The sequence below is a fragment of the Vibrio rotiferianus CAIM 577 = LMG 21460 genome (assembly GCF_002741985.1).
Lineage (GTDB): Bacteria > Pseudomonadota > Gammaproteobacteria > Enterobacterales > Vibrionaceae > Vibrio > Vibrio rotiferianus.
Map to the genome: position 1 here is coordinate 57,672 of NZ_APHW01000104.1, position 115,343 is coordinate 173,014.

Below are 115,343 nucleotides of genomic sequence, written 5' to 3' on the forward strand. Positions count from 1 at the left end.
CCAAGCGGTGCGGAGCAATATTACCTTTCGCCAAGTGAGGCGTTAACGTCTTGGTTGTTTGAGCAGCACAAAGCAGGTGCGGTGGTTGCATCGGCATGTGCAGGAGCGTTTGTTCTCGCGCAAGCTGATTTGTTGAATAACAAAGCGTGCACGACACACTGGGGCTTGGCAGGGTTATTCCGAGATAGGTTTCCTAAAGTGACGCTTAAGCCTGAATCCATCCTTATCAACGAGGGCAGTGTCATCACAGCTGGTGGCATGATGTCTTGGCTCGATTTGGGGTTGGAGCTGGTATCTCAGCTAAGCACACCTGCAGTGATGCGTTTGTTGGGAAAGATGCTGGTGGTTGATACTGGTGCCAGAGAGCAACGTTTTTATCAGCAATTCACGCCTAATTTTCAACACGGTGATAGTGCCGTTCTTAGTGCTCAGCACTACATGGCCGATCATTTCTCACATGTGATTTCAAACCAAGCTCTATCGGAGATCAGTTGTTTAACTGAGCGCACGCTTCAGAGACGTTTCCAAAAAGCGACAGGTTTGAATTTGAATCAGTATGTACAACATCTTCGTGTGCAAAAGGCGTGTGATTTATTAGAGTCGAGCAACTTAGCTTTTGAAGTTATCGCTTATCAAGTTGGGTATCAAGACGCGAGCGCGTTTCGCAAAGTGTTCATTAAAACCATGGGATTGGCTCCCAAAGCGTTCCGCGCTCGTTTTAGTGCTTAATTATCGACGCACTGATTGTTCAATATGCTGACAAATTGCTTCGGCAAGTTGGTGGCTAGCGATATTACGCGCTACGATTTCAGAGGCGATTTTGCCTGACTGGATGACTTCAAACCAATCCAGCAACATAGAGTGGAAACCTTTACTAGTTAGCATTGGCGTCCAATCCTTCAAGCTCAACTTCTGCTCCTGATTGTCTTGCCACAGTTTCCCTTCAACAAACGAGTCAAACTCCATTGCTTTGTTTGAATAGCATGCTTGGACACGCTCTGTGGTGATCCCGAAATGGCGATTCATGGATGCGTGAAGCAGTGTCTCACCATGCTGCCATTGAATATCCAAACGAGCCAGTTGGTCACCATCCATTTGATGAGTAATGTAAGCGTCTTTCAGATCTGCTTTGGCCGTGATGTTCACGCTATCAAGAGGGTGGATAAAATCATCAAAAATGAAGGTTCGGATATCCCCCGGTAATTGATGACGGTTTTTTCCCCAACGCAGTGATTTTAAGCCCGAGAGTTCACCTTTCTGGATGCTCGGCATATGTTGATTGTAGAGCGGAATATGACGGCGATTGAAACCAACATACAGAGGCTGTTTCACGCGCTCTGCAATACCGTAGAGTTTCTCTACTTCAGCAGCGCTATCTGCTAAAGGCTTGTCGACAAAAGTAGGGATGCCTTGTTCCAAAAAGAAAGCGGCAATTTGAGGGTGAACGCTAGTAGCGGCGTGAATCATGACTGCATCTACGCCCATGCCAACCAGTTGCTGATAGTCTTGGCAGGTTTCTGCGATTCGATACTGTTGAGCAAGTGCGTTGAGTGCGTTTGCATTGCGGGTACAAAATACCAGCTCAACATTTGGAATTTGAGTGATAACAGGAAGGTAAGCTTTTTGAGCAATGTCGCCCAAGCCAATGATGCCAATTTTCATTTGGTTCTTCTTCGTTTGTTAGCGGGCTAAACATTATATACCCAAGTGACCTTAAAATGCGGGACTTAGAATGAGCCACTGATTCAAGTTTGAGGAATACGATGTCTTGGAATCGGGGCTGTTTCCAAGGTGTTTTCGCTGGACCAAACATATCTAGGTTACTTAGGTATAGCTGAACCCGCTAAGAATTTTCGGTGTAAAGTGTCACAAAAAAGCCTGACTCATTGAATGGGTCAGGCTTTTACTGTCTTATCTTGAATTAAGAGTTTCGACAGGTTTTAAAAATATCCAATTTACCATCGTACGCATTGGTTTCGATATCCATAATGCCTAACAGCGAGTGGAAGACATTATCGTGTGAGTGCGTTGCGGTTTGCTGCGCTTCTTGTTGCAAGCAATCGCTATCGATGTGTTTGGCTTGCTTAAAGCCTGGAGACATCCAAAGCATCATAGGAACGCGCTTTTGAAAATCAGGTGCCAGTCCATAAGGCATACCGTGCAAGAACAAGCCATTTTCACCCAGAGATTCGCCGTGATCAGAAACATAAATCATGGCTGTGTTGTATTTGTCTTCCAATGTTTTTAACTTTGCAATGGTTTGATCTAATACGAAGTCAGTGTAACGAATAGTGTTGTCATAGGTATTGACGATTTGTTCAACACTACAGTTTTCGATATCTGCACGAGGGCAATCAGGTTGGAAAAATGCTCTGTTTTTAGGGTAGCGCTGGAAGTATGTTGGTCCGTGACTTCCAATGAGATGCATCGCAATAACTCGGTTCCCTTTCATGCTAGATATTTGAGTATCTAAATTGTTTAGTAGCGCCATATCATAGCAAGTGCTTCCATTGCATAACTCGTTTTTCTGGCTTCTATCGACCTCAATTTTAGTGATGTTGTGGGCAACACCTTTGTCACCACCATCATTTTCTTTCCATAGCAAATCAACACCAGCACGTTGCATAATATCCAACGCATTATCTTGGTTATCTGCGCGGCTGCGGTCAAAATCGCTTCGAGTTAACTGAGAGAACATGCAAGGAACAGAAACCGCGGTTGCAGTACCACATGAGGCCACGTCTTTGAATGACACCACATCCAGCTTGCTGGTATATGGGTTAGTTTCGCGCTCATAACCATTCAATTGATAGTTTTGTGTACGAGCGGTTTCACCAACAACAAAGACGAGTAAAGTTGGTTTCCCGTTTGCTTGTTGTAGAGCCATTGATGATTGTTTAGCATCCAGTCCAATTTCACGGTAAGGCTCTGGAGTTGTGAGGTATTTTGCTTTTACGTAGCTCGAAATACTGTAAACGTATTGGGTCGGGATAATGACTTTTTTTAAATAGCTATTGTTACGGCCTACTGAAGCATAGTCTTGATAATACAGCCCGGCGATCACTGCGATCACCGCTAAAGATGCTAGCATCGATACGACTTTAGTTAAGACAAAACGAAGCCACTGCCCATTTAGCGGTTGTAGCTTTACTTTGAATACTAAAGCAGCCGGAATCATGCCCATTAGCAAAGTCCAGATGACAGAATATGCGCTGAGGTATGAGCTCGCTTCACTGGTGTCTGTCTCGACGATGTTTGTGATCATGTCTGTATCGAACAAAGTACCGTAGTTATAACTCGCATAGCTAACCATGCTAGAAACCACCAACAGTACGATGAAAAACGGTTTACTCAGCCAAGGCCAACTGAATAAATTGAACAAAAAGTTCAACGCGGCGAAGAAGAAAATGGGAATAGTAATGATGAAACCAATTTTTACTTCATCCAAATTCGAGAGGATATGAGAAAGCTCTTTGTAAATGGGGATGTTCACGACAAGAGCAAAGTACAATGCGAGAAATAATGTAAAGGTAACGTAAGAGATACCTTTGTATGGGAATGTAATATTCTTCATAATTTATGGTACTAATCTGGTACTACAGCAAGACCGAAGCCCAAACAAAGAGGGCTAGAAAAAGCGCAACAAAGACTGCTGCAGAGCCAATGTCTTTGGCTCGACCACTAAGTTCATGCCAATCATCGCTGACACGATCGACTACCGCTTCTATGGCGGAGTTTATGAGTTCGACAATCACAACCAGTAACAGGCTGGATATCATCATAATGCGTTCTAAGTTCGTCACGGGAAGCAAAAGTGTGCAGATAGAAAGTACTAGCGTTAACACGAGTTCTTGTCTGAAAGCGGCTTCGTGAATCCACGCGGCTTTCAATCCTTGAAGTGAGTAACCGGTTGCGTCCACAACTCGGCGTATACCTGTTTTACCTGGTTTCAAATTATTGCCTATTATTGCGTTCAAAAAGAGAGTGAGGGAAAACATCCCTCAGAATAAAAGGCATCAAATTGCAATTTAGAGGATAAATGATTGAGCGTGAAATATTTGTGAAATTCTCGGCTGCAATCCAGAGCTGGCTGCAATTGATGCTTATTTATAAATTAAGACTCTAGGTCGTAAACGGTGTAGCCTTTATTGGCTAAGCATTTACGCAGTACTAGAGATTGGGTTTTTGTTGAGTCGTTTGCTCCGCCCAATGCACCAGCTCCAGCACCAACAGCGCCACCGGCTGCAGCTCCGACAACAGCGCCGCCCACTCCATCTTCAAGTACGCCAGCAACGGCACCAATTAATGCACCTGTTACGGCACCATTTTTGGCTTCCGTCTTCGCAGCTTCGCCTTTGTCTACTTTTTCTGCGTAGCCTTGGCAGTAATTAAAGTCTTGTTCGTATTGAGCTTGATCGACATTGGTCATATCAACAACAGGTTGTTGATTGTATGCACAAGCCACAAGGCTTGATGAAAGGGTGATGAGAAGAAGTGGTCTATACATTTTTACGAACCATTATTACGATGAATTAATGGTTTAAATGTACACTGTTTTATTTTCTGGCTCTGTCTTGTGATTGTATAGAAGTGTCGCCGTTTGTAATGAAGATCTGTGCTTTATTGATAAATTTATGAGTTTATTTTGGAAAGCAAATGGTAAAGCATGCACCGCCTAGGGGGCTATGAGACACGGAGACTTCCCCTCGCTGCAACTCGACGATCTGTTTTACTATCGCAAGCCCCAGTCCAAAACCACTGGTGTTCTTATTACGTGATTTATCAGCACTATAAAAAGCATCAAACAGGTGAGGCCAATCTTTCTCTTCGATTCCGCAACCATCGTCATGGATTTGTATACAATGGTGATCTGATGTCTCAATAATATTCAAGACGATAAGGCTATTAGCGTACCGCATTGCGTTTCGAAGTAGGTTGTCTAATGCGCGCGATAGAAGTTTTGGGTCAGCTGAGATAACGATGTTTTGGGCTTCGGAATCATCGATTTCAATAGATACGCTTGTATCCCGTTGCCACTTTGGTAACAGTGATTGAATAAAACTAGCGAGCATTACTGACGAAGTTTGAATCTCTGCGTTAGGCCTTTCCATCTTTGCGTAGTAGAGGAGTTCTTCGACCATGTCTTCCATGTCATCGATGTCTTCAACGATGCTGTTGACGTATTTTTTCTGCTGTTCGTTGAGCGAGGAGTCTGAAAGAAGGTCTGCTTGCCATTGGAGTCGAAAGATTGGCGTTCGGAGTTCGTGCGCAACGGCGTTGGTCAACATTTTGTTGCTTGTAATTAGGCGAGATACTTTCTCTGCCATGTCGTTAAAGCTTTGGTTAAGCGTTCCTACCGACTTCGCGCTGGAAGTATCAGCCCGAGCATTGAAATCTCCTGATGCGAATTCAACAGTGACTTTTTCTAGAGCACGAACACGGCGACTTAAAAACCAAATTAGAAGCACACAATAGAGGGCAAAACCAGCAAGAAAGAACAGCCAGACGATATTATCATCGAAGTTTATTGCTTGAATTATCGGGCTGCTTGGGTTTTCACTGAATTTGAATACAGGGGAGCCGGGTTCAAATCGAAACCACAAGTCTCGCTCATCATCGAACGCGGTATTAACTGATGGATTGTGATCAAACGCTTGCTGAATTTCTTGAGGAAGATGAGTTTTTTCTTCGGCAATCAACAGCATGTGGCTTGATTTAGCAAGTTTCTCCAGTTGTTGTACTGTGTACGCCTCTCCCTTTTCTTGATAGACAGGATAAATAAACTCATGGAAAGCTTGCGCCTGATGCTCTTCTAGCAAGTAATCGTAATCGGTATTGAGTTGATAAACGATGACCTCATAACCCACTAAACTAGCAAAAAATAGAACAATAAGACCAATGAAGCTCTCTAAGTAAATTCGTTTCATTATACGTTCCACGCATCAGGCATGAATAGGTAGCCTTTTCCTCGAACGGTAATGATTTTTTGTGGTGGGGTTGTACTATCACCCAATTTTTTGCGTAAAGTTACGATTCGGTTATCGATAGTACGATCGGTACCGTCGTATTCAATACCACGTAGTGTTTTAGTGAGCCACTCGCGAGAAAGAGTTTGTTCAGGACGGGTTGCGAGTACCCAAAGAAGATCAAATTCACCATCGGTAAGTGCTATTGGCTCTTTGTTGAGAGCACATGCCTTGCGCAAGCGATTCAAGCACAAAACACCGACTTCAACACAGATATCGGATTCGAGTGCAGAAACTTCTTTGCGGCGCAACAGCATACGAATACGAGCAAGCAGTACACGTGGCTTTATTGGTTTGGTAACAAAATCGTCTGCGCCGATCTCCAATGCGGCTACATGGTCAAAGTCATCATCGCTTGCAGTAAGCATCAATATTTTACCTTTGTAGCAATCTCGAACCTGTCGGCAAACACTCAAACCATCTTGTCCTGGAAGCATTAAGTCGAGCAGCACGAGATCTGGCTGGTTCTCGATAATGGCCTCTGGCGCATCTGTACCGTTGTCTATACAGCTTACTTCAAATCCTTGCTGACTAAAGTACTCACTGAGCATGGTTTGTAGTTTCGGGTCATCTTCCACGATGATGAGAGACGGCTTTGAATCTTGTGTGTTCATAGTTGTGATGCTGTAGGTAAGAGTTATTTCTGAAACTTAAACAAATTTGTCAGGGATTTCAATAAACGTAAAGAGTCAGAGGGAATTTATAGACGAGAGTGATTGAATTGAAGGTATGAGATCAAGATCTATCACTTCTCTAGCTTTACTCTGTTCATCTTACAAATGCTTACATGGCGAGCATGGGGTTGTGGGATAATTTTCTTCACTACTTTGGTGGCTTGCTTGGATTTGTAGAGAGGTAAATTGTGATAAGGAGTAAAGGCTTTACTTTGTTAGAGCTCGTTATTGTCGTTGTGGCATTAGCGCTTGTATCTATTACCGCTGCACCTCGAATTTTAGGCTTCTTTAGTGATGGACGAGCGGTGAAACTAAGAGAGATCGAAGCAGTGATGAAAACTGGCTCGGATATTGTGTTCACCAAGGCGCTGACCCAAGGCATTGAAAATCAGTGTTATACCTACATCGATGACATTTATACCTGTAACGGATACCCCACTGCACATAGAGACAATATATTGCGAAGCTTTAACATCGATGCTGAGCATGTTTACATTACAAATAAAGGCAGCGATGCGGCGGGTAGGGAAGCATTTATTGGCTTTACTAAAGATAAGGTGTGGTACAAGAAGTGCTATGTTTATTACAAAGATGCGGTCTCGGGCGGTAGCGTGACGATCGATTCATTTACTGAAGAGTGTTGATTTTATAAAGAAAAAGCGGCTCAAAGCCGCTTTTTGAATTTCGTCGTCTTAAAATCGCAGGGATTAAGGCTGTTGCTTAGTCGGTGCTAGTGCAATTTCACGGATACAAACGTTTTGTGGTTGTTGGTAAGCAAACACGACTGCACGAGCGATGTCATCAGCAGCAAGAACGCCACCCATGTCTTCTTTCCACGCTCCGTAACCATCTTTGATTTCTTGTGATGTTGTGTGAGAAAGCAGTTCAGTTTCTACCGCGCCCGGTGCAATCGTTGTTACACGAACGTTTGATGCTGCAACTTCTTCACGAACGTTTTCAGAAATAGCGTGAACCGCAAACTTAGTACCACAGTACGCAGCGTGATCTGGGAAAGTTTTCTTACCTGCGATTGAGCTGATGTTAATGATAGTACCGCTGTTGCGAGCCTTCATTGGTGCTAACACAGACTGCATGCCGTTTAGAAGACCAAGTACGTTAACATCAAACATGCGTTTCCATTCAGATGCTTCTTGAGTATCGATTTGACCAAGTAGCATCACACCAGCGTTGTTTACTAGAGCATCTGCTGGGCCAAATTGTTCTTCCGCTTTAGCGATTGCTGCTTCAAATGAAGCTTTGTCTGTTACGTCTACTTTTTCACATAGTGTATTCGGCAGGTTTAGCGCTTCCAAACGTTCTACACGGCGAGCAAGAAGAAGCAGTGGGTGGCCTTCATCGCTTAAACGACGTGCGATAGCTTCACCAATACCAGAACTTGCACCTGTGATTACAATCAGTTTTTTCATCTTTTGTTTCCTCAGTATTTTTATTTGAGAGCAGCTTTTTGCTTGAATGCACCTGTCTCGCTGCGATGTGGCTATATTAAGGAAATGCCTTTTGTTGATATATATTGCTTTAGGTAAAACACTGTTGTCATATAGCAACAATAAGTGATAAGTCTAGGAAAATCAGGTAATAAAAAGGCGCACTGAGTGCGCCTTTGTCATTTTTTTGCGTTATTAAGCCGACTGCTCTTGGGTGCAAACAACACTATTGTCGCTACCAAAGCCATTTGGCACGTATGCGTCAGCATGTGGGTCGTTTTCCCACTCAGCTTCGTTAAATAGGTAACGGAACTGGATATTTTGTTCCTTCGGCAAGCGCGTTTTAAATTTAAATTGTCCACTTTTCTTCACGAGCTTCATTGGTTCTGGTTGCCAGTTATTAAAATCGCCCGCAATTTGAATCGATTCCCACTGATTCTTGTCTAGCTCGAACGTGACTTCGACTTCGTCTTTTGTTTTAAAGAATCTTTTTTTAAGCATTAATCTTTCCTTGTTTGTACAAAAACTGATCTAACTATTACTCGGGTTTCATAGTGATTTCAAGTTTTATTAGGATTGCAGTCGGTATAGGATGTCGGAATTATCTGGTTTGTGAACTAGTTAGTCAGCTTCACGCTTGTGTGAATAAGTGGATTCTGTATGATGAAGATTCACCATATTTTGAAGAAGTTATATGCTGAGTTTCAATCGCACATTCATCACGACAATGTTCTGTCTATTAGCCATGCTGCTAACGGGCTTAGCATCGGGTGTGCGTGCAGCAACAGCGCCAATAGAAGTGAGCTCAAGCAAAGATAGAACGGCTGAACTTCATCAACAAATGGGCGTTGACAATACGGACTGTATTGAATCACACCATGGTGGTCATTTGATGGAGAAAGGACAGCAGGTGCACACGAGTTGTAGCTCTTCTTGTATCGTCAAAATACCAACTAATCTCTTGCAAGATGATGTCATCTTACTACCTCATAGTCTTGCACTGATCGATAAATCATCCACACCAAAAGCAGTAACGGTGGTTTACAGGCCGTACCGCCCTCCGATTGTTTGAACCTCTTATTTATCAAACCAGCCTTGCTTGGTTTTCTAATTGTTAATTAATGAATACGGCACATTTGTGCCTGAAGGAATCAAACATGAAAAAGCTTTTTGCACTTTGCAGCACTCTATTATTGGCGTTCACAGCTCACGCTGCGCAATTTGAAGAAGGTAAACACTACAAAGTTTTGGATGTAGAGAAAGCGACGAAACCGACGGTAACCGAGTTCTTTTCTTTCTATTGCCCTCACTGTTTCAAATTTGAAGCGGTCATCGATAACCTAAAACCATCACTACCAAAAGACGCAAGCTTTGAGAAAGTGCATGTTGCTTTTATGGGAAGCGATATGGCGGTACCAATGGCGAAGTCATACGCGACAATGGTGTCATTAGGCGTCGAGAAAACTATGGTGCCAGCAATGTTTGCTCAGATTCACCAAAAGCGTCAAGCGCCTAAGGATGAAGCGGAACTAAAGCAGATCTTTGTTGAGAATGGCGTAGATGGTAAGAAGTTTGATGCGGCATACAACAGCTTTGCCGTGAACTCGATGCAAAAAACATTTGATAAGCAGTTCAAACAAAGCACACTAACAGGTGTTCCTGGTGTGTTAGTGAACAACAAATACATTGTGCTGCCAAATGAAATCCGCAGTTACGATGAGTATAACGATCTAGTAAAGTATTTGTTGACTCTGTAACGAACAAATAAAAAGGCGACCTAAAGGGTCGCCTTAATTTTAACGTACAGCACTAGAGCACACAGTTGTTGGCACGCTAGTCATGAAAATTGCGTGGGGATAGAACAAACTCGCAGCTGTTACAACGGCACTGCATGGTTGAGTCACCGTGGTTTTTACGACGTTTGTCAGTACCTTGCTCGTTACGCCTACGGTATTTACTGCAGCCTGTTGTGCTTGATAGGAAACACAGCCAGAAGTCATATTAATAAGAGCTGCACCAAATAGAAACTTACGGAAAAACATATTCATTCCCTTTGTGAATGCTTTTGAGTACTTATATGCCCATCCATTCATAATTAAAACAAAACGGTGTTCAAAACAGCTATCACTTCACGAAATGAACATTGTTTTATATAACGAGTTGAATTTTGTGATCTGGTAGGTGGACAGACCAGCTCATGCGATCAAAACCAGCCCGTGCATGAGTACAACGCCAGTAGTGAGTTTGCCTCTCATCATCTGGTAGCCTTTCGGCTCTGCCTCTTTTTCTACTCTTCGTATCAATTTTTCTGCATACCACACGGCGATGTAACCAGCGGCCAATAATAAAGTCGCTATGACATAGTGTTTGTTGCCTTGCAATAATGCGCCCCACGCGAGCAATACGAATAAGTTACTCAGCACCAAGGCATTGCGACTTAAACGATGATAGAAATGGTCAATGGCATTTCCCCAGAGCACGCCTGACAGGAAGCTCAAAATCACCGCGCTATAAGCAATAAAAAACTGCTGACCAGATAAGTTGAATAGAGTTCTCTCTGTAGAGATAAGAACCAAGCTAAACAAAAATGGCAACAGTCCCAAATATCCTAATTGCAGCATTGTAGTACGCGTTGTTGTCATGGCCGCCTTCCTTATAGTTGCTGTTCAATTATATTAGTAAGCGTAGTACTTGTTGGAGAAGTTGAACTCGGGAAGGTGGCAATGACTTTACCTTCTTTGTTGATTAAGAACTTGTAAAAGTTCCATTTGGGAGTAATACCCGCTTGCGCACTTATCTCTGCAAAGACAGGATTTGCGTCCTGGCCAAGCACAGAGCTTCGAGCCATCATTGGGAAGGTGACACCGTAGTCTAAATAGCAAATTTTGGCGGTTTTTTCTTCACTGCCACGATCTTGGCGAAAGTCGTTACTTGGAAAGCCAACAACAGCAAAGTTCTGATCTTTGTATGTTTGATGTAGTTTTTCCAATTGCTCGAATTGAGGGGTAAAGCCGCATTGACTTGCGGTGTTCACTACCAGCAGAGTTTTACCTTTGAAGGCATCGCACAGCTCTATCTCTTCCGTAGAGTTAAGTAGTCTTTGCTTGCCTTGCAAGATGTCAGGACAACTCGATGCAAAAGCGAAAGAGCCAGCGAAGAGCGTAGCGATGAGAAGTGTGCTGCGAGTGATTCCTTTCATAATGTTGATTCCTTTTGTTTTTCCTAAGTATAACTACTAGTTAAGGAATCAAATCGATCAAAAAAGCCGCTGAATTCAGCGGCTTTTACTAGAGTAAGTACGTGTTGATTACGCCAGCTTCAAATCAAACTGATTGCGGTAAGCGACCATATCTTCGATGGTTAGTACCGGCATATTGTGTAGGCGACCAAATGCGACGATCTCTGGTGCTTTTGCCATGGTGCCATCTGGGTTTGTTACCTCACACAGCACCCCAGCAGGCTGCAAACCTGCCATTTGCATCAGATCGATAGTACCTTCCGTGTGACCACGGCGAGTCATTACACCACCTGGACGAGCACGCAGCGGAAATACGTGACCAGGACGAGCCAAGTCGTCTGGTTTTGCATTTGGGTTTGCAGCTGTTTTGATGGTTGTTACGCGATCAGCAGCAGAAACGCCAGTTGTCACACCCTGCTTCGCTTCAATAGAAACCGTGAAAGCGGTTTGGTTTGCACTGTTGTTGTTCACAACCATTGGTGGTAGTTCAAGTTTATCTGCTTGAGCATCGGTTAGGCAAAGACAAACAATGCCGCTACATTCACGGATCATTAGCGCCATTTGTTCGTTAGTTAAGTGCTCAACGGAATAAATAATGTCGCCTTCATTTTCACGATCTTCATCGTCAAGAAGAAGTACGCCGCGACCTTCTTTTAGCGCGATAAGTGCGTTTTCAACGCGAGAAATTGGGTCGCCAAATTCGGCAAGTAGTGATGACTGATTCATGGTTAACTCCTAAATATCACCAGAATCAGGGCGGTATGAGAGATCGCTGCATTTAATTGCACAATGAGTTATCTGCCTGAGAATGGCATAAACTCGCGCAGTAGAAAACGCGATCTAAAAAGAAGCGCATCAGAGTTCATCAACAAAAAATGTTGAGGACACACGCTGATGTATTCTTATTCTCTTTCATCCGGACTATAACCGTCGGCTCTGGCATCTCACCAGATCTGCTGACCTCGACGAATCGAGCGCTCGCGGGCTCACTCAAAAGAGTATACCGCCGGTGGGGAATTTCGCCCCGCCCTGAGAACATTGAATCCAACCTATATGGTCAGAAGTAAAAAACTCCGACATTCAAACGAGTGGTCGGAGTAGAGATAGTACTGTGAACTATCTAGCTTGAAAAGCAGATTGCAACTACTTGATTGAAAAGTGCGCTATCGGTTGAAGCGATCAGTTTTAATAAAGTGATCGATCTGCGCTGGAACATAGGTGTTGTAGATAAGACTTGTATGAGTTTGTTTAGTCTCAATATGGTCTTGCATGCCTTCTAAGCGAGTCTCATCGACGGTAACGGTGCCGTCAGACATGGTGTTGTCTCTGTGCATCAGAATAGGGCGTGCGCCAATTGCCATCGTGCCCGCGATGCTGCCGAGCTTCTGTGGAAAGCTCCAGACATCGTCGTGTTGGTTCAAACCATGGTACGGTGAATTGCCAAGTATTGCGCCTAAGCCGAGGTCTTGAATACGAGAAACGATGGATGCCCCTTTAAGCGGTGAACCAATCGCTATGACGTGAGAGATAAGGCTAGAAGCTGGTTCTCTACTCGCAAGATAACGTTTAATCATCAAACCACCTAGACTATGACCAACCAGCACATTGGTCGTATTAAGGTTCAGGCCTTTATCTATCGAATCAAACAGTGTTTCTTCGTTAATAGAGACCGTGTTGTAACTCAGTACTTGGGTTTCATAACCCAGCTTTCGCAGTTTTTGGCTAAGAGGCTGCATGACCAGCCCATGCATATAAAGACCATGTAAGATGATGATTTTCATAATACCTCCCAGATTTATGACGTTGATTTCATTCTACTAAACTCTGTACTCAACTACTGTCAGCGAATTAGCAAATCTTGCACTTCTTTTTGTAACAAATGGCGATCCAGTTTCATTGGTTGTAATAACTCACCGATATTGACTTCGATGCGAGACCAAAAACGAGTAGGGCGCTTCGTTAACGCATGTCCGTCTTTATGGCTGAAGAAAGAACCCCATAAGCCTTTTAGTGCCATCGGGATTACAGGAACCGGTGTACGCTTCAAAATCTTTTCGACCCCGGGTCTGAACTCGCCTAGTTCGCCATTTGAGGTCAAACGACCTTCAGGGAAGATACAAACTACTTCATCGTTATTAAGCGCTTGCTCAATCTGTTCGAAAGCTTTTTTATAAGTCTCTGCGCATTTGCGTGGAGAGCAGATTGGGATCACGCCCGCATGGCGGAAAACATACTTAAGAACAGGCAGCTCACTAATTGATTTGTCCATAACGAATCGAACAGGGCGGGTTGATGTGCCCATTAAAATCAGAGCGTCTACATAGCTTACATGGTTCGCCACCATCAAAGCAGCGCCTTGCTCCGGGATATGCTGACGACCTGTCACGGAAACTCTGTACAAACAGTGGCTTAGCAAGTAACTAACAAAGCGTTGGGTAAACTCAGGAACTTGGCGGTAAACGTAGATTGCCACCATGAAGTTACCTATCGCTAAAATGGCAAACAGTTCAACAATAGAGAAATCTAAAACACTCAAAACCAGTATGGAAACAGCAGCAGAAGCGACCATAAACAGTGCGTTCATGATGTTGTTGGCTGCAATTGATTGAGCACTCTCACCTTCATCTGAGCGTGATTGGATGAAAGCGTAAAGAGGTACAATAAACACACCACCGCTTACGCCAACTAAGAACAAGTCGATCATTACTCGAATATGAGAAGACTGAGCTACAAAGCTTTGTACATCGTAGTAATGAGTAGGGAAAGACTCGATAGCGGGCACTGCCCAGAGTAGATCAGCACTGAAAATCGTTAAACCCAAGATACCAAATGGAAGAATGCCTAGCTCAACTTGGTTAAATGATAACTTCTCACACAACCATGAACCCGTTGCCACACCAACAGAAAACAGAGCCAACAGCAGAGACACCACAGTGCTGTCTGCGAATAGGTGCTCGCGAGCAAAATTAGGAAACTGAGTTAGGTATGTCGCGCCCATAAACCAGAACCAGCTGATGGCTAAAATTGACATCCAAATACCACGTTGCTTTTGTGCTAGCTTGAGCGTTCTCTTTAAGCCTGAAATTGGTTCAAACTTAACCTTATCGCTTTTCTTACTCGGCAGAGAAGGGATGTTAGCGCTGCTTAAAAAGCCCATAAGAGAAAGTGAAATGACAATGCAAGAGGCGATAATCATGCCGTTTGGAACTGCGAGCAGAAGACCTGCGCTCAATGTTCCAATAAGGATAGAAAGGAATGTGCCCATTTCAACCCAAGCGTTGCCCTTGACTAACTCCTCAGATTTCAGTGCTTGAGGAAGCAATGCATATTTAACCGGGCCAAAGTAAGCCGACTGAGTTCCTGTCATGAACAGTAGAACCAGCATTAGAATGGAGCTTTGTGTCATGATGGCAGTTGCTGCACAGCTCATGATCACTAATTCGATAAGTTTTAAGCGACGGATCAGCTTGGCTTTGTCCATGTTGTCAGCAATCGCACCTGCGTGGGCAGAGAATAGAAAGAAGGGAAGGATAAACAAGCCTGCAGCAAGATTAACAAAAAGGTCGACTGACATCGGCAGTGAGTCAATTTGGCTATATGTCACCATCAGTAAAAGAACGTTTTTATAGATGTTGTCATTCAGTGCGCCTAAACACTGAGTAACGAAATAGGGGAAGAATCGTTTAGTGAGAAACATGCTGGCTCCATAAGTGCAAAGTCGCGTTGAGATGAGAGCACTTTAAAGGTTGAGCTAAAGGAAGCCAGCGTGGCGGTAAGAGTTACGTTATGAGAAACCAAAAGTAACACTTGATGCTACTTTTAGTTTCACAAAATGGTGAACCTGCAAGGTCTGGTGCTTTTATATGTTACGAAGATGCAATTAATATCGGTACCAGATACTGAACATTCTCAATGTGACAAACAGAATAAATCCAGATAGCCCAATAAAACCCAAAGTGATGAGATAAAAGAACAGGCGGACAATGCGAGCTTTTGTCCGTTTGAAAATGCCGAGCTTGGAGTGATCTCCGGAACATGCTGAAAAGTAGAGATTATCACCCACGCCGAGAGTGCCCATAGCGCAGCCACACCACTCGGAATAAGATAAGACTCTTTGACCATGTCGGAGAGCTTGAAGAGTGTGGTGAGAAATACCGCAAACCCACCAAGGGCAATTAACAAGAACAGAGGTTGGATAGGACTTAGCTTGATGGAAAATGTTTTGAGTTTATCGAGCATCGAATATCCTCTATTTGCGTTCCCAAGAGCTAAATAATGGGAATGTCCAACGACGCATCGCAATCACCAGAGAGGTACCGTGCTTCTCGTTCATGTCTAGTGACTCGTCGCTTTGGCAAACCTGGTAAAACTCATCAATGACCTTTTGTAGCTTAGCCTGCATCTTCTTATTGGTTGGCAAGCTCATTAAGCCTGTAGCCATCACCAGTTTTTCATCTTCAGCAGAGAAGTAACTTTGGAAGAAGGCGTCTTGCACTTGTTGCTGAAAGAAGCGCTGGATAGGGCCGCCAGTATGCCAACGGAAAGTTGGGGAAATGCGTAGACGAATCTTATTGCCTGGCAGCAGGTCAATGATATCGAGACGGTCGAGTTGCGCGAGCTTTTGTATCAACTCCAATTCATCAAAGGTGTATTGCTCGACAATTTGATCGAAACGATAGCCATTGACTACACACACAGCAACAAGCAATAAGCCTTTATCGTCGACGAGTTGCTTTTCTTGCTCTAATGTCAGTGATTCCAGCCCCTTATTGTGTGCTGCTGCCAGCTTAAACAACTCTGCCATCTCTAAACCTATCAGCTGACAGATACGCTCCAATCGGTCGAGACTAATTTGACTGCCTTCTGCCAATAAACGTTTAACAGAGCCTTCACTCAACTCCAGATGCTGCGCGATGTCGACATAGTGTAAACCGGACAGTTTGAGTTGGCGTTTGAGCTCTTTAATTAGGTCGTGACTTTCCGACATATTAACCTTCTACTTCTTGGCGTAACTGCTCTAGGTAAGATTGCATAAACGCTTTACGCTTCAAAGCTTCTTCATACGCCGTTTTGGTGTTCATGGTTTCTACAATTTTAAACAGTTTGGTTTGGAAGTGATCGATGGTGAATCGTTTATCTTCTAGTTCTCTATGTTCTGCAAACATGTCCTGTTCGTTATATAAGGCGGCATCAAATAAAGTACTGACTTGAATACAACGTGTCACACCAATTGCGCCAAGCGCATCTAAACGATCGGCATCTTGGACGATCTGAGCTTCCAAAGTATTCGGCGTAATGTTAGCACTAAAGCTGTGAGATTCGATCGCATGAGCAATGGCGTCATGATACTGAGCGGGGTAGTCGATGCTTTCGAGGAACGAAACAGCTTTGGTTGCCGCGATCGTGGAGCTTTGCTTGCGATTTGGGTGGTCTTTCGGATAAGTGAAGCAATCGTGCAGATAGGCAGCGGGTAGGACAACGGCTAAGTCAGCACCTTCCTTTTGGGCAAGCTGGTGGGCAGTTTTCACCACGCGTTGGACGTGGCTTAGATCATGAGCAGCATCGGTTTGCATCTCTTGCTGCATAAACTGTAGGAACTGAGGCTCAAATTGGCTGAGCTCTGCTGGATTGAGTTGAGGCATGGATTTCTTCTAAAAAATAAAGGCTTAGACAGAGTATGCCTAAGCCTTTATTAAATTGCCAAATGAGACGTTGTTATTGAGACGTTACAAGAAAGTCTCGTTATTTTATTGAGTGCGGGTGAAACGGAATGTCTGTACTCTTTGCTCTGCTCCATCGATGTAGGCGTAGCTGTCGATGGTCCAGACGTTTGGTCCCGCAAAACCGAGTTCTACGCGCACATCACCGGTAGGGATACCTTGGTAAATAATGTCATTAATGTTCATCGGGTAGAAGTTGTAGCGATTGTTTTGCGACTGTTGCTCACCAGCAAAAGCGACCGAGACGTTTTTTGCTTGGTTCGTTAGTGTTAACTGGTAGCCCGCTTGTGGGTCGAAGGTGAATGCTGCATTAAGATCAACGCCTTGTGAGTTGGTCACTTTAACATTCGCTTCTGTTGTTTTTGCCAGAGAGCCGTGTGCTTGCAACCCTTCTAAGCCTTTAAAATCGCGGTTGTGGTTTTGGATATTTACGCTCCATTCACCAACAAAGTTGTCGATCTCTTGCCATTGTTGAGGTCCATTGGTTGCCGCTGTGTTCTGACCGCTATTGATGCCACCAATCGCGTCGTTACGGCTGTCGTGACGGATGTTCTCACGGTTGTTCTGAATATCAGCACTTGCGCCTGCTACTCCTCCAGTTACACCGCCAGCAATAGCTCCTTTTAGTGCTAAATCAGCATCGCCCGTCAGGGCACCCATAGTAAGGCCTAGAAGTGCACCACCGGCTGCACCCTGTTTTGTTAATGCGTTTGGATCGTCTTCTCCCGGAGTCACGCATCCTGCAAGTAGGGGAAGAGATAGCGCCGCAACCAAAGTAGTTTTGTTAAAAATGTTCATGTGTTTGCTCCGAGATGTTTGGTTCGAAACTATTATTGAACACTGTTTCATTGTCCGTCTACTTATCTCGCTGATAACCACTGGTTATCAGTACGTGATGCCGAGTCACACTTGCTTAGTTGAGACTCTTCTGCCTTAAACTGAGCTGCCTTTTCTTCGAGCCAATGGTAAAGGAGTTAAACTCATTTAAAACAGTCATGACGGCAAGTTTTAACTAGGTTTGTGTTGTCCTATTTTTGAAAAGACATACCTTTATTTTTTATGATCTGTATCAAGCTTTGTTTATGCATGCGGAGATAGGATGCGGCCGAACAAAATATTATAAAATTGGGGCCTGAGTGTGCAGGATCTTTATGAACTAGAGCGTAAGTTGGTGGAATGCGGCGCGGATATGAAAGGCTTAAAGGTTGTGCCAGCAATTATTGATGAAGATGGCGAGGTTGTTTATATAGGCAATTCGCCTTCGTTGCTAAGGAATGTCATTAGTTGCCGTAGACAGCTAACGCAACGCGGGAAGAAATAAAAAAAGGGTCTGATTTAAGTCAGACCCTTTTTTGTATTTTAAGCAAAGACTCTAGCGTTTGAAAGTCACTTGCTCTTGTTCACTAAGGTGAATATGTGTTGTTGCTGGTTGTGTTTCTGCAATCACTTTACCGTGACGAACTGAGTAACGAACTGGTACCTGACGACGAACTGCATCAAACCCATTTTCCGCAGGAAGAATAAGTAAGCTACCTGGTTTACCTGCTTCAATGCCGTGTTTGTCTTGAATGTTCAGCGTGCGTGCTGAATTGGTGCTGATCAGATCAAGTGAGTTGTTGATTTGGTCGTAACCCATTACCTGACATACGTGCAGACCCATGTGCAGCACTTGCAGCATGTTCGCTGTGCCCAGTGGGTACCAAGGATCGAAGACGTCATCGTGACCAAAACATACGTTGATGTTGGCATTCAGCATCTCTTTCACACGAGTCACACCACGGCGTTTCGGGTAATCATCAAAACGGCCTTGAAGGTGGATGTTGACCAATGGGTTTGCAACGAAGTTGATACCAGACATGCGCAGCAAACGGAATAGGCGAGATGCGTACGCACCGTTGTAAGAGCCCATCGCCGTTGTATGGCTTGCGGTTACCTTGTGGCCCATGTTGAACTTATGCGCTAGTGCTGCAAGCGTTTCAACAAAGCGAGATTGCTCGTCATCGATCTCATCACAGTGCACGTCGATCAAACGGTCGTATTTTTGTGCCAGCTCGAAAACGTAGTGCAGAGACTCAATGCCGTACTCACGAGTGAATTCAAAGTGAGGAATCGCACCAATAACGTCAGCACCCAGCTGAACCGCCTCTTCTAGCAGCTCTTTACCATTCGGGTAAGACAGAATGCCTTCTTGCGGAAACGCAACGATTTGAATGTCTACCCACTCTTTCATTTCTTCACGAACTTCTACCATTGCTTTTAGAGCAATTAGAGTAGGGTCAGAAACATCAACGTGAGTACGAACGTGTTGTACGCCGTTTGCAATTTGCCATTTCAGAGTTTGCTTAGCGCGTGATTTCACGTCTTCAATCGACAGCGTCTCTTTGCGCTCAGCCCAACGCTCGATACCTTCGAAAAGCGTACCGGAGATGTTCCAGCTCGGCTCACCGGCGGTTTGGGTAGTGTCTAGGTGAATATGCGGCTCACAGAAAGGTGCGACAGCCATGCCGCCCTCCGCATCAAGAACATCACCTGTGTAATTTAGTTCTACATTATTGTCTTCAATACGCTTGAATTGACCATCCTCAATCAAAATTTGCTGGAGACCTTCCTGTCCCTTAAGCGTTGCGTTCTTGATCAATAGTGTTGTCATGATGGTTCCTTACGCTGGCTGCTGTGCCAGTGTCTTTTTATTAAGAATAGGATTTAGAATAAGGTAGCTGATTGTGCCGCCCAGTACTGCGTTTACAGGTACCACTCCCGGAAGGAAGTGACCAGCTGCAACACCAATCGCCACTGCGATAATGCCTGCCCAGTTAACCGTTTGGAACTCTGCTGCTGCGAAATTTGTGTAACGCTTACGGTTCATGAAGAAGTCCGCAATGATTACGCCGCCAATTGGTGGAATTGCAAGCGATAGGAACGTTAACCAGCCTACAAAGTTATTGTACAACCATAGTGCACACAAAGTACCGACTAAACCGTTCGCCATAGAGATGTATTTGCTTGGCAAACCAGTGATGTTTGAGAAACCTAGGCCCGATGCGTAAAGCGCATTGTCGTTGGTTGTCCAAATGTTTAAACCAAGCACGATGATAGCTGGGATTAGAAGACCTTGAGCGATCATCACTTCTGAAATGTCTGATTGGCCAGTTACCGCAGCGCCTGCTGCGCCGAAAATGAACATCAGTGAGTTACCGATAAAGAACGCCACCATAGTGACCATCACTGCACCTTTTGGCTTTTTGCCGAATCGTACGAAGTCCGCAGTCAGGGTACCCGCGCTGACGAATGAGCCAACGACCATTGCAAGCGCTACAGAAAAATCGATTGGTTGTGCTGGTTGTACTTTTTGTAGCTCAGCCACACCACCCACGCTGTTTACCGCTTCTACTACCGAGTATCCGCCGAGTAACGCAATCGCTGGAACTGCAATCGCAGATAGCACCATAAGCGCAGAGATACCGAAGTAAACCGTTGCAGTCATTAATAGACCAGAAATGATGATGAGAGTGTTTGTATCGATGCCTGTTGCTTTGTTTACTGGAATAGCAAACATCGCCACGCCAACACCAAACCAACCAACTTGTGTGCCGCCAAGAAGAGCGGAAGGAAGCCAAGAGCCTTTAGAGCCAAAAGAGAAACGAGCGAGGAGGTGAGTAGAGAGACCAGTAGAAGCGCCGATGTAACCGAGGAAAGAAGTGTAGATGCCGAGGATTAGGTTACCAATGAGAACAGCGAGGAAGAAATCATCAAAAGAAAGTCCAGTACCGAGCGAACCGCCCGTCCACATACTTGCGGAGAAGAAAGTGAGTCCCAACATAACCATGGTTAATGATGCAACACCCTTTCTGGCAGTGTTAGGGACTGGTCCAAGACTGTAGTTATTGTCTGCAGCCATTTTTACCTCCGCAAAGAAAATTAAAATGAATTATAGAACCCAATTTCTGGGCAAACGGCGCGTATTATCGTGATGTAAATCTCATAGTCAATGAGTTTTTTGTCACTTAAACGTTTACTGTGAGATTTGTGTTCTTATATTTCTTTAAAAACATATAGTTATTGATTTTTTAAAAGTCAAAAAAGTTTGGCTGTTGATGGGCTTTTTGGCCTGTTATGTGTAATGAAATCGGTGTCATTGGTCTTACTGTTATATTTCATCATATTTCTATGATTTGTTTATAAAATGGCACAGTGATTGATTTGAATGATGTTTGGCAAACGTTTTCCTATGCTTGCTGGGAAGTGTTGTTCGTTATTTGAACATAAATACGATTGTTTTCTTTGTTTTTTGTGGCTTTTGTTGATTTGTTTTTGTGAGAGCTTCTTTTGTTGTGGTTAACTTTGGGTTTTTATGTGTGTAATCGATTGTAAAAAATCAAACAAATTGATTTAAGAGGGTGGGGAAAGTAAATAGGGAAATTTGGAAAGGGCTAGATAAAAAAAGAGCCAACCGCAAAAGCTGCGATTGGCTTATATACTTGTGAACAAAAATCGAGTTCACTAACAACGTCAGTTGGCTAGGTGACCCTCGGCTTAAGAAGGGTCACTATAGATAATGCAGCATACGTGCCAACTTTTTGATGACCTAAAAACCCCAGTTTCTGTGAGTTTAGTTGCCTAATGTGAGTTATTCTTTGCAAATTGCATTTGCGTATTGCAATGCGTGTTTAATATGCTACTGATTGTTTTATTATAATAACTAATTAATCACTTAAAGCATCACTAGACTTGCCGTGCCTAAGAAGGCAAAGAAGCCAACGACATCCGTTACTGTGGTCAGAATAACTGAGCCTGCTAGTGCGGGATCTAGTTTGAGCTTATCCAAAACAATAGGGATTAAAACACCAAATAGTGCTGCTGTAATAATGTTCACTATGATCGCTAGTGCAATGGTGCCACCCAATACAGGAGACTGGAACCAAAGCCCTGCTAAACCACCGATGATCAGTGCCCAAAGCAAACCGTTGAGTGAGCCGATGCCCAACTCATTTTTTAATAGGGCAAAGCGGTTACCAGGTGTGATTTGGTTTAACGCCATCGCACGAACCATCAAGGTCAAGGTTTGGCTACCAGCAATACCACCCATTGAGGCAACAATCGGCATTAGAACCGCAAGGGCAACCACCTGCGAAATCACATGTTCAAATAGCCCAATTGTCACGGATGCTAAAATGGCGGTGAGCAGGTTGATCCCTAACCAGACGCCGCGTTTTTGTGAACTTTTTAGAACGGGGGCGAACAAGTCATCGCCTTCATCCATACCGGTACCTGCCATTAAACGTGCTTCGTAAATTTCACGCTGCGTGCTCAAGGCAAACTGCCAATCCACTTCACCGATTAAGGTTTGGTCAGAATCGGTAACAGGAAGCGCTGGAAGCGCACTGTGCTCAAGTGCTTCTACCGCCTCAGGAAGCTCCATCTTACTGTCGAGCACATTGACGGTTTCAATGGCTAAGGTGCTAAGGCGTATATCAGGGTCGCTACGTAAGATCTCATAATAGTTCACCGCGCCACGGAACTGTTTCTTGCGGTTGATGAGATATACTTGTTGCGGTGTATCGTAGCTGTAACGCTCCATTAAGCGTCGAGCTTTACCAATCGTAATATTAAAAGGGAGGGTGATGATCTTACGCTCAGCCCAACGTCCGAGTTGTTCGTCTTCATATTCATTTGCTTGGTCATAAAGCTCAAGCTCATCTTTCTCAATTAACTCTAGTGCTTCATTGATGAACTCTTCTGGTAGAGAGTCGGCCCACTCTATCAGGGATAAGTTATCAAGTTTAGCGAGAGTGAGTTTGAGTTCGATTTCCGAAAGTGCTTCGATGATAGAAAGACGTACGTCCGCACGCATTTCAGTGAGCACATCAATATGCAATTCAAGAGGTAATGCGCGCCACAAGCGTACACGTTCATCGATAGGGAAGGCTTCAAGGATCAGCGCAACGGCGCCGGGCTCGAGACCACATTCGATAGAATCATTCAAAGCGGTGACTTGATCCGCTTCGTCTGCTTGGACAATTTGTTCGATTAGAGTGGAGAGGTCTTGAAACTTACTCACCGAGCACCCCGACAGTCAGATTATTCTTATAGGCAGCTGATCAAGGTACTCGAAAATAGCAGAAAAACAATAGGCTATTCGTCAACAATCCGTAGGTAAGGGGCGACCAATTGGCGAATGTTCACTTTTGCGCCAATACGAGCCGCAAGCAAGTACGTCCCACCAATTTTTCGGTGTAGGAAAAGGGCGTCGGCTGGTGGTGTATGCCAGTAGTCTTGCTCCAAGCTTAAAATGGTACCAGCCTCGCGGAGTTTCTGCGCTAAGCCACTGGCTTTGAAGTCATATGGCTCATCAACCAACATAGGTTCACACGCCATTTTCACCAAATCGAGAATCGCTTGGCGCTGCGCTGGCATGATGGTTTGGCTGAAGAAGCCTATTTGCTCGAGTGCATCATTCAAACCTTGTTCGTCATTATTAACGACAGATGCAAAGGCTTGGCGATAGCCGGTACTGAACCGTTCGCTGTATTCTCGAGTTGCGCCAAAGTCTAGTAAGCCGATTTGACGAGTGTTTTCGATATATAAGTAGTTGGCGAAGTTTGGGTCGGTTTGTACCATCTTAAATTCAAACAGCTCTCGAAACAGTAATTCGAGTAGGCTGTGCATGACAAAATCTCGCGTACTCTGATCATAATGTTCGATTTGCTCAATCGGACTGCCATCAATGAATTCCATCGCGAGAACGGAGTCTGAGCAGCTTTCGGTGTGAATCTTCGGCACCACAAAATGAGGGTGATCTTTCAAAGCGTCATGATAGCGAATAGCAAATTGCGATTCGCGCGCGTAATCAGCTTCGTCATGGAGTTGTTTCTTCGCTTCCTCCAACAACCCTTTGTAATCGACGGATTCCGGAATCAACCCAACCACTTTAAGCAGCGTTCCTACGTTGTCGACGTCACTATCGATGCTTTTTCGAATGCCTGGGTATTGTACTTTGACCGCTAGGTTATCACCCCCGTCGCTGTAGGCTTGGTGCACTTGTCCGATTGAGGCACTGGCAATTGGTTTGAAGTTAAAGGACAGGAACTCGGCTTTCCAATTCGTCCCTAATGAACTTTCCATTACTCCATTTAACTGTTTGGCTGGCATTGGGTCAGCATTAGAACGAAGTCGAGAAAGAATATCGGCGAGCTCTGGTTCCAAAACATCGCCAGCATCCATCGAGAGCATTTGACCAAGCTTCATCGCAGCACCTCGTAGGTGAGCGAGTTGGTCGGTTAAGCGCGCGATATTCTGCGGCGTCAGCAACAGGTCTTTCGCTTTGGGTTTGTTGCCTTTGGCGATTTGCTTGGTGCCTTCTGCAATGACGTTTCCTGCAACACGTGTAGCGAGTGATGCGAACTTGCTGAATCTTGAGATACGATGGGTTGGTAGGCTTCTTTCCTTTGCCGACATGAATCTTCTCCGCTATTTACTAACTATTTGTTATACGGGAAAAGTACGTGCTTGGATACAAATGAAAAGAAAACCGCCAGCAGAACTGGCGGTTTATTAGGGTCTGTTGACCTTTTGCGGTTAAATTTTGTTCGAGATAAAAGCGTTTTAATCGCGGCGAGAGGTTTGTAGCCTAGTTATTCTAAGCAAAATCCTCTCAACAAAGAGTAAAGCGCTTTTAGCCGAACCCTTCGGGCAGTGTTTGTGGCTCCTTTCTACTGCGTTATCGGCTTATCAGGTAGGGCAACTACATTTCAAAGCCTCTGCCTCTTTCTTAGTTTATAAAGAAGGAAGAACCCACAAACTGCTGCAAAAATCAGCTCAAAAGGTCAACAGGCCCTAGTTTAGATAGAGTAGAAGAAGTACAGCTGAGACTTCATTCGGATGATGATGCCACGAATCGCATCCAAGAAGGCTAAGAAGCCAATTGGTTTTTCACCACTCACCCATGCTAAGCCTACAGAGCCTACTGGGATATCGTAGCCTTCTGGTTCATCAATTTTCAGGCGAACAAAGTGGTGCTTGTTCTGTAAGTTCTTACCAGTGGTGACACGTACTGAATCATCCAAGCCCAGCAGATTACCTTGTGACTCACCTGTTGCTTCAACAATACCTTCTACCGTAGCAGAGAAGACTTTGCCTGGGTAAACTGAAGAGGCGAACTCCGCTGGTTGACCTGGTTTAACGTTTCTAATTGCTTGATGGTTCACGCGCATCAGAACGTACTTCTCGTTAGTGTACATGTTGATACGCGGCATCATCGAAACACGTTGACCTTCACGCAAGATAAAGTTAGTCACAAAGCCATCTGCTGGAGCATGAACTTTCGTACTGTCCAAATCCCATTGCGCTTTTGCAATTTGCTCTTCTGCTTGGCGCAGCTCTGCCTGTTTGGTTTCAACCGCGAGCTCTGCTTTATGGATTGCCAGTTTTGCGCGAGAGATATCGACTTGTTTCTTCTTGATTTGAGACTCAAGGGTCAACACGTTATGTCGAGCCATATCAACCGCGCTCGATTGCTTGTCGATGTCGCTTTCTGTAATGGTGTTCTTGACCACTCGGTTTTGCTCAATATAACGATCTAGCATCTTTTTCTGCAATTTGTGGTCAACTTTTGCAGCTTCCAATTGGCTCTTTGAAGTTTCTAGATCTTGCACTAATGCTTGGTGATTCGCTTCTTCAATCTCGATATCACCTTGCGCGGTTGCTAGTGCCACTCGAGCAGAATCTGCCGACACATTTGCTTGATTCAATGCGATCTCATATTGCGTTGGGTCGAGTTCATAAATGAGCTGACCTTTTTCAATTTGTTGATTCGGCTTGATGTAAATATGGTCGACTTTGCCTTTTACATTAGTTGAATCAGGACGAAGCTGAATGTGCGGCGATTGCACTACAGAACCACCTGATATGTCCATAGGCGTAAAGTTAATCAAGCCACCCATACGAACATTAGCCAGCCCAAGCCACCAAGGTAAGCAAAGGATTTGGTTGCTTTGTTCCAAGGCATGCCGACTAAACGGAGCAGATAGATGAAGAGTGCCCATACCGCTAAACCTTCTAACATTATGCCTCCTCTTGTGGCTGTGTTTCTGTTTGCGGTTTACTTCTCCATGTATCACGCAGATTGATGATGGCTTTTTCCATATCAACGAATGCAAAGATCACGGCTAGCACCCATACCCAGTGCCAGACAAATCCTATCCAGGTGAGGGCGGTGATGAGCCCTATCTGGTGATGGTCTTTGCTGTGTGCCTTATTAATTGGCAACTCATGGATTTTCCAAAAGCCGTAACACGCGCCAGCAACACTCGCGATTAAAACGACAGCAGCGACAACGTGCAACGCTGTATCTGCGCCTGTTCCGACAAATGGGACACTAAGTAAACTCATTAAACACTCCTCTATCAAGCTGTTGGCGTATTGTGATCTGGAATTGAAATGGATGAGCTTTTGTGACAAATTCAATCACTCAGAGAGTAAATTTGATGTGATTGGTTATGAAAACGGTTCGATTCATTCGCGCGATGGGCATATTAAATATGCATAACCTCGCGTTATCTAAGTACAATTTGACATCTGATGACCTGGGTATTCCCGCTTCAGTATTTCATAACCCGATGACGCTGATACCTCTCACCGCCGTTTCTGAATGGTATCGACGTATCGAATTGCTGAGTGGGGACCAGGACGTCATTTTGAATGTGAGCAAAGGGATTGATCTACAGAAGCTTGGTCCTGTTGGACGATGGTTGTTTTCAGGCAATGATCTAGCAAGCACAATTCGACGTGTGAACTATGGCGTGAGTAATCTGCAGTCTGGTGCTTTTTTTGCTGGCGCGCAGTCCGGAAATATCATTAAGTGGACTTATCACAACCCTTTCATTGATACGACGATCAAAGTGCATGACAGCATTCGTAGTGCGGTGTTCATGATAAAGATATTGCGCGAATTCTTAGGAAAGGAATATCGCCCACTTCGAGTGATGATCTCTGGATCAAGAAAAAACCATGAGTTGTATCGAGAGTACTTTGGTTGTGAAGTGGAATGGAGCCAACCTAAAACAGAGGTTTGGATTCACGGTGATGATCGCTTGGCATCTCGTCAAGTCAGTCATCGTGAGGAAAACCGTTTAGCGATGAGTTTCTCGGATTTGGATGATCTGTTGAACATGCCAGATCCTGAGGATGAACTTAAAGTGATTTATGAAGTAGTGAACTACAGCAGCCACTATGGATTACCAACATTAGACAGAGTCTCTGCACTGTTAGGTTTATCTGAGCAGCAATTTCAACGTCGACTGCATAAGTTAGGTCTGAACTTTTCTACCGTGTCTGGCTATGTACTGAGTAATGTCGCGGCTGGATTATTGAGCTCCAAAGTGAGCGTTGAAGATATTACCGCACGGTTGGGTTATAGCAATGTCGCAAGTTTTAACCGTATGTTTAAAAAACATCGCGGTGTAACCCCAAAACAATATATAGCCCGCTTTGAAAACTAGCTTCCCCTGTACTTGGAATGAAGCTCTGGGTTTCTAACGTATGCGTTTGATTTTATCCATGCAACGAACCAGCGACTGCTTGATATTAAATGACTTGTGGCCGCTCGAAGCGCCATGTTCAATCATTGATGTTTCTGCTAATGCCGCTAAAGGTGTCGACGTAGAATGTTGGATAGAAATAGCTTCAGCACTCGGTATTGATTGTGTCGGTTTGGTAGCGTAAGAGGAAGTAAAACCAGAAGCCGTATTACCACAAGCTGAAAACAACGCAATACTGGCAAGGGCAAGTGAGGATAGCTTAAAACGAGACATCATAATTCTGATTGTTATTTATAAATTTAATAACAAATTTAAATGTCATAAAGCGCTCTGTCTATATACTCACTTAGATGCTTATAGCCTAGAAATGTAGCCTTGTCAGCACGTCGTATTACTCAAAGTACTTCTTTATAGCGTTTGGTTTCAGTGGTTTGTGTGTTTGTGGTTTTATATCATGAAATATTTTAAAATTAAGTCCATTATGCTGTCCTTCTGGGTGTTTAACCCTAAATTTGGTCGAACCCCTGCCTTTGTAAGTGATTGTAAGTGCTTCGATGTATCAAATGAGCGTAGCTTGCACTCACATTTCTGAACGATATACTGGCCCCGTTTTATAAGTAGAGTGAATGGGTATGAGTCGTTATAAAATCGTATTGGTTGAGGATGATTCCGAGATAGCGCGTTTAACAAAAATGTACCTCGAAGCAGAGGGGCACTCGGTAACTATTATTAATAGCGGCGAAAATGCTGTCGAAAGTATCCGTTCATTACACCCCGACCTTGTATTACTTGACCTGATGTTACCAGTCAAAGATGGAGCCACAATTTGCCGAGAGGTGAGAGAGTTCTTTGATGGCATGATCATCGTTTTGACGGCAACCGACGATGAAATGAGTGAGGTGAGTTTATTTAAGTTTGGCGCTGATGATTACCTTACCAAACCAATCAGAGGAAATGTGCTGTTAGCAAGGATAGAAGCGGTTATGCGTCGCTATGCCAGACAGCCTTGCACCGATTCGAATCAAACCGTCCGTGGGTACGGCATTGAGCTTTGCACTCGGAGAAATAAAGCCAGCTACCAAGGTACTGTACTTGATTTAACTGATTCAGAATTTGAGATTTTAGAACTGCTAATGTCTAATATCGATCAGCCAGTGTCTCGAGAGTCATGCTGTCGTCTTGCGCGAGGTATTGAGTACTGTATTACCGATCGTTCCATTGATATGAGGATCTCTTCGCTGCGTAAGAAGTTTGTCAAAGCTGGTGTTCAATCTGCGACCGTCAAAACTGTCCGAAATCGTGGCTATATGCTAACAGGCAAGTAAGCATATGTTTTCTACCTTCACTCGTCTTTACATTGCAATTATCACTGGCCTAACGGTGACCGTGTCACTTTTTGTTTTCTTAGGTGACGAATATATGCGTAAGACGGAGGTAGAGATATTTCTGAACGATGGTGCATACTTCGCCAATCAGTACATCGCTCAGAAAGGTACTGAAAGTTCACTCTATAAAGAGCTCACTCAAACTGGTCAGCAAGACTTTTATATATTTAAACTTGCACTGCTTGATCATTGGGACGAAACTCCGCCTTGCGATGACTGCAAGCAGATCTACCGATTGCAGTCCATTCCGGTTTACCTCATTGAAGACAGCTTATATGGTGCAGTCTTTCCTCTGCCGAATAGTACTCAAAGCTTATTGTTCAAAGAAAAGAGAGATTTCTTCCGGCCAGATGTTGATTGGCATGAGGACTCAGAGCTGATTTTTGTTTTAAGCCTTGTTATCGTCGTTTTCTCCAGTTTGGGGGTGATGATTTACATACCAGTCAGATCGATTGAAAGCCAAATCATAAGACTATCGAAAGCGCATAACGAGTTTGGTTCAGGTGAGTTGCAATGCAGAGTTGATCCTAAAACCTATTCAGACTCTTTGGGGAGTTTGGCACAAGGCTTTAATGATATGGCGGAAGACATTGAAAGGAGAGTCAAGCAGAGCCATATTTTGACTCAAGCGATTCCTCATGAAGTGCGTACTCCCCTAAGTCGGATTCAACTTGCGACTGATATTGCGCGGTTAAGTAAACCAGAACAGCAAGAGCAACTGTTTAATGATATCGACCGTTATGTTGGTTCGATCAATGAGCTTACTCAGGATATTGTAAAGCTATCTCGGCTAAGCTCTCAGAAAAAGGGAGAAGGGCACGCGACGACTTCACTTAACCTGCTTCAATGGACTCGTGAAAGGCTTGCTTATCATGGTCTAAATCAAGTGGTGATTGAAAGCTGTATCGAATGCAACAGTGAGCAAGTGCGTTTTCAGCAGACCCTTGGCAACTTAGTTATTGATAACCTAATTCAAAATGCCGCACGATATGGAGAAAAAGATATTTACCTAGCCATTCATCGTGTTAAAGAGCATTGGGTGATCGATATAGAAGACGACGGTCCCGGAATCCCGATTGAAAAGCACTCCGAAGTGTTTTTGCCATTCTCCCGACTAGATAAAAGCCGAAATGCAGACAAAAAAGGGTTTGGATTGGGCCTCGCTATCGCAACCAGTGCGGCGAGGCAATTGGATTGGAAATTATCAGTTGGTGAAAGTCACTTAGGTGGAGCGCGCTTTACTGTGCTCATTCCTGCCAACGTTCAGGATAAGCGCTGCTATAGTCAGGCGTAGCAAGACCTTCATATAAACCATCACACGCCTCAAGTGGGCCGACAATCGTTCGATAAGGTAATACACCTGCCCAAACGGGGAGATCCATGTCTTGCTCATCATCATTGACCCCAAAATGGCTGATTTTCACTGATGCTTCAGAGAGTGGAATACGTAACAACATGGTCGCTTTGAGTTCTTTTTCATTGCTCAAGCGTATATTTTGCGTTCTTCCCGGCGCGATTTGCTCGATAAAGTGATTCAGCAGTTTGTCTTTCTGTTGGTTATCTTCCACCACTTCAAACTGTCCGAAGACCACGGCACTGCGATAATGTGCGCTATGATGAAACGCACTTCGAGCCAGTACCCAACCATCAAACAAAGTAAAGGTTAGACACGTTTGCACTCCTTGTTTAAGTGAGCGCAACAATCGACTGTTGTTGGCTCCATGGATATACACGTAATCATCTACGCGCCATGCCAGCATGGGGATGACCACAGGACCAGACTCGTTTGTTATGGCAATATGAGCAATCAGGCTTTCATCTATGATGGCGTGCAGTTTATCGACATCAGAGACTGCTTTGTGTGCGCCTTTTTTTATCTCAGTTCGATTGGTGTTGGATAACATTTTCTCTCCTTAAGCTCTCACGATAATGAGCGCTTGCTTCTCTATCTCTGATTGCAATGTATCGATTAACTGGTAGCTTAAAGAGAGCCAGTTTTAACTTATGTATGGATCCAGTTTTGTCTTTAATTGTTATTGGTGATTTGAACTTAAATGAGCATGATGGCACTCGCCAGCAAGCTCTATTCTTTGCTATTCGAGAAAAAATCGTGAAAGGATTGTGGATAAAAGGCGGTAAGTTGCCCTCAACACGCAAGCTTGCGCAGGAACTCGATATCAGTCGGAACACCGTGATTGCAGCGTATGAACAGTTGGTCGCTGAAGGGTACTTGAGCAGTCAAAAAGGTTCCGGCTTTTATGTGGCGGTGGAGTTGCCAGAGCAGTATTTACCAGAACCCGCAGCACCTGAAGAAGGGGTGGATCCTAAGGCTGGCTTCGATATAAACCGAGCGTTTGCTCCAGGTGTTCCTGATTTAGATGCATTTCCAATGGCACAGTGGCAGAAACTGATTGCGCGCCACTCATCCCGCACCTGTTTACTCGGTAATCAAGATATTCAAGGCAGTTGGAGATTGCGTTGCGCTTTATCTAGCTACCTTGCTTCCAGCCGCTCAGTCAACTGTTCGCCAGAGCGGATCATCATTACATCTGGAGCGCAGCAAGCGTTGGCTATTGCCACTATGAGCGTACTAAAACAAGGCGATACGGTGCTGATGGAACAACCGGGATATGCACAAATGCGTAAATTGATCCATTTCCAGCAATATCATTTTGAGCCACTGTACGTGCAAGAGAAGGTAGGCTTTGATGTGGAAACGGTGACATCGAGTCAGGTGGATGCTTTGTATATCACGCCAAGTAACCAATACCCTATGGGGACGACGCTCAACATAGAACAACGAAGCAAGATCATTAACTGGGCCGTACAGAGAGCGCATTGGATAATCGAAGACGACTATGACAGTGAATTCCAGTTTGCGCATCGGCCATACACTAGTTTGCAGGGATTAGCGGCTCAAATGGGCAGAGATGATCGCGTTTTATACGTTGGCTCGTTTAGTAAAGTCATGTTCAACGGTTTGCGCCTCGGTTATCTCGTCGTTCCTGAATCTTTAGTCGATGATTGTCTTGTGGTTAAAGATGCGTTAAGCGGTGATTCTCCTACACATACGCAAGAAGCGTTAGCCGATTTCATCACGGAAGGCGGGTTACTTCGTCATATTCGCAAGATGCGTCGATTATACAAAAGTAAACATGAACGGATGTGCTCGGCGATTGAAAAGTATTTTGGCAACAAAGTGAGTGTTATCAGTCAAGCGGCGGGTCTCCACATTACGTTGAAGTGGCGCTATGGCATTGATGAACATCAATGGACACAGCGTGCTGAAGCGAAAGGTATTGTGCTGCGTCCGTTGAGTTATTACGAACATCCCGAATTTAAAACCCGTGATTGGAATGGGGCGGTTTTAGGCTACGGCAATGTTGCGCTAGAGAATATTGACACTTTGATGCAGCAGCTGGCGTTGATGTTTGAGTTGAAGGATTAATGAAAGTGAAAACCTCGAATGGAACAGCGTGATCATCAACCCCCGCGCTTCTAATTGTTTGTCATTGTTTTGTGCTAGATCTAGCAAGAATAGATAAGTGGTAAACTTTCAAGTTTACCTGCGGCTAAATTGACTTTAAAATAAACTCCGAAGTTTACTTCTGCGCTTGTGCGTAAAGTTCAATAGTGACTACTCAATAATGGGTCACGCTCTCGGAGTAAAGAAAATATGGTCGCAACTACATTTGGCCAAAATACACTTAAACTGAGTGCTATTTCAGCACTGCTCATCTCTTCCTTAAGCATTACCGGTTGTTCTGATGAAAATGAGGCATCAGACGTCGCACCACTAATCAAACCTGCACTTATTGAAGTCGTTACAACCCAATCAGCAATGGAGCTGAGCTTTAATGGTATTGTTCGTGCTGCAGAAAGCGCAGACCTCGCTTTTCGAGTGAGTGGGAAACTGATCAGCATTTTCGTTAAGGAAGGCGATGAGGTGAGCAAGGGTCAACTGCTTGCTTCTTTAGATGATCGAGATGCAAAAAATGCATTGGTGTCAGCTCAACTTGAGTTTGAGAATGTGTCTCGTGAGTATGAGCGTGCTCAAGCTGTTTTTAAGAGAAGCCAAGCAATTTCAAAGGCCGACTTAGATACGATCACGACACGTTATAATCTTGCTCGTACACGTGTTGAAGATGCAAAGCGTCGTCTAGAATACACCCAAATCTTTGCTCCTTTTGATGGCATTGTTGGACGCAAGCTGGTTGATAACTACGTTCAAGTCCAAGCGAATGCACCTGTCCTGACCGTTCATGATATTAATGATCTTGAAGTGGTCATCCATATTCCACATAAAGTGATGCTCTCCGGTAAAGAGGGGACGAAAGCAATGGCTGAAATCTCAGCCATTCCTGGGCAATCTTTTCCATTAAAGCTGCGCACGGTTGCGACCGTTGCAGACCCTGTTTCCCAGGCGTATCCGGTCGTGTTGGGTTTTGAGCACTTAAACGGTTTCCACGTATTGCCGGGAATGGCGGTGAAAGTGCTGCCTGTTTCCACTTCAGGTAATACTCAGAATCAACAAATTACCTTACCTCTGACGTCAATTGTCCCTGACAACCAAGGCAAGCAATTTGTCTGGGTCGTTGGCATTGACGACAAAGCAACGAAGCGTTATGTGGCGATTGGTGCGCTCAACAAAGACCGCATTATTGTTACCGAACATCTTTCGTTGGGTGAGAAGGTGATCATTGCTGGGGTATCAAGTGTGAGAGAGGGCATGGAAGTTCGCCCTTACACGGATGACCGCGCTGGAGCACAATGATGGACATTGCACGTTATACCATAGCTAAGCGTACAAGTGTGTGGGTGCTTATTGCTCTAATACTGTTAGGTGGTTACATCAGCTACCTCAAACTAGGCCGTTTTGAGGACCCTGAGTTTGTTATTCGTCAGGCAGTGATCGCGACACCTTACTCAGGAGCGACAGCGCAGGAGGTCTCTGACGAAGTGACCGATGTTATCGAAGGTGCTGTTCAGGCTTTGCAAGAAGTCAAAGAAGTGAAATCCGTCTCGATGCAAGGAATGTCAGAGGTCACGGTCGAGATTAAACTCGAGTTTGCAGGCAGCGCCGCTGAACTACAACAAGTATGGGATAAACTTCGTCGTAAAGTGACCGATGCACAGCGCCAGCTTCCTCCGGGAGCAGGGCCGTCTATTGTGAATGATGACTTCGCGGATGTATATGCATTGTTCTTTGCTGTTACAGGTGAAGGTTTCAGTGATAAGCAGTTGCAAGATTATGTTGATAGTTTACGCCGTGAAATCGTACTTGTACCGGGTGTGGCGAAAACAGCGACATTGGCGCAGCAACAAGAAACCATCTTCGTTGAGATTTCAAGTGAGCGCTTAGCCGAGTTCGGTGTCTCTGCTGAGAAAGTGTTTCAAGTTCTGCAAAAACAAAATTTAGTCACAGTAGCAGGTAGCATCGAAACTAGTGCGATGCGCATTCCCGTGATCCCGAGTTCCAATATTGATTCTGTTGCCGACTTTAAAAACCTACAAGTCGGGTTGGGTAACAACAATACAGTGCTTCGTTTAGGTGACATTGCGGACATCACTCGCGGATACAAAGCGCCAGCAACCATGCTGATGCGTTTCAACGGTGAGCGAGCTGTGGGCTTTGGTATCTCCAACGTATCCGGCGGTAACGTTGTGGATATGGGAGACGCGGTAAAAGCACGTTTGGCCGAACTGGAAAGTCAGCGCCCATTGGGGATGGATCTGAATGTGATTTCGATGCAATCAGATTCTGTGCGCGCATCGGTAGCGAACTTTATCGACAACTTGGTCGCTGCGGTTGGTATTGTATTCGTCGTGCTTCTGCTGTTTATGGGGGTGCGTTCGGGTGTGATTATCGGTTTTGTGCTTCTACTAACGGTGGCTGGCACCCTGTGCATCATGCTCATAGAAGATATTGCGATGCAGCGTATCTCTCTTGGGGCGTTGATCATTGCTTTGGGTATGCTGGTGGATAACGCCATTGTCGTGACCGATGGCATCTTGGTGCGTTTTCAACAAGATCCAAACGCCGATCGCAACACTGTAGTGTCTGAAGTCGTTGATGCAACCAAGTGGCCCTTATTAGGGGGAACCGTCGTTGGTATCTGTGCATTCAGTGCGATTGGTTTATCGCCTTCGGACATGGGGGAATACGCTGGCTCGCTGTTTTGGGTGATCCTTTACTCAATGCTATTAAGTTGGGTATTTGCAGTCACAGTGACGCCAATGCTGTGCCATGATTTCCTCAAAGTAAAAGCAGCAAATGCAGATAAGAAACCAAGCCGCATCGTGGCTAGCTACAAAGCACTGCTCGCATGGGTATTGAAATACCGCATCATCAGCTGTGCATTGTTACTGGGAATGATGGCTACAGCGATTTGGGGCGTGAAGTTTGTACCTCCGGGTTTTATGCCAGAATCTCAGCGCCCGCAATTTGTTGTGGACGTTTACTTGCCGCAAGGCTCGGATATCAAGCGTACTGAAGCTGTGGTTGCGAGTATTGAGCAAGATGTGAAAGCCAAAGAGGGAATTACCAACATCACCAGTTTTATTGGTGGTGGCGGTTTACGCTTTATGCTGACTTACGCGCCAGAAGCTCGTAACCCAAGTTATGGTCAACTGCTGATCGATATCGACGATTACACAAAGATCGCCCCGTTACTGGGTGAGTTACAAAGTGAGTTAGAAGCCAAATACCCAGATGCGTCCATCAAAGTGTGGAAGTTCATGCTTGGTCGAGGAGGCGGTAAGAAGATTGAAGCCGGTTTCAAAGGGCCTGATAGTGCGGTGTTGCGTCAACTGGCAGAGCAAGCGAAAGCCATCATGCTGGCGGACAGTAACTTGATTGCGGTTCAGGATGATTGGCGTCAACAAGTCCCTGTGCTTCGCCCTGCTTATTCTGCAGAAGAAGCCCAGCGATATGGGCTGACTACGATGGAGATTAACCAAGCTATCGCGCAAACCTTAACGGGTCGGAATGTAGGTGTATATCGAGAGGGAGATGATTTGATCCCAATCGTTGTCCGCGCGCCGGAAAGTGAGCGAAGCCACCAACGCGCGATTGAAAATACAGAAGTTTTCAGTCCGATAGTGGGCGCTTATATTCCAGTAAGTCAACTCGTGAACTCTGTTGATGTGGTATACCAAGACGCCATCTTGCGTCGAATTGACCGCATGCCGACGATTCTGGTGCAAGCGGATCCAGCGCCGGGTGTATTGACGGCAGACGCATTCAAGCAAGTTCGCGGTCAAATTGAAGCCATTGAGCTGCCAGCAGGGTATGAGCTGAAGTGGTATGGGGAATATAAAGCGTCGAAAGATGCCAATGAAGGGCTAGTTATCTCAGCACCATACGGGTTTGCTGCGATGATTCTTTCGGTAATTTTTATGTTCAACGCACTGCGTCAGCCACTGGTGATTTGGCTAACGGCACCGCTAGCGGTTGTTGGTGTCACCGTGGGGCTTATCATCTTCCAAACACCGTTCGAGTTTATGGCCATTCTCGGCTTCTTAAGCTTGATTGGTATGATGGTGAAAAACGCGATTGTATTGGTTGACCAAGCGGATGTTGAAATTCGTGAAGGTAAAACACCATATACCGCGATCATTGATGCAGCACTAAGCCGTGCCCGTCCGGTTCTACTGGGCGCATTCACGACTATCTTAGGTGTTGCCCCACTGCTGATTGACCCATTCTTTAAGAGTATGGCGGTGACCATTATGTTTGGTCTACTGTTTGCCACGATTCTTACTTTGGTCGTCATTCCGCTGTTTTACGCCATCTTTTTCCGCGTAAAAGTAGAGGCGACATAAATTACCGTGAAAACTCAAGAAGGAGCCATTTGGCTCCTTCTTTCTAATTTGATAAACGTATGTAGAAACTTCAAATATTTGTTTGGGCAGTATAAAACAACAGTAAGCGAACTAGGTTATATTGAAGTGCTTGCTAAATTTCAAGCTGTGCTTTCCAGGCTTTGATTCATGAAATCAGGAATAGGTATGCACGTGAAAATATGTATTTTTGTTGATGTCGTAGTAGGGTAAAGCGTGATCATTGCGTAGCCGACTACTACGGCGTAACATCTTCAATTGTTCTATCTTTGACAACTTTGAACACTAACGCGTCATCCCAGTAATTTAGGAAAATTCGAGAGTTCATGCACCATCCTTCATCAGAATAGCTCTTCATGATTGCGCGAACGTGCTCGGGAGTGTCCTCTTTAGCCTGCTTTTGCTTAGAAGAGTATCGGATTACAACGACTGGTGGTAAATTTCCACCGACTCTATAAATCACATATCCGTCTTTTCCAAAACTTAATCGACCGTGAATTTTAATATTGTCAGTCGTGCCATCACTCCCTTCTAAAAATATTTCAATTTTTTCATAAAGGTTTAATGCAGTTTGGAAATTGCTAGTCTCGTTGATATAACCTGAAATATCATTCGACTTGGAGCAATAATCTTCAACGCTGTCGGAGGTTACTGGGTATCGAGTCTCTCTAACAATGTAGCTACCTAACATTTCCAGCAATATTAATTCTGATTCCGTCAAGTTCAAGCGCAAAGTCTCAGCAATTTTACGAAGCTTGTGACCATACATTTCAAAATTTTTCTCTACCAATGGCTTAGGTGCAAAGATTAAAAGTGACAAAAACGCTGACTTCAACAACAGCTCAATCGCGTAACCTATCAATAAGAAGCTATCTTTGTTTAGGGAATCTCGCTCTCCTAACAAGTCAAGTACTCGATTGCTACGCATCCTCACTTCATGTTCTGCACAGGTAGATTGTTCATCAAGGAAGTTTTGATATGCCTGGGATGCTAATTCTCTCAACCTTATAGCGCTAAGGCGTTTGGATCTAGCTTCCTTTTTCCAGTCATATTTGTTGTATGTTCCTCTTTCGCCAGAATTTCTAATGATATCGTTCTGGTTTATTGTCATTCTTACCACTCCTTACCTGACCCCAACTTTATAGTTCACTGATAAGTTAGATTTTTGGTCAACCAAACACATATTGAGGGATTGGGTAATCTTGGTCAAACCCATATGACTGAAAATGATCCTAAAAAGGTTAGGGGCCGAAACGAGTTGCAACTAAACCACGACTAAACTCCCTAGATGATCACTCAATCACCTGGTCATGATTCTTTTTTCGCCATTGTTTCCATGGCAATGAAAGGACAGCAAAAATAGTAATGGCGTACAACATTGACCAGCCTAAGCAGATAAACACTGCGGTACATAAGAGTAGCGAAACTCCTGCGAGAAGTTTGCCTGCTCCTTGCAGTAATTTATATGCAGCGAGCATGGCAAGTAGATAAACCAAAACAAAAATTCCGTTGGCAAGCTTAAGGAAAAATTCCAGATCCAATCCAGAGAGTGAGCCCAATAGGCAAGATGCGAGCAAGATAGCGCCAACGACTAGCGTGGCATTAGCAGGCACGCCACGAACCGATACACGAGCAATCGCACTTGTTGGTTTGTACTCTCTCGCCTGTGCCCACACCATGCGAGCTAGGCTTTGGGTGTAGAGGTTGATGCTAGCAAAACATGCTGAGAAACCTATTAGACTAATTAGCCATTTGGCATGGTCACCAAATAGATGTGCACTTAACCAAGGGATAGAAGCGCTGTCGAACTCGGTACTGCCATACGCGCCAAACTTTAGGAGCACGACTGAGCATGCCCAGTAGGTTGCACCAGCGACAAAGCAGCCAACGATAATAGCAATAGGGAAGTCTCGTTGAGGGTTCTTAAATTCCTCTCCCATGTGTGCAAAGGCTTCTATGCCGACAAAGCACCAAAACATGACCCCAAGAGCTGCGGCAATCGACCAAGTTGAATCCATGGTGATAGCTGGCATCGTAAGATCGGCATAGCCAACATCGCCTTTCCATAAAAACGCGCCAACCAAAGCAAAAATACTCAATGCAATAACGGTTTGCAGACGTCCTGATGATTTAGTACCAAGCAAACTAATGAAAACTAAGAGAGCGACCGTGAGAACTTGTGCGAAAAGGTGGTTGCTGATTGCCTCTGGTAACAGTTGTTGCAAAAAGCCTGCGGCCAGAGCAACCGCGGCAGGAACACCAACAGGAATCACGCTAACGAATAACCACGCTACGCTGCTTTCCAATTTGGGACTAAAGGCTTTACGGACAAAAAAGGCAGTGCCTCCAGCGTTGGGGTAGCGCTTGCCAAGTTGTGCGAAAGTAAGCGCAATAGGGCAGATAGCTACGAACAATACAATCCAAGCCCACAGAGAAAAGTGCCCAGCAATGCCAGCTGCAATTGCCGGAATCATAAATAACCCCGTTCCCATTAACGTGGTGGAGAGTTGGCCAATGCCTGATACCAGAGTGATGTCTTTGTTGAGTTGTTCCATAACTGCCTCGAACTTCCATATGGTGCGAGTGACAAGCATAGCTAAATTCTGCACAACAATATGATGTTGTCGACCGTCAAAATGACGGTTGTTATGCAGACAACCTTCAAATTGTCGGTTTTCAATAAGTTGTAATGGAGTAGAATGGAAAAATTAAGGAAAGCTTGGTGAGTTTATGGACAAATTTGATCATCAAATCATAGATCTATTACGTCAAAATGCCCGTCTCTCAATTACGGAGATCGCGGAGCATGTGAGTTTGTCACGCTCGGCAGTCACGGTTCGAATAAAAAAGTTAGAAACCGATAAAGTTATCCTCGGTTATCACGCTGACATAGCGACATCGGAAGAATCGACGATTTGTGCGTATCTGGCGCTGAAATTTGATACATCTGCATCCAGCCACCATTGTGATGCGTACGCGAATGAGTTGTATAAAATCGATGGGGTCAAGTGGTGTCATGCCATTAGCGGTGAAACGGATATGATGCTGTTTGTTGAAGTGCCCAATATTGCCCGCCTTAATGAGATTCGAGATCATATTCAACGTTACCCAGAACTTCGTAATGTCATGACACATACTGTGCTGACTGAGTTTTTTAATACCACAGGGAGCAAGTTCGTAAAATGACAGAGAAAGACATCGTCCTCAACTTCTGGAAAGCGATGGAGAGTAATGATTTCTTTGCGGCGGCGGAGTGCCTCACACCAGACTGTGAAGTGATTTGGCCGTTAACCAAAGAAGTGATTCGAGGCAGAAAGAACTTTGCCGAGCTCAATTCTGCTTATCCCGCAGAAGGAGAGTGGACCTTCACCATTGAACGTATTTTGGCGGATGGCGAGCAAGTAGTTACCGATGTGGTAGTGAGCGATGGTGTGCGCTCAGATAGAGCGATTACCTTCCACACTGTGCGTAAAGGGTTGATTTGCAAGCAAGTCGAATACTGGCCAGAAGAGTACGCTGCAGCTCAGTGGCGTTCAAAGTGGGTCGAGCGTGCTGAATAATATCAACCTAAATTTATTACGCTCTTTGCATGTTTTACTCGAAGAGTGCCATGTAAGTAGAACGGCTGAGCGTTTGCACATTACGCAGTCGGCTGTCAGTCGTCAGTTAGCTCAGTTACGTGAGCTATGTGGCGATCCTCTATTAGTGCGTCAAGGTAACCAGCTGATTCCAACACCCAGAGCATTAGTGTTGAAAGATAAGTTAGATGCGTTACTTGCGGAATTTGACCACCTTCTTGATGACAAACCTTTCGAACCTTCGGATTGGAAAGGAGAGTTAGTGTTAGCATCGAGTGATTATGTCGCCCAATACGTGCTGCCAGATATTGCTTCACACTTGAGTGGTTTCGCGCCTCAGTTAGACATGGCTTACCGACTATGGCAGCCGGACTTTCTTGATAAGCTCCATGAGAGTGGTATTCACATCGCCTCTTCAATGTACCCGGAAAAACCGCAAGGAGTATCGAGTGTGAAGATCGGTGAGGATTCGTCAGTCTGTTTGATGAAAGCCTCTCATCCGTTAGCAAAGCAAGAGCATATCAGCGTTGAAGATTTAATTTCATATTCTCATATCAAAGTGACTGGTGGTGGTGATAAAGATTCCTACACTGATTTGGCGTTAAGAGAGTTAGGTCATACGCGCCACGTTACGTTCAAAGTGCCTTTCTTTTCTGCTGCCATCAATCGTTTGGTTTCAAGTGAACATTTAATGGTGGTTCCAGAGCATATTGCGGTTAACCTCGCGAAGCATTGGGATTTAGCCCATAAATCGCTGCCTCTCGAAACCCCTATTCATCAATATTGGTTAATGTGGCATCCGAAATACGATACGGATCCAGCGCATAAATGGGTTCGAGAAGAGATTCGTTCAGTGATGCAAATTTCAGAGTATTCCATTCGCTAATAAGTGCATTGTTACGCTATGAGTTGGAATCATGGTTAGTATGAAAAACTTTGATTTCTACTTATACCTATTCCGTTGATAGATTAGCGTCAAAGAGGGGAAATTCTTATGACACTAACAGTTTGGTTATCACTTTTTACCGTGTGTTTATTAGGGGCGATGTCACCAGGCCCAAGTTTAGCCATTGTTGCTAAACACTCGTTGGCGGGTGGTCGTGTTAATGGTTTCGCAACGGCTTGGGCGCACGCATTTGGTATTGGGATTTACGCGTTCATCACTTTAATTGGTTTGGCGGTAGTACTTCAGCAGAGCCCATTGCTATTCAAGACCATTAGCCTTGCGGGTGCGGCTTACTTGGCGTATTTAGGCTTCAATGCATTGCGCTCAAAAGGTGGCGTAGCAGCAAAGTTGGAGTCTGGTGAAGAGACAACGGTCAGTCAATCTGCGCGAGAAGGCTTTTTGATTTCGATTTTAAGCCCGAAAATTGCGTTGTTCTTTATCGCACTATTTAGCCAATTTGTGGCACTAGGAAATGATCTCAGTAATCAAATGATCATCGTGGCGACGCCATTTGTTGTCGATGGTTTGTGGTACACCTTTATCACGTTGGTATTGTCCAACTCACGTGTCGTTGATCGTATTCGTTCAAAAGCGGTGCTGATTGACCGCCTGTCTGGCATCGTTTTAATGCTATTGGCTGTGCGTGTGGTAGTGACGATTTAATCAAGCTGAGAGCACTACAACCAGAAAAGGCTACCGAGATGGTAGCCTTTTTTGTATATAGCAAAAAAACATCCTAGCTCTAAACTAGATAGGATGTCAGCAAGGAAGGTTACTCAGGAACATAGGGGGGGGAGTGTGAAACCTTCAGAAGCGTTAACGACGAACTTCTTCAAACTCGCCTTCAATTGCGTCGGACTTACCCGTATTGAATTCATACTCTTCATGCATTTCTTGTTGCATTTGCTTCACGCGTTTTTCAATACGTTTACCAGTAATCAGTGCTGCGATGGTCAATGGAATCGCCATGATTAGGCTAAATACCAAAGTAAAAAAGCCAGTAATCAGTGCTAGTGCAGTAACGATAATTCGATTCATAATCATGACCTCTCTTTCAATCTATGGGTTCATATTAATAATCTGAACATGAACGAAACATGAACATACCCAAATAACCTCAAAATTCTAGTTTCAGCAAGATTGTCTTGGTTCGTAGACGCGGCGACGATTTGAAGTTCTAGTGATTCTAAATCGAGAATCGTCAACAAAGTATTCGAGCCAAGACAACTTGCCCTAGGGAGCGTGTTACTAACGCCATTTCTTTGATAAATCCCTCGGCAATAGTGAACTATTACGCAAGCGATTTATCTTTGAACTAGCGTTAGTAACGACGCTCTGAATTCTGAATATTGAGGTCATTTGGGTATCTAACGTTCAATTTCGCATCGATTTGTCTGAGGAATGTCAAACCGCCCAAAAAAGAAAAAACGCCTGAGGGTCATCAGGCGTATAAACGGGGGATAATAGTTATTATTGTTTGACTACAAATGAGGTGATAGATCGCTACACATTGTGGTTAACGTTGTGGAGCAAAGTTGACCTTATTGAGGGAAAGTCTGGTAACGAACACCCATCATTTGTTCCATACAGTGCACGACTTGGCAGCTGTAACCGAATTCGTTGTCGTACCATATGTACAGTACGCAACGCTTGTCTTGTGCGATAGTTGCTTGACCGTCAACTACGCCAGCATGACGAGAACCTACCAAATCACTAGACACAACTTCCGTTGAGTCTGTGTAGTCGATTTGAGCGGATAGCTCTGAATTGAGCGCCATGCCTCGTAAGTACTCATTCAATGAATCACGATCGACATCTTCACCGAGGTTTAGGTTTGCAACTGCCATTGAAACGTTAGGTGTTGGGACACGAATAGCATTACCCGTTAGCTTACCAGCTAGCTCTGGTAGGGCTTTTGCTACTGCTTTCGCGGCACCTGTTGAGGTCAGAACCATGTTTAGAGATGCACTACGACCACGACGATCTCCAGAGTGGAAGTTGTCAATTAGGTTTTGGTCGTTAGTGTAAGAGTGAACCGTTTCAATGTGACCAGAAAGCACGCCGTACTTATCGTTTAGCGCTTTAAGCACAGGTGTGATTGCGTTGGTCGTACAGCTTGCTGCTGAGATGATAGTGTCATCTTGCTTAATTACGGACTCGTTTACACCAAATACCACGTTCTTGATGTCACCTTTTCCTGGGGCGGTAAGCAGTACTTTCTCAGCACCTGTACATGCTAGGTGCTGGCTTAGGCCTTCTGCATCACGCCAAACACCAGTGTTATCAACCACAAGTGCATTGTGAATGCCGTAAGTTGAATAGTCGACATCGCTTGGTTGGTTAGCGTAAATAATTTGGATGTAGTTGCCGTTTACAATCAGAGCCTTACGCTCTTCATCTACCACAATGCTACCGTTGAATTGACCATGAACAGAATCACGTCTTAGTAAGCTAGCACGTTTTTCCAAATCGCCTTTTTTACCACCTCGAACAACGATTGCACGTAAGCGCAGCGGGTAGCCAGGGCCACTTTTCTCGATTAAAAGACGGGTTAGTAGACGACCAATTCGCCCAAAACCGTAAAGCACGACGTCACGGGCCTCGAGGGATGAATCTGCATCACGTGCGCCGTTTAGCGCCGTTTGAAGAAAATCTTCAAGTGCGGACGCATCATCATGATCTCGCCAGTACATATTTGCTAATTGACCTACATCCACACGACAAGACGAAATGCTCATTTCGCAAAGCGTTTGGATAATCGGCATGGTTTGTTCTAGAGAGAGGGGAGAACCAGTGTAACGGCGGGCAATTCGGTGAGTTTTGAGAATGTCGATGGTGCTTGCATTGATCAGTGTTTTACCGAAGAGGACGACTTCAATGCCTTTTTGACGATATAGCTTACCGATAAGAGGGGAAATAGATTCGGCAATCGTTTGGCTTGTTTGCCAGTCTTGGAGATATTTCTCTGGACTCATTGTTGTTTCGGACCTTTCACGTTTTGGGGCTGACTTTACTCTCTTCTGTTACCTCACCGGTAAAGTGTGAGAGTTTGTTATGTAATGTGGTTGTAATAATTTTGTGTGCGAATTGTACGGTGTGACTTCTTATTCTGCTAGGAAAAATAATATGAGATAAATCACCGCATTCTTAGGTATTTACTGTTGAATGTAGGGTGATTTGTATAGCAATTAGTGATATTGACTTTAGTAAAGTTAGATACTTAATTCGTGATGATAACGATCTAAGTCTTATTTATTCTGATGGATGCAATTTCCAGTTTCAGTAAAAAGGAGATGCGAATCTGTTTGTAAACAAAAATAGTAATCATAAGTCGGGCTTAACAAAGAAATTCCTAGAGAGTCTTAAGTACAAGTCGCTCAGGGCATCAAGTAGGAAAATAGGTTTTCAAAAATTTGTGTTAAGTCACACAAATCTGCACCACACCAGATTTCTTGAGAGAGAGTGGGCTTTTAGGTGTTTCAAAACAAAGAATTTACTCTAGATTGACCCGACCAAAACGACGACAGTATGAAACTGGACTAGTATTTTAGAACGTCAGTTTTTTTCGGTTCGCAAAGCCAAATGATAACGAAATTATCAATAAAGAGTCGTTTAGCTTTACTAACAATGATGCCTATCGTGGTTATCACATGGTTCGCATTGCTCCAGTTTTCACATACGACACAGCAGGTGGAAAGACTGAACCTAACAGTCAACAATATTCATACGTTAAAGACTATCTCGGATGCAGCCAACTTTGTATATCGCTCTGTGCGAGAGCGACAACATCAAAAAACAGATGTGCTTTCTGTTGAGTTGGAGCTACATCAGCAAGAAGTTCAGCAGTTTTATAACCAGTTTGCTCGTAACCCAAATACACGTGATTTTGCTTTAGAGTGGAAAGAAGAAGCGCTCCATGTGTTTTCATCTCCACTGGATGAAGTTGTTGAATCGGGTGATATTGCCTATCAAATGATGGCATTAATGCTCAAGTCGGTGAATCGGGAATACCACCAATTAGAAAGCGATGATTCTCAATGGACTCAAGACATCATAGCCCATTTGGCTGAGCTGTCTTTCTGGACGCAAAAAGAAGCATGGCTAACCTATACCCTTGCAATCAGCGGTTACACACAACCGAACAGGGACACTCTTATCAAGGTGGTCGATAAACAGCAAGAAAGCCTAGATAGCTTTTTGCTTTTAGGGGCGGATAGCCAGCAAGTTTTCAAGTTACTCGATTTTTTCCAATCAACTCGCTACCGACAGAATGTACAGAGTCGTTCTCAGTTGATTGATGGTAAAATGTCTCAAGTCGAACTTCAGTTCTATCTTGTGGATTTAGATTACCGGCTGCAACGGCTACTTCTGTTGATCAAAGGTTTTTCCATTCAAGCGGAAGAGCGTTTGATGTCTGCAGTAGAGTATGAAAAAAGAGAGCTTGTTATCATCAATGTTACTGTCTTGCTGGTGGTGACCTTACTATGCTTTTTGGGAGGAACAACTTGGTTTCGCGTCCATTCAAAGCTGGGGGCAATACTTCATGCTCTTCGTGGGAGGGGTGAAAGAGGCAGCAGTGCAACAATCACGGCAGACGGTAATGATGAGTTTACGGAGTTTGCACGGCAGTTGAATAACATCATTGAAGAGCAAAGTTTGAAAACAGATGAGCTGGTTAAAACTCGCGAGTCAGCTATTGCAGCGAATCGAGCAAAATCTGTTTTTCTTGCCAATATGTCCCATGAAATCAGAACCCCACTTAATGGCATTATTGGGATGACAGAGATCCTTTCGCACAGTGAGTTAGACAGTCACCAGCAAGAGATCCTAGAAAACATTGATACTTCATCGCATTCATTACTGATTCTGCTCAATGATATTTTAGATCTCTCAAAAATTGAATCCGGTAACCTCAACCTTTCACTGACAGAAGCTGATATTCGAGAGGTTATTTATCAGTCATTGATTCTGTTCCATTCAAAAGCGACCAGCAAGAATATTGAGCTTCACGTTAACCTTGATGAAAGTATCCCAGCTTTGGTGAAAGCAGACGATCATCGAATCAAACAAATCATTACCAATTTACTTAGTAATGCGATCAAGTTTACGGACGATGGGTATATATCTGTAGATGTTGGATATCAGCGAAAGAGTGCTGGTAAAGGGGAGTTACATTTTAAAGTCACTGATACTGGCATCGGTATTGATGAAAGTCAGTTGAGCAACATATTTAAACCTTTCACCCAAGAAGATGACAGTATTACTCGTCAATTCGGAGGGACTGGATTGGGTCTAGCCATATGTCGTCAGCTTGTCTCAATGATGGGGGGGGAGAGCTTAAAGCTCAATCTAGTAAAGGGTATGGCAGTAGTTTTGAATTTTCTGTTGAGGTTGAAATAGTAAGCCGCCAGCTCTGGCGCTCACAAGTCGTAAAGCGTGGTCTGCTCATTTCTGACAATTATCGCTACTCGCCTCAGCTTGAACGAGAATGTCGATTAGCAGGCATTGAACTAAAGGGCGTTGATGATGCAAAAGATGCTTGCGACTTAAAGGATGATTTCGACGTCGTATTTTATTGCTACAGCCTACACCAAAACATCAATAAAGATCTTGAACGGTTGGAGGCACGTTTTCCACTCGAAAAGGTTGTTGTTTGTCAGCATCATTTGTTTTCCACACATATCAGTTTAGATCGAGTACATGCCTTGCTAACTCAACCGTTTTTAGGAAAGCGTTTCCAGGCAGCAATCTCTGAGTTGGCGGAAATCCAACTGAGAAAATCTCAATCTCTTGCAGAAATAGCGGTAAACGCACAACCTTTGGATCAGTATGTCGCTGGTAAACATAAACGAATTCTCATCGCTGAAGATAACTTAATGAATCAGAAAATCGCGAGCTTTTTCCTAGAAAAGGCGGGATATGACTATCTTATCACGAGTAATGGCAAAGAAGCGTTGGATGCGATCACTCAAGGTGGAGAATTTGATGCAATATTGATGGACTGCATGATGCCTGTGATGGATGGCTTGACCGCAACGGAAGAGATTCGCCGTTGGGAAGATAAAACGAAAAAACACAAAACCACAATCATTGCGCTTACTGCGAGTGTCTTGGAAGAGGACATACAAAAGTGTTTTTCAGCTGGAATGGACGCTTACCTACCAAAACCTTATAAATCGCATCAGTTATTTGAGTTGTTTAAAGAGCTAAAGCTTGCTTAAATCGCCCCTAAAAGCCGGACTCTCTACGGCTTTAGAACGATAAAGAAAAGGAAGTAACATGTTCAAACTTGCTGTGATTGGGACAAACTGGATCTCTCAACAATTTGTTGAAGCGGCGATTCAGACTAAAGAATTTTGTCTACAAGCGGTTTATTCACGTGATGTCGTGAAAGCGCGCGAATTTGGCTCACCTTACAATGCGGTATCTTACTACGATAGCCTTGATGATTTAGGGGCAGACTCAGACGTTGATGCAGTGTATATCGCAAGCCCTAACTCGCTGCATGCGCCACAGGCTATTAAAATGCTCGAATATGGCAAGCACGTTATCTGTGAAAAACCGATGGCGTCAAATGTTCTTCTGGCTCAAGCCATGTTTAAAGCAGCGGAAGAGAATAATGTCGTGTTGTTTGAGGCTTTCATGTCGCCCTACACGCCAAACTTCCAAGTGTTGAAAGAGAGCCTATTGACGATTGCTCCTCTTCGCCATGCAACGATTAGCTACTGCCAGTACTCTTCTCGTTATCAGAAATACCTGAACGGTGAGAACCCAAATACCTTCAATCCAGAGTTTTCCAATGGCTCTATCATGGACATTGGCTACTACTGTGTGGGTTCTGCTGTTGAGCTGTTTGGTGAACCTAACAGCGTACAAGCAAGTGCTCATCTTTTGCCTTCTGGTGTTGATGGTTGTGGCAGCGTGACTCTGGCTTACGATGGCTTCAACGTGAATTTATTGCATTCGAAGGTGAGCGATTCACTCATCCCAAGTGAATTTCAAGGTGAGCAGGGCAGCGTGCTGGTGGACATGATCGCTACAGGGCGTGGTGTTGAACGTATTTTGCGAGGGCAGGACAAAGAAGTGCTGACGTTACCTCAAGAAGAGAACCATATGTTCTATGAAGCGCAGGCGTTTGCGAAACAACTTAAAATGGGTGTGATTGATCAGCAAATGAAGCAGCGCTCATTGTCCGTCGCAAAAGTGTTGACCGAAGTAAGAAGACAAACTGGCGTGGTTTTCCCTGCTGACGAGATGTCTTTATCTCGCTAACTTGATCTCTAAACTTTACAAACGACAAAGCCCTCACAACGAGGGCTTTGTTATATGTGTTTTTTTAAGCTGTTACTGGAGCAGAAGCTAGCTTACGAATCGTTTTTTGATAAGTCATATAAGCCGAGAACCCAGCCATCAGATTACCAATACTGGCACCAATCAGTAGCCCTTGAATGCCACCCATCTGAGCACCGACCCATAGACAAGGTAAAAAGAACAAGAACAGGCGCAAGGCCGAGATTGTCAGTGCGGTATAAGATTTCCCTAACGCGTTACAAATTGACACCATCAGCATACACACCCCAAGCGAACCCAAACTGATTGGGACGATCATTAAGTGCATGTGCAAGACTTGTTCTACTTGTGTATCGCTTGTCATAAGTAAGGCGAGCGGATTAGCGGCGGCAAACGTCAATAGTGCAATCAATAGCTGGAAACCAAGGATGAACTTAACGGCAATAGATACTAGCGCACGAATATCGGTGTAGTTTTTCGCTCCTAATAAGCGTCCGACCATAGGGGGCATCGACATGGTCAACGCCAATACCGATACAATGGCAAAAAACTCATAGCGCGAGCCCAAAGCCCAAGAGGCAACTGCAGCTGTACCAAAGCCAGCAAGCAGCTTGGTTGCTAACATAGAGGATAGCGGTGGCAGTAATTGGCTTATCATCGCAGGTCCCATAATGTTGCCAATCGATGTCACGCTCTTGAGTACATTTAAGTCTTGCCATTGGAATGTGGCCCAGTGGTTTTTCTGCACGCGAGGTGCGACAACCAAGATACCGAAGCTGAAAGCGATAATGGTCGCAATTGCAGCCCCATTAATGCCCAAATCAAAAGTGAAAATAAAGAGTGGATCGAGTACCAAGTTCACGCCGCTGGTGACCATCATCATAGTGCCGGGCAGCATAGTGTTACCGTTCGCGCGACAGATACTGTAGTAGAAGTACAGCACGGCACCTACCCATGAGCTTATTAGCCACCAAGGCCAATAGCTGTCGATGATTGGCATGACACTCTCTGGTGCACTAAGTAAAGAAAGAATAGGGTAGCGCAGAAACCAAATAAGCAGACCAAAGATGGCTACGCCAACGGAGCCGATCATTAGCACCAAGCCGCCCAACTGTTTCGCGTATCGGGTATCGTTCGCACCCAGCGCTTTGGAGATCACTGCAGTTGTGGCGATACCCAAGCCAACTTGGATACCAATGATCACCATCTGCAGTGGCAGCGTAAAGCCTTGTGCAGCAAGAGGCAGGATACCGAGTTGACCAATGAAAGCACTATCGACAAGCTGGAAGCTCATCAGCGACAGCACACCAAACAGCATTGGCCATGTCATAGTAAACAGCTGTTTTGCCAGCGTTGGTTGTGCGTTAGAAGAGTTCGAAGGCATAGGAATGTTGCGTGTTTTGGGAACAAAAGTTGATTTTATTGTACACACTGTACAACAAAGTGACAAAAAGAAACCCCGAGCAAGGTATCCCTGCTCGGGGTTGGAAAACTGAACTAGTTGCGCTTATTTTTTGCCGCTAGTTTGCTTGTCTTCTTCAGTCAGTTCGCGAATACGACGGCTGATATCACGACGAGCCTTAGAGATCTCTGCACTCTTGATGATGTGATCGTCAACGCGGTCTTCGTAGTCTGCTTTCATGTTTTTGATGATTGCAACGATTTCGTCGTGAGACATTTCTGGTTTGATGTAGTCTAGTAGGTTTTCTAGTAGGTCTACACGTTTACGGTTGTCACGAACTTTCTTTTCGTTATCAAGCAGCTCACGTTTTAGTTTGTTTTTACGACGAGCTTGGTTCACGATTTCAAATACGCTACTCATGGTTCCCTTTCCTAATTTGTGAATATCTGATTCGATTAAAGCACAACATCCCGTGGCATAACAGTCTTAAGATCAAACGCCACGTTGACTTGAACATTTATTCATCAATTCTGATGTGGCTTTAACAAACACGGCGAAAAAGCACGATTGTTGTTCACTTGAGCAGTGAGATGCGTTGTCATAGTGAAGTTCTGGTTATATCATCTGTGTTAATTACTACAAATAATGAAGCTCGAAATGAACTCTGGGACTATTACGGAGCCGGCTGAAAGCCAAGACCTTGAAACAAAGGATGAATCTTTGGCTGAGAAACTAAAAGCGGCATACGTAGACGCAAGAACACAACTCGAAATCACCGAAGTCGAACTTAATCGGTCGAAAATAATGGTGGTGGATGAGAATGGAAAAATGACCAAAGTGTCGATTTTATCAGAGCATTGAGACCTAACCCGATTCGCAAAGGGTGTCAGGTCCATGCACTATGCTTTAGCCTGAGACCCAAATTCAAATGCAAAAATAATAAGGAAATGCATTATGAAAGTTGAGCTAACGGCAATTGAAGCACGAGTAATTGGCTGCTTAATCGAAAAAGAAGTCACCACCCCCGACCAATACCCTCTAAGCCTTAACGCGCTTACTAACGCATGTAATCAAAAAAGCAACCGCGAGCCTGTCATGTCATTGTCTGAAGCAGACGTGTTAGACGCGGTTGATGCACTCATCGAACGTCGTCTTGTCAGCGATGAAAGTGCCTTCAACAGCCGCGTAAGCAAATACCAACACCGATTCTGCAACACTGAGTTTGGCGACTTGAAGTTAACGGAGCAAGAGAAGGGCATCGTATGTTGTATGCTGCTTCGTGGCGCACAAACACCGGGTGAAATCCGTACGCGCACTAACCGCTTAGCGGCATTCAATGATGTGAAAGAAGTTGAAAATGTGCTCGAACACCTTGCTAGTGAAGAAAAGGGTCCGTTAGTCGTCAAATTGCCTCGTGAAGCTGGCAAGCGAGAATCACGTTATATGCACCTATTCTGTGGAGAGGTTGATGTTAGTGAATTGGCTGTGGCAAGTGCTGCACCATCTTCTGCGGGTTCAGAGCGCATCACCCAATTAGAGCAAGAAGTGGCTGAACTTCGTGCAGAACTTGCAGCCTTAAAAGAACAGGTCGAATCACTACTTTCATGAGTGACACCGCTAAGCAGAGTTGGAGCGTCTATTTGATTCGGAATAATCGCAATGCTTTATATTGTGGCGTTACCAATGATATTGAACGACGCTTTAACCAGCATCAAAGTGGCAAAGGAGCCAAAGCTTTAAAAGGGAAAGGGCCTTTGGTGTTGGAATGGTCAAAAAGCTTTGAGTCAAAAATATACGCAATGAAAGTCGAATATTTCATAAAGCAGTTACCTAAAAACAAGAAAGAAAAAATCGTGATAGGGGACGCGACTCTCAGTTGTGATGACTTAGGTGTACATTACCTTACTTAGCTAACAAAACCGCCTTATACGGCGGTTTTTTCTTGTTTGTAGGTACCAATTTATTGGACTCTAGCTCATAATAGAAACCAAATTCCTCACAAAAATTTATCAAATATAAGTATGGAATTTGTCTTGCGTTATATGGATACAGCGTACTTTCGAAATGGAATGCTTGGCTAGGTACTAAGAATTAAGCCCCACAATGATGGCGGCAAAATAACAAGAGCATAGAATGAAAAAAGCGCTTATATTTTCGCTATTCTCCTTAATTGGTGTTTCTTCAAACGCCTACTCGACCCAGGTACTAGACGGGTACTGGGCATATCAGGAGTATTTAGAACAATATCCAAACCAGCGAGCTCTCACTGAAAAGTTGGGGGATGCTGTTAGAAATTATCCGGTTCCGCTCAAAACAGAGCAGCGCCACCCTCTCAAAATATCGGTTGTTTATCCTGGGCAACAAGTCTCTGATTACTGGGTGAGAAATATTGAAGCTTTTGAGAAAAGGCTAGATAAGCTGAAGATTAGCTACCAGATTAACCAGGTTTTTACGCGGCCAAATGCTGATATCAAGCAGCAAAGCATGTCATTAATGGAAGCTCTCAAGAGTAAATCTGACTATTTGATTTTTACGCTTGATACGACTCGCCATCGTAAATTTATTGAGCATGTTCTAGACTCATCAGAAACCAAACTCATTTTGCAGAACATCACCACACCAGTGAGAGAGTGGGAGAAAAGGCAGCCATTTCTCTATGTTGGTTTTGATCATGCTGAAGGGAGTCGTGCACTAGCCAAAGAGTTCGGAAAACGATTCAAAAAAGAGAGTAAATTCAGTGTTTTGTATTTCTCTGAGGGATACATTAGTGATGTCCGAGGGGATACGTTTATTGAGCAGGTTACTCGTGACAATGGTTTTGCCCTGGAGTCTGCCTTCTATACAAAAGCGACAAAATCTTCCGGGTATCAAGCCGCTAAACTGAGCTTAGAAAAGTATCCTGATATTGACTTTATGTATGCCTGCTCAACCGACGTGGCACTTGGCGCAGCTGAAGCGTTAGATGATCTGGGTCGCGATGATATTATGATTAACGGTTGGGGAGGCGGCTCGGCGGAGCTTAATGCTATTCAACGTGGTCAGCTTGATTTTACTGTTATGCGAATGAATGATGATACAGGTATTGCAATGGCTGAAGCGATAAAGTGGGATTTAGAAGGACAGTCTGTACCAACCGTATTTTCTGGTGATTTTGAGGTAGTGACTAAGTCAGACGCACCTGAACGAATTGAACAACTCAAGAAACGCGCATTTAGATACTCAGATAATTGATGTCAGCTCAGTTAAACTTAACCAAGCGTCGCTCTCTGGCGACGCTGATAACCCGCATAATTGTCGTCGTTCTAGCGCCGATTATCTTTGGTATTTTCGTCCAGAGTTATTACTTCTCCAAACAAATTATTTGGCAGGAGGTCGATCGCAACAAACAGCAAACCTCTTCGTTGATCCATAATATCTTTGATAACCATTTTGCGGCGATTCAAATTCACCACGACAGCAATTCCAAAAGTGAACCCATTCGCGATTTCTATTCCGATAGAAATGCTGAAATGCTCAATTACTTTTATTTGGGTATTGATCAAAGTGACCCTTCACATACCCCAGAGTTTCGATTCCTAACTGACCACCACGGTATTGTTTGGGATGATGGTAATGCTCACTTTTATGGTGTGAATGAAGTTATCTTAGAGAAGATGTCGAAGAAAATATCTTTTAGCAGTAACTGGTACTATATGAATGTACGCACGCTGATGGGGCAGCGGCATATGCTGTTAAGGCGTGTACCGGTGATCAATACGTCCACTGGTGAAGTCTTAGGCTACTCATTTATTTCGATTGTTCTAGATAATAACTTTTCATTGATGGAAAAACTGAAAAGTGAGAGCAATGTAGATAACGTCCTTTTGATTGCAAATAATGAAATGCTTGCGAACTCTTTTGATGATGAAGAGGACTACTCAGCGGCAGATATTATTGCGCGTCGTGGATCGACAAAAAGGCTAGATAAACTGCTGGTTATTGAAACGCCAATCATGGTGAATGCTTCGATGACTGAGCTATGTTTACTGTCGGTTCAAGACAACCAAGGTGTTGTATCTCTGCAAATTCAACATGTTTTGGCAATGCTGGCATCCATCATCGGTTTGCTGATGATCGCATTGATGGCAAAAGAGTGGATGGAAAGCAAGGTTGCAGCTGCGCTCGATACGCTAATGTCCTATACAAAATCAGCCAGCGACGAGGATCGGTTTAAACGATTCGTTGGTTCAGATATCGAAGAGTTCAACCATATCGGCTCAACTTTAGAAAGTACATTTGAAGAGCTAGATTCGCAGAAAAAGTCTTTCCGAGATCTGTTTAACTTTGCATTATCACCGATTATGGTTTGGTCTGAGAGTGCAGTGTTAATTCAAATGAACCCTGCAGCAAAGCGTGAGCTTGTGATTGGTCAAGGCAATACTAGTCTTGAGGCCATGCACCCAGTATTCCAAAAGTTTAAAGAGAAATTGACACCTCACTTAAAGATGTCGGCGCAAGGCGCTACGTTGACGGGGGTTAATGTACCAATCGATGGCAAGGTATTTCGCTGGAATTTATCACCAATTCGTGTTGATGGAGGGATCAGTGGAATCATCGTTCAGGGACAAGATATCACAACTCTGATTGAAGCCGAGAAACAAAGCACCTTAGCTCGACGAGAAGCAGAAAAATCTGCCCAAGCCAGAGCCGATTTCTTGGCGAAAATGAGCCATGAAATCCGCACGCCAATCAATGGGATCTTAGGTGTCGCTCAATTGCTTAAAGATTCTGTTGAACATGATGAACAACGTAAACAAGTCGATGTGTTGTGTAACAGCGGAGAGCATCTACTCGCGGTGCTGAATGATATTTTGGATTTTTCCAAGATAGAACAAGGCAAATTTAATATTCAAAAACATCAGTTTTTGTTTGCCGATACCATGCGCACTATCGCTAATATCTATGGCCCCATCTGCCGAAAAAAAGGTGTTGAACTGATTATTGATAATGAGGTTGAAGAAAACACTGAGATATTTACGGATCAAGTTCGACTTAACCAAGTGCTCTTCAACCTTGTTAGTAATGCGGTGAAGTTTACCCCTGCGGGTAGCATCCAGATTATCTCTACACTTGAGCATTTCCATGGTCACGATAGCAGTGTGCTCGTGATAAAAGTTGAAGACACAGGGATTGGGATTGATTCAAACAAACTAGACCAAATGTTTGAGCCGTTTATTCAAGAAGAGGCAACAACAACACGTGAATACGGTGGTAGTGGGCTAGGTTTAACCATTGTTAAAAACTTAGTTGAAATGCTTGAGGGTGATATTCAAATTAGGAGTGATAAAGGTAAAGGGACACTTTTTGTTATTACCGTCCCGGTGCAAGGCCGACTGCGACAAGTTGAGGAATTAACACAAACACTAAGGCTTCCAGCAGAAAAGCTGTTTAGCGATGCGTTAAGGGTGTTGTTGGTGGAAGATAACCATACTAATGCCTTTATTCTTCAGGCTTTTTGCAAGAAATATCAGATGGAAGTTGATTGGGCAAAAGACGGAATTGAGGCGATTGAGAAGGTAAAACAGCATCGCTATGATTTGATTCTAATGGACAATCAACTACCGCATTTAGGTGGTATTGAGACAACCAAAACCATTCGAGACGTCCTTAAGATTGCAACACCAATTTATGCTTGTACCGCAGATACGATGAAAGAAACAAGCGAAGCATTTATGGCTGCGGGCGCAGACTATGTTTTGCTTAAGCCAATTAAAGAGAAGGCACTGCATGCTGCATTTACGGACTTCAAGAATCGATTTATTGAGGAAGAGTCGTAGGAAAGGTATACCCAAGTAACCGCAAGATGCTTGGTTCATCGAGAATGGCTTGGGTATAAATCGTTATGATTGGATTGCTGGCTTTATGATTCAAATCATAACGATGACATTGTTTGTCTTTACAAATTACCTGATGCAAATGAATATTCCAAAAGCTGAACTTTAAGCTCATTGCTCAGTGCTACTTCTGAAGTGAACTTAACACCAATCATCCACCCTTTATGCAGTTTTTTGATATTGGCTATGGAACAAGGGTGCTCTGCCTCAAGGTATTCATCAAGCGGTGATGAAATAGATACTACATCGCCCACCTCAAACTCAGGCTCAACAAGGCTAGTAAACCCACATCCTGAAATTGAAAAATCGACCAACGTTCCCTCATACACGTCGTTTTCATGTTTCAGCGTACAGTCTAACTCTATTTTATAGCGCTCATGTTCTCTAACAGGCTTTGAAACAAAGGACGCTGGAATTCTTAAAAAGAGAAGAGGAGATGGCCTTTGTTGTACAAATAACGCCGTCGTCTTGAAAGCAATAACATGCCCTAAATCGGTTTTTGAAACACCTCGAATTACTACATCAATATTGTCGAGTTTTCGTAGGGCTTGCTCTTCAATAAGTCGAATCGGGACATCCAAGAGTAAAAAAGCACCTTCTTTTAAGCCGATGAAGGTTGCTGGGTAGGTGTGCTTCTCAATTGGCCCAAACTCTAATGTGACGGAGAGTTTGATTCCACCTATTAGGAACTTGTTCAGGTCTTCCTTAGTGTGAGTCGATGGCATAATTATGGCTGTTTTATCTTTGATAAATAAAGATTACTTAAAGCTTGGTTCTTTTCAAGCGCAACACTATCAGTGATGCGCTTTGTATCGTGGTCAAATCTCATTTTGTGCAAGATATCACGGATGGTTGGCTTACTAAGGCGCTCGTTTTGAGCTTGAAAATTGCGGTGGCCGATAAGTATCTTGGTGGTGTTTTTTCATCAAGACATTGCTCGCGACAATACTACCGATAGTGACAAATGCTAATGCACTTATGGTCACTATATCTGGCTTTTCTGATAGCAAAGGTATGGCAAGTAGAGTGGCTAAAGCCGGAGTTAGTGAACCTAAAGCAGCGCTAGCTTCCGCCCCAATTTTTTTAACGGCATAGAGAAAAGTGAATGAAGCAACGAGCCCGGCACCGATGCCCTGCAACATCAGTTGCCACATTACGTCGCGCCAAGGCCATTGCGTCATAGGGGTTTTAATCAAGTAACTTTCTAGCCACCCGCAGGTGATTGCCAAGCTTAATAGAACGAGAGAAGAAATAGAGACAAATCCAGCGCAGGCATAAGCGTTAAGGTTACTGACTCTAGCGCTAATTGTAAAAACGGCCCACATAAGGCTACCTAGCAAGAACAGGGTATGGCCCTTGAGTTGCTGCCAGTTGTACTCGTCGCCAATGTTAGACATCAAAAAAAGTATCACTCCGAATAAAACTGCGCAGAGCCCTAGAACGCGATGATTGGATAATGGTTGCTGATAAAACAAGACCGCGATTGCAGAGACAAACATGGGTAGAGTACCCGGAATTAGTGCGCTTCCGTGTGAAACGGGTGCAAACTTCATTGCTGTTCCTGCAACTATTAGGTAAGGCAGCCCACTACCAATAATAAGACCGGCTTTATATCGCTTTGGTACGGCGCTGATCGAAGGTAAATGCTTCACAACAAATGGTATGAGGATCAAGCTAGGAATAATGAATCTAGTGATGGCGATATCTGCAGGTTCAAGCTGTGAATGTACGCCAAATTTCAAAGAGATGAAAAAACTAGCCCAGACGAGGAGCGTTGCAAACATAGCGCAATAACCAAGCATCATGGTAGAAATCCGTTAATGTAAATGAATTGTAATTATTACGTGTGTTGAGGGACGAATGGTGGCAAACTTGAGCGTGTTTTAAGTGTTGGCTGGTTGCTTTTGCTAATGTTTGACACATTTTTGGTGTATATCCTCAAGGAGGACTCTTTGGATAGGATCGATAAAAAGCTGTTATCACTGGTACAGCAAGATGCGCGGCTAACCACGGGAGAGCTGGCTGATATGGTTGGGCTTTCGGCATCACCTTGTGCAAGGCGGCTGAAGCGCCTCGAGCAACAAGGGTATATAAGCGGCTATTATGCGATGCTTGAGCGAGAAAAAGTGGGCATTGCGATGACTGTTTTTGTAGAAGTTAGCTTAAATAACCATCAGGCGCATTCGATAGACGAATTTGAGGTAGCGATACTTTCAATGCAAGAGGTAATATCTTGTCACGTAGTCTCTGGCGCTTATGACTATTTGCTAGAGGTCGTCAGTCAAGATTTAAAAAACTACGAAGTATTTACTCGAAAACTTCAGCGGTTAGAGAATGTAAAAGATATTCATACACATCTTGCCATCCGCCAAGTAAAGGGGAGTGGGGAATTACCTATTTTTCTCTAAGCTCTGCCATTTGATAAAACATCATAGCCTTTTGCCCTCGGAACGACTGACCAGGAACTAGTGTGAAATTTTTAGATAAACTTAGGATCTCTCATTACCATCATAAACGTAAGAAGCAGTTTGATGGTGAGTACTCTCAGATTTTGGGGTGGCAGGATTTAAATAGTCAGATATCTAGATTTGAAGCACTATGTAGTGACTTTCGCTTCCGCGACCGCTCCATTTTAGATGTTGGATGTGGATATGGTGATTTACTCGCATACTTGGAATCTACAGAGCGCTTTCCTAGAGCTTATACTGGCGTTGATTTGAAGCGAAGTTTTGTGTCTGCGGCTAAGAAGAGGGAATTTTTAACAAAAACTACCTTCTTAAAAGGGGACTTCAGCAAGATGATCCTCAGAAAATGTGATTTTGTGTTTGCCTCGGGCTCGTTGAACTATCAAACGAGTAATGCGAATCACACCGTAGAGATGATCAGTAAAATGTATGATTTAGCGAATGTTGCGTGTGTTTTCAATTTGCTCGATCAAGAGAAACTACCTGCGATGAAGCTATTGGCATCACATAATAAAGAGGGCGTACTTCGGTATTGTAGACTCTTATGTCCGGAGAGTTATTTGATAGAGGGGTATTCTGATCATGATTTTACAGTGGTTATGATCAAAAAAGCGGAGTCAGTTTCCTAACTCCGCCTAAGAACTTTTAAGCCTTATTGGTTCTTATATTGTGATATCTCACAATCACCAGTCATTCTGTCTACCTTGAATGAAAATGCAGCTGAATGGTATTCCCTACCGTCACTCCAAATTGTTTCTCCAAAGATTTTACACAAGTCCAAATCATTGATTGAACCGAATTGTTTAACGTGCCTAACTACTGACAAAAACTTGGCTTTAGTAGCATTAGGACAATCCATGTTACTCAAACGATTGATAATCATATGGTTTGCATTATCTCCAGCCAAATATGACTTTTTATTTAATTTTGTTAATGGATAAAGTACCCAAAAAGTGGACGTAAGTAAAGCATTATTGTGACGTGTGTCGCTAATTTTAGGTCTGGTTGGTTGAATTCTGACCGTAAATTGGAAGGGGAGTAAAATACCGTTAATAGATTCAATTGGATGGGTTTTGTACACGTAATAAGGTAGCAACTTCTCTGTCGTACTGCGCTTTGAGCGCATCAAATTGAGTTGTCAGTTGGTTGATTTGTGAACCTAGCTCTAACGCTTGCGTGTGATACCAATCAGCTACGATCTGGTTTACTTGGTATTGCTCTTGTTGGCATCCCAATGCGATTTTCTGCCAGTTGTTAGCGTTACTATCTAAAACGCCAGACAGCTTTCGAACGAGGTTAGCGTTTTCTTTGACTTTATTGACAAAAAGTCGAGCGGCATTCAGTTGATTTTCTAATAAGGCTTTCTTACTTTCTGACTGCCATAACAGCGAAATATCTGGCTCTGAGAAGGTTTGCGTTAATAACCGGCGCTGCTTGTGTTCATTTAGAAGTTGGTTGTAGGTGGTTGCGTGTCGATTGTAGGTAGACTCTAATCTATTGAATTGGGTAAGATTATTATTCCATGAATTTTCATTACATTGAGGCTGTTCTTTCGCGAATAGAGCAAAAGAACAACACGTTATTGATGATATGACTAACCATTGTGAAAAAAGTGAATGCATAATGAGCTACTTCGCAATAGGCGCTCCTTCCATTATAGGATGCATCTTTAATGTCGCTCATTAGCCAAAACATTACAGGGAAAGAACATGAAGAAAATCATAATTGCTGTGTTCATTTTGCTTCTATTAGGCGGCGCAGGCGCGGGCTATTATTTCTTTTTCATGCAGAGTGATGAGCCGGAAGCTACTGTTGCTGAGCCTGTACCTGTTACCACTGAGAACACTGAGGCACCTAAGCCTATAATGGACTTAGAAGCCAAACCTAAGGAAATAACGGAATACTACGTAATTGAAAGAAAGATCAGTGTTTATAACGAACCAAGTGAAGATGGCTTAATCGTTGACTCTCTATACAAGGGAGAAAAGCTCTCTGTTCTCGAAAAAAAAGATGGCTGGTTCAGAATTTCTGCTTACATTGTTTATCATGAAGGCGGTGAAGAAACCGCAGAGTGGGTAGATTCTCAAGGGCTTTCAGATGCCGCCCCTGTCATTAAAGAGCAAGAGCGTCTTGAGATTCTGGACAGCTACCTAGGTAAATCCGATGACTTGAAAGAACATCGAAAAGTATTTCGCAGCACAACTCAGAGGCTACTAAAAGATGGTACTTGCAAGCCAGAAGACTTTGAGGAATTAGGTGGATGGGTACGTTCGGTGACTTACAAGACACGTAATGTTTACTTCATATATTGTGGTGGGATAGAGCAAGAGAACAAAATCTATCTTGATGTCGATAACGGCGATATTTTCTATCGATGAGCCATTCCCAGAGTATTGTTTCTAGCTTAATTATGAATTTAGAATTTTTTAGTTGTTAACTATACACGATGAGAATATTATTCAAGGGTCGGACGGGTTGAGTTCGACTCTTTTATTTTAAGTGAGCAGTTATGCCTTGGTATTTCATTAGACACCTCTTTTTGTTGCTTTGTGCAATGGCGTTTGTGCCTGCATACGCAGCAATTTCTGATACAGAGGTTTCAGTACCAAGCCACGTTAAAATCAAAGTAAAACCTGTAGTCTCCAATCAAGTTAACCAACCTGTTGATTTTAAAGAGCTGACAGAAGAAGAGCCTGTTCAATCTCCAGTATCTGAAGGGCATGTCAGCCAAGACTCCTACGCTATTTTTAACTATCAACGATTTACGTCGCATCTAAGAGAAAATATCGATGATGAACATGTTGATAGTGTTTCCGATTTAACCTCGCCATTTTACGCCGATGCAGGCTACGCTTACGGACTGCACACTACAGTATGGCGTCAAAATCGTTCTACGTTTAACCACTTCGTTAGCGATCATCGCCTTTCCGGCTGGAAAGAAACCAATGCGATGTACGTAGCGCTCAATAGTCAGTTTTCTGCATAAACACCATCACTCTGCACATTTTGTGCATTCTTAACACGACGACTTTTCTACAGAGCAAATAGAAGCTCTGGGTATTCTATACCTGCATTTTTCAGGTAAGCGTTTGTCGTGTCTTGAATCTAATTAATTGAAACTTCACTGCAAAGTGAAGGGATGATGTTTACATGAAGAAAACACCCGGAACACAAAAAAACAGAAAAGTGCTGAATCATTACTCAGCATGGAAATATGTTGTACTCGTTACGACCATCATTATCTTAACGCTAAGTGCAATCCCAACTTGGTTTGGTGAGCAACCTTCTATTCAGGTGACGTTTGCTGATCAAAACAACAGCGCGATGTCGTTGGTTCAATTAGACCAACTATTGAAAACGCATCATATTCCCGCCTCAAAGATTATCGAGAAAGACGGAAAAACCACTATCGTGTTTGATGGTGAAGATGCTCAAAGTAAAGCGCGTGCATTACTAAATGAGCAACTAGACCAAGACGACAGTATCACGTTCTCATACGTATCTGTTGCGCCAGAGTGGCTTAATGAAATGGGCTTTAGCCCAATTAAACTAGGTCTCGACCTTCGTGGTGGTGTTCAGTTTTTGCTTAATGTCGATGTGAATAAAGCGTTCGAAGAGCAGCGAGATGCACTTATCGATGAAATCAAAGCTAACCTTCGTGAGCAGCGTATTCGTGGTGTTCAAGTTCGTTCCGAGGCGCATAATCACATCGCCGTAAACAGCGAAAATGAAGAAGGCTTGAAAGCGGCGAGTCAGTTCATTCGTCAAAACTACCCTGGTTGGACAATGACCAGCTCTGACCGCGGCTTCGAACTTCAACCAAGCGAACAAAACATCCAAGAGTTCCAAACCACGACACTTCAACAAAACTTGAAGATCATGCGTGGACGTATCGAAGAGCTAGGTATTACTGAAGCATTGGTTCAGCGCCAAGGTAAAGAGAGCATCCGTATTGAGCTACCAGGCGTTCAAGACCCTGCACAAGCTAAAAACGTTATTGGTGCAACGGCAAGTCTTGCCTTCTATGAAGTAAAAGATGCGAGCCAAGCGCGCACTAGCCAAGATTTGGTTCTTAAAGATAACGATGGTCGCACCGTTATTTTGCAAAAGCGTCCGGTTCTTACTGGTGAGCATATTGTGAACGCTCGCGCGGGTGTCGATCAGATGGGTATGTCAGAAGTGAACATCTCTCTCGATCACGCTGGTGGTAAGAAGATGAGCGACTTCTCTGCAACTCACATTGGTAAGCCAATGGCAACGGTCTACCGCGAGTACAAAACAAACGAACGCGGTATGACAGAGCGTAGTGAACGCGTAATCAGTGTAGCAACCATTCAATCTCAGCTTGGTAGCCAATTCCGCATCACAGGTGCTGGCAGCATGGATGAAGCACAACAGCTTGCGCTACTTCTGCGTGCTGGCTCGCTTACTGCGCCAGTGACTATTGTTGAAGAACGTACTATCGGAGCATCGCTTGGTGCAGAAAACATTCAAAATGGTTTCGCAGCACTAGCGTTAGGTATGGGCTTAACCCTTCTATTTATGGCGCTTTGGTATCGTCGTTTAGGCTGGGTTGCAAACGTAGCATTGTGCGCAAATATGCTTTGCTTGCTTGGTCTTATCGCGTTGCTTCCAGGTGCGGTACTGACTCTACCAGGTATTGCAGGTTTAGTTCTTACCGTTGGTATGGCCGTTGATACCAACGTAATTATTTTTGAACGTATTAAGGACAAAATGCGTGAAGGCCGTAGTTTCGCGCAAGCGATCGACTTAGGCTTTGACAGTGCATTTGCGACTATCCTCGATGCCAACATCACCACCATGATCACCGCAGTGATTCTATACGCGATCGGTAACGGTCCAATTCAGGGCTTTGCCTTAACACTAGGCTTGGGTCTGATGACCAGTATGTTTACGGGCGTATTTGCTTCTCGTGCAATGATCAATTTAATTTGGGGCCGCGATGGCCGTCGTGATGTGAGGGTTTAATCATGGTCGAAATGCTAAAACAAAATATTCGCAAGATTCGTTATTTCACTACTGCTGTGTCAGCGGTACTAACAATCGTTGCTTTGGTAGCTCTTGGTATGAAAGGGCTTAATCTCGGTCTCGACTTCACTGGCGGTATGGTTACTGAAGTTAAGGTTGATAAACAACTGACTAACCACGATTTACTTAATGCTCTTCAACCAAAACTTGGCGAATCAACATCGGTTACGCGTTCTGGTGAAGACGGTCGTTGGGTCATTCGTTACTCTGCGCCAGCTGAAGGCCAAACACTACCAAGTGTTGCAGACGTTCTTAAGCCAATCTCGCATCAAGTTGATGTGGTGAGCAACAGCATCGTTGGTGCTCAAGTGGGTCAAGATCTGTTCGACCAAGGTGGTCTAGCACTGCTGATTTCGGTACTAACCATTCTTGGCTACCTGTGTTTCCGCTTTGAATGGCGTTTGGCGAGTGGTTCGTTATTTGCTCTAGCACACGATGTGATCTTGGTACTTGGCTTCTTTGCTATTACACAAATGGAGTTTAACTTAACGGTATTTGCGGCGATTCTGGCGATTCTTGGTTATTCGCTGAATGACTCGATCATCATTGCAGACCGTATTCGTGAGCTTCTTGTCGCGAAACAAAGTTGGAAGACCGAGAAGATCAATGATGAAGCGGTATTAGCGACGTTCTCTCGTACAATGGTGACATCAGGCACAACGCTGATAACCGTTGGTGCGCTATGGATTATGGGCGGCTCTGCGCTTGCTGGCTTCTCGACAGCAATGTTTATTGGCGTACTTTCTGGTACGTGGTCATCAATCTCGATTGGTACGGTGCTTCCTGAATGGTTGAAGCTAGAACCAAAACACTACCTACCAGTAGAGATCGACACTGCACCATAATACTTGGTGTGTAATACCAACCAGAAAAGGTATTTGGGCAATGTGACCATCTACTTACCCTGATTGGTATAGGTAAAAGTGCTTGCGCCACTCAATTCGAGTGGCGCTTTTTTATCTGGACAAACGACAAACGACAAACGACAAACGACAAACGACAAACATTATTTCACACGCATCAGTCGATGCTTGACTGAGCCCAAATCAAACTCAATAACTTGGGAACGCTTCATTGATTCTACTTTGGTGAGCATTGAATCTTTGTAGCCTTTCTTTTTCATCCACTGTAACGGCTCAGAGAAGCTGTCCTCATTGACCACATAAGACTCTCCTTTATGTTCACCGGCGTAGACGTTAACTACCCACACACGGGCTTGGAAATCCAATACCTCACCTATGGTCTGTTTGAGCTTATTTAAAATGTTCTTCATCGCAGGCCGCTCGCTTCTAACTCATTAATAGCCAAATACCGACCCCCATCATTAAAGTTCCTGCGATTCGATTCATTAACCGAACGTTTTTTGTTTGTCCAAGCAGACGCTTCAAGCCTTTACCACCAGTTGCGTAGAGTGACATGCAAATGAACTCGAACATCAGAATAATAGAAACCAACACGACGAGTTGAGGGGTAAGAGCAGCACTTTGGTCAATAAAAGGAGGGAGGAGAGAAATCATAAACGCCCAACCTTTTGGGTTTGCGATTGCTGTTACGAAACCTTGTAAGACTAGATCCCAGTTACCACTGATAGGGATATCGGAGTTGTCAACGTTGATAGCGAGCTTTCCACGTGAGCGCCACATTTCTATACCAAGATAGAGGAGGTAACCGCCGCCTATAAATTTGAGTGCGGTAAATAGCCACGGGTAGTTAAGCATAATAGCCGCAATACCAAGTACAGCAGACACCGAAACCAGCGCAACACCAACCAGCTCACCTACCATCATCCAAAGAGTGCGTCGATATCCAATACTCATTCCTAGTGTTAAGGCGAGAGTCATGCACATTCCGGGCGTAATTGATACGAAGAAAAAAGTAGGGATGAACATGGTTAACAAAGCGGTATTCATAGTAACTGATAGTTTTGTAAGTCAATAGTAAGCTATCAAAGATAGTGCAAAAGGGTGATAGATGCCACCAATAATCAACATTGGTCACATTGATATAGAGTTATTATTCAATTATTTAATCGAACTTAAGGCGTGACTAAATGCGCGCGACATAATAGTGCAAACTTGCACTAAATAGTGACATTTATAAATAAATCCTTACTAGTGTAATTAAATGAGAAAGATTTCTTTTTGTCATTTTTATATTTTATTTAATTAGCCTGATTACCATTTGGAAAGGTATTTGTTAATAAATAAATCTCTCAGTAAAAATCTAGGGAATTGATATATTTAATATTAGTTTTTATACCTGAGTGAAGTATTAATTCTATGATTTAATTGCGAATAATCACTTTTAGAAAGAATGATGATCTTACGCTCCTTGTAAATGAAACATACATAAAAATGTATGTAACATATTGAATATATTATGTTTTTCAAAATTGAGAATGTTCTATTATTGTTGTTTTGTTCTTCAAAAACAATGACTTGACGTAATTTAACTTTTCCATAACATTTCACTGCGATTGAGATCTAAATCAATCTTATGCAAACAAATAAGTTTTTTATTTGAAATGTAACATTTCTAAGTTAAGTTTAAATAAAAGGCAGTAGAGGACTTACTGTCGAAAGAATAAATAAACACGTCAGTTGGCGAATCATTACGCCAGTGTATTAGTTTGCTTTTTAAATGCCGTTAAGAATGGAGTCTTCAATGAAGAAAGTCGCTTTGATCACTGGATCAAAAGGCGGAATTGGTTCTGCTATTTCCTCTCAATTAGTAAATGATGGTTACCGTGTTATCGCAACATATTTCACGGGTAAATATGAATGTGCTTTAGAGTGGTTTAATGAAAAAGGGTTTACGAAAGAGCAAGTTCGCCTTTTTGAGTTAGATGTTACTGATACAGCTCAGTGCGCTGAAAAATTAGCCATTTTACTTGAGGAAGAGGGGACAATAGATGTCGTGATCAACAATGCAGGTATCACACGCGATGGTGTGTTTAAAAAGATGTCTGCACAAGCTTGGAACGACGTAATTAACACTAACCTAAACAGCTTGTTCAATGTTACGCAGCCACTCTTCGCAGCAATGTGCGAAAAAGGTGGTGGTCGCATCATTAATATCTCCTCTGTTAATGGTCTTAAAGGTCAGTTTGGACAAGCAAACTACTCTGCGGCAAAGGCTGGCATGATCGGTTTCTCTAAAGCATTGGCGTACGAAGGTGCTCGCTCGGGTGTGACAGTCAATGTCATTGCTCCGGGATACACCGGTACACCAATGGTTGAGCAAATGAAGCCGGAAGTGCTGGAATCTATTACTAGCCAAATCCCAATGAAGCGTTTAGCAACGCCAGAAGAAATTGCAGCATCAGTGAGCTTCTTAGTAAGTGACGCAGGCGCGTATATCACCGGCGAGACCTTGTCGGTGAACGGCGGCTTATACATGAACTAAGGAGTATGATGATGGAAAAAGTATTTATTGTTGCAGCAAAACGCACACCTATCGGTGCGTTTGGCGGAAGCTTAAAAAACACATCAGCAGGCGATCTAGCTGCAGTGGCAATCAAAGGTGCTCTTGAGGCCGCATCACTATCTGGCGAGAAAGTTGATGAGGTTATCGTTGGTAACGTGATTGCCGCAGGGCAAGGCATGGGTGTTGGGCGTCAAGCGGCATTGTTTGCTGGCATTCCAGAGTCAGTCCCTGCATACGGCGTCAACATGGTTTGCGGCAGTGGTATGAAAACCGTCATGGATGGCGTTTCTCATATTCGCAGTGGCGATGCAGAAATCGTTGTGGCCGCTGGTGTAGAAGTGATGTCACAAATCCCATTCATTGTGCCTAGCGTTGTACGTGATGGTAACAAGATGGGCAACATGGAGTTGAAAGATCTCCTCATTGCAGACGGTTTGACGGACGTTTACAACCAATACCACATGGGCGTAACCGCAGAAAATGTGGCGAAGGAAGTGGGCTTATCGCGTCAACAACAAGACGAATACGCACTTTCAAGCCAACAGAAAGCCGTGGCTGCGATTGAAGCGGGTAAGTTCAAAGATGAAATTGTCCCAGTAGAAGTCAAGCAACGTCGCGAAACTGTGGTATTTGACACAGATGAATACCCAAAAGCGAACGCGACGCTAGAAGGTTTGAGCAAGCTACGTCCAGCATTTGACCGAGAAGGTACGGTGACTGCAGGTAACGCTTCGGGCATTAACGACGGTGCAAGTGCCATCATCTTGGCGTCGGAAAGTGCCGTTCAAGCAAACGGTTTGACTCCGATTGCAGAGGTAGTGAGCTACGCTCAATCAGGGTTAGATCCTCAAATCATGGGCCTTGGCCCAGTGGAATCAGTCAATAAAGCGTTGCAAAAAGCTGAACTGAAAACCAGCGATATCGATGTTTATGAATTAAATGAAGCCTTTGCGGCACAAGCGCTAGGTGTAATTCATAAATTGGCAGAAACCAATCAAGTACCCGTGAGCTCAATTCAAGATAAAGCCAACTTCAATGGTGGTGCAATCGCATTGGGTCACCCACTTGGTGCTTCAGGTAACCGTATTCTGGTTACGCTAGTACACGAACTTCACAAACAAGACGGTCAGTACGGGGTTGCCTCACTTTGTGTGGGCGGCGGTATGGGCACGGCTGTGGTTGTAAAAGCAGTTAAGTAGTTATTTAAACGGACATTTTTAATTCTTTCTCTAGGAGATAAACCATGTACACTGATTTCTTTAAAACTTTTAGCGATCAAACTGAAAAGAATCTAGAACCATACTTGAAGTTCAATAAGCTAGTGACAAAGAACGTAGAAGTTCTTACTGAGCTTCAATTGAACGCAATCCGCACTTACAGCGAAGTTGGCCTAAACCAAATGAAAGCGGCGTCAGAAATCAAAGATGTGACTTCTCTAACGGCGTTCAACAGCCAGCAACTTACCGTTCTTACTAAGCTTTCTCAGCAAATGATGGACGACAGCAACAAGCTGCAAGCTATTGCCAAAGAATTCAAAGAAGACGTTGAGCAAATGACTTCGGAAAACCTAAAGACTGTTACTCCTGCGTAATACGTCCGCTTGCGCCGCCCGATTTTTAGGGCGGCGTTGTTTTTTCCGAATATAGGAGTAAGACTATGTTTCAACACTTCTTTTCGGACTATCTTGTAAAGCTTCAGGAAACCAATCAACAGTGGTGGCATGATTTCGAAGTGAACAAGGCAGTCGTGAATTCTCCTTTGAATAAGGCCATGCAAGAAGTGAACTTCGAAGATACTGCCAAACTGTTCGAGCAAGCGGCAAACCAGCCAGCGGCGATTTTAAAGTTACAAGCCGAATGGTGGGAGCAACAGCTTCAAATATGGCAGAACGTGGCACTAGCGGGTAACCAAACACAAATTATCGAAGCAGAGAGGGGCGATAAGCGTTTCTCAAACGATGCTTGGCAACAAGAAGCGATGTATAGCTTCATCAAACAATCATATTTGTTATTTAGCAAAACCTACCTAGATACACTTGATTCAATCGAAGGGCTAGACGAGAAAACCAAAGAGCGAATTACCTTCTTCTCTCGTCAAGCTATCAACGCACTCTCTCCTTCAAACTTCATCGCGACTAACCCTGAACTGCTAAAACTCACTCTTGAGCAAAATGGTGAAAACCTACTGACGGGGCTAGAGAAGTTAAAAGAAGATGTCGAATCGAGCGCGGATATTCTCAAAGTACGCATGACCAACAACAATGCGTTTCGTGTGGGTGATGACGTTGCAACGACAGCGGGCGATGTGGTTTTCCAAAATGAATTATTTGAGTTGATTCAGTACCGTCCTTTGACAGAAAAAGTGAATGCGACACCTCTTCTGATCGTTCCGCCTTTCATTAATAAATACTACATCCTCGATCTAACGGCTAAGAACTCGATGGTTCGTTGGTTATTAGAGCAAGGTCACAGCGTATTTATGATGTCGTGGCGCAATCCTGGTAAAGAGCAAGCTCAGGTTGAGTTTGGTGACTACGTGACGGAAGGCGTCGCAAAAGCCGTTACTGCAATTGAAGACATCACAGGTCAAGAGCAGATCAACGCAGCGGGTTACTGCATCGGTGGTACGGTACTGGCGAGCACCGTGGCGTATTACGCAGCTAAGCGCATGAAGAAGCGTATCAAATCTGCGAGCTTCTTTACGACGTTACTCGATTTTTCTCAACCAGGAGAAGTCGGCGCGTACATTAACGACACGATTATTAGTGCCATTGAAACGCAGAATAACGCCAAGGGTTACATGGATGGGCGCTCGTTAAGCGTGACATTCAGTCTGCTGCGTGAAAACAGTTTGTACTGGAACTACTACGTCGATAATTACTTGAAAGGTAATAGCCCGGTTGATTTTGACCTGCTCTACTGGAACAGCGACAGTACAAACGTGAGTGCTGCGTCCCACAACTTCTTACTGCGTGAACTCTATCTAGAGAATAAGCTAGTACAAGACAAAGGCGTCAAGATTGGAGGAGTGTGGATTGATCTGAACAAGATTAAGATCCCAAGCTATTTTGTGTCGACCAAAGAAGACCATATCGCGTTGTGGCAAGGAACTTATCGCGGCGCGCTTAATACTGGTGGCAACAAGACGTTTGTTTTGGGTGAATCAGGGCACATTGCCGGTATTGTCAATCATCCTGCAAAAAACAAATATGGCTATTGGTTAAATGACAATCTTGATGACTCGGCAGACGAGTGGTTTAACAATGCGAATCATCAAGAGGGCTCTTGGTGGACGCATTGGCATGACTGGTTGATGCAATTTAACCCGAAAGAGCAAGTCGAGCCATTCCCGGTCGGCTCTGAGCAGAATCCTGTAATTGATGAAGCCCCCGGTCAGTACGTTAAACAAGTATTGCCTATCAAAGAGTCCTAGACTGCTCCTTATAGCAGCATTAGTTGGCGGCCATAGTTTGGTCGCCTTTTTTATATCTGGTGTTTCAGGGCAAAGCGGGGAAGGAGACAGGGATTGTTTCGATAGCTTGTGGGTATCAGTTAGAGGGAGAGCTTTTAGAGCCTGCTAGTGGCTAGGATTGTTAAGGATACAAAGAAAAAACGCCAAGCAAATGCTTGGCGTTTTCCGTCAACAAAATAGGCAAAAATGTCGACTGGTTCGAGGCGGTTTAGACCTCTTTATCCTTACCTAGTGAGAGTAGCCATAGAGAGATTGCTGCTACTCCGACAAAGCCGGAAAGAATAATGACTGGCATTGCGCTGTATCCAAGGAAATGCCAGATAAAGGATTCAAGATTACTCATATTCTGTATTTCTCCTTATTGCCAGCCTTCAACACCGTGCATGTCAGGCAATTTGTGTGCAATACCTTTGTGACAGTCTACACAGGTCTTATCGCCATTCGCTAAAGCGGTGGAGTGTTGTTTTGCACTTCGAGAGCCTTGTTCTGAGAAGTCCATGTATTCAAACTCGTGACAGTTGCGACATTCCAACGAGTCATTCTTTTTCAAACGAGCCCATTCTCGTTCCGCAAGGTGAGCTCGACGAGCTTGGAACTTTTCAGGTGTATCGATGGTTTTCGTTACGAAGTGAGCAAACAGCTCTTTTGATGCTTGAACCTTACGAACGATTTTGTCTGTCCATTCATGTGGTACGTGACAATCTGAACAGATTGCGCGAACACCGGAACGGTTAGAGTAGTGAATCGTCTCTTGGATTTCTGCGACGATAGGTGCGTGACAACCTGAACAGAACTCTTCTGTATTGGTCGCCTCCATACCTGTGTTAAATGCGCCCCAGAATAGAAGACCACCAGCAAACCCCATAAATAGCACTATACCTACAGCAGCTTTACTTGGGCTTGTCAGTCTCTTCCAAAACGCTTTCAATAATTTCATAGATAGCCTCTTATCTTTTCAAGCCGCACTTATTTCAGTGCATCAACGCTCTTGAATTTGTTTTCAACAAGCGGCTTCGCGTTTGCTTGAGGAACATGACATTGCAGACAGAAGTAGCGACGAGGAGACATATCTGCCAGTACAGCATCTTCACGGTTCACATAGTGTGTTACGCTAATTTTCGTTGCACCCATCTCTTTAGCATTCTTCCAGCTATGGCAAGCTAGACATTTGTTCGCGTTGAGAGACACCTCATAGTTACGAATGTTATGAGGAATCAAAGGTGGCTGATAAACAAAGCTGCTATCAAGAACCTGCTCTTTTGGGTATTTTTTAAAGTCATCCGCTGGGCGAGTAGATTCTAGCTCGCTTGCCCCACGTAGAGACTCAAGTCCGCCGATGCCGCCTGGGTTATCGAGTTCGGCTACTGCTGCACCACTAACTAGCGCACCTACAGATAACAGTGCAATTAGAAATTTTTTCATTATTAATTCTCCGCCTAATGGCTAAATTCTTAGGTATGACTGCTGCTTTCACAGCAGTCATCGCACTCTTAATTAAGCAATTTTTGTGATCTTCACTGGACACTTCTTAAAGTCCGTCTGCTTAGACAGAGGATCCGTAGCGTCTAGGATCAGTTTGTTAATCAAAATACGAGCATCAAAGAATGGTACGAATACCAAGCCTTCAGGTGGACGGTTACGGCCGCGAGTTTCAACACGAACGCGTACTTCACCACGTTTGTTTGCAATCAGAACTTCTTCACCGCGACGTACGTTACGTTTCTTCGCATCAGCAGGGTGCATGTAAACCACTGCATCAGGAACCGCTTTGTAAAGCTCAGGTACACGACGAGTCATAGTACCTGTGTGCCAGTGCTCAAGAACACGTCCTGTACACAGCCACATATCGAATTCAGCGTCCGGCACTTCTGGTGGCGCTTCGTATGGTGCAGAGATAATCAGTGCTTTACCATCTGGCTTACCGTAGAAGTCCCAACCGCTGCCAGCTTTAGCGTATGGATCTGAGCCTTCTTTGAAGCGCCAAAGCGTTTCTTTTCCGTCAACCACTGGCCAGCGTAGACCACGAACTTGGTGGTAAACATCGTATGGTGCTAAGTCATGACCATGGCCGCGACCAAACGCTGCGTACTCTTCAAACAGACCTTTTTGTACGTAGTAACCGAAGTGGTGTGCGTCGTCGTTTAGCTCACGCGCTTCTTCTATTGGGTATTTGTTAATAACGCCGTTAGCAAATAGCATGTCGTACATGGTTTTACCACGGTATTGAGGCGCAGCAGCAAGTTGCTCTTCGGTCCAAACTTCTTCCATTTTGAAGCGTTTAGAGAATTCCATCACCTGCCATAAGTCAGACTTCGCTTCGCCAACAGTACCCACTTGTTGGTACCAAGCTTGAGTACGACGCTCTGCGTTACCATAAGCGCCTTCTTTTTCGATCCACATTGCTGTAGGTAGAACTAGGTCAGCAGCTTGCGCTGTTGCTGTTGGGTATGGGTCAGAACATACAATGAAGTTTTCTGGGTTACGGTAACCAGGAAGACGTTCACCATTGATGTTTGGACCGGCTTGCATGTTGTTGTTACACATTACCCAGTAAGCGTTTAGCTTGCCGTCTTTTAACATGCGATCTTGAAGAACCGCGTGGAAGCCAGGTTTAGGTGGAATAACACCATCAGGAATATTCCAGATACCTTCTGCAATCTTACGGTGTTTAGGGTTAGCAACAACCATGTCGGCTGGTAGGCGGTGGGCAAACGTACCAACTTCACGAGCGGTACCACATGCTGATGGCTGACCAGTAAGTGAGAACGGGCTGTTACCTGGAGTCGCAATTTTACCTGTTAGCAAGTGAATGTTGTAAATCAGGCTGTTCATCCATACGCCACGAGTATGTTGGTTCATACCCATTGTCCAAAGTGACATTACTTTCGTGTTTGGATCCGCGTATTGTTTTGCAAGCTCGATCAACTTCTCTTGCTCCACACCAGATAGCTCAGAAGCTTTCTCTACTGTGTAAGGTGCAACGGACTTTTTGTACTCTTCGAATGAAATAGAGCTCATTTTGCCAGAGTTAGGGTTAGCGGCAGCTTTTTGAAGTGGGTCATCATCACGTAGGCCGTAACCGATATCTGTTGTCGCTTGCTTGAAGTTTGTATGCTTGTTTACAAAGTCCCAGTTTACGGCATCATTTTCGATGATGTAGTTTGCAATGAAGTTGGCGATTGCTAGGTCAGATTGAGGTTCGAAGATGTAACCTTTGTCTGCTAGTTCAAATGAGCGATGGTAGTAAGTCGATAAAACATTAACTTTAACATGTGGGTGACTTAGGCGACGGTCAGTAATACGAGTCCACAATACTGGGTGCATTTCTGCCATGTTTGAACCCCAAAGCACGAAAGCGTCAGCATTCTCGAAGTCATCATAACAGCCCATTGGTTCATCGATACCAAATGTACGCATGAAGGCACCTACAGCAGAAGCCATACAGTGACGAGCGTTAGGGTCGATGTTATTTGATCGGAAACCGGCTTTCATCATTTTTGCAGCCGCGTAGCCTTCCATTACTGTCCATTGACCAGAACCGAACATACCAACACCAGAAGGGCCTTGTTTTTTAAGTGCTTCTTTCCACTTATCAGCCATAGTGTCAAATGCAACATCCCAAGATACAGGCGTGAACTCACCGTTCTTATCGTATTTGCCATCTTTCATACGCAGTAGCGGTTGAGTCAAACGGTCTTGACCGTACATGATTTTCGATAGGAAGTAGCCTTTGATACAGTTTAGGCCCTTGTTCACTGGTGCTTCTGGGTCACCCTGCGTTGCTACTACTTTACCGTTTTGAGTACCAACAAGAACAGAACAGCCTGTACCACAGAAACGACAAGGCGCTTTGTCCCATGTGATTTTGGTTTGATCAGAGCTTGCAATCAGATTGGTTGCAGAAGCTGGTAGTGTAATACCTGCGACAGCAGCAGCTGATGCAGCCGCGTTTGCTTTCACAAACGCACGTCTTGTCATTTTCATACTTCACCCTCAATTTGGGAATGTTGTGTTCCAGTGTCTTCTTTGTCCGTTTCTTCTAGCCCAGTTTCGATTTGGTGATAAACCAGTACTGTGCTTAAGACATTCGGTAAATTATTAATCGCATCGATTGTATCGGTGATGAAACCTTGGTTTTCGGTTTCTAGCACCACCACAATTTTGCCTTCTGGGCTATCCCCATAAATTTCTGCGTTTTCGTACGCTTCAATCTGGGTCTTTACTTCAGCCAGGTGCTCAGGCAGAACATGGATTACCAGACTCGATATGTGCACTTCGTTTAGTGACATGTATGTCTCTCGTTTTTATCGCCTTTAGCGCTAAATAAGGGCTAGGCTGTTATATTGCTCACATTGATGGATGAAGTAGGGCAAACTGATACACAGGCGCCGCAGCCGTTACACTCATCAAGGTCTATATTTGGTTGTGCTACTTTGCCAATTTCCAATTGGAACTTAATTGCCATTGGGTCGCACATATCCCCACAGCTTCGGCATTCGACATTTTGCGTTGCTAAGCAGCTATCGTTGATCGTTGCTTTTGCCTGCCATGGTTGCTCTTCTTCAGCTAAAAAAAGCGGCTCAGGACAAGCATCGGCGCATTGATAACAAAACGTGCACTCATCAATCGAAAAATCAACGGCAGGAAAACCGCCGTCACTTTTGGTAATAATCTTGGTTTCGCAAGCCTCGATACATTTACCGCAGCGAGTACAGTCATCGATGAACTGAGTTGGTTTAGCCAGCCAAGGAAGACGTACCGAATTATCCGGTTGCGTTTTTCTTGCAAAAAGTCTTCGTCTAGAAAGGTCTACCACTTAGTTACCTCAAAGTTAGAAACCCAAACTAAGCATAGTCCACAATTTCATTAATAAACTGTCATTTAAGTACACGAAATTGTAGTTTTTGACATATATCTATAAATACCTCTTAGGAGGTAATTGGGATGCAATGTTGTTTTGGATCAATAAATTCCAACGCAGGTGATCACATATTGATAAAGTTAAAAGATAATGCGTGTTACATAGTAAGAAATGCGGTTGTCGTATCAGCGGAGTTCAGAGTTGTTTAATAATGTGAAAAAGTCAGTAACACGTACCATCGCATCTGCCATGATGTTGATTTTGCTCCTCTCAGTGGCGACGACTGGCTTTGCTATTTTCACTCTTGCATCGAGCCTTAATGATGCAGAGGCCGTCAATGTGTCTGGTTCAATGCGTATGCAAAGCTATCGATTAGCTCACGATATTCAGAGTGAATCTGTAGACTATTCTTCACATATTGACTTATTTGAGCAGTCTATATACTCCCATTCGATGCTGGCACTGCAACATTGGTCAGTACCTGACGACATCACAAAAGATTACTACCGTCTGATCCTTCGCTGGCATGAACTCAAATCGGTGTTGAAGAGCCAAGATAGAGACCGATATTTGGTGTTGGTAGCGGGCTTTGTGAAGCAGATTGATGCGTTCGTTTTTAAGCTGCAGCATTATTCTGAGCAGAAACTGATCAACTTAGCGTGGATTGGTGGATTAGGGCTCGGAGGCATTTTGTTTGTTAGCATGTTTGTTGTGCATTTTGTCAGGCTTGAGGTGGTCAGGCCGTTACGTGCATTAGTATTTGCTAGTGAGCAGATCCAGAACCGTTCGTTTAACGTGTCATTGAACGTTTCAAGTGATAATGAAATGGGTATCCTAACCCGAACCTTCAACAACATGGCGCACGATCTAGGCCAGTTGTATCGGGGATTAGAGCAAGCTGTTAATGAGAAAACTCGCAAATTGCAACATGCTAACCAGTCGTTACAAGTGCTTTATGACTCATCGAAGGAGCTGACCGCTTCGCGCATTCATCAAGAGAACTTTCAAGCAATCCTACAACATATTGTAAGCTTGGAAGGTATTCGTGCTGTAAAGCTTGAAATCGACCAAATTGGCGAACCAAACTGGATACTGACGGAAGGTGAAGAGTGTCGTCATGATTGCGATAGTGAGTGTCATAGCAAAACACTGACTCTCGATGGTGAGCACCTTGGTTACTTGCACTGGAAAGCGGGCTTACCGTGTCCTAATGAGTCACTTATCGATAACTTTGTGCAGATCTTATCTCGTGCGGTATATTACAACCGCGCACAAAGGCAAGCCGAACAGTTATTGTTGATGGAAGAACGAGCCACCATTGCGCGTGAGTTGCATGATTCATTAGCTCAAGCTCTTTCTTATCTTAAGATCCAAGTCTCGCTATTAAAGCGAAGCGTAAAAGGACTACCGGATGAGGTGGCTGTTGCGCAAACTGCGCAAGTTATTGCGGAGCTCGATACTGGGTTATCGGCAGCTTATACTCAATTACGAGAGCTTTTAACGACGTTTCGTCTCTCGATCAAAGAGGGCAGCTTTGGGCAAGCCCTACAAGAAATGGTGGCAACACTGGACGAGCAAACCACAGCGATCATTTCATTGAATAACCAACTTTCGTCTACTGAGCTTGATGCGCACCAGCAAGTGCATCTACTACAGTTGATAAGAGAAGCGACAATCAACGCCATTAAGCATGCGCAAGCTGAGAACATTAACATTGAATGCCTTGAATCCGACGGTTTTGTCACCGTGAGAGTCGAAGATGATGGCGTCGGGTTTGATAGACAAGATGAAAAGTTAAATCACTACGGTATGAGTATCATGCAAGAGCGCGCAGCAAGGCTCCACGCAGATTTGAGTGTTGAGGCTCAACGCGACATGGGCTGTACCGTAACATTAGAATTCCAGCAGAGTAAGGAAGTATAAATTGACAGTGTGTAAAGTAATGCTGGTGGATGATCACCCACTGATGCGCCGTGGTATCCAACAGCTATTGAGTTTCGAACAAGAATTCGATGTAGTTTGTGAGGCAAGTAGCGGTGCAGATGCGATTGCACAAGCGCATGAACATGAACTGGATTTAGTGCTACTCGATCTAAACATGAAAGGTATGTCGGGCTTAGACACACTAAAAGCATTGCGCGCGGATGGTTGTGAAGCTCGTATTGTAATTTTGACGGTTTCTGATAGCCCAGCAGATATTGAAGCGATTGTTCGTAGTGGTGCAGATGGCTACCTTCTAAAAGATACGGAACCCGATGAGCTTGTTGAGTTGCTAAAAAGTGCACATCAAGGTGACAAAGCCTATAGCCAAGCCGTGGCTAACTATCTAAGTGAGCGTTCTGATCAAACGGATGTTTTCGATTCACTAACGGATCGTGAAACACAAATTCTGCAAGAAGTTGCGAGGGGTTTCCGCAATAAGCAGATTGCAGACCGACTGTTTATCTCGGAGTCTACGGTCAAAGTGCATATGAAGAGCCTTTTGAAAAAACTGCAGGTTCCATCGCGTACAGCCGCAACGGTTTTGTATCTGGAACGATACGGTGAGGTGAAATAAAAGATCTCAGGGAATGAGCCGTTGAACTAAACAATTACACACTGCAAAGCTTCTCGTTCTCACTTAAAACCTTTGATTACTAATGCCTGCGCCTTTAAGCGTGGGCATTTTTGTTCGTGACGTCTCTTTTTTAGGGCTCTTTCCAAGAGTTTACTTGGATTGGTGTTCACTCAACTATTCATCTTGCGTATGCTAGAAGCCATAATAATGAAAATAAACTTGTCAGTTTTCTCGTACTATATGCGGTAACAATCTGATAAACTTCTGATCAGGTTGTTGAATATTTGAAGGTGGTTGAATGTCTTTTCCTGTACTCATCTGTGATGACTCAGCGCTCGCGCGCAAACAGATGGCGAGGTCACTGCCTGCAACACTGAATGCAGATATCACTTTTGCCATTCACGGTAAAAACGCGCTAGAAGAACTAGCGCAAAAAGAATTTAAGCTCATGTTTCTTGACCTCACCATGCCTGAGATGGATGGTTTTGAAACACTTGAAGAGATGCGTAGGCTGGGGAACACCACGCCTGTTGTTGTTGTATCGGGGGATATTCAGCCTAAAGCAAAAGAGCGCGTTTTTGCGCTTGGCGCTAAAGCATTTATTCAAAAGCCCATCGGTAAAGACGAGCTAAAAGCAACACTAAAAGAGTTGGTTGAGCCGCCTCAGGTTCCGCAAGTTGTTATGCCTAGCGTTGTTGAGCTGCCAATTTTGCGTAGACGCGATATCTACATGGAGGTGGCCAACGTCTCGATCGGTCGTGCAGCGGATGCTTTGGCTCGCCATTTCGACGTATTTGTTCATCTGCCTTTGCCAAACGTTAATATTTTTGAGCTCAGCGAGCTTCATATGGCGCTAAGAGATTTGGCCTCACATGATAATGTCTCAGGTGTTTGCCAAGGCTTTTGTGGAGAAGGGATCGCCGGAGAGGCCTTAGTTATCTTAAGTGATTCAAGTGTTTCTGATCTGAAGAAACTCATGAAGGTACCTGCTGATAGCGAAGAGCTTGAAGAGCTAGAGCTGCTAATGGATATCTCCAATATCTTAGTCGGGTCATTTTTGAATGGTTTAGGGGAACAAGCGGAAGTTCGTTTCTTCCAGAGCTCTCCTGTTCTTTTGGGTCAGCACATATCAATTGACTCGATTATCGAATCCACGACGGGCGCGTTCAGTAGAACCATGACCTTCGAGGTGAGTTACAATATTGATGGCACTTCAATTCGTTGTGATCTTTTGTTTATGTTTGTCGATGAGTCGCTTCCGCTTCTTGACAACAAACTGTCGTATTTGATGGAGGATTTCTGATGTTGAATCTGCCTGCAGAATTTGAACAGTTCCACTGGATGGTCGACATGGTTCAAAATGTCGACATGGGATTGGTGGTTTTGGACCGAGATTACAATGTTCAAGTGTGGAATGGCTTCATGACTCACCACAGTGGCCTTCAATCTCATGATGCAATTGGTCGCTCGATCTTTGATATTTTCCCAGAGATCCCTCAAGAATGGTTCAAGCTAAAAACGAAGCCGGTTTATGATCTAGGTTGCCGAAGCTTTATTACTTGGCGCCAGCGTCCATATCTTTTCCGTTGTCGTAACGTTCGTCCTGTTACACAACAAGCGGAGTTTATGTATCAGAATGTAACGCTTAACCCAATGCGAACCCCAACTGGGAAGATAAACTCATTATTCCTTTCTATTAATGATGCGACCGCAGAAGCGTTACTCGCTCAACCAAAATAAACACAGAGAAGCCGAGGTTAACCTCGGCTTTTTTGTATACCCTTATAGATAGGGCACACGGTATGCAGATTGATGATATGGACTTTAGTTTAGCGTTGAAACTCTACACCGCAGAGCAAGTGAAAAGCGGAGAGGTGGAGGCTGCTCGCTTGGCGGGCATCTCTATGTATAGCTTGATGCAACGTGCGGGGATGGCGGTATACGAACGCTTTCAAACTCTTTACCCTAGAGCGAAGAAGGTCGTTGTTTTGTGCGGAAAAGGCAATAACGGTGGTGATGGGTATGTCTTTGCGACGCTCGCACAACAAGCACAACTTGATGTTTCAGTCTTTCAAGCCGGAAAAGAAGAAGCACTCAAGGGGGACGCTCAACTCGCTTTCCAAGAATGGGTTCTTAATGATGGCAGGCATTCAGACTGGAATGATTGGGAGGAAGCCCTGTTTGAAGCGGATGTCATTATTGATGCCTTACTAGGCACTGGTCTAAGTGGGGACGTTAAGAAGCCGCTCAGTGAGTACATTGACCAGATCAACCGCATACGATGCCCCGTCATTTCTATTGATATTCCATCAGGTCTTTGCGCCAATACAGGTAATGTATTAGGCCATGCCGTTAAAGCCGACCATACCGTTACATTTATCGGTGTTAAACAAGGACTCTGTACTGGGCAAGCGCGCTCGAACGTCGGGGAGCTTCATTTTGCTGGATTGGGTGTTGAGCGAGAGTTCCAGTCTATCACTGATGAAAGCGCTCTAGGCATTGATCAGAAAATAATTAGTCGGTTGTGGCCAGAAGCGAATCCAACGGCCCATAAAGGTGACAACGGTAAGTTACTGTGCGTGGGTGGTAACCAAGGAATGTCTGGAGCCATCCGATTATGTGCATCAGCGGCAACTCGTACAGGAGCAGGCTTAACGGCCGCCATAACCCATCCGAATTCTTTAATACCTTTACAGGTCGCCTCACCAGAAGTCATGAGCCAGAGTATTACTCTAGAGCAGCTCAAAGATACCGATAACGAACTAGTTAAACGAGCGGAGTGGGCTGATGTTTTAGCCTTTGGCCCAGGTTTTGGCGTGGATGAATGGGCGTATCTGGCTTATGTAATGCTATCTCAGCAACATAAACCCAAGGTGGTTGATGCTGATGGTTTGAACCTTCTCGCGATGCTGAATAAAAATGGTGATGTGACATTTGTACGAGACGAGCAGCGCGTTATGACACCACACCCAGGTGAAGCTGCACGTTTACTCGATGTTTCAACCAAAGAGATAGAACAAAATCGCTTCGCGGCGGTGAAACAACTCCAAGAACACTATGGTGGCGTCATTGTCCTCAAAGGGGCTGGTTCACTGATATATGATGGTGCACGTATGTATGTTTGTTTGGCCGGAAATCCCGGAATGGCTAGTGGAGGGATGGGGGATGTTCTTTCAGGTGTGATAGCAGCGCTATTGGCTAAAGGTTTACCTATCGCAATTGCAGCACGTCTAGGTGTTATTCTCCATAGTAATGCTGCAGACTTAAACGTTGAACAAAATGGTGAAGTCGGACTATTGGCAACTGATGTCATTGAGTCGCTTCGGCATGCAATTAATTCTCAGCGTTTGTAAAAAGTCTTCTTAAAAGCTCAAAAAAGTGACGTTAAGCGTGAAAATTTCGAAGAAAATATTATGGATTAATAGAACGTGAAGAACTCGTTTGGCGTAATTTTAATCGTTTATGCGGGGTTGTACGGTAGTCTGTCATGAATTTTACGCAAAGGTTTGCGCAAAGGATTACCTAAAGATTGATTTTAACTACTTGATATTGCTGATTAAGTTGTGATTTGGAGGTTCTGGAGGGTGTTTTTGATATGCGATTTCCAAGATGGTATCACAAAAAAAATTCAAATATCAGACTTGTAGGAAATAAATCACGGCCTATAATGCTGAAAACCGGAGCGTCTGCCAACGCTCCGGTTTTTTTGTGTCCGAAGAACAGTGAACTCGTCTGCCAACGACTTCACTACGCACTCTGAGGTGACACATATACATATGAATCAAGGAATTACACAATGCGTATCGAACAAGAACTTAAGTTAGGTTTTAAAGATGTACTGTTTCGCCCGAAACGTTCTACCCTGAAAAGCCGTTCTCAAGTAAATTTAACCCGCGATTTTACATTCAAGCATAGTGGCCGTCAATGGTCAGGTGTGCCTGTAATCGCAGCTAACATGGATTCGGTTGGTAGTTTTGCAATGGCGAAGGCACTAGCAGAGCATGGTGTAATGACCGCTGTTCACAAGCACTACACAGTGGAAGACTGGGCAGCGTTTGCAAAATCAGCAGACAAAACAACGCTAAACAATGTAATGGTGTCTACGGGTACATCGGACGCAGACTTCCAAAAAACCAAAGACATTATGGCTCTGTCAGATGAATTCATTTTCATCTGTATCGATATCGCGAATGGTTACTCAGAACATCTGGTTGACTATGTAGAGCGCGTTCGTGCAGAGTTCCCAGACAAAGTCATCTCTGCTGGCAACGTCGTAACTGGTGATATGTGTGAAGAGCTGATCCTAGCCGGAGCAGACATCGTTAAGGTTGGTATTGGCCCTGGTTCTGTATGTACCACACGTGTTAAAACTGGTGTTGGTTACCCGCAACTTTCTGCAATCATCGAGTGTGGCGATGCAGCACATGGTCTTGGCGGTATGATCGTTGGCGACGGTGGCTGTTCATGTGCAGGTGATGTAGCGAAGGCATTCGGCGGCGGCGCTGATTTCGTAATGCTTGGCGGCATGCTGGCTGGTCATGAAGAGTCAGGCGGCGAAGTGATTGAGAACGACGGTGAGAAGTTCATGAAGTTCTACGGCATGTCTTCTAAGAGCGCGATGGACAAGCACTCTGGTGGTGTTGCTGGCTACCGCGCAGCTGAAGGTAAAACCGTACTTCTACCTTACCGCGGCAGTGTTCACGGCACTATCCAAGACATCCTTGGCGGTGTTCGCTCAACATGTACATACGTAGGCGCAGCAAAGCTTAAAGAGCTAACCAAGCGTACTACATTCATCCGCGTACAAGAGCAAGAGAATAACGTATTCGGTAAAGAGTAAGTCGGCTGAATATCGAAAGCTGTTGATACAATTATAAAATGATATTGCCTCTTCATGGCTTAAACTCCTGCGAGTTTATGACTTTTCATGAAGAGGCGATTTTTATCTTCTCTGCTGCCCCTTCTCAAAGCTACCTTCTGTTTATATTCCTAGCCTGTATGGCTTCTACATGCATAAAGCGCAATCGACACACTTCTGTTAATGACTTTCAGTTTCAATTTAGTGTGCATAAATATGTACAGTGAGAAGTAAACTCTTTCAAGCTCCGAGTAAGTCTGAACTTAAAATTCAAACCACCAAGTTGCACCAAAATTAGAGTTTTCTGTGTAGAAACATACCTGCACCAGAACCATATTCGAGGCTCTCATACTTACGGGGTGGTGCGTTGTAAAGGAGCTGGCTTGTCGCTGTATTTATATTTTCCTCGCCCCCCCCAAATTTGTTGAATAGTAGAAAGTGAGCTCCATTTTGTTCTTGTTTTTTTAAATCATTTTTCCAATGAGTGAAGGTACCCTTTTTAATTATGTATAGAGTTGCAATCTAATTTTCCAATGCCATGTCTGATTTAATAGTTGTTAATGCTATACGTTTTTTGTCTAAATTATGTGGCACCATGACTCTACTAGGCTTGGTGTTTCAGGATTTTACACGAGCTACGCAATCCTGTTGCTTACATTTTAAAAAGTTGTAAGGCGTTAATCTAACTTAAACCTGGAAAGGATGTACAAGTGTAAATTCCCGCCCAATACTCGATTTTGTGTCTAGTGCTGGACATTGTTATATATGCGGTTCTTTAAATGTGATTGAACTTGATTATTCGCATTCTTATGGCGACCTTTGCGGAGGTGATAGTTTGCTGGTTGAAACTTGTCAGCGGCTCACTCGTTTTTAGTCGCCAGATAGGGTTGAGTCTTTGGTTTAAACAAACTATTTAAAGTTCTGATTTTGGCATGGAGAATATTTTGAAAGATTATCAAGTGTATCTATTTGATATGGATGGGACGTTAGTGAATTCAGAGCCGCTGAAAGGAAAGGCGCTGGCTCTAGCTTGTGCGGATTATGGTTCCGAGGTTGATTTCAATATTTATAAGGACGTGATGGGCGAAAGCTGGTCTGTAGTGACCGGACATTTCTTTGAAGCGGCATCGATTAATCCAATGTTAGAAGAGTTTAATTCCCATTTTCGCACTCACTACGAGCGTCTTTTATCAGATAACTTGGAGTTAAATACAGGCGCAAAAGAGTATATTGAACAATTAAACAAGACAGGGAAAACATGTGGTGTTGTTAGCTCAGCGGCAACATGGATGGTGGACAACATCCTCGAGACGTTAAATCTTACAGAAGCTTTCGAAATTGTCATTACTCAAGAGCATGTGACCAAGCATAAACCCGATCCTGAAGCTTATAATTTAGCTTTGTCACAGCTAAATGCCTCTCCAGAGAGTACGTTGATTTTTGAAGACTCGACTGCTGGGATTTTGGCTGGTAAATCAATCGGTTGTGAAGTTGTCGCGATTAAGCATGAGTTTAATAGCAAAAATGACATGAGTGCAGCTTCTAAAGTAATTGAAGCCTACGATGAAATGTTAGTACAACAATAAGCTTGAGAGTGATTCACAACGCTCGGCATTTTATTCTCAATATCCAAATATTGATGCGTGAGTTTGTTTCGGTACAAGGAGGGAAGTTTGAATCAAGAAGCATACTGGGATGAACAGTTTAAAGAAAGTGCCTGTATTTGGGGAAATAAACCAAGTATTACTGCAGATATAGCTCTATCTCATTTCAAAGAAAACCAAGTGCATAGCATCTTAATTCCCGGTGTGGGGTATGGTAGAAATAGTAAGCTGTTTACTTCTAATGGGTTCGATGTAACTGGCGTAGAGATATCATCAACGGCTTGTAACTTAGCCCGTAATTATGACCCACGAATAAATTTATTTCATGGTTCGATTTTTGATGTAGAGCTACCAGAAGAAAAATATGACGCCATTTTTTTCTTTGATGTACTCCATTTGTTTCTAGAGAAAGAACGCAGCAGCTTCATCGATAAATGCAGTCGCTTTGTAAGACCGAATGGCTATATGTTTTTTACCGCGCTGTCGGAAAATGATGATTACTTTGGGTGTGGGACAGAAGTAGAAGCAGCTACTTTTGAGGTGAAAGCTGGAAAGTACATACATTTTTTCACAGAACCGGATCTAACGAATAGTTTCCGGCAGTTTACGAAACTTGAAGGTGGTCAAGTCATCGACAGTGCCAGTCATGCTAAGCACGGACAAAAAGCATATGAAGTCAGATATATTTTCGTTCAGAAGTGTTAGCAGGAATCGCATGGTGCTCAGAGGTAGGTGATGGACACGACGCTGAATCAGCGTAATAGTATAAATTGGCACCACTTTGGCTGTTTAGTAAAGCGTTATGTGTGCATGATATAAATCTGGGAGCGATAATGAACAACTTGTTCACCTATATATTGGCGATGAATGAAGGCTCCGACTGTTTGACGTCCGCAGAGGAGACAAATAGAGCCCAAACCTTGGAAGAAGACGGTATTGTTACCGAAAGTAGTGAGTTAATCGCAAAGTTTATCAACGGTGTTACGATAAGAAAGTTAACTGAACTCGAATCATCAGCTCACTTCTCGGAGGTCGTTTGTGAGGAGTGCTGGATTTCATATGAGATGATAGATCAGCCTAGCACGATAAATATTAAACCGAAGAAAAAGAGCTTTACGAATAAGTGCCAAGAGGCGTTTTGGCTAAAAATCAAGAAGGTACAGTCGAATATAGCATGAAACAGTTAATCTAGATTGGAGAGGCTTTAGCTTAGTTTAGTTTTGCTAAGCGTTAACTATAGGCACGACAATAATCGAATCTATAGAATCGAGAAGGTATCTGTACCGAATGTTTGGACTGAATTAATACATGTCTATCATAGTTTGGAGTGTTGTGGTGTTGGGCATTTTAACTCCGCTGCCATCATTTGACCGTGACTTTCCTTAGCAATACCGCCCATTAGTGCGGGCGGCATAGTGTTGTATGAATGTGGTTAAAGTGTTGTCCTTAATCTTTCATAAAATTGAATCGAATAGACTCGCCATATTGACCGTTCTTTTTATCTCGATACTCCAAATGAATGAAGTAGGGTTGGCCAGTAACGAAGCGACTGTCGTTATTGAAGCTGAGAACATATTTTGGGTTTGTAGAAACACCGTCTAGCTCATTAATACAACGAGTGGTTCCTCCAAACTGATAAGAGTCAAGCCCGGTGATTCGTTTTAAATCAAATATAGGCTCAAGTTGTTCACATGTGACCTTATCGTCAAAAGCTAGCTGAACATAGTTATCGCCCACTTCAGTATTGATGTTGGTTTGGACCATATTGTCACCGGTAGGGACAGAATAAGCTAAGGCTTGATTATTTGAGTCAATATTTAAACGACGCTCAACTTCAGACTTATCACGATAAAACATGCGTACGTCGTGGTTGTCTTGACCTAGATAGTGGTCAATAGTCACTGCGTAAGCGGTTCCATTCGGTGTTTCTTGGCTGTATCGAACAGTATATTGTTTTGTTCTGAACATTACTGATTCATTTAGCGTTGTCAGGTTTACCTCTTCATAAGAGGTCCAACCTATCGTTTGTGACTCTGCTTGATTACAACCGTGATAGTCGTATACATCTGCAAGTGTTTGAATCACTTTCCCGTTTGCAAACTCAATATATGAACAATAGTTCTTAACAATACCATCGTCTTCTGTCTCTTCAATATAGTACCATCGCTCTCCAACCAACGGGTTTGATTCTAGCAGGAGACCATTTCTCACTTTTGGTAACAAAACATCAACTTGTGCTGTTGTGAAATTGTGGCCGTCTGAAGCCGTGATGACGAGATTATGTTGAATGCCATCTTCAGAAAATGAACGAACAGGTATGCCTGATATAACGAGGCGTCCGTTTTCTGTGTGTGCTTTTAGCCCCAAATCAATCAAACTGCCAGAGACCGAGTAGGTTAATGGGTCATTTTCAGCATCAGAAAACCACTGGCTTACATCGATCTCTTGTTGAAATTCTTGGCCTTTTTCTAAAGTCCAATAGCTGTCAATTTGCTGTTGGATCTCAGAGCGTGCATTTTCACTGACTTTAGGCGCAGAATTGGATGAAGAAGTACGGATAGAAAACAGCGAGAATGTAGATCCAACTTTATTTCCTTGGGCGTCGACATCTGTGGCAATAAGGAAGAAATCATTGAACTCAGCTTTGAATACTTCATCAGAATACACGATAAGTGTTGAGCCATCCTCTTCAATACGTACTTTCAATCGGTTGGTGAAGCTTAGTTCTTGTTTTAGACCTTGGGCCCAACCGTCCATCAAAGAGTAAACAACGGTTTGCCCTATTTGATCAGGATCAACATACAAAGGAGCCGATTCACCATCGATAGTTATTGCATTTAGATCAACAGTAAAAAAGACGCCCGAATCGCCTGTCGAAATATCACCAATTTGTTGCCACTGTGTATAGAGTGAATCCCAAGCATTTTTGTTGTACACGAGTTGAGAGTTACCAATCACAGGAGTAGAAAGGTCACCATCAATCGTAGGACGTGTGTTTGGGTTGCTCAGTTGTGATTGCTCCATCTGTTTCACTATGAGAGCGCCTTCCTCTATGAAGTTTCGCCAATCTTTCACGACCGTTTCCGGTGTGCGTGCCATTGCATCGGCAATTAGCTGCGCCAGTTTGTGTTGCTCACTGTGTAACTCATTAATGTAGTTTGCCATTACGTCAAACGTCAAACCTTGGGCTTCGAGCTGCTCTTTTAGGGTGCTCTCTGCGCTTTCAATATCGCTATCTTCGCGCTGGATGATCCCGGAAAGCAAATGAGTATAGGGCGAAATGATATCTATCCCTGTAGGTGCGACTAGTGTCAGTTCTTTTGCCATTGGTTGATTGGGAAAATCCATATCAACAGTGGTAACGCCACTGTATTTGGCATCTTGCAGAGCCATATTCAAGCTAGTGGTAGAGCCCGGTACTAAAGTAACAACCCCTATGCGGTCGGTATCTTTAGCTTGTACTAACGCGGTGCCTTGCTGGTCAGTCAAACCAAGCAACGGTTCTCCTTTATCCCACGTCAAATTGTTGTTTTTGTCATTGAATATGGCTGCATTGTAAAGCAGGCCATCAATCGCGGTAATCTGTCGAGTTGAATCTACTTGAGGTGAGGTCGTACTGCCACCTTCAGAGCCTCCGCCGCATGCAACAATAGAAGCAATTGTTACAGTGATGAGAGAGGTTCTAACCAACGTTTCCATAAAGTCACCTTATCCTTCTTGATTGAGTTGTTAGAACTTGAGTCACCGTTAATCGTCGATGCCGGTTCTAATGAAGGTTACTTTAAGGGAGGGTGCAGCAATGCTTGCTTAAAACAAATTTGTTTAAGTTATTGAAGTGGCAAGACTAATTGATTTTAAGACGACTAGCGTTCTTTTGGAGCAATTTTGGTGATGGAATATTCTGTCAGTTTTGCATCGCATTGGTTCATTTGATGAGCAGTCAACTCACGACCACGAAGGTGTTCAGGCAGGGTTAGAGATAAGTGAATATAGCGTGCTCCGACACAACACACTTGTTCAGCTAAATGGATAGGAAGGGTGCCAATCACGATATCACAGGGCTTTATATCATCAATAACTAGGTGCGATTCGAATCGGTCAATATTGAGGGACTGATTCAAAGCCCATGCTTTTGCTCCTGGATGTCGAGTGATAAACCAACGCACGGCGTTACTCCTAGAGTTTACAAAAGAGAGCCTCGCGGCAACGGAATATTAGTTTGACCCTATTTTATGGCCTGCAAACCATATACCAAGGCACGTCATAAACCACCCATCTCAAGGAATTTCTTGATGCATAAACTTTTGTCTTAATCCCGTTATAACCGGGCACGTCATAAACACTTTGTAACGTTCAACTTCACAGAAGTACAGTGTCTTAATCTCGTTATAACCGGGCACGTCATAAACACAGTTTGGTCAAACTGTCTCTATCTCTCTTCAGTCTTAATCCCGTTATAACCGGGCACGTCATAAAGCAGAAAACACAATTTATAAATATTGTGAAAATGGTCTTAATCCCGTTATAACCGGGCACTTCATAAACGAACACCAACGTTTAAGAACGAGATGTCAATTTCGTCTTAATCCTGTTATAACCGGGCACTTCATAAACTTCACTGCACTAAAAGGCGATTTAGATGGTATTATTGTCTTAATCCCGTTATAACCGGGCACTTCATAAACAAAAGCTTCATTGCCAGAAGGCATTGACGCACAGTCTTAATCCCGTTATAACCGGGCACTTCATAAACCTATCTCTTGTTGCTATCGCTGTAGTTGCTTACGTCTTAATCCCGTTATAACCGGGCACTTCATAAACTGTACCCTCTATAGGGGCTATTCTACAAGGGCTACGGAGGTGCTCTGCTTCAAATTTTGAGAAGAAATATAAATATTTAATAAAGTTGGTTAGAATTGCACAGTTATGCTCATTGGTAGACATTGCATGAACCTATCTATTTGTTTTTTAAAGCGTGCTTATTTTAGCTCGGTTATTCAGTATGTGTATGGAACATTAATTTACAGCAACGTGAATTTAGTCATCAATGATATAAAGTGCTTCAGGCCAGTATACTTTTCCTTTTCCATCGGCATATCTACATAGCGCATCCTTACCACAGATCGGGTAGTAAAGAACCTTATCTGTAGGTTCAATAAGCTTTGCCAATTTGGTTTGTACTTGCCGTAATTGTTGTCTTTTTAATAAGCATTCGAACACGCTAAACTGGGTTCGATGACCAAATCCTTCCAGCACTTTTACGGCTCTTCTGCGTCTTTTAGTTTCGGAGATGTCAAAACTAATCACCCACAACATTCAACCTCCTAATCAATAATATCGTAAGGACTCGCTTGCCAAGCGATCATTGCACCTTGAGTTGCTCTTCGGCGTAAGCAATGAACACAGAGTCTAAAGTAATTTACCTTATCCCCTTCTTCGAGCCACTGATTGACTTCTACCCTCAGTTTGATCAGTTCAGCACTTGATAATTTGCACTCAAATACGCTGTACTGTACCCGTTCACCATACCCAAGTAGTGCTTTTTCAATGCGATATCGAGTTTTCCGTCCACTGATGTCGTAGCAAATTAGGTAGTGTTGGTTAGTCATTATCGGATCCTCTGCTGAGTAAGCGTCCATTGGCCAGAAAGCAGCTGTTGCCTGAGCTCGAGCACTTGAAGATCGATAAGCCGGCGAATATCCGCCTTTACTTTTAATGTCGGGTGTTGATATTGCTTGAGTAACCGCTGTTCAAGAGATTGAATAAAGACCCTTCGTCCCTCTTTATTCAGCCATGCCCCTTTACTAGACACTTCGAATTGGTCGGGAGTAATAAGTTGTTTGTTCGCAAGCTGCAATACCAGTTCATCTACAACCCATGGTCGATAACCTTCCATTATGTCAAGAACCAAAGCGGGCTGCTTTGGCTGACTTCCATGTAAATATCCCAAATGTGGTAGCAGGCCACGAGCTTCGACTAATGCTCTAACATTGTGAAATAAAAGGGTGTACCCATATGAAAGCATTGCGTTTATTGGGTCTTTGGGAGGCTGGCGGTTTCGGTTTGTAAAGCCCCAAGCATTATCAAATTGTTTGCGATACCATTGGAAAAACTCTCTAGCTGCAGCGCCTTCCGTTCCGCGCATACTAGCAACGCTTTTTTGATGTTCGAGCTGGTCTCGAAGCTGCACAACTCGTTTTTCTGTAGGCTTATCCCGTTGCCGTTTGTGAGTATGTCTCCTCATGACCCCAAGACAATTGTTGATCTTGCTTCTTAGAAAGAAGACGAACCAGAGACAAGCGAGTTTCCTGAGTTGTTCTGCTGATTACCTGTGCTTGAGTTAACATGGGATCACCTTGAAACGGCGCAGATAAGCAGCCTAAGTATTGGCCTGATTGAGTTAACCATACAACGCAAATATCGTTTTCTAAACAGAAGCGTTGCACTGATGTTGTAAGGTGGACTGCACCAAAACATAACAGCATATCAATGCTGTTGGCAGGGATGGATTGAATTGGCTTACCTTGCGAAAATACGTTTAATCTATTGCCTCGCTTATGAATAGCAGCCCCCTGTTTGTGAATATACACCAATTTTAACCTTGCAATATGGTTGAGAGAAAGGCGTTCAATTCGTGCGTTATCGGGTTCTATGGGTAATATGGAGTCGTCATCGAAAATGGCAGACTGTAGTGTGCGTAGAGCCGGAGGGAGCGCCGAATGCCATAGCATTTGGTTGAGGAACTGATCTTCTTTATTGTCGATGGGCATTGCATCATCTTCACCTAGCTCAAGTTCATACCTTCCTGTGTTTACCAGTGCTTTCTCTGTATGAGCTTTAAGTGGGAGTACCATATTATCAAGGAAAGTCACCCCCAGAAATGTAAAACCATCTTGAAAGGATACAACCTTTGTTTTTTCACAGTTTAAGGTCAGTTTTAGTTGGTTGAGGTAATCGGTAACAAATGCCAAACAAGATTGAGCTCGATCTTCATTGGGCAGCAAAATCACAAAATCGTCAGCATACCGAATGATCTGTTCTCCTCTATCAAGTAAGGCTTCATCGAATCCATCAAGGTATAGATTTGCCAATAACGGTGATAATGGCGAACCTTGAGGGATTCCTACTCCTATCTCAGCGCCAAAGTAGAGGTGTCCATCGGCTTGCTGTTGTGATAGTAAAGTGTCAGTGATTGCACTAACCCAATCGCTCGGAAGGTGGCGATTCAATAACTCGGTTAGTTTTATGTGACAAATATTGTCAAAGTAACCTTGTATATCTGCATCAATAACTGTGGAGTAGCCTTGGTCGCGTAGCTGCTCAATATGGCGAATCGCGTGCGTATAGGAACGATTTGGTCGGTAACCGTAACTGATGTGTTCAAATTCAGCTTCAAAGATATTTAGGAGTTTCTGAGCAAGCGCCGAGTGTAATATTCGATCTCTTACGGTTGGTACCGCGAGTTCTCGCGGTTTCTTGTTTGCTTTTTCAATGGTTATGTTTCGGTAACGATAGGGCTTATACCGATTGTTTTTCCAGTCATAGTGAAGCTGACGCAATTGTGTATCAAGATCGCTCGCAAACTCTTTAATTGATATGCCATCAGCCCCAGAGGTTCCTTTGTTTGAAGCAACCTTCTTCCAGCTGACCATTAAGTCATCCATACTGATTTCTATTGCCATTCAACACTTCTCCAAGCCAATAATTCTCACCTCGATTCTCCGTTTTAAACTAGAACCGTTGAGGTCGACCAATAATGAGTAACTTTGCTTGTTGCACCGCAAACATTGATGCTTTTATTTGGTTAGGTTGTTGGCTTATTTCTCTAGCTGAAGGAAGAACCACAAATAAAACAATAGGGGAAATATTGAGTTTCTTGTCGCGAAGTTGGTTGCTATCAAGAGTGTACACGTTGAGTCTTATGCTCAATACTAGGCTATCGCTTGATGCTAATCGACCGAAAAAGGTGCCTAATTCATGGACGCTACCATCTATCGTATCAAGTGAATGTTCCGAACTTGCAGGCAATTTAGCTTCGTAACTGATTCGATTGCGCTGATCATCATAGTCGTTGATGGCACTTTTCATTGTGTATTGACCAGAAACAAACGGCATTCCTTCAATCTTTCCTTTTTTACGAGAGGTCGCTTTCGTGCAATCGCTTGCCTCTTGTTGACGATGTCGAAATCGGTACTCAGCACAGGTAAATTCCGAAATCAGAGGCGTTAATGTATGTATCAATGACGATGCACTGAGCCGTCTGTATATGTAGCCTTCTTCAAAGGCTTGTTGTGGCATGATGAGGTTCCAATCACTTGCGATGGCAATTCTATCGTTTATAGAAATTGCGCTGCTTTGTTCCACTGCTGTTGTGAGCGGATGGTTAGATTGATTATAGGTTTGCTGACTGTGTGGGACCTTTATGTAAGCGAGTCGAGGATAGTTTCCTGCATTATATGCTGATACTGGAAAAGTAAATCCGATAATAAATAACAATAATAAAAGCTTATGCAACGATCTTGGGGTGCTAATCATAATTGTGCCTCGTGACTTTGGTTAAGAAATAACGAGTTATCTTTGGTTAGTTACTCGCTATTTCTTCACAATAGAGTACCGATACGGAGTTTAGAGTTGTGTTTGGCAATGCTTACATAGTGTGGCTTCCACCTTGACTAACTCACTACACTTTGGGCAACGTTTTACTTGGCCAGAATCAATCGCGCGCCTCTCTACATTCGTGTTATTAGGTTGAATGACCAATACGATTATTAACCCAATCAATGGTGATAAAATTAAAGAAGCAAAGAAGAATCCTAACCCACTTCGCCCCTTAGATTTTGCTACGCTTCCGACGATGACTGAGAAAATAAGCCACAATATAATTACTAACATGTTCACTCCTTGTGATGATTGTTTGACACTACAGACGTATCAGTAGTGTCTATTTCCTATTCATCTTAAGGTGACTTTTTATATTGTTTGCGTTATACAAATTTGTATAAAGTAGGTCTAAGGTGCTGGTTTGGCAGGTGAAGTCATGTACATGAGATCTTGTTGGTAGACCTTTCCTTGCCCGTCAGTGGTGACATATTGAAATTGTGCATTGGTGTGTAAAGTTGCCATTGCACAGGCGCAACTGATAGCGGCGGTTGCACCTGTGATGTCTACACAGAAGTTCCTATTTGAGTAACCTGTCTCTTGAGTAATGCGCTCCAAGATAGCGTTTAAACTTAAGTAAGCATCATTTACATTAATAGAATCTAGCTGTTGTGGAGAGATGTGAATGGCGGTTTTATTTGAGTTTAGATAACTGGCGAGAAATTGCTTCATGACAGGAGCATGTATAGATGAGCCTTGTTGACGAGCATTGGGTAATGTTCCGAGTAGTATCAACAGTTCTAATTTTTCGATGTGAGCATTGAGAGCACGGAGCAACTGGGTACCATTCCAGCTAAATCCCTGCTTTTCAAGCTGTGTTAGAGCTTCAATATCAATTTCTATTTGATTACTGAAGGTAAAGGTTTCTTCTTTTGCTTGTTTGAAGTGCGGTAACGTGATTTGCCACAATCCTTGTTCGGTTTGTTGTGGCTGATTTCTATACACCGAAAGTGTGTGTATTAATACCTTTTGGGGTTTTTTGGTGTCGGTAACGCGGATTTTACGGATAGGAGGCAGAAGTTTTTTACCAATTCGGATCAGTTGTGCTGAGAAAAATGCATAAAACGCAAAGCTAATAAGAGTGGGGATGATATCGACTTCTTGTGGTTTGGGTGTGTTGTTACCCAAATATGGGAGCCATTGGAAGAGATGGCTACCTGAAAGCATGTCACCAAACCATGCGAAACAGAGCAAAGAAGCCGTGGTGTAAAACCAAATGGCAATTGGCTTTCGCTCCAGTTCATTAAATGCAAACTTAAGTGATAACCATCGAGTCTTGAGTTGTCTTTTCCAAATGGATAAACGACCTTCACCAGAAAGCGAAATGTAGGTTTTGCTGAGCTTTGCATCTAGTGATGTGAGTAAGTCAGGTGTCACTTGCTCTGGTGCTATGTCTTTTGGTAATTCTACCATAAGATGCTCATATTGGGCTCGTTTTCGGTTAAGCATTTTGACTTGTTGTATATCCAACTGGCCAATAATGTGGTCTCCTGGTGCTACATCTATCGCTTCTATGCTACTCACCAATTTGTCGTAATGAATGTTGTTTTCACTAATCCATTGCGCAATGCCTTCATGTTGTGTGACAAGGTATTTCACGTCTACTCCTAGCTACATTTTGTATTGATTCCTTTGCATCTAACTTACCTTTTTATCCTTCGATATTTTGCGAAGTTAGACACAGGTTGCATAGCACAATTATATTAACTTCAAATAAATGCGTATTATCTATCTCTTGATGATTGATAAGTTATGGCTATGGACATGCATGTAATGATGTTCGCAAATTTGTTTTGACGTTGCTCTGTGAGTTATCGAAGTACTGTGTGAGAAAAGAGGAGGTGTTTGATGAAAAAAAACGTCTTATTAAGTATTGCTGGTTTGACACCGCAAGTAATCACTGAAACGCTTTATGGCATACATCAAGAGCAAACAAATGGTGAAGATTGGTTTTGGCCTGACGAAATTCAAGTGATCACTACCAGTTTGGGTAAAGAACAAATTGTTCTAGGGCTACTCACGAAGGATGAAAGTCAGCTTTCAATGTTGGAGAAGCTATGTCGAGATTATCACCGCCCAGTACCTCAGCTTAGGGAAGATGACATTCATGTTATTCCTGATGAGTTTGGTCGCCCAGTGAGTGATGCGCGCTCGAAATTAGATCACGAAGCTTTGGCTACATTTATTGTGAGACATGTTGCAGAAATTTGCGCTCAGACTCAGCCAGAGGTGCGACTACATGCCTCTTTAGCGGGGGGGGCGTAAAACGATGACTTTCTTTCTGGGATACGCGCTGGCACTGTTTGCTCGTGAAGGTGACAAGTTATCCCATGTGCTTGTTGATGAACTTTATGAAGGAAATCGGCACTTTTATTATCCTACACCAGCTACACATGCGATTCCTTCTCGAGACGGGAATAGCCACATTGATGCAAACAAGGCTAACGTAATGTTGGCTGAAATCCCTTTTATTCGCCATAAAGATATTCATACAAAGGGAAGCTTGGCTTGCTTAAAAAAACAGTCCTACCGTGATCTGACTTATTATCAGAATGCGATGCAAAATCCCGATGAAATTCATTTGACATTTCACCTTATTCAGAAGCGCGTGACTATTTTAGATAAGGTGATTGATTTTAGCTCCAAGCCTCTTGAACTGGCCTTCTATGCGATGATTGCTGCTAATCAATGTCGAGCAGAATCTCAACCAATTGTTATGTCTAACAAGGACCCAGATAATTTATGGCTGGCCGATCAATTGTTGCAGCAGTTAGAAGCCATTGCCGCGCTTATTCCTAACAACTATTCAGAGGCATTGCTTGCTGGAGATAAGTCTTCTTTTATGCGGGGATTTCGCGAAAGAGCAACGCGTCTAACTGAGTCAGATGTTCTTCTTCGAGGGGCTGGAGAGCAAACAATAGCTAGAACCTATCTTGAGCTAAATGATGGCATGAGTGCGAAGTTTCTAAATGACAAAAAGAACAGTCTAAAGAACTTTCTCCTTGAATATTTTCCTGCAGATATTGTTGCTTATATCGCTCCGGCACAAGTTTATGTGAAGGGCGAATGGCCCAAGCGTCGAGTATTTGATGGTAGTGGACAACAAGGTACACCTTTAGGTTTGTGGATTGATAGTCAAAAGATCCAATTCAAGTAGCGTCAAGGCTGATGAGGGGGGAGCAGTGAGTAAAGGTAAAAGTAAGTTTAATAATGGTTTTAGCGTGTGGGCCCTTGGCTTACTCACACTTCTTTGCGTTAGTTGGTTAGGGGATCTGATCGCGACAGGTGATCTTTTTACCTATATTGGCTCGTCGGGCGATGCTCGCCCCATTGGGATTGGCGTTGTATTGATTCTTGCTTATAGTGGACTAAGTTTCTTAATTTACCGTTTTAGCCAAGATTGGTTTCGCCCAGTCTCAACGCTTAAGCAAAGTAACGAAAAGCCAGTAAGAGCGCTAGTGATCAATGTCTCTACGAATTGGTTAAGTTACCAAAAACGTGAAAGCAGCTTTGAAATCACTTTTGAGCCAAATGTTGTTATCCGTCTAAATCAAGGTAGCCTCAAAGAGGATAGACAGAGCTTTAAACAGCAATGTCTAGAACTTCAGAAAGACAACAAGATCCGAGGAGGCAATGCATGGAATTGGCAACCGATTCTAGAAGCGCTTAGTAGTGTCGACTTGGAGCAACTAGAATCTTTGGTTTTAGTCGTCACTGACGAGCTAGATCCAGAGGGTATACAAATAGGTAGTGCGAAACATTTGGGTGATTTAAAAACGTGGCTTAGTGGATATCGAGAGCTGGATAACGTTTATATTATGAGTGAGCGTTTAATAACTCACGCTCAATCGATAGAAAATATTTATCAAGCTTACTGTGACATTTTGGACTCAATAGAGAGGAAGGGTATAGATAGCGAGTACACGGTTTTAGATGTCACAGGTGGTACTGCTGCAATGTCTGTTGCAGCCTCCATGGCAACACTGCATAAGAAATCACGTTTTCAGTTCATTAATCAATCGACGAGCAACATTGAAAATTACAATTTGATGGTCCAAATGCCGAGTCGCAACTAGACTAGTGCCACCAAATTTAGTGGCGCTAGTTGTTGGTAGGGTTTTATTCTGGTCCGCTTGGTGTTGAAAACGTTGAAGCGCGTTTATCTATTGCGCGTTTTATCTGAACCATGTTTTTGCTATCAAGGACGCTGATGCTGATTTCGTTAGCTCTCCGTTTTATTAGCGGCGAAATGCTATCAAAGCTCAGTAGTGCTCCCTGTGTGAGTGGGCCAAAGACTTCAGCGAGAGAGTCTAATCGATATAACGCGAGCTGGCTTTCTTGCGGTTTAAGCATTCCAGTCTTGCATTCGACTAAATATAGGCGGTTATTAATGAGTGCAATTACGTCAATTTCATTTCGTAATGGGTTGCTCTTATCTCCGCGTTCAACCTTTACACTCATTGCGATGTCTTGGATATCTGGCCGTGACTTCTTCAACTCTTTGAGTTGACCAAACGCATAATACTCAAGCCATATACCATTACAGAATCGTTTTGCTTCAGCACTCGTGAATTGCAGTTTATCTTCCTTCTGAGTGAGCAGCCCTTCATGTTCTAGGTCGTCGATTATTCGCCGTAACGCAACGTTATTTTGCTGAGCTAACGTCAACGCCTGCGATAGATGGTGATTAGCATCGGCAGTTTTGGCTAAGTAGTTGAGTGTACGAAAGCCTTTTTCATATCTTGCAAGGTTATTGACCCACTGATTAGCGATCTTTACCCACTCTTGGTATTTTGCTGGGCTGCGCTCAATCTCTGTGACTTGTATCCCTTTTAACGCCAAGAACTCTTCTATTTTTAACTTATCCGCAATGGCAATAGGCGTATTGCAATCAGGAGAGAGGAACGACATGGTATCAGTGTGGTGATCGAGCCAGTAGCAAGCGATGTTGTTCTTCCTTGCCCAGGTTAACAGCTTGTCTTTCTCCCCTGTGTTCCCTTGAGTAAGGTTGATTGCTTGGATACGATATTGTTCTAGAATATCTGTGGATAAATCAAATTTCTTGTAAGGAATACTAGTGAGCCTTATCCCTCGATGTGAAAGAAAGTCCTTTAACTCGTTGGGCTTTGCTGTGTTTGGGTGCAACAGAATGAGCTCTTTACATTGAACATTAGTCTGTAGAAGAGGAGTAACAATCGAAATAGGGTTGTCTTTCCAGAGCGCTGCTTGGACGTGTGGTGTATTTAACATATGGGTACCGGTGTGATAAGTCTATAGTTTCCAAGACCAAAGGTGGTTTTACTACCCACTTGCAAGTACTGACCAAGTTCGAGCCAAGGTAGGGCTTGCTCGATATTACCTTGGTAGCTAATCATTCCTTGTAAGCCGCCAAACTGGCATAAGCTACTACTGTTTTTAGAGTACCTTTGCCATTCTTGCCAGTAGGTATGGTCGATGCATTCCACATGATCAAGTGGGGGAACATTCTGCAAAATCGAAGCTGTCAGTTCGTTACTATCCATATACCAAAACTGGCATAAGGCATTGAAGCGACGTGCAATGCTGTTAACAAGAACAGATAGAGGTGGAGCATCGCGTAACTCAGCACCACGGTGTTTTATACGTAGTGGGCTGATCAATTCGAGTCCGCATTCTTTGGGGGAAAAATATGGTTTAGACCAGTGTTCAACCAGGCTGAACGGTGTGATTCCAACGCTTTCTTGGGCCCCATATACGCTGGATAGGCTAATGAGTTGTGATTTTATTCTCTTGGGGCCCACCCCAAAGGTTTGTGCAGCGTACTGTAGAGACTCTATCAAAGCATGGCTGCATTGGATTGCGTCCCCAAATAACCTTAGTTCAAAGGAAAGGATATAACCTACTTGTGGGTGTTCGATGGTATCACCACAAACAAAACTATAAGCCTTAGGCTGCTGGGCATCATGTTGGTGGTAAAGTGCATGATAAAGCCTACTGTCGAGGTGCATCAGACCTTGTCCCATTAAACCATGTAACATAGAACCTTTGTAAGCGGGTAAAATACCCGCACTTTTAAGCCTAAATCTGAGTTTTAAACGTAGTACTTTAAAGTCATTTAATAGTTCATTCATACCTGTTTTTCCAGGTATTTGACCGCTTTCTTAACAACTTGATCGCTAAACTTAATATCGTTAAAGCGTGATAATAGAGCTTGAGCATCGTGATTTGATAGCTCTATGGTTTTTACGGATTTGAGACACTCTCTTAACTCGTTGGTTCGGCTTTTCTGCTCTGTTCTTGTGGTTTCAGTTTGGTTCGCGGTGAGTAGCTCCAACCGTTTTAGGCATTTGTCCAGTTCGGATATATCAGCTTTATCTAGAGCTGACTTTTCTTTGGCTAATTGGGCCTTTTCCGCCGCTTTTTGCTGTTTTACTGCGAATTGAGTAGTCAATTCTATTTGTGCTTTATCGAATTCAGAATTGGTTACCAAGGCACTTAAACGTCCTTTACCGAAGGTGGCGGAGCCTTGAACATCGAAAACATGTTCTAATCGAGACAGAGTTTGTCCATTGTGCTCAATATTGGGTAATGACATGACGTTTTTCTTAACATCTTCAAATTGTTTCAACTCCATGTAGCGAAAATCGTTGTAGTTTTCGATATCTTCATCCGTCAAAGCATACAGATATGCTATTTGGGGAGATTCTTTCCATTTCCCCTGTTGAGGGTATTGAAGATTCATATGCTCTTCAAAATGTTCAACTAATTTATTAACTTGTATCGTAGAATTGGTTTGGTCACAGTTTGCCCTGAGTAGACATCGATCTTCTACGATTTTTAGTGATATCGTACCGGCACCTAATGACTTCGAGTGGCCAACCGTATGCCTTTGGTAGGGTGAGTCTCCCAGAGTAAGGCCCCAAACTAATGCTGCTAGCTCAATCTGCTTGAGGTTATGAAATACGACTTGACCTTCAAATGTGTGTCCCTCTTCCAGTAGCTCGAAGCGAGATTGTACGTTTTCATTGCTGTTGGTAGGGGCATGGTTCTGATAGGCATTCCTTGCTGGATAACGCTTCCAGCCTGCGAGGCTTGCCTCTGCATTGTTGTAAGAATCATATTGTTGCGATTGTTGTTGTTCAATGTAGGCGCCGAGAAACGTTGCCTTTGGTTCTCCCAATACAGTAGCCGGAGCTTCGTAGATAGAATCTTGGTAATGATCCTCTTGAATTACTGCATCGTTAAAATGAACTCGGCTTTTTAGGCTGAGGTCATGTTCCCGCAGCGTACCAAACATCAACTCTGCCATATCAAAATAAGCTTCTGAACTATGAGCAGGGTTGGCGTTGTTGATCATATCTCGAATCGAGTGCTCATAGCTCACTCGTGGCATTTTGGCAAAACCAAGTGAGTGTAGCTTTCCATTTTTCTCGACAAGTGCGAACACAGGTATTCCATGTTGTGGATGAGGGTGGTGCTTTAAATAGTTTACCTGCTCTTCATTGTGGTTGGAGAAAAGGTTTTGTACGTGTTTGTCAATCGCACTGAATTTTGGCGGAGTGGCTGTATTATAGAAAAAATAACTAAACTCGTAAGATTCGGGCTTCTTACGATTATTTATTATTCGTGCATTGGTAAAAATGGCATTACCTTCCACGCCGCCTTGACCTATTTCTTCAGCCCATCGATTCTTTTGAGTTCCGCGTGGAGCAGATATTCTCGCAGACAAAGAAGTGGTGAGTGGAAGGGTTTCATACTTGTCTACTGCGGCTTGTTCGTTTTTTAGAGAGCATGACTTTGCACGATTGATGTCAGTATGGTGGATTTTAGTGTGGTCACACGCATAGAACTCCCACTGTCTGTGTTCGGTGTTGTATTTTATCCATCCAGCGAGGACATCGTTTTTTCTAATTATATTGGTTAAGTAATCGCCCCTACTATTCGATATATCTCGGTAAGAAAACTGTCTATCGTTAACTACATTGAGCTTACCAAATGATGCAATCTCAATTACGTTTCGGATCATTCCCTTTAGGGTTGTTTGTGGGATAATCGGTCGCCCTTGAGCATTTCTTACGAGTTTTAATACCCCATCTTTGCCTTTTTCGTGACCGATGCAGAGAGGTGTGGTGTTTGATATCTTGAAGGTTAATTTACCACTGATTCCATCTTTGAATGGGTGGTCATGACTTACTAAGTGAGCCCACTCAGGCATGTAAACCCAACGAGAAACTGGAACAAAGTGATATGGAGCGTGTACTTGTGTCATGATTATTCTCCCAAGTCAAAACCGATAAACTGCTGATAGTAAGGTTCCCATCTGCCTTGTCGTGGGCCGCTGCGCTCACATCGCCACCAAATTCTATATTGGGCGTGCGTTCTTCCCGATACTGGTTGCAAGCGAATTTTTATATCTTGATAACCCTCAGTATTCCCCTCAACTAGATGACTCTCTGTTACTTGGTACTGATTGGGCGATACAAGCCTCATACGTAATGAGGCGTTTTGTTTACACCATTCGCCTTCAATGATGTCGGTTCGGGAAAAGTCAACCATACTTGTACTCAATGCATCGCGATATAGCACCCAGCCACAATCTGGGTCGAACTGGTCAAACACTTCTTTAACTCGTTCAAGTGAGAGTAATTGAGCTTGAGGCTTTACATCTAGCTTAGCGAGCTTGATTTCAGGGACAATTGATGCCTGTAGTGTTTCTTTAAGTTGATTAAAATGGCTGATGGCATTCATTCGATCGCTCCTTCAACTTCTTTATTCTCATCGCGGATAGTGATTTGATCCCAGTTGATATCCCATACACCATGCTTTTCAGTAAGGCTATGTCCGCGACCACTGCCTCCTCCGATAGGTAACAACCCTATTTCCATATCGTCAAAGGTTGCTTGGAGCGCTCGACGTTGAAGTGGTGTCAGTGTGGTTCCAACTTTTGCTGTGATCTTCAGAGTAAATTCTGGTTGTTCCAGCAGCTCTTCGGAATACAGCGCCCCCTGTATGACACCACCTGTGAAGCGGTCTACTGTGTTATGGTATCTAACAACAGGGGAGTAGTTGTGGATGTATGCATCATGAAAAATGAGCAGGCCAGCTTTGCCTTTTCCGGATCTTTCGTTGGCAAATCCAAAGAGTTCATCCGCTTCTGCGGGTCTAGTTCCCCATTCACTTTGGTCTGCATTCGATAGATTTTCAGCCCATTGCAGCTTTAGGCGTCGAACATGATAGGCAAATCGGTGCGCTATTATTCCTTTCCAGCTTGAACCTGGTATCAATGGAGTGCGCTCTGCTATTCGAGCGGTGTTATCTGTCCACTCAACGCTTGGTTCTGAATAGGTTATGATATCTGCATTGATGTCCATACCTTTGTCGCTTAAGTGTTTACTACCTTTACCTGCGCGCCATGTTCCCTTTGCTTTCAGGCTTAACGTTGCGAAAGATGTTTCTATTAGGAGAGGGGTTTCTTCGATGTTGCTGGTGTTGTTGAGTGCGGTTCTTAATTCTAGACCAGCAGACGGGTTATTTTTTAAGTGAATGACCGCTGGAGATTGGCTAATGAGTTTGACTTGACCCAGACCATTGTTTGTATCAGAGCCAAAAGCAAACTGCTTTACGTGCCAAAAGTGAAGGATTTCTTTGAACTCATCAAGGTCATGTTCTGTCTCTCCTTGCCACTGAATAGTTAGTCGGAAACGAACCCCACTCGGAATTAGTATCTGATCAAATTTACCTTTTTCGATAGCAACACCACGATCGTTTAATTTAACACGTTCTCTATGTATTGGGCTGGCTTGCTTAAGGTATGACAGCAAAGGATCACTTTCGATTAACTCATCAGTGACCAAGCCTTTGACGGTGTTGTTGTTCGTATCGAGTAAATAACCTTGGCTTATTGTCAGGCGAGATTTGACGCCTAATTTACCGAACCAGTTGTCTGCGATAGTTTCGCCAAGCTTGAGTTTGGTGAGATTGCGCCATACTCCAGCAATGCTGGTAGCAGGAAGATAAGGTAATTTATTGATGTCTCTAATCAATTGATTGTCGTAGCCAATCTCTCGCTCACCGGTGCCAATTGTTAATGGGCTGGTGGTTTCAATGGTCAAGTGATTAAGGTAAATAAAACTCATGACGAGGCCTCTGTATTACTTTGAGCATTGTTAGTCATTACTTTGTCGTCGCGAAGGGATGCTATGATACTATCTAATCCCTTATTTTCTGCGGGATTGGCACGTGAGAGGAGCTCTATGGCTTTTAAAAGGGTAGGTTTAGAGCACGCTTTCATGTGTTTCTTGCAGTAGTCCGCGAAGGAAATAGAACGTCCGTCAAGCATCCACTCTATTCCCCATCCGAGAGGGTCGTTATCGGTTTTAGTAATGCGACTATCAACTTCAAACGTGTGAGAGAACCATTCGTCAGCTTGTTCATTGCGGAGCAGGTCGTTGATTCTACGCCACTGACTTCGGGAAGGCCCAGCCATATACGCGTCGGAGATATGGTTGAACTTTCTTGCACTGACATAGCCTTGAATAAGCTGTTCTGCTAAAGATATTGCATTTTCATGACTCTCTTGGTGCTTGGTTGCTTTATTTAAACGCTGGACGACCCAACGCGTCAGTGGTGTTGGCGCTATATGTATAGGTCTAGGCTCTGTAACTTCAATTGACTCGGCCTCAAATAGAGGTGGGGTGGGGACGATCTGGTTGGCCCAAAGTGGGTTTACCATGATTTGTCCGTAACCAAGATGGCGATTTATGCCGACTCCACCGGATAGCTCATCTAATAGCTCTGATTGGTCAACACTGTCGTCTAACTTAAGCGTAATCACACTGCCTTTACTGATCAATCTGGACTCTGAATCAAAACACTGTCTATGGCCATTGAATCGATTGACGGAGTGGTAACGAATATAAGTAAGGCTTGGTATTACTGATGAGTGTTCCAATAAAGGATGTATATCTTTAGGGCAAGGAGATAGGGTAGGAGCCCCATTTTGATCAAGCAGTTCGAGATCGCTAATGCACCATATAGTTAATCGTTGGTCTGTAATTGTCTTTTTTGTTTTAAGCCAATTGGCGGGTAGTGTTAAAGGTGCGATATGGGCTCTCCCAAACTCACTACCTTTGGAACGGCCTATTCTCACTGTTCCTTTAAGGCGCTGTGATATTTCTTTGTCTAGTTTATCTGGGCACTCAATCCAGCCAATAAAGTGTTGTCCTTCACATATATGTTGATAGTTAAAAAGCTGTCCTTTCTTCGCGCTGCCTTGTTGACTGTCGATTGCAGTTTTAGTTCGAATGGCAGTGTCAGGACGAACTCGGACTCCATCCGCTAGTGTATACTCCCCCCCCTTAACTGTTCATATTGAACGTTTTCTTCCGGCTCAAATTCTGAATGCGCTCTGTTTACCCATGCGCTAATCGAATTTGCATTCTGTTCTCCTTTCTTGTAGTGCCAACTTAGTGGTGTAGGTAGCCCGACTTGACCTTTTTTAATAGGGTAGCAATTGGAATAAATAACTTCACCACTGTGGAATAAAGCCCAAGCCAGACTGGTGTCTTCAGGGTAGTTAATGCTAGCGAAAGCCCCAAGTATCGCACTCCCAGGGATGTAATCGAGAGTCTGATGTGAACCTGTTGTTGCATTGTTTTGACTGAGAATCAAAGCGTCTTGTGCTGTTAAAGTAAAGTAGTGCTTCATCTCACTCTCCTTTGCTGTGCACTAGATTGACGGTGACTTCCCCTAAGCCACGTTGTTTTTTGGCTCCGATGTGTGTCACTAATGGTAGAACTTGGTTAAGCCATTCTGGTAGATGTTCAGATATAGTATTGCGAATACCTGTAGGTAAGTGTTGAGTATGGACTGCTAGATTGCCTATGAGCGTCATGGGAACGACAACTTCATAGCTTCGAAGTGAATAGGCTTTTGCTTTGCCTGTTTTATCGATTGCTGTACTATTATGCAAAGTAAATAAGCAGTTTTTTCTTTCTTTTTCATTGTCTTGTAAAAAGAAACCCTTCTCATTTTCGCTTAATTCTGCATTTGTAAACTGCAGAATACCTTGTCCATTCTTTCCATCTCGACTTTCACTACCAAATAAAAGCTCAGTAAGGCTAGTGTGAGCTTCGTGGTGGAACTCGTTGAACCAGTCGTTATCTTCGGCTAATTGAAACGCTTCTCTGATCTGGCCCTTTTGCGTTTTTGCAGGTAAGAAAGGGAGACCGTCTCTATCTTTGGTTGCTAGGTTATCAGCATAAGCACCCGCATCATTTCCAGTGCCCGCCAACCAGTAACTTTGCATGTTATAAACTAGTAGCATTTTCCTGACTCCTCTTGTGGTTGAGTTGCGGACAGCCAGTAGCGTTCTAGTATGATTAGGTCACTAATGACGGTTTGAAGGGTATTGTTCTTCTCAGGATGTGGCCAATACCACCATGCGTTGTCCGGCGTTGCCCCAAAGTCAGCGAATACACTTTTTAGTGTTTTCATGTACATTACATCGGCGTGTTTTTCGTACAAGCTAAGCGTCCTTGCCAAATTGTCACTGTCAGTTTGACTTAGGTGTCCTAATAACTTCCGCCATTTGCTTGTCGTTATTGGATGCTGGTTTTCTGGGGCTTGTATTGAGTGCAGTAACCTTTTTAGTTGCGAAAAACTAGCTACGTTGCTTTGCGATGGCTCGACTAGAAATCGATACATACCCGTTTCGATTTGTACTCCATTCAATGTACTAGATAGGACTTGAGATAAGGTGTTATTGACGTTAGCTGCCATTACCGAGGATAGCTTATGGTAAGCGAGCGCTGCTGGACCTATCGTTCGGTCTATCGCTTGTTTCTTCGTGAGTTCTTTGGCGTATTTACATAGCTGCTCTGCGAATTCATTTGCGGTGATAAACGGTTGACCAGACTTTTGGAATACAATCCCGCCGCTTGCAGTGAGATATTTTGGTAGGTCTGCGCTAGATAGCGGAAAGTTGATAGCAGAAAGTTGTTGCTCTGTATTTTTTTCAAACGCGTTGCAGAAGTCTAACGCAAAGTCGATCGCGAGATCAGAGCGGACTAAACAGGTCATATCATCGCCACCTAGAACTAATGGGCGAATGGGTAAGTAATTTTTTTTATCCCCAACGCGTTCAATTAGTTTTAAAGTTGCGTCTTTTGCAGATTGCTTTGTTGCAAGGCATAAAGCTGACGAGAATTGTCTCAATACTTGACGATAGGTACGCTCTCTTAACTCAAGGCTTACCCGATTATCTTGCATATAGGCTTTTAGGCTATTTTGTAAGCTTTGGACAAGTAATCCCATTCCGTTACCATCTATATGAATAAGAGCAAGCTCTTTGTTGTCTTCATTCAGGTATGGAAATTCGTTATCTAGGTTATTAGGGAAATTCAATGGAACTTCGGTTTCAGGAGAGTACTTTTCGAGTAACCTATTGCAGTTTGTTTTTCTATTTGCCGCATGAGCCTCCAAATGGAGCATGCTATCCCAGTTCAGATAGTCTGATGTATTGTCGGGCCCCAGCTCTCTCCGTACAGTGGAAGTTACGGGGTGAGCTATCGCTCCTGTGCGCTGACACAAAGCCATTACTGGAGTCGCATATGGAAGTTTTCTCGATGGTTGATTTCGATCCGCAGTTAAAGCTGCTCTTGCATTTTCAATTGCGGTAGTTAATGAGTTCTCATTTGACGTAGCATCTATATATTCAAGGCTGGGAAACAGCTGTGCTACAGTTAGGGTCCAAAGTGAGCGAAGGGCTTGGATTGTACTTTGTTGTAGGCTGTAACAAAAAAACGCGCCACCTTTACAACGAGTAAAGTAAATAAATGGAATGGTATCATCTAGGGGTTCTGCGTTTTCATCTAACAAGTTGCTCTCAATCTTTAGCTGACATAGTACTTGATAGAGAGGACTACCTTCATCATCATCAATTAGAGCATCCAGTCTTTCGCTGCTTGAAATAATCTCTTTCAACTTTCCTGAACGAAATAGATAGCTCTGGATCGACTTAGCTTCGAATAGGTAGCAATAGTAGCGTTGCTCGCTCATTTTAGTCCCTCGTATATCGTTTATTCCCAGCTAAATAACAGAAACTTACCACGTAAAACCCCAATGTGTTTTATAAGGCAAATTTGTTTAACGTACTTAGGTTATTCAAGAGGTAGATTTATGAGTAGATTTTGATTGCAATTTGTTGATGATTATCTATGAGTTAGATTTACATTCGAGGGTTGTGTCACGCAAATATGTAACTGATGGAATTGAATATTTCGCACTTTTGATAGATGAAGCAGTGTCCCGAAATCTACTTTGGCTCGAACAGAATTATTTTAGTCAAAATCAATTCCTATGTATTTTCCCTAAGGGCGCAACCTTCTGTTTTACTGAATCAATCAAGTTTCAAGTAAGTAGAATAAGGTCTAATGCTAATGTTTTTTCAAAGCACTTTAACTTACTGTAACAAAAGAAAAATCGTGGAAGAAAATGATAAAATTGTGCTGTATGTCAGCCTTAGTGTCAATATGCAATGTTACGCTATGCGCCATATTTAAATGATAAACACAAGATATGGGCTTTATGAGTAACCTTACAAAATTCAGAGAAGATAAATGTCTACAACTTGAGTATTCACTCGCAACAGGTCGAACGATTCAAAACCTAATGAAGCGCACCAGAGACCTTCATGGGAACACTCAGTTCAATTCGTTTTTGCAAAGCACTACAGCCAGCTCCAGCCCCATAGATTGGCTAGAGCAGGACGAATTTCTCGAAATGCGTATTTCTGCCCTTAAGTACGCAACAAAAGAGATAGCTTGTTTAGAGTCCAGTATTGGTATGCCTTATCAAGACATTGTATCCAAGCTTAAGTTTAAGCATAGCAGTACTCCAATGAAGAGTATTTTTGAGATGGCAGGCGACTCTGAGTGGGGAGAAGTTGAAAAAAGTAAAGTGATACCTCTTCTAAAGGAGTTTGATTGGTGGGTCGGTATACTGGAACGGTACGTTATTTTTGGGTGTGAGATAAATAGCGCCCAAGATCTAAGTGAGTACCTAGAAAAGCCACTATTAAAAAGTTTTAAGACACTGGATGAAGTGTCCGTGGTTGAAAGTGCAAACTGGGACTTGGACGAGCGAGTCTTTGACAACATTGTTAAGCAGTTACAAGAACGCGATAAGGAGTTTGTTTCTGAGTGGCTAACAGGTGCAACGGCATTCAACCACTTTAACGCATATACCAACCGTGAGTATAGTTCTTTGTACTCTTGGTTGTATCTGAGTTTGTGCTCTGAAGCTCGACAATACAAAAGTAATCTTTGGGCTACCCATAAACAATGGCTACGTTTAGGTTTTGAACTCAAAGATGGGGCACAGCCAGCACCTGTTGTCCATTACTTCAAAGCACCTCAAAAAAATGAAGAAGTCTTACCTGATGAAAACGTTACAAGAAGTGATTTTGGTAAGAAAGTATCGATAGTATATAACGCTGACGAAGTAATAGGATTTGAAGGTAAGAGCTATTCAGACGCTAAAGTGACTGAGTTGCTAATAATCGAGCAGCGCTTGAAGGATCTAGATGTATCAATCTTTGAGAGCTTTGGTGATGCATATTATGATCCGGTATCAGATTGTATAGTGATGCCCAAGAAAGAATCCTTTAAGGCAAAGGATGCGACTCAAGATTACTATGCAACGCTTCTTCATGAACTTGTTCACTGGACAGGCCACAAGAGCCGATGTAACCGAAAAATAGGAGCTAGTCAATCTTCTGAATATGCACTTGAAGAGTTAGTTGCAGAAATTGGTTCGAGCTTTCTTTGTTCTCGATTTGGACTGAGAAGAAACGTCAGAATGAGGTCAATTGATTACATTAACTCTTGGTTAAGTCAATTTGATGGCAAAGAGTCTGTAGCAAAACTAGAAACTGCAGCAAGGTTAGCAAATAGGGCGAGTAACTATATCTACACTCCTAAAAGAGATTTATCCGAGTAAACCTTGGCTAATTTAACAATTAATTAAAATGATAGGGGCTTGAATACTTAATCAAGTCCATTGTATCTGGGTTTATAATCTATGATTAGTGGAATAATATTTGAGTAATAATTTTTATTACCGCCCATCGTGTTTGTCATGGCTTTTGACAAAGATTTTCTTCTTCCACCTACAAATATGTAAATTGTTTTGTTAGCGATAGTGTATTATCAACGTCCTTGACGACACTAAGTACTTGCTCCTGTAACTAAAAAGAAGCCGCATTTAGCGGCTCTTTTTATACTCGTAATTAAACTAATCTACTTGCTTGGTAAGAGGTGTTGCTTTGCTGGGGCACCTATACAAATTTGTCTAATTAGTAGTCAAGAGTAGGTCGTCCTAGAAAGTACCCTTGAACATGACTTACACCGTATGTTTTCAGTTTACAAAGTTGTCCTTCGCACTCAACACCTTCTGCAACTAATTCAACATTCATTTTCTTTGAAGTTTTAGCCAAGAACCTAATTAGCGAGCTTAAGTGAGGGTTTGTGTTAATCTCTTTCGTGAAACTTTTGTCTATCTTAATCTGATCAAAGGGCAGGTTAAATAAGCCCATAATCGAGCTAAATCCAGACCCAAAATCGTCGAGAGATAGCTTAAAGCCAAGGGATGACAACTCTAGCAACCTATTTTTGACTAGAGCGTCATCATCTAAGAAAATTGATTCAGTTATCTCTAACGTCAATTGCGAAGGATCCAGTTCGCGTTTTCGTGTTTTGTTGAGAAGGTTAGTGACAAAGTTTGAAGATTTTAAAAAGCTAACTGATATATTGACATTGATATTCTGGTATTTACTAAATGATAAGAAATCACAGCATTTATCGACAATTATCCAACCAAAAGTAGAAGCATAGCCTAGCTTTTCTATTAACGGAATAAATTCTCCCGGAGCGATACTACCAACGGACTTTAAATCCCACCTTGCTAGAGCTTCAACCGAATGTACTGCATCTGTTTTGTTATCGATTATTGGCTGTATCGCGATTTGAAAATCATTATTTTCAATAGCGAACTCTAAAGAATTAACTATTTTTAGCTGTCTAATAATATTCTTATGATTTTGTTTGTCTAATCGTAAGTGTTTTGATTTTTCATTAAACTGAGCATATTGAGTTATGTTTGTAATTAGTTGGTATAAATCATATGTTTCTTCGATCAAATGTGATTCCATTGATGCTAAAGATAACTCTTCCTTAAATATGTAGCTATCTAACTCAGTCTGTTCAATTATGGTTTTAATAATTAGATTGTCATCTACACTAGACTTGTTATCTGTAAGAGCGACAATGTGGGACTCATCAATTATAAAAAGTTCAAATTTCAAATTTAGTTTGTAGAAAGTGTTTTCTATCAAATTGACGAAGTTAACTATAATTTTTCTTCCAAGAGACTTTACTCTAGAGTCAATACGATTGCTGTTTACGACATATAGCTTCTTATTGATGTGATTTTTATCTAATTCTCTTTCTAAAGCTTCTAAACCTCTTAACCCGGTAAGTTGGCTTAGCTGCGTTCGTTTAGTGCCCAACGATAAGGATTTGTGTATGCCTATAAACTTATATATGCCATTTTCTTGATAGAGAATTCCAGTTGACTCTATAGTTATAAAATTATTGTTTATTGTTTTTATACGATAAGTACTTGTAGCAAGCTCTTTTTGAGATATCAAGTGCTTATTAACATTATTTAAAAATAGCTCTCTGTCTTCTGGATGAATTACTGATACCCAATCATCCATTGTTATTGGCTCTCTAGATATTCCAAACTGACGGTAAAACTGCCGATTATGGAATGAAAGTAGTCCATCACCTCTACGATACCAAATTCCAATACTAGTATCATTTATTGAGTCTGCCAACTTTACTAGGAGTGACGTTTCCATAGTTTACCACTTATATTTAGTCGATTGTAAAGTGTTAAAGAGGCTTCTTAACAGGTAACAAGCCTCTGTATTATTAATGCAGCTTAAAGTCTTGGACCAATTTCTTTTGACGCATTGATTGAGGCCGTGTCGAAGCTAATGAAGTTCGTGATGGTTAGAAAACCAACTATTGTTGTCGTTAATGTGCAAGATAAAGTTAGGAGTAGCGTTCGGAGTTTCATTCTAGTTATGAAGGTCGTTTTATAAATGAAGCAACACTCTCATAGTATTTGTGAAAATAATGTATATCCCGCGAGTGATAAACCAGCATGCTGTTTAAAAAGCATGCTGGATATGAAGGTTTGTTTATTTCTTCTCTGGCCTGGTACCTTTGACATGATGTTCACTGATGTGGCGTTGTAGCCAGTTTTCTCCATAATCATTCGAAGGGTCACGAACGATTGTGTGAGGGTGAGTATTCCAGTCAAAGCCTGTACGTTGGTCAACAAAGTCTATCAAGATACTTGGGCTATTTACCCTAAAGAATACTTGCTCGCTTCCGTCCACTGGCCCCATCCACATGAAGTAGATGTTATCCCAACCATCATGTTGGATTTTTGCGAGCTGTTTGTAAGCGACATCGAAATCTGCATTGCGAACGTACTCTTGAATAAGGATCCAAAGAAGCTCTTTTTGATCTTTGTTTAACTGATCGCCTCGGATACCGCGTTTCTGGACTTCGTTATCCTTGGTGCCCGGGCCAAAAAAGTCTTTTGCTCCGTACTTATTGAATGGAACGGTATTGCTTATCACCGCGATAGATTTCTGCTTTGAATCCAAACTATTTAATAGCTCGTAGCCTCGGCGTCTTTCCTGAGGTAAGAATTGATAGCCGGCTTCAGCTCCGTGTCCAATTACAGCAGGGTCGGAGCCATAAAACATGGGTACAAACGTTGTTTTACCATCCACGACCGTAAAGTTTGCCGCTAAGTGATGGCCTGTAATCATATAGCCCCATCGAGCTTCTGTTCTTGGATCTCCATAGAACGAAACCCAATAGTTGTTTGCACCTAAGCTTTGATTTTTATTAAAAAACTTTTCAGAAGTTAGTTCTCGGTTTTCACCTTCCTTCTTCAGTTCGTTATCACCTTGCACAGCGGCCCATATTTTGTAATAACCTTGAGAACTGGTCGAAGATATCAACAATTGATGTAACTGATGACGTTGTTCTACTGAAAGCCTCCCGATAGGTAAGCCGTTTCTCGCTTGTGAATCAACAGGTGCGTTCGTCCAATAAGTACGGTTTGCGTCATCGGAAAACTTATACAAAATTGCAGAAACTTGTTCTTCGCTCAGTAACTCAAATAGCTTGCTTGCTTCGCTTGTCATTTGTGTTGCGCTGGAAACCGCTTCTGCTACTTGCGCGTTTTTGGGATGGTCATGTGTATGATCATGATCTGAATGAGCAAATGCGTTTGATGTAAATGTTGCTGCGAGTGTTGCAGTGATGAGTAGTGTTGAGCTTTGCTTCACCTTTCTTTCCTATTTTTTGGTAGTTATTCGATATTCATGGCCAGTGTGTCGTCACTGGCATGAAAAATATGTAGAAGGTGTTTATATCCGAGAGACTTGAAGATGCAGGATTCAGAGTGTCGTTATTGATTTGAGTTCAAGGAATACAACGCGGTGAAATAGTGAACGCTTTCCAAGTTGTTTGACGCAGCAATCAGGTCAATAACATACCCTCGAAGGGCAAACGGTAAGGGGCTTGGCTCGTATACTTTGCTGTCAATTCTTGGTTTAGCCCCACTAGACCTTTAAATTGTCACCGCGTCTACAATCCAAGCCATTCTCGCCGAAACAAGCACATCAAGGCTACTTGGGGAGAACAGTGATGAATCAGAAGAAATTCAAACTAGTATGCTAAAGTCATTCTCAATTAATCATAATTGCTTGTTATTAAATGATTTTTTTGCTGTGGTGGTTTGGTCGCATACTGAACATGCGCAAAGTGATAAAATATGATGATAAATCACAAAACATGTAAAATTGTTATTGATATTATAAGTAATAAACATATCATTAGCTGATTTTGAGCGTGTGATTATAGATGGACTTACCAATACTTTCAGTTTTGATGATTTTGAACAGCTTATTGTGCTGCGCTGCATTGTACGTTTGCTGTCGTTTTGTTGCGTACGAAAGAATTGATATGAGCCATTCTTTGTGGGGAATTGCCTGCATCGCCGCTTCTATTTTTCCTTTGGCATCAAACTACCCACAAGCCCATTCTGATATCATAATAATATCTAACGCTATGTATGTATTGGGTCATTATCTTTTTGTCGTTGGCATAATGAAGATTTATATCAAAAAGCCAAGATTTCAAAGCGTCTTGCTTCTTCTTTTATTAACGAGTGTTTTAGTTGCATTTCTTTCTCTTAACATGAAAGACACAGCATGGTTGTCTATTTTGAATCGTAATGTGTTCATTTTTATGAGTTTTTCAATGTTATATTATTTGCTACTAAAAAGCCCAAGTTTTACTAAATGCAAGTTAAATGTACTATTTAAGATTCTGATGGCTATTTATATGACTCACTCAGCATTTCGTGTTTTTTCTTGTCTTTTTTATTCAGAAAATAATAGTTTTATAAGAGATAATGCTCTTTATGAATATGAGTTTAAAGTGTTAGCTGCATTTTTGTTTATTTCTAGCTTTTACATGATGCTTTACAGCTACCAAAGAGCAAAAGATAGCTATAATAAATACTTATAGACTCTCATCTCTAGCGCTTTGAACTCTAAAGTCTAGCTGAACAATCCAAATGATCGGGACAAGTGCATATAAAATACAAGCTGCATAAGTGTTGATGCTAGATATCAAAATTGCAATTAAGTATATACAAATTGAGATGCTACCCTTTTTCCCGATTGAATGAAGTATCGGCTGTAAGCCTTTGTCTACTTTGGATAGAGAGTAATGCACAAGTGATAGTGAAATCGCACTCATCAATAGTACAATGCCATAGAATAGTACCGGTATAAATGCCTCATGGCTGTCACCTAACCAGGCCGTTGATACGGGTACAAGGGATAACCAAAATAAAAAGTGCAAATTTGACCAGAGTGTGAAGTTGTCTATCTTTTTCACTTTGCTAAATAAGTGGTGGTGGTGATTCCAATAACTACCCACATATAGGAAACTCACCAAGTAAGATAGTACTTTTGGTATTAGTAGTGTTAATGAGTCAATCGTGTATTCTTCTGGTGGTCTTATTTCAAGAACCATAATAGTAATAATTATTGCTAGTACGCCGTCACTAAATGCTTCTAACCTAGATGCTTTCATAACGTTTTCCTAAATAAAATTAATGTTAATGCGTGATATTTCTATAATTGTAATTTTTGCTTCGTGAAATAAAAGTGAATAACTAATATATAAATCTACATGCGCAAATAGATGGGTTTACGTTTCACAACTTAGCCAGAGGGGGAGGGTGTATCAGTATTAAGTGGGATTTAGATAAACATCATCTCTATACCTGTCTCGAATACTTAGATAGATTATTGATGAGTAGCAACTTGAGTCAATTACAATCAAAGGCCAATCACAGCTAGATTGGCCTCTTTAATGGACTTAGTTTTTACGTTTTAGTTTGATTTTACCACTCGGAAACCAAAGTGATCATTACCCGTATTAGGTTTTGCAGCATGATTCCAGCCGAATCTCATTGTCTGTGGGAAATAATTGAATGAGCCACCTATCAAGCCCTTGAGATAGACACCTTCTGATTGTGCGAAGGTCATCGAATCATCGATAAAGAAGTCTTCAGTTTTTTTACCTTGAGAGAATACATCATAGCCGTCGTACCAGTCGTTGACCCACTCCCATACATTGCCACCCATGTTGTACACACCAAATGGGTTTGCTTCTTTGGATTTCGCAGGCTGAACATGTCCTTTGTGGATATGAAGTGGGGCGTCTTGATTAATCCAGGCTATGCCGTCATCGTGAAGTACCATTTGAGGTTGCGTAGGTGTAACTTGCTCCTCCTGAGGCTGCCTCTCTCCATTGAGCTAAACTTGGGATTGCGTATCCGTAATAGTCAGCAAAAGCTTTGGCACCATAAAAAGTGATAAAGTTAGCAGGCCAACTTACGATTTCTTCTAGTGTAGGAAGCTCGCCATCTGTATCTCCCTCGCCGAAGAAGCCAGACGAATTTCCGCTTAATTCGAACCAATCAGTGATTGAGTCAACGACGTTCGGATATTGGTTTGGGTCGAAATATTTTTGCCAATCTACCTCTTTGGGATCCTCGAGTTCAAACTGTTGTATGGTTTCATTGAACTGAATGAAGTTCATATTTAGTGGATTTTCCATTTCGTCTGAACTAAAAATACCATCACTGTTATGATCTTTAACGACTCGTGAGCCCCCTAGCTCCGTCATTTTTATGCCGTTAGTATCGTATACGACTTGAGTATTGGCATCATAAGTAATTAATCCGTCAGAGTAAGCGGAGTTAAGAAAGTTCACGTAGTCCGAGTAGGTAACTTCT

Annotated in this window: 105 protein-coding genes, 4 pseudogenes and 1 riboswitch (2 of these 110 cut by a window edge); of the genes and pseudogenes, 45 read left to right on the forward strand and 64 right to left on the reverse strand. The window is 43.2% G+C overall.

What is annotated here, in order from left to right:
* Window positions 1-729, forward strand: partial view of a GlxA family transcriptional regulator gene (locus B853_RS19915; RefSeq protein WP_038884651.1) — the 3' portion only. 195 nt of this gene lie to the left of the window's left edge; the window shows 729 of its 924 coding nt (coding positions 196-924); its start codon lies beyond the left edge, outside the window; its stop codon occupies window positions 727-729.
* Here the strand turns inward: B853_RS19915 and B853_RS19920 are convergent, their stop codons facing one another.
* The 6 genes from B853_RS19920 to B853_RS19945 all read right to left on the reverse strand — a co-directional run bounded on the left by B853_RS19920 (window position 730) and on the right by B853_RS19945 (window position 6,640).
* Window positions 730-1,662 carry a Gfo/Idh/MocA family protein gene (locus B853_RS19920; protein ID WP_038884648.1) on the reverse strand — a complete coding sequence of 311 codons (933 nt, stop codon included), beginning with the start codon at window positions 1,660-1,662 and terminating at the stop codon, window positions 730-732.
* Between the two features lie 259 nt (window positions 1,663-1,921).
* Window positions 1,922-3,574, reverse strand: coding sequence for a phosphoethanolamine transferase (locus tag B853_RS19925; RefSeq protein ID WP_038884646.1), 1,653 nt, complete (start codon window positions 3,572-3,574; stop codon window positions 1,922-1,924).
* A gap of 22 nt (window positions 3,575-3,596) precedes the next feature.
* Window positions 3,597-3,953, reverse strand: a complete 357-nt coding sequence (locus B853_RS19930) for a diacylglycerol kinase (protein ID WP_038884644.1) — start codon at window positions 3,951-3,953, stop codon at window positions 3,597-3,599.
* A 161-nt stretch (window positions 3,954-4,114) separates the two neighbouring features.
* Window positions 4,115-4,507 carry a glycine zipper family protein gene (locus tag B853_RS19935; protein ID WP_038884643.1) on the reverse strand — a complete coding sequence of 131 codons (393 nt, stop codon included), beginning with the start codon at window positions 4,505-4,507 and terminating at the stop codon, window positions 4,115-4,117.
* 133 nt (window positions 4,508-4,640) lie between these two features.
* Window positions 4,641-5,927: an ATP-binding protein gene (locus B853_RS19940; protein WP_038884640.1), complete on the reverse strand. Its 1,287-nt coding sequence runs from the start codon at window positions 5,925-5,927 to the stop codon at window positions 4,641-4,643.
* Entirely contained in the window at window positions 5,927-6,640 is a 714-nt protein-coding gene (locus B853_RS19945) for a response regulator (RefSeq protein WP_038884638.1), read from the reverse strand. Before B853_RS19945 ends, B853_RS19940 begins: the two co-directional genes overlap by 1 nt.
* Window positions 6,641-6,888: 248 nt before the next feature.
* Between B853_RS19945 and B853_RS19950 the strand changes: the two genes are divergently transcribed.
* The gene (locus tag B853_RS19950; RefSeq protein ID WP_038884635.1) at window positions 6,889-7,344 is read left to right on the forward strand and encodes a prepilin-type N-terminal cleavage/methylation domain-containing protein; all 456 of its coding nucleotides are present in this window, start codon (window positions 6,889-6,891) and stop codon (window positions 7,342-7,344) included.
* Between the two features lie 63 nt (window positions 7,345-7,407).
* Here B853_RS19950 and B853_RS19955 read toward each other — a convergent pair whose 3' ends face one another.
* Both B853_RS19955 and B853_RS19960 read right to left on the reverse strand, forming a co-directional pair.
* On the reverse strand, window positions 7,408-8,127 hold the full coding sequence (locus B853_RS19955; protein WP_038884634.1) for an SDR family oxidoreductase: 720 nt from the start codon (window positions 8,125-8,127) through the stop codon (window positions 7,408-7,410).
* Between the two features lie 213 nt (window positions 8,128-8,340).
* Window positions 8,341-8,646 (reverse strand): isoamylase early set domain-containing protein, encoded by a 306-nt coding sequence (locus tag B853_RS19960; RefSeq protein ID WP_010451201.1) that lies wholly within the window; start codon window positions 8,644-8,646, stop codon window positions 8,341-8,343.
* A gap of 193 nt (window positions 8,647-8,839) precedes the next feature.
* Here B853_RS19960 and B853_RS19965 point away from each other — a divergent pair, with 193 nt between their 5' ends.
* On the forward strand, window positions 8,840-9,217 hold the full coding sequence (locus B853_RS19965; RefSeq protein ID WP_010451202.1) for a hypothetical protein: 378 nt from the start codon (window positions 8,840-8,842) through the stop codon (window positions 9,215-9,217).
* A gap of 85 nt (window positions 9,218-9,302) precedes the next feature.
* The gene (locus B853_RS19970) at window positions 9,303-9,902 is read left to right on the forward strand and encodes a thiol:disulfide interchange protein DsbA/DsbL (protein WP_010451207.1); all 600 of its coding nucleotides are present in this window, start codon (window positions 9,303-9,305) and stop codon (window positions 9,900-9,902) included.
* Between the two features lie 39 nt (window positions 9,903-9,941).
* Here the strand turns inward: B853_RS19970 and B853_RS19975 are convergent, their stop codons facing one another.
* The 16 genes and pseudogenes from B853_RS19975 to B853_RS20060 all read right to left on the reverse strand — a co-directional run bounded on the left by B853_RS19975 (window position 9,942) and on the right by B853_RS20060 (window position 26,490).
* Complete coding sequence (locus B853_RS19975) at window positions 9,942-10,187, reverse strand: hypothetical protein (protein ID WP_010451208.1); 246 nt, start codon at window positions 10,185-10,187, stop codon at window positions 9,942-9,944.
* 153 nt (window positions 10,188-10,340) lie between these two features.
* Complete coding sequence (locus B853_RS19980; protein ID WP_010451210.1) at window positions 10,341-10,787, reverse strand: DUF3429 domain-containing protein; 447 nt, start codon at window positions 10,785-10,787, stop codon at window positions 10,341-10,343.
* An 11-nt stretch (window positions 10,788-10,798) separates the two neighbouring features.
* Window positions 10,799-11,344, reverse strand: a complete 546-nt coding sequence (locus tag B853_RS19985) for a glutathione peroxidase (RefSeq protein WP_038884632.1) — start codon at window positions 11,342-11,344, stop codon at window positions 10,799-10,801.
* Window positions 11,345-11,452: 108 nt separating this feature from the next.
* Window positions 11,453-12,109: a 3,4-dihydroxy-2-butanone-4-phosphate synthase gene (ribB, locus tag B853_RS19990; protein ID WP_038884631.1), complete on the reverse strand. Its 657-nt coding sequence runs from the start codon at window positions 12,107-12,109 to the stop codon at window positions 11,453-11,455.
* A gap of 174 nt (window positions 12,110-12,283) precedes the next feature.
* A riboswitch (FMN riboswitch) is annotated at window positions 12,284-12,424 on the reverse strand.
* A gap of 122 nt (window positions 12,425-12,546) precedes the next feature.
* Window positions 12,547-13,164 (reverse strand): esterase/lipase family protein, encoded by a 618-nt coding sequence (locus B853_RS19995; protein ID WP_038884629.1) that lies wholly within the window; start codon window positions 13,162-13,164, stop codon window positions 12,547-12,549.
* A 59-nt stretch (window positions 13,165-13,223) separates the two neighbouring features.
* Window positions 13,224-15,080 (reverse strand): MFS transporter, encoded by a 1,857-nt coding sequence (locus tag B853_RS20000; protein ID WP_038884628.1) that lies wholly within the window; start codon window positions 15,078-15,080, stop codon window positions 13,224-13,226.
* Between the two features lie 183 nt (window positions 15,081-15,263).
* Window positions 15,264-15,622, reverse strand: a pseudogene (locus B853_RS20005) (hypothetical protein).
* Between the two features lie 10 nt (window positions 15,623-15,632).
* Window positions 15,633-16,370: a helix-turn-helix domain-containing protein gene (locus tag B853_RS20010; protein ID WP_010451224.1), complete on the reverse strand. Its 738-nt coding sequence runs from the start codon at window positions 16,368-16,370 to the stop codon at window positions 15,633-15,635.
* Window position 16,371: 1 nt separating this feature from the next.
* On the reverse strand, window positions 16,372-17,025 hold the full coding sequence (locus B853_RS20015; RefSeq protein ID WP_038884625.1) for an HD domain-containing protein: 654 nt from the start codon (window positions 17,023-17,025) through the stop codon (window positions 16,372-16,374).
* Window positions 17,026-17,130: 105 nt separating this feature from the next.
* Window positions 17,131-17,901, reverse strand: a complete 771-nt coding sequence (locus tag B853_RS20020; protein ID WP_038884623.1) for a YMGG-like glycine zipper-containing protein — start codon at window positions 17,899-17,901, stop codon at window positions 17,131-17,133.
* A 574-nt stretch (window positions 17,902-18,475) separates the two neighbouring features.
* Window positions 18,476-19,753, reverse strand: a complete 1,278-nt coding sequence (locus B853_RS20030) for a cytosine deaminase (protein WP_010451232.1) — start codon at window positions 19,751-19,753, stop codon at window positions 18,476-18,478.
* Window positions 19,754-19,762: 9 nt separating this feature from the next.
* A complete protein-coding gene (gene codB, locus B853_RS20035; RefSeq protein ID WP_005433460.1) occupies window positions 19,763-21,001 on the reverse strand; it encodes a cytosine permease in 1,239 nt (412 codons plus the stop codon).
* A gap of 813 nt (window positions 21,002-21,814) precedes the next feature.
* Window positions 21,815-23,161 carry a magnesium transporter gene (locus tag B853_RS20040; RefSeq protein WP_010451236.1) on the reverse strand — a complete coding sequence of 449 codons (1,347 nt, stop codon included), beginning with the start codon at window positions 23,159-23,161 and terminating at the stop codon, window positions 21,815-21,817.
* A 74-nt stretch (window positions 23,162-23,235) separates the two neighbouring features.
* On the reverse strand, window positions 23,236-24,558 hold the full coding sequence (locus tag B853_RS20045; RefSeq protein WP_038884621.1) for an ABC1 kinase family protein: 1,323 nt from the start codon (window positions 24,556-24,558) through the stop codon (window positions 23,236-23,238).
* Between the two features lie 383 nt (window positions 24,559-24,941).
* A pseudogene (locus tag B853_RS20055) lies at window positions 24,942-26,164 on the reverse strand (HlyD family secretion protein).
* Complete coding sequence (locus B853_RS20060; RefSeq protein ID WP_010451241.1) at window positions 26,164-26,490, reverse strand: MFS transporter; 327 nt, start codon at window positions 26,488-26,490, stop codon at window positions 26,164-26,166. The pseudogene B853_RS20055 and the gene B853_RS20060 overlap by 1 nt, the downstream one beginning before the upstream one ends.
* Window positions 26,491-26,597: 107 nt before the next feature.
* On the opposite strand from B853_RS20060, the gene B853_RS20065 reads away from it, so the two are divergent.
* Window positions 26,598-27,599: an AraC family transcriptional regulator gene (locus B853_RS20065; protein WP_038887639.1), complete on the forward strand. Its 1,002-nt coding sequence runs from the start codon at window positions 26,598-26,600 to the stop codon at window positions 27,597-27,599.
* 33 nt (window positions 27,600-27,632) lie between these two features.
* Here B853_RS20065 and B853_RS20070 read toward each other — a convergent pair whose 3' ends face one another.
* Window positions 27,633-27,914: a hypothetical protein gene (locus tag B853_RS20070; protein ID WP_152435623.1), complete on the reverse strand. Its 282-nt coding sequence runs from the start codon at window positions 27,912-27,914 to the stop codon at window positions 27,633-27,635.
* A 356-nt stretch (window positions 27,915-28,270) separates the two neighbouring features.
* Between B853_RS20070 and B853_RS20075 the strand changes: the two genes are divergently transcribed.
* Window positions 28,271-28,963 carry a response regulator transcription factor gene (locus tag B853_RS20075; protein ID WP_038886120.1) on the forward strand — a complete coding sequence of 231 codons (693 nt, stop codon included), beginning with the start codon at window positions 28,271-28,273 and terminating at the stop codon, window positions 28,961-28,963.
* Window positions 28,964-28,967: 4 nt separating this feature from the next.
* Complete coding sequence (locus B853_RS20080) at window positions 28,968-30,317, forward strand: ATP-binding protein (protein WP_038886117.1); 1,350 nt, start codon at window positions 28,968-28,970, stop codon at window positions 30,315-30,317.
* On the opposite strand, the gene B853_RS20085 is transcribed toward B853_RS20080, so the two are convergent.
* Window positions 30,271-30,927, reverse strand: coding sequence for a pyridoxamine 5'-phosphate oxidase family protein (locus B853_RS20085; RefSeq protein WP_038886114.1), 657 nt, complete (start codon window positions 30,925-30,927; stop codon window positions 30,271-30,273). The genes B853_RS20080 and B853_RS20085 overlap by 47 nt on opposite strands.
* 104 nt (window positions 30,928-31,031) lie before the next feature.
* Here B853_RS20085 and pdxR point away from each other — a divergent pair, with 104 nt between their 5' ends.
* The 3 genes from pdxR to B853_RS20100 all read left to right on the forward strand — a co-directional run bounded on the left by pdxR (window position 31,032) and on the right by B853_RS20100 (window position 36,847).
* A complete protein-coding gene (gene pdxR / locus B853_RS20090; protein WP_038886112.1) occupies window positions 31,032-32,471 on the forward strand; it encodes a MocR-like pyridoxine biosynthesis transcription factor PdxR in 1,440 nt (479 codons plus the stop codon).
* A gap of 228 nt (window positions 32,472-32,699) precedes the next feature.
* A complete protein-coding gene (locus B853_RS20095) occupies window positions 32,700-33,797 on the forward strand; it encodes an efflux RND transporter periplasmic adaptor subunit (RefSeq protein WP_038886111.1) in 1,098 nt (365 codons plus the stop codon).
* The gene (locus B853_RS20100; protein ID WP_038886109.1) at window positions 33,797-36,847 is read left to right on the forward strand and encodes an efflux RND transporter permease subunit; all 3,051 of its coding nucleotides are present in this window, start codon (window positions 33,797-33,799) and stop codon (window positions 36,845-36,847) included. Before B853_RS20095 ends, B853_RS20100 begins: the two co-directional genes overlap by 1 nt.
* Before the next feature lie 256 nt (window positions 36,848-37,103).
* Here B853_RS20100 and B853_RS20105 read toward each other — a convergent pair whose 3' ends face one another.
* Window positions 37,104-37,976: a hypothetical protein gene (locus tag B853_RS20105; protein ID WP_038886107.1), complete on the reverse strand. Its 873-nt coding sequence runs from the start codon at window positions 37,974-37,976 to the stop codon at window positions 37,104-37,106.
* 181 nt (window positions 37,977-38,157) lie between these two features.
* Complete coding sequence (gene yjeH / locus B853_RS20110; protein ID WP_038886106.1) at window positions 38,158-39,420, reverse strand: L-methionine/branched-chain amino acid transporter; 1,263 nt, start codon at window positions 39,418-39,420, stop codon at window positions 38,158-38,160.
* Between the two features lie 175 nt (window positions 39,421-39,595).
* On the opposite strand from yjeH, the gene B853_RS20115 reads away from it, so the two are divergent.
* The 4 genes from B853_RS20115 to B853_RS20130 all read left to right on the forward strand — a co-directional run bounded on the left by B853_RS20115 (window position 39,596) and on the right by B853_RS20130 (window position 42,052).
* The gene (locus B853_RS20115; protein WP_038886103.1) at window positions 39,596-40,051 is read left to right on the forward strand and encodes an Lrp/AsnC family transcriptional regulator; all 456 of its coding nucleotides are present in this window, start codon (window positions 39,596-39,598) and stop codon (window positions 40,049-40,051) included.
* Window positions 40,048-40,425: a nuclear transport factor 2 family protein gene (locus B853_RS20120; RefSeq protein ID WP_038886101.1), complete on the forward strand. Its 378-nt coding sequence runs from the start codon at window positions 40,048-40,050 to the stop codon at window positions 40,423-40,425. Before B853_RS20115 ends, B853_RS20120 begins: the two co-directional genes overlap by 4 nt.
* Window positions 40,415-41,329, forward strand: coding sequence for a LysR family transcriptional regulator (locus tag B853_RS20125; protein ID WP_038886100.1), 915 nt, complete (start codon window positions 40,415-40,417; stop codon window positions 41,327-41,329). Before B853_RS20120 ends, B853_RS20125 begins: the two co-directional genes overlap by 11 nt.
* A 108-nt stretch (window positions 41,330-41,437) precedes the next feature.
* A complete protein-coding gene (locus B853_RS20130) occupies window positions 41,438-42,052 on the forward strand; it encodes a LysE family translocator (RefSeq protein ID WP_038886099.1) in 615 nt (204 codons plus the stop codon).
* 153 nt (window positions 42,053-42,205) lie between these two features.
* Here B853_RS20130 and B853_RS20135 read toward each other — a convergent pair whose 3' ends face one another.
* Together B853_RS20135 and B853_RS20140 are read right to left on the reverse strand one after the other, a co-directional pair.
* A complete protein-coding gene (locus B853_RS20135; RefSeq protein ID WP_005442428.1) occupies window positions 42,206-42,427 on the reverse strand; it encodes a hypothetical protein in 222 nt (73 codons plus the stop codon).
* A gap of 503 nt (window positions 42,428-42,930) precedes the next feature.
* The gene (locus tag B853_RS20140) at window positions 42,931-44,364 is read right to left on the reverse strand and encodes a glyceraldehyde-3-phosphate dehydrogenase (RefSeq protein WP_038886098.1); all 1,434 of its coding nucleotides are present in this window, start codon (window positions 44,362-44,364) and stop codon (window positions 42,931-42,933) included.
* A gap of 610 nt (window positions 44,365-44,974) precedes the next feature.
* Here B853_RS20140 and B853_RS20145 point away from each other — a divergent pair.
* Both B853_RS20145 and B853_RS20150 read left to right on the forward strand, forming a co-directional pair.
* A pseudogene (locus B853_RS20145) lies at window positions 44,975-47,610 on the forward strand (hybrid sensor histidine kinase/response regulator).
* Between the two features lie 58 nt (window positions 47,611-47,668).
* On the forward strand, window positions 47,669-48,661 hold the full coding sequence (locus B853_RS20150; protein ID WP_038886097.1) for a Gfo/Idh/MocA family protein: 993 nt from the start codon (window positions 47,669-47,671) through the stop codon (window positions 48,659-48,661).
* Window positions 48,662-48,725: 64 nt separating this feature from the next.
* Here B853_RS20150 and B853_RS20155 read toward each other — a convergent pair whose 3' ends face one another.
* The gene (locus B853_RS20155) at window positions 48,726-50,063 is read right to left on the reverse strand and encodes an MATE family efflux transporter (protein ID WP_038886096.1); all 1,338 of its coding nucleotides are present in this window, start codon (window positions 50,061-50,063) and stop codon (window positions 48,726-48,728) included.
* 123 nt (window positions 50,064-50,186) lie between these two features.
* Window positions 50,187-50,501 (reverse strand): DUF496 family protein, encoded by a 315-nt coding sequence (locus B853_RS20160; RefSeq protein WP_005453573.1) that lies wholly within the window; start codon window positions 50,499-50,501, stop codon window positions 50,187-50,189.
* Window positions 50,502-50,738: 237 nt separating this feature from the next.
* Between B853_RS20160 and B853_RS20165 the strand changes: the two genes are divergently transcribed.
* From B853_RS20165 to luxQ, 5 genes are all read left to right on the forward strand, one after another.
* Window positions 50,739-50,942, forward strand: a complete 204-nt coding sequence (locus B853_RS20165) for a hypothetical protein (protein WP_038886095.1) — start codon at window positions 50,739-50,741, stop codon at window positions 50,940-50,942.
* A 93-nt stretch (window positions 50,943-51,035) separates the two neighbouring features.
* Window positions 51,036-51,689 (forward strand): YceH family protein, encoded by a 654-nt coding sequence (locus tag B853_RS20170; protein ID WP_010451280.1) that lies wholly within the window; start codon window positions 51,036-51,038, stop codon window positions 51,687-51,689.
* Window positions 51,686-51,991 (forward strand): GIY-YIG nuclease family protein, encoded by a 306-nt coding sequence (locus B853_RS20175; RefSeq protein ID WP_010451282.1) that lies wholly within the window; start codon window positions 51,686-51,688, stop codon window positions 51,989-51,991. The genes B853_RS20170 and B853_RS20175 overlap by 4 nt, the downstream gene beginning before the upstream one ends.
* A gap of 223 nt (window positions 51,992-52,214) precedes the next feature.
* Window positions 52,215-53,312: an autoinducer 2-binding periplasmic protein LuxP gene (locus B853_RS20180; protein ID WP_038886093.1), complete on the forward strand. Its 1,098-nt coding sequence runs from the start codon at window positions 52,215-52,217 to the stop codon at window positions 53,310-53,312.
* A complete protein-coding gene (gene luxQ / locus B853_RS20185; protein WP_038886091.1) occupies window positions 53,312-55,897 on the forward strand; it encodes a quorum-sensing autoinducer 2 sensor kinase/phosphatase LuxQ in 2,586 nt (861 codons plus the stop codon). Before B853_RS20180 ends, luxQ begins: the two co-directional genes overlap by 1 nt.
* 119 nt (window positions 55,898-56,016) lie before the next feature.
* On the opposite strand, the gene B853_RS20190 is transcribed toward luxQ, so the two are convergent.
* Complete coding sequence (locus tag B853_RS20190; RefSeq protein ID WP_038886090.1) at window positions 56,017-56,679, reverse strand: flagellar brake protein; 663 nt, start codon at window positions 56,677-56,679, stop codon at window positions 56,017-56,019.
* A gap of 135 nt (window positions 56,680-56,814) precedes the next feature.
* Window positions 56,815-57,759: a DMT family transporter gene (locus B853_RS20195; protein WP_038886088.1), complete on the reverse strand. Its 945-nt coding sequence runs from the start codon at window positions 57,757-57,759 to the stop codon at window positions 56,815-56,817.
* 147 nt (window positions 57,760-57,906) lie between these two features.
* On the opposite strand from B853_RS20195, the gene B853_RS20200 reads away from it, so the two are divergent.
* Window positions 57,907-58,362 (forward strand): Lrp/AsnC family transcriptional regulator, encoded by a 456-nt coding sequence (locus tag B853_RS20200; RefSeq protein WP_029561069.1) that lies wholly within the window; start codon window positions 57,907-57,909, stop codon window positions 58,360-58,362.
* Between the two features lie 62 nt (window positions 58,363-58,424).
* Window positions 58,425-59,048, forward strand: coding sequence for a class I SAM-dependent methyltransferase (locus tag B853_RS20205; protein ID WP_038886087.1), 624 nt, complete (start codon window positions 58,425-58,427; stop codon window positions 59,046-59,048).
* A gap of 429 nt (window positions 59,049-59,477) precedes the next feature.
* Here B853_RS20205 and B853_RS20215 read toward each other — a convergent pair whose 3' ends face one another.
* Window positions 59,478-60,041: a hypothetical protein gene (locus B853_RS20215; RefSeq protein WP_038886086.1), complete on the reverse strand. Its 564-nt coding sequence runs from the start codon at window positions 60,039-60,041 to the stop codon at window positions 59,478-59,480.
* Window positions 60,042-60,128: 87 nt separating this feature from the next.
* On the opposite strand from B853_RS20215, the gene B853_RS20220 reads away from it, so the two are divergent.
* The 4 genes from B853_RS20220 to secF all read left to right on the forward strand — a co-directional run bounded on the left by B853_RS20220 (window position 60,129) and on the right by secF (window position 64,313).
* A complete protein-coding gene (locus tag B853_RS20220) occupies window positions 60,129-60,797 on the forward strand; it encodes an SH3 domain-containing protein (protein WP_038886084.1) in 669 nt (222 codons plus the stop codon).
* Between the two features lie 131 nt (window positions 60,798-60,928).
* The gene (locus B853_RS20225; protein WP_010451303.1) at window positions 60,929-61,405 is read left to right on the forward strand and encodes a hypothetical protein; all 477 of its coding nucleotides are present in this window, start codon (window positions 60,929-60,931) and stop codon (window positions 61,403-61,405) included.
* A 164-nt stretch (window positions 61,406-61,569) separates the two neighbouring features.
* Window positions 61,570-63,408, forward strand: coding sequence for a protein translocase subunit SecD (gene secD, locus B853_RS20230; RefSeq protein ID WP_010451304.1), 1,839 nt, complete (start codon window positions 61,570-61,572; stop codon window positions 63,406-63,408).
* A 2-nt stretch (window positions 63,409-63,410) separates the two neighbouring features.
* The gene (gene secF, locus B853_RS20235; RefSeq protein ID WP_038886082.1) at window positions 63,411-64,313 is read left to right on the forward strand and encodes a protein translocase subunit SecF; all 903 of its coding nucleotides are present in this window, start codon (window positions 63,411-63,413) and stop codon (window positions 64,311-64,313) included.
* A 161-nt stretch (window positions 64,314-64,474) separates the two neighbouring features.
* Here secF and B853_RS20240 read toward each other — a convergent pair whose 3' ends face one another.
* Together B853_RS20240 and B853_RS20245 are read right to left on the reverse strand one after the other, a co-directional pair.
* Window positions 64,475-64,741 (reverse strand): hypothetical protein, encoded by a 267-nt coding sequence (locus B853_RS20240; protein WP_010451306.1) that lies wholly within the window; start codon window positions 64,739-64,741, stop codon window positions 64,475-64,477.
* 16 nt (window positions 64,742-64,757) lie between these two features.
* Complete coding sequence (locus tag B853_RS20245) at window positions 64,758-65,378, reverse strand: LysE family translocator (RefSeq protein WP_033009389.1); 621 nt, start codon at window positions 65,376-65,378, stop codon at window positions 64,758-64,760.
* A 754-nt stretch (window positions 65,379-66,132) separates the two neighbouring features.
* On the opposite strand from B853_RS20245, the gene B853_RS20250 reads away from it, so the two are divergent.
* The 4 genes from B853_RS20250 to phaC all read left to right on the forward strand — a co-directional run bounded on the left by B853_RS20250 (window position 66,133) and on the right by phaC (window position 70,326).
* Window positions 66,133-66,873 (forward strand): SDR family oxidoreductase, encoded by a 741-nt coding sequence (locus B853_RS20250; RefSeq protein WP_010451311.1) that lies wholly within the window; start codon window positions 66,133-66,135, stop codon window positions 66,871-66,873.
* A gap of 11 nt (window positions 66,874-66,884) precedes the next feature.
* Complete coding sequence (locus B853_RS20255; protein ID WP_038885987.1) at window positions 66,885-68,093, forward strand: acetyl-CoA C-acetyltransferase; 1,209 nt, start codon at window positions 66,885-66,887, stop codon at window positions 68,091-68,093.
* Between the two features lie 44 nt (window positions 68,094-68,137).
* Complete coding sequence (locus B853_RS20260; RefSeq protein ID WP_005433494.1) at window positions 68,138-68,485, forward strand: phasin family protein; 348 nt, start codon at window positions 68,138-68,140, stop codon at window positions 68,483-68,485.
* A gap of 65 nt (window positions 68,486-68,550) precedes the next feature.
* Complete coding sequence (phaC, locus tag B853_RS20265; RefSeq protein WP_038885988.1) at window positions 68,551-70,326, forward strand: class I poly(R)-hydroxyalkanoic acid synthase; 1,776 nt, start codon at window positions 68,551-68,553, stop codon at window positions 70,324-70,326.
* Window positions 70,327-70,573: 247 nt separating this feature from the next.
* On the opposite strand, the gene B853_RS20270 is transcribed toward phaC, so the two are convergent.
* The 6 genes from B853_RS20270 to napF form a co-directional block, all read right to left on the reverse strand.
* Window positions 70,574-70,708: a TIGR02808 family protein gene (locus B853_RS20270; protein ID WP_005433365.1), complete on the reverse strand. Its 135-nt coding sequence runs from the start codon at window positions 70,706-70,708 to the stop codon at window positions 70,574-70,576.
* Window positions 70,709-70,723: 15 nt separating this feature from the next.
* The gene (locus B853_RS20275; RefSeq protein ID WP_038885989.1) at window positions 70,724-71,302 is read right to left on the reverse strand and encodes a NapC/NirT family cytochrome c; all 579 of its coding nucleotides are present in this window, start codon (window positions 71,300-71,302) and stop codon (window positions 70,724-70,726) included.
* Window positions 71,303-71,331: 29 nt separating this feature from the next.
* A complete protein-coding gene (locus tag B853_RS20280; RefSeq protein ID WP_038885992.1) occupies window positions 71,332-71,787 on the reverse strand; it encodes a nitrate reductase cytochrome c-type subunit in 456 nt (151 codons plus the stop codon).
* A gap of 72 nt (window positions 71,788-71,859) precedes the next feature.
* Entirely contained in the window at window positions 71,860-74,349 is a 2,490-nt protein-coding gene (napA, locus tag B853_RS20285) for a periplasmic nitrate reductase subunit alpha (protein ID WP_038885995.1), read from the reverse strand.
* The gene (locus B853_RS20290; protein WP_010451320.1) at window positions 74,346-74,654 is read right to left on the reverse strand and encodes a chaperone NapD; all 309 of its coding nucleotides are present in this window, start codon (window positions 74,652-74,654) and stop codon (window positions 74,346-74,348) included. Before B853_RS20290 ends, napA begins: the two co-directional genes overlap by 4 nt.
* A gap of 41 nt (window positions 74,655-74,695) precedes the next feature.
* Window positions 74,696-75,181, reverse strand: a complete 486-nt coding sequence (gene napF / locus B853_RS20295; RefSeq protein ID WP_010451321.1) for a ferredoxin-type protein NapF — start codon at window positions 75,179-75,181, stop codon at window positions 74,696-74,698.
* Between the two features lie 246 nt (window positions 75,182-75,427).
* On the opposite strand from napF, the gene narQ reads away from it, so the two are divergent.
* The 9 genes from narQ to B853_RS20340 all read left to right on the forward strand — a co-directional run bounded on the left by narQ (window position 75,428) and on the right by B853_RS20340 (window position 85,423).
* Entirely contained in the window at window positions 75,428-77,149 is a 1,722-nt protein-coding gene (narQ, locus tag B853_RS20300; protein ID WP_038885996.1) for a nitrate/nitrite two-component system sensor histidine kinase NarQ, read from the forward strand.
* Window position 77,150: 1 nt separating this feature from the next.
* Window positions 77,151-77,783: a response regulator gene (locus B853_RS20305; RefSeq protein ID WP_010451324.1), complete on the forward strand. Its 633-nt coding sequence runs from the start codon at window positions 77,151-77,153 to the stop codon at window positions 77,781-77,783.
* 298 nt (window positions 77,784-78,081) lie between these two features.
* Entirely contained in the window at window positions 78,082-79,086 is a 1,005-nt protein-coding gene (locus B853_RS20310; RefSeq protein ID WP_010451325.1) for a response regulator, read from the forward strand.
* Entirely contained in the window at window positions 79,086-79,523 is a 438-nt protein-coding gene (locus B853_RS20315; RefSeq protein ID WP_010451326.1) for a PAS domain-containing protein, read from the forward strand. The genes B853_RS20310 and B853_RS20315 overlap by 1 nt, the downstream gene beginning before the upstream one ends.
* Before the next feature lie 77 nt (window positions 79,524-79,600).
* Window positions 79,601-81,136: a bifunctional ADP-dependent NAD(P)H-hydrate dehydratase/NAD(P)H-hydrate epimerase gene (locus B853_RS20320; protein WP_038886007.1), complete on the forward strand. Its 1,536-nt coding sequence runs from the start codon at window positions 79,601-79,603 to the stop codon at window positions 81,134-81,136.
* A 443-nt stretch (window positions 81,137-81,579) separates the two neighbouring features.
* Window positions 81,580-82,623 (forward strand): GMP reductase, encoded by a 1,044-nt coding sequence (locus B853_RS20325; protein ID WP_038885997.1) that lies wholly within the window; start codon window positions 81,580-81,582, stop codon window positions 82,621-82,623.
* Between the two features lie 950 nt (window positions 82,624-83,573).
* Window positions 83,574-84,227, forward strand: coding sequence for an HAD family hydrolase (locus B853_RS20330; protein WP_038885999.1), 654 nt, complete (start codon window positions 83,574-83,576; stop codon window positions 84,225-84,227).
* A gap of 87 nt (window positions 84,228-84,314) precedes the next feature.
* Complete coding sequence (locus B853_RS20335; protein ID WP_038886001.1) at window positions 84,315-84,950, forward strand: class I SAM-dependent methyltransferase; 636 nt, start codon at window positions 84,315-84,317, stop codon at window positions 84,948-84,950.
* A gap of 128 nt (window positions 84,951-85,078) precedes the next feature.
* Window positions 85,079-85,423: a hypothetical protein gene (locus B853_RS20340; RefSeq protein WP_038886002.1), complete on the forward strand. Its 345-nt coding sequence runs from the start codon at window positions 85,079-85,081 to the stop codon at window positions 85,421-85,423.
* Between the two features lie 268 nt (window positions 85,424-85,691).
* On the opposite strand, the gene B853_RS20345 is transcribed toward B853_RS20340, so the two are convergent.
* From B853_RS20345 to csx16 (B853_RS20385), 8 genes are all read right to left on the reverse strand, one after another.
* The gene (locus tag B853_RS20345; RefSeq protein WP_038886004.1) at window positions 85,692-87,944 is read right to left on the reverse strand and encodes a hypothetical protein; all 2,253 of its coding nucleotides are present in this window, start codon (window positions 87,942-87,944) and stop codon (window positions 85,692-85,694) included.
* Window positions 87,945-88,108: 164 nt separating this feature from the next.
* Window positions 88,109-88,411: a CRISPR-associated protein Csx16 gene (gene csx16 / locus B853_RS20350; RefSeq protein ID WP_038886005.1), complete on the reverse strand. Its 303-nt coding sequence runs from the start codon at window positions 88,409-88,411 to the stop codon at window positions 88,109-88,111.
* A gap of 871 nt (window positions 88,412-89,282) precedes the next feature.
* Window positions 89,283-89,561, reverse strand: coding sequence for a CRISPR-associated endonuclease Cas2 (cas2, locus tag B853_RS20355; RefSeq protein ID WP_038884988.1), 279 nt, complete (start codon window positions 89,559-89,561; stop codon window positions 89,283-89,285).
* 8 nt (window positions 89,562-89,569) lie between these two features.
* Window positions 89,570-89,854 (reverse strand): CRISPR-associated endonuclease Cas2, encoded by a 285-nt coding sequence (cas2, locus tag B853_RS20360; protein ID WP_038884986.1) that lies wholly within the window; start codon window positions 89,852-89,854, stop codon window positions 89,570-89,572.
* Entirely contained in the window at window positions 89,854-90,489 is a 636-nt protein-coding gene (gene cas1, locus B853_RS20365; protein WP_128826989.1) for a CRISPR-associated endonuclease Cas1, read from the reverse strand. Before cas1 ends, cas2 (B853_RS20360) begins: the two co-directional genes overlap by 1 nt.
* Window positions 90,455-91,927: a reverse transcriptase domain-containing protein gene (locus tag B853_RS20370; protein ID WP_128826990.1), complete on the reverse strand. Its 1,473-nt coding sequence runs from the start codon at window positions 91,925-91,927 to the stop codon at window positions 90,455-90,457. The genes cas1 and B853_RS20370 overlap by 35 nt, the downstream gene beginning before the upstream one ends.
* A 49-nt stretch (window positions 91,928-91,976) precedes the next feature.
* Window positions 91,977-92,780: a hypothetical protein gene (locus tag B853_RS20375; protein ID WP_050568964.1), complete on the reverse strand. Its 804-nt coding sequence runs from the start codon at window positions 92,778-92,780 to the stop codon at window positions 91,977-91,979.
* Window positions 92,781-93,254: 474 nt separating this feature from the next.
* Window positions 93,255-94,502, reverse strand: a complete 1,248-nt coding sequence (csx16, locus tag B853_RS20385) for a CRISPR-associated protein Csx16 (protein ID WP_038884980.1) — start codon at window positions 94,500-94,502, stop codon at window positions 93,255-93,257.
* Between the two features lie 249 nt (window positions 94,503-94,751).
* Between csx16 (B853_RS20385) and csm6 (B853_RS26735) the strand changes: the two genes are divergently transcribed.
* From csm6 (B853_RS26735) to B853_RS20400, 3 genes are read left to right on the forward strand one after another with little or no spacing between them, the layout of a single operon-like run.
* On the forward strand, window positions 94,752-95,168 hold the full coding sequence (gene csm6, locus B853_RS26735; RefSeq protein WP_128826991.1) for a CRISPR-associated ring nuclease Csm6: 417 nt from the start codon (window positions 94,752-94,754) through the stop codon (window positions 95,166-95,168).
* Between the two features lie 4 nt (window positions 95,169-95,172).
* On the forward strand, window positions 95,173-96,060 hold the full coding sequence (gene csm6 / locus B853_RS20395) for a CRISPR-associated ring nuclease Csm6 (protein WP_128826992.1): 888 nt from the start codon (window positions 95,173-95,175) through the stop codon (window positions 96,058-96,060).
* Window positions 96,061-96,085: 25 nt separating this feature from the next.
* Complete coding sequence (locus B853_RS20400) at window positions 96,086-96,979, forward strand: hypothetical protein (protein ID WP_128826993.1); 894 nt, start codon at window positions 96,086-96,088, stop codon at window positions 96,977-96,979.
* A gap of 43 nt (window positions 96,980-97,022) precedes the next feature.
* Here B853_RS20400 and B853_RS20405 read toward each other — a convergent pair whose 3' ends face one another.
* From B853_RS20405 to B853_RS20445, 9 genes are all read right to left on the reverse strand, one after another.
* Window positions 97,023-98,153, reverse strand: coding sequence for a Card1-like endonuclease domain-containing protein (locus tag B853_RS20405; protein WP_038884974.1), 1,131 nt, complete (start codon window positions 98,151-98,153; stop codon window positions 97,023-97,025).
* Window positions 98,147-99,013 carry a CRISPR system precrRNA processing endoribonuclease RAMP protein Cas6 gene (cas6, locus tag B853_RS20410; protein WP_038884973.1) on the reverse strand — a complete coding sequence of 289 codons (867 nt, stop codon included), beginning with the start codon at window positions 99,011-99,013 and terminating at the stop codon, window positions 98,147-98,149. The genes B853_RS20405 and cas6 overlap by 7 nt, the downstream gene beginning before the upstream one ends.
* Window positions 99,010-101,151, reverse strand: coding sequence for a TIGR03986 family type III CRISPR-associated RAMP protein (locus tag B853_RS20415; RefSeq protein ID WP_038884972.1), 2,142 nt, complete (start codon window positions 101,149-101,151; stop codon window positions 99,010-99,012). Before B853_RS20415 ends, cas6 begins: the two co-directional genes overlap by 4 nt.
* Before the next feature lie 2 nt (window positions 101,152-101,153).
* Window positions 101,154-101,630, reverse strand: a complete 477-nt coding sequence (locus tag B853_RS20420) for a hypothetical protein (protein WP_038884971.1) — start codon at window positions 101,628-101,630, stop codon at window positions 101,154-101,156.
* Window positions 101,627-103,018 carry an RAMP superfamily CRISPR-associated protein gene (locus B853_RS20425; protein WP_038884970.1) on the reverse strand — a complete coding sequence of 464 codons (1,392 nt, stop codon included), beginning with the start codon at window positions 103,016-103,018 and terminating at the stop codon, window positions 101,627-101,629. The genes B853_RS20420 and B853_RS20425 overlap by 4 nt, the downstream gene beginning before the upstream one ends.
* The gene (locus B853_RS20430; RefSeq protein WP_128826994.1) at window positions 103,015-103,833 is read right to left on the reverse strand and encodes a hypothetical protein; all 819 of its coding nucleotides are present in this window, start codon (window positions 103,831-103,833) and stop codon (window positions 103,015-103,017) included. Before B853_RS20430 ends, B853_RS20425 begins: the two co-directional genes overlap by 4 nt.
* 386 nt (window positions 103,834-104,219) lie before the next feature.
* On the reverse strand, window positions 104,220-104,588 hold the full coding sequence (locus tag B853_RS20435) for a hypothetical protein (protein ID WP_128826995.1): 369 nt from the start codon (window positions 104,586-104,588) through the stop codon (window positions 104,220-104,222).
* Window position 104,589: 1 nt separating this feature from the next.
* Window positions 104,590-105,207 (reverse strand): RAMP superfamily CRISPR-associated protein, encoded by a 618-nt coding sequence (locus tag B853_RS20440; protein ID WP_038884968.1) that lies wholly within the window; start codon window positions 105,205-105,207, stop codon window positions 104,590-104,592.
* Window positions 105,198-106,940 carry a Cas10/Cmr2 second palm domain-containing protein gene (locus tag B853_RS20445; RefSeq protein ID WP_038884966.1) on the reverse strand — a complete coding sequence of 581 codons (1,743 nt, stop codon included), beginning with the start codon at window positions 106,938-106,940 and terminating at the stop codon, window positions 105,198-105,200. Before B853_RS20445 ends, B853_RS20440 begins: the two co-directional genes overlap by 10 nt.
* A 723-nt stretch (window positions 106,941-107,663) precedes the next feature.
* Here B853_RS20445 and B853_RS20450 point away from each other — a divergent pair.
* Window positions 107,664-108,881 carry a zincin-like metallopeptidase domain-containing protein gene (locus B853_RS20450; RefSeq protein WP_160167635.1) on the forward strand — a complete coding sequence of 406 codons (1,218 nt, stop codon included), beginning with the start codon at window positions 107,664-107,666 and terminating at the stop codon, window positions 108,879-108,881.
* Window positions 108,882-109,236: 355 nt separating this feature from the next.
* On the opposite strand, the gene B853_RS20455 is transcribed toward B853_RS20450, so the two are convergent.
* Both B853_RS20455 and B853_RS20460 read right to left on the reverse strand, forming a co-directional pair.
* On the reverse strand, window positions 109,237-110,802 hold the full coding sequence (locus tag B853_RS20455; RefSeq protein ID WP_038884964.1) for a sensor domain-containing phosphodiesterase: 1,566 nt from the start codon (window positions 110,800-110,802) through the stop codon (window positions 109,237-109,239).
* A gap of 345 nt (window positions 110,803-111,147) precedes the next feature.
* Window positions 111,148-112,314 (reverse strand): DUF3500 domain-containing protein, encoded by a 1,167-nt coding sequence (locus B853_RS20460; protein WP_038884963.1) that lies wholly within the window; start codon window positions 112,312-112,314, stop codon window positions 111,148-111,150.
* Window positions 112,315-112,993: 679 nt separating this feature from the next.
* Here B853_RS20460 and B853_RS20465 point away from each other — a divergent pair.
* Window positions 112,994-113,560, forward strand: a complete 567-nt coding sequence (locus tag B853_RS20465; protein WP_128826996.1) for a hypothetical protein — start codon at window positions 112,994-112,996, stop codon at window positions 113,558-113,560.
* On the opposite strand, the gene B853_RS20470 is transcribed toward B853_RS20465, so the two are convergent.
* Entirely contained in the window at window positions 113,555-114,133 is a 579-nt protein-coding gene (locus B853_RS20470; RefSeq protein ID WP_038887277.1) for a TMEM175 family protein, read from the reverse strand. The genes B853_RS20465 and B853_RS20470 overlap by 6 nt on opposite strands.
* A 302-nt stretch (window positions 114,134-114,435) precedes the next feature.
* Window positions 114,436-115,343, reverse strand: a pseudogene (locus B853_RS26925) (formylglycine-generating enzyme family protein) (it continues 194 nt past the right edge of the window).

Coding starts and splice junctions, on each gene's coding strand:
- B853_RS19980 (WP_010451210.1), bottom strand. CDS start 10,787: ATGACAACAACGCGTACTACAATGCTGCAATTAGGATATTTGGGACTG.
- B853_RS19925 (WP_038884646.1), bottom strand. CDS start 3,574: ATGAAGAATATTACATTCCCATACAAAGGTATCTCTTACGTTACCTTT.
- B853_RS20255 (WP_038885987.1), top strand. CDS start 66,885: ATGGAAAAAGTATTTATTGTTGCAGCAAAACGCACACCTATCGGTGCG.
- B853_RS20455 (WP_038884964.1), bottom strand. CDS start 110,802: ATGGAAACGTCACTCCTAGTAAAGTTGGCAGACTCAATAAATGATACT.
- B853_RS20060 (WP_010451241.1), bottom strand. CDS start 26,490: ATGAGTTTACTTAGTGTCCCATTTGTCGGAACAGGCGCAGATACAGCG.
- B853_RS20220 (WP_038886084.1), top strand. CDS start 60,129: ATGAAGAAAATCATAATTGCTGTGTTCATTTTGCTTCTATTAGGCGGC.
- B853_RS20375 (WP_050568964.1), bottom strand. CDS start 92,780: ATGATTAGCACCCCAAGATCGTTGCATAAGCTTTTATTATTGTTATTT.
- B853_RS20095 (WP_038886111.1), top strand. CDS start 32,700: ATGGTCGCAACTACATTTGGCCAAAATACACTTAAACTGAGTGCTATT.
- B853_RS20020 (WP_038884623.1), bottom strand. CDS start 17,901: ATGAACATTTTTAACAAAACTACTTTGGTTGCGGCGCTATCTCTTCCC.
- B853_RS20275 (WP_038885989.1), bottom strand. CDS start 71,302: ATGAAATTATTGAAAGCGTTTTGGAAGAGACTGACAAGCCCAAGTAAA.
- cas6 (WP_038884973.1), bottom strand. CDS start 99,013: ATGAATGAACTATTAAATGACTTTAAAGTACTACGTTTAAAACTCAGA.
- B853_RS20450 (WP_160167635.1), top strand. CDS start 107,664: ATGCGTATTTCTGCCCTTAAGTACGCAACAAAAGAGATAGCTTGTTTA.
- napA (WP_038885995.1), bottom strand. CDS start 74,349: ATGAAAATGACAAGACGTGCGTTTGTGAAAGCAAACGCGGCTGCATCA.
- B853_RS20470 (WP_038887277.1), bottom strand. CDS start 114,133: ATGAAAGCATCTAGGTTAGAAGCATTTAGTGACGGCGTACTAGCAATA.
- B853_RS20290 (WP_010451320.1), bottom strand. CDS start 74,654: ATGTCACTAAACGAAGTGCACATATCGAGTCTGGTAATCCATGTTCTG.
- B853_RS20280 (WP_038885992.1), bottom strand. CDS start 71,787: ATGAAAAAATTTCTAATTGCACTGTTATCTGTAGGTGCGCTAGTTAGT.
- B853_RS20320 (WP_038886007.1), top strand. CDS start 79,601: ATGGACTTTAGTTTAGCGTTGAAACTCTACACCGCAGAGCAAGTGAAA.
- B853_RS20435 (WP_128826995.1), bottom strand. CDS start 104,588: ATGAAGCACTACTTTACTTTAACAGCACAAGACGCTTTGATTCTCAGT.
- B853_RS19960 (WP_010451201.1), bottom strand. CDS start 8,646: ATGCTTAAAAAAAGATTCTTTAAAACAAAAGACGAAGTCGAAGTCACG.
- B853_RS20160 (WP_005453573.1), bottom strand. CDS start 50,501: ATGAGTAGCGTATTTGAAATCGTGAACCAAGCTCGTCGTAAAAACAAA.
- B853_RS20310 (WP_010451325.1), top strand. CDS start 78,082: ATGTCTTTTCCTGTACTCATCTGTGATGACTCAGCGCTCGCGCGCAAA.
- secD (WP_010451304.1), top strand. CDS start 61,570: ATGAAGAAAACACCCGGAACACAAAAAAACAGAAAAGTGCTGAATCAT.
- csm6 (WP_128826991.1), top strand. CDS start 94,752: ATGAAAAAAAACGTCTTATTAAGTATTGCTGGTTTGACACCGCAAGTA.
- cas2 (WP_038884986.1), bottom strand. CDS start 89,854: ATGACTAACCAACACTACCTAATTTGCTACGACATCAGTGGACGGAAA.
- B853_RS20260 (WP_005433494.1), top strand. CDS start 68,138: ATGTACACTGATTTCTTTAAAACTTTTAGCGATCAAACTGAAAAGAAT.
- B853_RS20155 (WP_038886096.1), bottom strand. CDS start 50,063: ATGCCTTCGAACTCTTCTAACGCACAACCAACGCTGGCAAAACAGCTG.
- phaC (WP_038885988.1), top strand. CDS start 68,551: ATGTTTCAACACTTCTTTTCGGACTATCTTGTAAAGCTTCAGGAAACC.
- B853_RS20120 (WP_038886101.1), top strand. CDS start 40,048: ATGACAGAGAAAGACATCGTCCTCAACTTCTGGAAAGCGATGGAGAGT.
- B853_RS20225 (WP_010451303.1), top strand. CDS start 60,929: ATGCCTTGGTATTTCATTAGACACCTCTTTTTGTTGCTTTGTGCAATG.
- yjeH (WP_038886106.1), bottom strand. CDS start 39,420: ATGGAACAACTCAACAAAGACATCACTCTGGTATCAGGCATTGGCCAA.
- secF (WP_038886082.1), top strand. CDS start 63,411: ATGGTCGAAATGCTAAAACAAAATATTCGCAAGATTCGTTATTTCACT.
- B853_RS19985 (WP_038884632.1), bottom strand. CDS start 11,344: ATGAAAGGAATCACTCGCAGCACACTTCTCATCGCTACGCTCTTCGCT.
- B853_RS20420 (WP_038884971.1), bottom strand. CDS start 101,630: ATGAATGCCATCAGCCATTTTAATCAACTTAAAGAAACACTACAGGCA.
- B853_RS19955 (WP_038884634.1), bottom strand. CDS start 8,127: ATGAAAAAACTGATTGTAATCACAGGTGCAAGTTCTGGTATTGGTGAA.
- B853_RS20315 (WP_010451326.1), top strand. CDS start 79,086: ATGTTGAATCTGCCTGCAGAATTTGAACAGTTCCACTGGATGGTCGAC.
- B853_RS20170 (WP_010451280.1), top strand. CDS start 51,036: ATGAAAGTTGAGCTAACGGCAATTGAAGCACGAGTAATTGGCTGCTTA.
- B853_RS20190 (WP_038886090.1), bottom strand. CDS start 56,679: ATGCCATCGACTCACACTAAGGAAGACCTGAACAAGTTCCTAATAGGT.
- pdxR (WP_038886112.1), top strand. CDS start 31,032: ATGGATCCAGTTTTGTCTTTAATTGTTATTGGTGATTTGAACTTAAAT.
- B853_RS20085 (WP_038886114.1), bottom strand. CDS start 30,927: ATGTTATCCAACACCAATCGAACTGAGATAAAAAAAGGCGCACACAAA.
- B853_RS20165 (WP_038886095.1), top strand. CDS start 50,739: ATGAACTCTGGGACTATTACGGAGCCGGCTGAAAGCCAAGACCTTGAA.
- B853_RS20425 (WP_038884970.1), bottom strand. CDS start 103,018: ATGAGTTTTATTTACCTTAATCACTTGACCATTGAAACCACCAGCCCA.
- B853_RS20000 (WP_038884628.1), bottom strand. CDS start 15,080: ATGTTTCTCACTAAACGATTCTTCCCCTATTTCGTTACTCAGTGTTTA.
- B853_RS20250 (WP_010451311.1), top strand. CDS start 66,133: ATGAAGAAAGTCGCTTTGATCACTGGATCAAAAGGCGGAATTGGTTCT.
- B853_RS19935 (WP_038884643.1), bottom strand. CDS start 4,507: ATGTATAGACCACTTCTTCTCATCACCCTTTCATCAAGCCTTGTGGCT.
- B853_RS20325 (WP_038885997.1), top strand. CDS start 81,580: ATGCGTATCGAACAAGAACTTAAGTTAGGTTTTAAAGATGTACTGTTT.
- B853_RS20115 (WP_038886103.1), top strand. CDS start 39,596: ATGGACAAATTTGATCATCAAATCATAGATCTATTACGTCAAAATGCC.
- B853_RS20440 (WP_038884968.1), bottom strand. CDS start 105,207: ATGCTACTAGTTTATAACATGCAAAGTTACTGGTTGGCGGGCACTGGA.
- B853_RS20465 (WP_128826996.1), top strand. CDS start 112,994: ATGAGCCATTCTTTGTGGGGAATTGCCTGCATCGCCGCTTCTATTTTT.
- B853_RS20180 (WP_038886093.1), top strand. CDS start 52,215: ATGAAAAAAGCGCTTATATTTTCGCTATTCTCCTTAATTGGTGTTTCT.
- B853_RS20345 (WP_038886004.1), bottom strand. CDS start 87,944: ATGGAAACGTTGGTTAGAACCTCTCTCATCACTGTAACAATTGCTTCT.
- B853_RS20100 (WP_038886109.1), top strand. CDS start 33,797: ATGGACATTGCACGTTATACCATAGCTAAGCGTACAAGTGTGTGGGTG.
- B853_RS20175 (WP_010451282.1), top strand. CDS start 51,686: ATGAGTGACACCGCTAAGCAGAGTTGGAGCGTCTATTTGATTCGGAAT.
- B853_RS20215 (WP_038886086.1), bottom strand. CDS start 60,041: ATGCATTCACTTTTTTCACAATGGTTAGTCATATCATCAATAACGTGT.
- B853_RS20340 (WP_038886002.1), top strand. CDS start 85,079: ATGAACAACTTGTTCACCTATATATTGGCGATGAATGAAGGCTCCGAC.
- B853_RS20270 (WP_005433365.1), bottom strand. CDS start 70,708: ATGAGTAATCTTGAATCCTTTATCTGGCATTTCCTTGGATACAGCGCA.
- B853_RS20105 (WP_038886107.1), bottom strand. CDS start 37,976: ATGACAATAAACCAGAACGATATCATTAGAAATTCTGGCGAAAGAGGA.
- B853_RS20150 (WP_038886097.1), top strand. CDS start 47,669: ATGTTCAAACTTGCTGTGATTGGGACAAACTGGATCTCTCAACAATTT.
- B853_RS20015 (WP_038884625.1), bottom strand. CDS start 17,025: ATGCCTCAACTCAATCCAGCAGAGCTCAGCCAATTTGAGCCTCAGTTC.
- B853_RS19970 (WP_010451207.1), top strand. CDS start 9,303: ATGAAAAAGCTTTTTGCACTTTGCAGCACTCTATTATTGGCGTTCACA.
- B853_RS20070 (WP_152435623.1), bottom strand. CDS start 27,914: ATGATGTCTCGTTTTAAGCTATCCTCACTTGCCCTTGCCAGTATTGCG.
- B853_RS20245 (WP_033009389.1), bottom strand. CDS start 65,378: ATGAATACCGCTTTGTTAACCATGTTCATCCCTACTTTTTTCTTCGTA.
- luxQ (WP_038886091.1), top strand. CDS start 53,312: ATGTCAGCTCAGTTAAACTTAACCAAGCGTCGCTCTCTGGCGACGCTG.
- cas1 (WP_128826989.1), bottom strand. CDS start 90,489: ATGAGGAGACATACTCACAAACGGCAACGGGATAAGCCTACAGAAAAA.
- B853_RS19920 (WP_038884648.1), bottom strand. CDS start 1,662: ATGAAAATTGGCATCATTGGCTTGGGCGACATTGCTCAAAAAGCTTAC.
- B853_RS20045 (WP_038884621.1), bottom strand. CDS start 24,558: ATGTCGGCAAAGGAAAGAAGCCTACCAACCCATCGTATCTCAAGATTC.
- B853_RS20065 (WP_038887639.1), top strand. CDS start 26,598: ATGAAAACGGTTCGATTCATTCGCGCGATGGGCATATTAAATATGCAT.
- B853_RS19940 (WP_038884640.1), bottom strand. CDS start 5,927: ATGAAACGAATTTACTTAGAGAGCTTCATTGGTCTTATTGTTCTATTT.
- B853_RS20010 (WP_010451224.1), bottom strand. CDS start 16,370: ATGTCGGAAAGTCACGACCTAATTAAAGAGCTCAAACGCCAACTCAAA.
- B853_RS20370 (WP_128826990.1), bottom strand. CDS start 91,927: ATGGCAATAGAAATCAGTATGGATGACTTAATGGTCAGCTGGAAGAAG.
- B853_RS19995 (WP_038884629.1), bottom strand. CDS start 13,164: ATGAAAATCATCATCTTACATGGTCTTTATATGCATGGGCTGGTCATG.
- B853_RS19945 (WP_038884638.1), bottom strand. CDS start 6,640: ATGAACACACAAGATTCAAAGCCGTCTCTCATCATCGTGGAAGATGAC.
- ribB (WP_038884631.1), bottom strand. CDS start 12,109: ATGAATCAGTCATCACTACTTGCCGAATTTGGCGACCCAATTTCTCGC.
- B853_RS20130 (WP_038886099.1), top strand. CDS start 41,438: ATGACACTAACAGTTTGGTTATCACTTTTTACCGTGTGTTTATTAGGG.
- B853_RS20445 (WP_038884966.1), bottom strand. CDS start 106,940: ATGAGCGAGCAACGCTACTATTGCTACCTATTCGAAGCTAAGTCGATC.
- B853_RS19975 (WP_010451208.1), bottom strand. CDS start 10,187: ATGTTTTTCCGTAAGTTTCTATTTGGTGCAGCTCTTATTAATATGACT.
- B853_RS20415 (WP_038884972.1), bottom strand. CDS start 101,151: ATGACACAAGTACACGCTCCATATCACTTTGTTCCAGTTTCTCGTTGG.
- B853_RS20240 (WP_010451306.1), bottom strand. CDS start 64,741: ATGAAGAACATTTTAAATAAGCTCAAACAGACCATAGGTGAGGTATTG.
- B853_RS20195 (WP_038886088.1), bottom strand. CDS start 57,759: ATGATGCTTGGTTATTGCGCTATGTTTGCAACGCTCCTCGTCTGGGCT.
- cas2 (WP_038884988.1), bottom strand. CDS start 89,561: ATGTTGTGGGTGATTAGTTTTGACATCTCCGAAACTAAAAGACGCAGA.
- B853_RS20030 (WP_010451232.1), bottom strand. CDS start 19,753: ATGACAACACTATTGATCAAGAACGCAACGCTTAAGGGACAGGAAGGT.
- codB (WP_005433460.1), bottom strand. CDS start 21,001: ATGGCTGCAGACAATAACTACAGTCTTGGACCAGTCCCTAACACTGCC.
- B853_RS20135 (WP_005442428.1), bottom strand. CDS start 42,427: ATGAATCGAATTATCGTTACTGCACTAGCACTGATTACTGGCTTTTTT.
- B853_RS20080 (WP_038886117.1), top strand. CDS start 28,968: ATGTTTTCTACCTTCACTCGTCTTTACATTGCAATTATCACTGGCCTA.
- B853_RS20405 (WP_038884974.1), bottom strand. CDS start 98,153: ATGTTAAATACACCACACGTCCAAGCAGCGCTCTGGAAAGACAACCCT.
- B853_RS19965 (WP_010451202.1), top strand. CDS start 8,840: ATGCTGAGTTTCAATCGCACATTCATCACGACAATGTTCTGTCTATTA.
- B853_RS20330 (WP_038885999.1), top strand. CDS start 83,574: ATGGAGAATATTTTGAAAGATTATCAAGTGTATCTATTTGATATGGAT.
- B853_RS20140 (WP_038886098.1), bottom strand. CDS start 44,364: ATGAGTCCAGAGAAATATCTCCAAGACTGGCAAACAAGCCAAACGATT.
- csm6 (WP_128826992.1), top strand. CDS start 95,173: ATGACTTTCTTTCTGGGATACGCGCTGGCACTGTTTGCTCGTGAAGGT.
- B853_RS20075 (WP_038886120.1), top strand. CDS start 28,271: ATGAGTCGTTATAAAATCGTATTGGTTGAGGATGATTCCGAGATAGCG.